This is a genomic window from Streptomyces sp. NPDC033180 (assembly GCF_055577645.1).
Genome location: NZ_JBVIPU010000013.1, coordinates 1 through 113,419 on the forward strand (window position 1 = coordinate 1; position 113,419 = coordinate 113,419).

100 protein-coding genes, 1 rRNA gene, 4 pseudogenes and 1 riboswitch are annotated in these 113,419 nt (G+C 70.2%); of the genes and pseudogenes, 64 read left to right on the plus strand and 41 right to left on the minus strand.

Features of this window, described 5'->3' with window-relative positions; genetic code table 11:
- From rrf to ACZ5WE_RS28755, 11 genes are all read left to right on the plus strand, one after another.
- Positions 1-94: ribosomal RNA gene (rrf, locus tag ACZ5WE_RS28705) — 5S ribosomal RNA — on the plus strand; the annotation flags it as partial.
- A gap of 160 nt (positions 95-254) precedes the next feature.
- A complete protein-coding gene (locus tag ACZ5WE_RS28710) occupies positions 255-863 on the plus strand; it encodes a CDP-alcohol phosphatidyltransferase family protein (protein ID WP_367039729.1) in 609 nt (202 codons plus the stop codon).
- Between the two features lie 112 nt (positions 864-975).
- Positions 976-3,471 (plus strand): sugar phosphate nucleotidyltransferase, encoded by a 2,496-nt coding sequence (locus ACZ5WE_RS28715; protein WP_467693238.1) that lies wholly within the window; start codon positions 976-978, stop codon positions 3,469-3,471.
- A gap of 89 nt (positions 3,472-3,560) precedes the next feature.
- Entirely contained in the window at positions 3,561-4,460 is a 900-nt protein-coding gene (locus ACZ5WE_RS28720; protein WP_467693240.1) for a DUF881 domain-containing protein, read from the plus strand.
- Positions 4,457-4,789: a small basic family protein gene (locus ACZ5WE_RS28725; RefSeq protein ID WP_030794354.1), complete on the plus strand. Its 333-nt coding sequence runs from the start codon at positions 4,457-4,459 to the stop codon at positions 4,787-4,789. The genes ACZ5WE_RS28720 and ACZ5WE_RS28725 overlap by 4 nt, the downstream gene beginning before the upstream one ends.
- A 5-nt stretch (positions 4,790-4,794) precedes the next feature.
- Positions 4,795-5,670 (plus strand): DUF881 domain-containing protein, encoded by an 876-nt coding sequence (locus ACZ5WE_RS28730; protein WP_467693594.1) that lies wholly within the window; start codon positions 4,795-4,797, stop codon positions 5,668-5,670.
- Between the two features lie 199 nt (positions 5,671-5,869).
- The gene (locus ACZ5WE_RS28735; RefSeq protein WP_467693242.1) at positions 5,870-6,721 is read left to right on the plus strand and encodes an FHA domain-containing protein; all 852 of its coding nucleotides are present in this window, start codon (positions 5,870-5,872) and stop codon (positions 6,719-6,721) included.
- Between the two features lie 16 nt (positions 6,722-6,737).
- Positions 6,738-7,481 carry a transcriptional regulator FtsR gene (ftsR, locus tag ACZ5WE_RS28740; protein ID WP_467693244.1) on the plus strand — a complete coding sequence of 248 codons (744 nt, stop codon included), beginning with the start codon at positions 6,738-6,740 and terminating at the stop codon, positions 7,479-7,481.
- 53 nt (positions 7,482-7,534) lie between these two features.
- Positions 7,535-8,008, plus strand: coding sequence for a bifunctional nuclease family protein (locus ACZ5WE_RS28745; RefSeq protein ID WP_006123076.1), 474 nt, complete (start codon positions 7,535-7,537; stop codon positions 8,006-8,008).
- A 171-nt stretch (positions 8,009-8,179) separates the two neighbouring features.
- Positions 8,180-8,803, plus strand: a complete 624-nt coding sequence (locus ACZ5WE_RS28750; protein ID WP_467693247.1) for a MerR family transcriptional regulator — start codon at positions 8,180-8,182, stop codon at positions 8,801-8,803.
- A gap of 71 nt (positions 8,804-8,874) precedes the next feature.
- Complete coding sequence (locus tag ACZ5WE_RS28755) at positions 8,875-10,290, plus strand: DNA polymerase IV (protein WP_467693249.1); 1,416 nt, start codon at positions 8,875-8,877, stop codon at positions 10,288-10,290.
- A gap of 9 nt (positions 10,291-10,299) precedes the next feature.
- Here the strand turns inward: ACZ5WE_RS28755 and ACZ5WE_RS28760 are convergent, their stop codons facing one another.
- Entirely contained in the window at positions 10,300-10,680 is a 381-nt protein-coding gene (locus tag ACZ5WE_RS28760) for a PRC-barrel domain-containing protein (RefSeq protein WP_467693250.1), read from the minus strand.
- 144 nt (positions 10,681-10,824) lie between these two features.
- Positions 10,825-10,922, plus strand: a riboswitch (glycine riboswitch).
- A 197-nt stretch (positions 10,923-11,119) separates the two neighbouring features.
- Here ACZ5WE_RS28760 and gcvP point away from each other — a divergent pair.
- Positions 11,120-14,005, plus strand: a complete 2,886-nt coding sequence (gcvP, locus tag ACZ5WE_RS28765; protein ID WP_467693251.1) for an aminomethyl-transferring glycine dehydrogenase — start codon at positions 11,120-11,122, stop codon at positions 14,003-14,005.
- A gap of 90 nt (positions 14,006-14,095) precedes the next feature.
- Here the strand turns inward: gcvP and ACZ5WE_RS28770 are convergent, their stop codons facing one another.
- Positions 14,096-14,302 carry a DUF5999 family protein gene (locus ACZ5WE_RS28770; RefSeq protein ID WP_361843540.1) on the minus strand — a complete coding sequence of 69 codons (207 nt, stop codon included), beginning with the start codon at positions 14,300-14,302 and terminating at the stop codon, positions 14,096-14,098.
- Between the two features lie 304 nt (positions 14,303-14,606).
- Positions 14,607-15,191, minus strand: coding sequence for a hypothetical protein (locus ACZ5WE_RS28775; RefSeq protein WP_467693253.1), 585 nt, complete (start codon positions 15,189-15,191; stop codon positions 14,607-14,609).
- A gap of 484 nt (positions 15,192-15,675) precedes the next feature.
- Between ACZ5WE_RS28775 and ACZ5WE_RS28780 the strand changes: the two genes are divergently transcribed.
- Positions 15,676-17,193, plus strand: a complete 1,518-nt coding sequence (locus tag ACZ5WE_RS28780) for a glutamate-cysteine ligase family protein (RefSeq protein WP_467693255.1) — start codon at positions 15,676-15,678, stop codon at positions 17,191-17,193.
- A 53-nt stretch (positions 17,194-17,246) separates the two neighbouring features.
- Here the strand turns inward: ACZ5WE_RS28780 and ACZ5WE_RS28785 are convergent, their stop codons facing one another.
- The gene (locus tag ACZ5WE_RS28785; protein ID WP_467693257.1) at positions 17,247-19,019 is read right to left on the minus strand and encodes a substrate-binding and VWA domain-containing protein; all 1,773 of its coding nucleotides are present in this window, start codon (positions 19,017-19,019) and stop codon (positions 17,247-17,249) included.
- A 166-nt stretch (positions 19,020-19,185) separates the two neighbouring features.
- On the opposite strand from ACZ5WE_RS28785, the gene ACZ5WE_RS28790 reads away from it, so the two are divergent.
- Positions 19,186-19,986, plus strand: coding sequence for a CPBP family intramembrane glutamic endopeptidase (locus ACZ5WE_RS28790; protein ID WP_467693258.1), 801 nt, complete (start codon positions 19,186-19,188; stop codon positions 19,984-19,986).
- Positions 19,987-20,095: 109 nt separating this feature from the next.
- On the opposite strand, the gene ACZ5WE_RS28795 is transcribed toward ACZ5WE_RS28790, so the two are convergent.
- On the minus strand, positions 20,096-20,926 hold the full coding sequence (locus ACZ5WE_RS28795; protein ID WP_467693260.1) for a PhzF family phenazine biosynthesis protein: 831 nt from the start codon (positions 20,924-20,926) through the stop codon (positions 20,096-20,098).
- A gap of 167 nt (positions 20,927-21,093) precedes the next feature.
- Between ACZ5WE_RS28795 and ACZ5WE_RS28800 the strand changes: the two genes are divergently transcribed.
- Both ACZ5WE_RS28800 and ACZ5WE_RS28805 read left to right on the plus strand, forming a co-directional pair.
- Positions 21,094-21,459 (plus strand): cupin domain-containing protein, encoded by a 366-nt coding sequence (locus ACZ5WE_RS28800; RefSeq protein ID WP_467693262.1) that lies wholly within the window; start codon positions 21,094-21,096, stop codon positions 21,457-21,459.
- 326 nt (positions 21,460-21,785) lie between these two features.
- On the plus strand, positions 21,786-22,406 hold the full coding sequence (locus tag ACZ5WE_RS28805; protein WP_467693264.1) for a PadR family transcriptional regulator: 621 nt from the start codon (positions 21,786-21,788) through the stop codon (positions 22,404-22,406).
- Between the two features lie 113 nt (positions 22,407-22,519).
- Here the strand turns inward: ACZ5WE_RS28805 and ACZ5WE_RS28810 are convergent, their stop codons facing one another.
- Positions 22,520-22,951, minus strand: a complete 432-nt coding sequence (locus ACZ5WE_RS28810; protein WP_467693266.1) for a type II toxin-antitoxin system Rv0910 family toxin — start codon at positions 22,949-22,951, stop codon at positions 22,520-22,522.
- Positions 22,952-23,256: 305 nt separating this feature from the next.
- Here ACZ5WE_RS28810 and ACZ5WE_RS28815 point away from each other — a divergent pair, with 305 nt between their 5' ends.
- On the plus strand, positions 23,257-24,081 hold the full coding sequence (locus ACZ5WE_RS28815; RefSeq protein ID WP_467693268.1) for a putative protein N(5)-glutamine methyltransferase: 825 nt from the start codon (positions 23,257-23,259) through the stop codon (positions 24,079-24,081).
- Between the two features lie 45 nt (positions 24,082-24,126).
- On the opposite strand, the gene ACZ5WE_RS28820 is transcribed toward ACZ5WE_RS28815, so the two are convergent.
- Positions 24,127-24,297: a hypothetical protein gene (locus tag ACZ5WE_RS28820; protein ID WP_453400012.1), complete on the minus strand. Its 171-nt coding sequence runs from the start codon at positions 24,295-24,297 to the stop codon at positions 24,127-24,129.
- 214 nt (positions 24,298-24,511) lie between these two features.
- Here ACZ5WE_RS28820 and ACZ5WE_RS28825 point away from each other — a divergent pair, with 214 nt between their 5' ends.
- From ACZ5WE_RS28825 to ACZ5WE_RS28835, 3 genes are all read left to right on the plus strand, one after another.
- A complete protein-coding gene (locus tag ACZ5WE_RS28825) occupies positions 24,512-25,147 on the plus strand; it encodes a peptidase (RefSeq protein WP_467693270.1) in 636 nt (211 codons plus the stop codon).
- A gap of 46 nt (positions 25,148-25,193) precedes the next feature.
- Entirely contained in the window at positions 25,194-26,216 is a 1,023-nt protein-coding gene (locus tag ACZ5WE_RS28830; protein WP_467693272.1) for an EamA family transporter, read from the plus strand.
- Between the two features lie 190 nt (positions 26,217-26,406).
- Complete coding sequence (locus ACZ5WE_RS28835) at positions 26,407-27,396, plus strand: DMT family transporter (RefSeq protein WP_467693596.1); 990 nt, start codon at positions 26,407-26,409, stop codon at positions 27,394-27,396.
- 451 nt (positions 27,397-27,847) lie between these two features.
- On the opposite strand, the gene ACZ5WE_RS28840 is transcribed toward ACZ5WE_RS28835, so the two are convergent.
- On the minus strand, positions 27,848-28,483 hold the full coding sequence (locus ACZ5WE_RS28840; protein WP_467693274.1) for an FMN-binding negative transcriptional regulator: 636 nt from the start codon (positions 28,481-28,483) through the stop codon (positions 27,848-27,850).
- Positions 28,483-29,199: a pyridoxamine 5'-phosphate oxidase family protein gene (locus ACZ5WE_RS28845; protein ID WP_467693276.1), complete on the minus strand. Its 717-nt coding sequence runs from the start codon at positions 29,197-29,199 to the stop codon at positions 28,483-28,485. Before ACZ5WE_RS28845 ends, ACZ5WE_RS28840 begins: the two co-directional genes overlap by 1 nt.
- Positions 29,200-29,234: 35 nt before the next feature.
- Between ACZ5WE_RS28845 and ACZ5WE_RS28850 the strand changes: the two genes are divergently transcribed.
- Positions 29,235-30,566, plus strand: a complete 1,332-nt coding sequence (locus ACZ5WE_RS28850; RefSeq protein ID WP_467693278.1) for an aminotransferase class I/II-fold pyridoxal phosphate-dependent enzyme — start codon at positions 29,235-29,237, stop codon at positions 30,564-30,566.
- Here the strand turns inward: ACZ5WE_RS28850 and ACZ5WE_RS28855 are convergent.
- A complete protein-coding gene (locus tag ACZ5WE_RS28855) occupies positions 30,557-31,579 on the minus strand; it encodes a DMT family transporter (protein ID WP_467693280.1) in 1,023 nt (340 codons plus the stop codon). The genes ACZ5WE_RS28850 and ACZ5WE_RS28855 overlap by 10 nt on opposite strands.
- 74 nt (positions 31,580-31,653) lie before the next feature.
- Here ACZ5WE_RS28855 and ACZ5WE_RS28860 point away from each other — a divergent pair, with 74 nt between their 5' ends.
- On the plus strand, positions 31,654-32,556 hold the full coding sequence (locus ACZ5WE_RS28860; RefSeq protein WP_467693282.1) for a LysR family transcriptional regulator: 903 nt from the start codon (positions 31,654-31,656) through the stop codon (positions 32,554-32,556).
- Between the two features lie 19 nt (positions 32,557-32,575).
- Here ACZ5WE_RS28860 and ACZ5WE_RS28865 read toward each other — a convergent pair whose 3' ends face one another.
- Positions 32,576-33,055, minus strand: coding sequence for a pyridoxamine 5'-phosphate oxidase family protein (locus tag ACZ5WE_RS28865; protein ID WP_467693284.1), 480 nt, complete (start codon positions 33,053-33,055; stop codon positions 32,576-32,578).
- A 183-nt stretch (positions 33,056-33,238) separates the two neighbouring features.
- Between ACZ5WE_RS28865 and ACZ5WE_RS28870 the strand changes: the two genes are divergently transcribed.
- A complete protein-coding gene (locus ACZ5WE_RS28870; protein WP_467693286.1) occupies positions 33,239-33,880 on the plus strand; it encodes a cysteine hydrolase family protein in 642 nt (213 codons plus the stop codon).
- Between the two features lie 38 nt (positions 33,881-33,918).
- Here ACZ5WE_RS28870 and ACZ5WE_RS28875 read toward each other — a convergent pair whose 3' ends face one another.
- The gene (locus ACZ5WE_RS28875) at positions 33,919-34,377 is read right to left on the minus strand and encodes a Rieske (2Fe-2S) protein (protein WP_467693288.1); all 459 of its coding nucleotides are present in this window, start codon (positions 34,375-34,377) and stop codon (positions 33,919-33,921) included.
- Positions 34,378-34,481: 104 nt separating this feature from the next.
- Between ACZ5WE_RS28875 and ACZ5WE_RS28880 the strand changes: the two genes are divergently transcribed.
- The 7 genes from ACZ5WE_RS28880 (at position 34,482) to ACZ5WE_RS28910 (ending at position 40,519) form a co-directional block, all read left to right on the plus strand.
- The gene (locus ACZ5WE_RS28880; RefSeq protein ID WP_467693290.1) at positions 34,482-35,285 is read left to right on the plus strand and encodes a HipA family kinase; all 804 of its coding nucleotides are present in this window, start codon (positions 34,482-34,484) and stop codon (positions 35,283-35,285) included.
- Entirely contained in the window at positions 35,282-35,683 is a 402-nt protein-coding gene (locus ACZ5WE_RS28885; protein WP_467693292.1) for a DUF3037 domain-containing protein, read from the plus strand. The genes ACZ5WE_RS28880 and ACZ5WE_RS28885 overlap by 4 nt, the downstream gene beginning before the upstream one ends.
- A gap of 135 nt (positions 35,684-35,818) precedes the next feature.
- Positions 35,819-36,580 (plus strand): 3-oxoacyl-ACP reductase FabG, encoded by a 762-nt coding sequence (gene fabG / locus ACZ5WE_RS28890; protein WP_453734218.1) that lies wholly within the window; start codon positions 35,819-35,821, stop codon positions 36,578-36,580.
- 23 nt (positions 36,581-36,603) lie between these two features.
- A complete protein-coding gene (locus ACZ5WE_RS28895; RefSeq protein WP_467693294.1) occupies positions 36,604-37,359 on the plus strand; it encodes an SDR family oxidoreductase in 756 nt (251 codons plus the stop codon).
- Positions 37,360-37,523: 164 nt separating this feature from the next.
- Positions 37,524-39,134: an ABC transporter substrate-binding protein gene (locus ACZ5WE_RS28900; protein ID WP_467693598.1), complete on the plus strand. Its 1,611-nt coding sequence runs from the start codon at positions 37,524-37,526 to the stop codon at positions 39,132-39,134.
- Between the two features lie 109 nt (positions 39,135-39,243).
- A complete protein-coding gene (gene ung / locus ACZ5WE_RS28905) occupies positions 39,244-39,927 on the plus strand; it encodes a uracil-DNA glycosylase (RefSeq protein WP_467693296.1) in 684 nt (227 codons plus the stop codon).
- 103 nt (positions 39,928-40,030) lie between these two features.
- On the plus strand, positions 40,031-40,519 hold the full coding sequence (locus tag ACZ5WE_RS28910) for a hypothetical protein (RefSeq protein ID WP_467693600.1): 489 nt from the start codon (positions 40,031-40,033) through the stop codon (positions 40,517-40,519).
- A gap of 57 nt (positions 40,520-40,576) precedes the next feature.
- Here ACZ5WE_RS28910 and ACZ5WE_RS28915 read toward each other — a convergent pair whose 3' ends face one another.
- Complete coding sequence (locus ACZ5WE_RS28915; protein ID WP_467693298.1) at positions 40,577-41,035, minus strand: hypothetical protein; 459 nt, start codon at positions 41,033-41,035, stop codon at positions 40,577-40,579.
- A 255-nt stretch (positions 41,036-41,290) separates the two neighbouring features.
- On the opposite strand from ACZ5WE_RS28915, the gene ACZ5WE_RS28920 reads away from it, so the two are divergent.
- Entirely contained in the window at positions 41,291-42,196 is a 906-nt protein-coding gene (locus tag ACZ5WE_RS28920; RefSeq protein ID WP_467693601.1) for a Gfo/Idh/MocA family protein, read from the plus strand.
- Here the strand turns inward: ACZ5WE_RS28920 and lnt are convergent.
- Together lnt and ACZ5WE_RS28930 are read right to left on the minus strand one after the other, a co-directional pair.
- The gene (gene lnt, locus ACZ5WE_RS28925) at positions 42,120-43,796 is read right to left on the minus strand and encodes an apolipoprotein N-acyltransferase (protein WP_467693300.1); all 1,677 of its coding nucleotides are present in this window, start codon (positions 43,794-43,796) and stop codon (positions 42,120-42,122) included. The genes ACZ5WE_RS28920 and lnt overlap by 77 nt on opposite strands.
- A gap of 89 nt (positions 43,797-43,885) precedes the next feature.
- Positions 43,886-44,425 (minus strand): nuclear transport factor 2 family protein, encoded by a 540-nt coding sequence (locus tag ACZ5WE_RS28930; RefSeq protein ID WP_467693302.1) that lies wholly within the window; start codon positions 44,423-44,425, stop codon positions 43,886-43,888.
- 523 nt (positions 44,426-44,948) lie between these two features.
- Between ACZ5WE_RS28930 and ACZ5WE_RS28935 the strand changes: the two genes are divergently transcribed.
- Positions 44,949-45,269 (plus strand): HAD-IA family hydrolase, encoded by a 321-nt coding sequence (locus tag ACZ5WE_RS28935; protein ID WP_467693304.1) that lies wholly within the window; start codon positions 44,949-44,951, stop codon positions 45,267-45,269.
- Here the strand turns inward: ACZ5WE_RS28935 and ACZ5WE_RS28940 are convergent.
- Positions 45,266-45,445 carry a hypothetical protein gene (locus tag ACZ5WE_RS28940; RefSeq protein ID WP_467693306.1) on the minus strand — a complete coding sequence of 60 codons (180 nt, stop codon included), beginning with the start codon at positions 45,443-45,445 and terminating at the stop codon, positions 45,266-45,268. The two genes, ACZ5WE_RS28935 and ACZ5WE_RS28940, sit on opposite strands and share 4 nt — an antisense overlap.
- Before the next feature lie 248 nt (positions 45,446-45,693).
- Between ACZ5WE_RS28940 and ACZ5WE_RS28945 the strand changes: the two genes are divergently transcribed.
- Positions 45,694-46,524, plus strand: a complete 831-nt coding sequence (locus ACZ5WE_RS28945) for a mechanosensitive ion channel family protein (protein ID WP_467693308.1) — start codon at positions 45,694-45,696, stop codon at positions 46,522-46,524.
- Between the two features lie 51 nt (positions 46,525-46,575).
- Here ACZ5WE_RS28945 and ACZ5WE_RS28950 read toward each other — a convergent pair whose 3' ends face one another.
- On the minus strand, positions 46,576-46,890 hold the full coding sequence (locus ACZ5WE_RS28950; RefSeq protein ID WP_467693309.1) for a DUF6401 family natural product biosynthesis protein: 315 nt from the start codon (positions 46,888-46,890) through the stop codon (positions 46,576-46,578).
- A gap of 252 nt (positions 46,891-47,142) precedes the next feature.
- Here ACZ5WE_RS28950 and ACZ5WE_RS28955 point away from each other — a divergent pair, with 252 nt between their 5' ends.
- Entirely contained in the window at positions 47,143-47,385 is a 243-nt protein-coding gene (locus tag ACZ5WE_RS28955) for a chaplin (RefSeq protein ID WP_467693311.1), read from the plus strand.
- Positions 47,386-47,439: 54 nt separating this feature from the next.
- Here ACZ5WE_RS28955 and ACZ5WE_RS28960 read toward each other — a convergent pair whose 3' ends face one another.
- On the minus strand, positions 47,440-48,315 hold the full coding sequence (locus tag ACZ5WE_RS28960; RefSeq protein ID WP_344522200.1) for an undecaprenyl-diphosphate phosphatase: 876 nt from the start codon (positions 48,313-48,315) through the stop codon (positions 47,440-47,442).
- Between the two features lie 199 nt (positions 48,316-48,514).
- Positions 48,515-49,219 (minus strand): TVP38/TMEM64 family protein, encoded by a 705-nt coding sequence (locus ACZ5WE_RS28965; RefSeq protein WP_467693313.1) that lies wholly within the window; start codon positions 49,217-49,219, stop codon positions 48,515-48,517.
- Positions 49,220-49,332: 113 nt separating this feature from the next.
- Between ACZ5WE_RS28965 and ACZ5WE_RS28970 the strand changes: the two genes are divergently transcribed.
- From ACZ5WE_RS28970 to ACZ5WE_RS28980, 3 genes are all read left to right on the plus strand, one after another.
- Complete coding sequence (locus ACZ5WE_RS28970; RefSeq protein ID WP_467693315.1) at positions 49,333-50,031, plus strand: DNA alkylation repair protein; 699 nt, start codon at positions 49,333-49,335, stop codon at positions 50,029-50,031.
- 296 nt (positions 50,032-50,327) lie between these two features.
- Positions 50,328-51,497 carry an elongation factor Tu gene (gene tuf, locus ACZ5WE_RS28975; RefSeq protein ID WP_467693316.1) on the plus strand — a complete coding sequence of 390 codons (1,170 nt, stop codon included), beginning with the start codon at positions 50,328-50,330 and terminating at the stop codon, positions 51,495-51,497.
- Positions 51,498-51,651: 154 nt separating this feature from the next.
- Entirely contained in the window at positions 51,652-52,443 is a 792-nt protein-coding gene (locus ACZ5WE_RS28980) for a spermidine synthase (RefSeq protein ID WP_467693603.1), read from the plus strand.
- Here the strand turns inward: ACZ5WE_RS28980 and ACZ5WE_RS28985 are convergent.
- From ACZ5WE_RS28985 to ACZ5WE_RS29005, 5 genes are all read right to left on the minus strand, one after another.
- Positions 52,405-53,730, minus strand: coding sequence for an MFS transporter (locus ACZ5WE_RS28985; RefSeq protein ID WP_467693318.1), 1,326 nt, complete (start codon positions 53,728-53,730; stop codon positions 52,405-52,407). The two genes, ACZ5WE_RS28980 and ACZ5WE_RS28985, sit on opposite strands and share 39 nt — an antisense overlap.
- Before the next feature lie 82 nt (positions 53,731-53,812).
- Positions 53,813-54,115 (minus strand): hypothetical protein, encoded by a 303-nt coding sequence (locus ACZ5WE_RS28990; RefSeq protein ID WP_467693320.1) that lies wholly within the window; start codon positions 54,113-54,115, stop codon positions 53,813-53,815.
- 122 nt (positions 54,116-54,237) lie between these two features.
- Positions 54,238-55,275 (minus strand): DUF8017 domain-containing protein, encoded by a 1,038-nt coding sequence (locus ACZ5WE_RS28995; protein WP_467693321.1) that lies wholly within the window; start codon positions 55,273-55,275, stop codon positions 54,238-54,240.
- Positions 55,276-55,374: 99 nt separating this feature from the next.
- A complete protein-coding gene (locus tag ACZ5WE_RS29000; protein WP_467693323.1) occupies positions 55,375-56,409 on the minus strand; it encodes a DUF8017 domain-containing protein in 1,035 nt (344 codons plus the stop codon).
- A gap of 79 nt (positions 56,410-56,488) precedes the next feature.
- Positions 56,489-57,418, minus strand: a complete 930-nt coding sequence (locus tag ACZ5WE_RS29005) for a DUF8017 domain-containing protein (protein ID WP_467693325.1) — start codon at positions 57,416-57,418, stop codon at positions 56,489-56,491.
- A 96-nt stretch (positions 57,419-57,514) separates the two neighbouring features.
- Between ACZ5WE_RS29005 and ACZ5WE_RS29010 the strand changes: the two genes are divergently transcribed.
- From ACZ5WE_RS29010 to ACZ5WE_RS29020, 3 genes are all read left to right on the plus strand, one after another.
- A complete protein-coding gene (locus ACZ5WE_RS29010) occupies positions 57,515-57,952 on the plus strand; it encodes a DUF4442 domain-containing protein (protein ID WP_467693605.1) in 438 nt (145 codons plus the stop codon).
- Positions 57,953-58,172: 220 nt separating this feature from the next.
- Positions 58,173-59,819 carry a carboxylesterase/lipase family protein gene (locus ACZ5WE_RS29015; RefSeq protein ID WP_467693326.1) on the plus strand — a complete coding sequence of 549 codons (1,647 nt, stop codon included), beginning with the start codon at positions 58,173-58,175 and terminating at the stop codon, positions 59,817-59,819.
- Positions 59,820-59,901: 82 nt separating this feature from the next.
- Positions 59,902-60,585, plus strand: coding sequence for a DedA family protein (locus ACZ5WE_RS29020; RefSeq protein WP_399387375.1), 684 nt, complete (start codon positions 59,902-59,904; stop codon positions 60,583-60,585).
- Positions 60,586-60,604: 19 nt separating this feature from the next.
- Here the strand turns inward: ACZ5WE_RS29020 and ACZ5WE_RS29025 are convergent, their stop codons facing one another.
- Positions 60,605-61,135, minus strand: a complete 531-nt coding sequence (locus tag ACZ5WE_RS29025; RefSeq protein WP_467693329.1) for a gamma carbonic anhydrase family protein — start codon at positions 61,133-61,135, stop codon at positions 60,605-60,607.
- Positions 61,136-61,268: 133 nt separating this feature from the next.
- Between ACZ5WE_RS29025 and ACZ5WE_RS29030 the strand changes: the two genes are divergently transcribed.
- Entirely contained in the window at positions 61,269-62,006 is a 738-nt protein-coding gene (locus ACZ5WE_RS29030) for an acyltransferase (protein WP_367039596.1), read from the plus strand.
- An 85-nt stretch (positions 62,007-62,091) separates the two neighbouring features.
- On the opposite strand, the gene ACZ5WE_RS29035 is transcribed toward ACZ5WE_RS29030, so the two are convergent.
- On the minus strand, positions 62,092-62,955 hold the full coding sequence (locus ACZ5WE_RS29035; RefSeq protein ID WP_467693330.1) for an EamA family transporter: 864 nt from the start codon (positions 62,953-62,955) through the stop codon (positions 62,092-62,094).
- Between the two features lie 94 nt (positions 62,956-63,049).
- Here ACZ5WE_RS29035 and ACZ5WE_RS29040 point away from each other — a divergent pair, with 94 nt between their 5' ends.
- Together ACZ5WE_RS29040 and ACZ5WE_RS29045 are read left to right on the plus strand one after the other, a co-directional pair.
- Positions 63,050-63,634 (plus strand): XRE family transcriptional regulator, encoded by a 585-nt coding sequence (locus tag ACZ5WE_RS29040; RefSeq protein ID WP_467693332.1) that lies wholly within the window; start codon positions 63,050-63,052, stop codon positions 63,632-63,634.
- A 54-nt stretch (positions 63,635-63,688) separates the two neighbouring features.
- Positions 63,689-64,249, plus strand: a complete 561-nt coding sequence (locus tag ACZ5WE_RS29045; RefSeq protein WP_467693334.1) for a YbaK/EbsC family protein — start codon at positions 63,689-63,691, stop codon at positions 64,247-64,249.
- A gap of 23 nt (positions 64,250-64,272) precedes the next feature.
- Here ACZ5WE_RS29045 and ACZ5WE_RS29050 read toward each other — a convergent pair whose 3' ends face one another.
- On the minus strand, positions 64,273-65,490 hold the full coding sequence (locus tag ACZ5WE_RS29050) for a CaiB/BaiF CoA transferase family protein (RefSeq protein WP_467693336.1): 1,218 nt from the start codon (positions 65,488-65,490) through the stop codon (positions 64,273-64,275).
- A gap of 769 nt (positions 65,491-66,259) precedes the next feature.
- Here ACZ5WE_RS29050 and ACZ5WE_RS29055 point away from each other — a divergent pair.
- Both ACZ5WE_RS29055 and ACZ5WE_RS29060 read left to right on the plus strand, forming a co-directional pair.
- Entirely contained in the window at positions 66,260-67,027 is a 768-nt protein-coding gene (locus ACZ5WE_RS29055; RefSeq protein WP_467693607.1) for a GNAT family N-acetyltransferase, read from the plus strand.
- Positions 67,024-67,815: a lysophospholipid acyltransferase family protein gene (locus tag ACZ5WE_RS29060; protein ID WP_467693337.1), complete on the plus strand. Its 792-nt coding sequence runs from the start codon at positions 67,024-67,026 to the stop codon at positions 67,813-67,815. Before ACZ5WE_RS29055 ends, ACZ5WE_RS29060 begins: the two co-directional genes overlap by 4 nt.
- 27 nt (positions 67,816-67,842) lie before the next feature.
- On the opposite strand, the gene ACZ5WE_RS29065 is transcribed toward ACZ5WE_RS29060, so the two are convergent.
- Positions 67,843-68,790, minus strand: coding sequence for an erythromycin esterase family protein (locus ACZ5WE_RS29065; protein WP_467693338.1), 948 nt, complete (start codon positions 68,788-68,790; stop codon positions 67,843-67,845).
- A gap of 144 nt (positions 68,791-68,934) precedes the next feature.
- Between ACZ5WE_RS29065 and ACZ5WE_RS29070 the strand changes: the two genes are divergently transcribed.
- The 3 genes from ACZ5WE_RS29070 (at position 68,935) to ACZ5WE_RS29080 (ending at position 70,900) form a co-directional block, all read left to right on the plus strand.
- Positions 68,935-69,153 (plus strand): hypothetical protein, encoded by a 219-nt coding sequence (locus ACZ5WE_RS29070; protein WP_467693340.1) that lies wholly within the window; start codon positions 68,935-68,937, stop codon positions 69,151-69,153.
- A 183-nt stretch (positions 69,154-69,336) separates the two neighbouring features.
- Positions 69,337-70,095: a hypothetical protein gene (locus ACZ5WE_RS29075; protein WP_467693341.1), complete on the plus strand. Its 759-nt coding sequence runs from the start codon at positions 69,337-69,339 to the stop codon at positions 70,093-70,095.
- Positions 70,096-70,306: 211 nt separating this feature from the next.
- Positions 70,307-70,900, plus strand: coding sequence for a sigma-70 family RNA polymerase sigma factor (locus ACZ5WE_RS29080; RefSeq protein ID WP_467693342.1), 594 nt, complete (start codon positions 70,307-70,309; stop codon positions 70,898-70,900).
- Positions 70,901-70,955: 55 nt separating this feature from the next.
- Here the strand turns inward: ACZ5WE_RS29080 and ACZ5WE_RS29085 are convergent, their stop codons facing one another.
- Positions 70,956-71,834: a GbsR/MarR family transcriptional regulator gene (locus ACZ5WE_RS29085; RefSeq protein WP_467693344.1), complete on the minus strand. Its 879-nt coding sequence runs from the start codon at positions 71,832-71,834 to the stop codon at positions 70,956-70,958.
- Between the two features lie 196 nt (positions 71,835-72,030).
- Between ACZ5WE_RS29085 and ACZ5WE_RS29090 the strand changes: the two genes are divergently transcribed.
- Complete coding sequence (locus ACZ5WE_RS29090; protein ID WP_467693609.1) at positions 72,031-72,909, plus strand: ABC transporter ATP-binding protein; 879 nt, start codon at positions 72,031-72,033, stop codon at positions 72,907-72,909.
- Positions 72,906-73,754 carry an ABC transporter permease gene (locus ACZ5WE_RS29095; RefSeq protein ID WP_467693345.1) on the plus strand — a complete coding sequence of 283 codons (849 nt, stop codon included), beginning with the start codon at positions 72,906-72,908 and terminating at the stop codon, positions 73,752-73,754. Before ACZ5WE_RS29090 ends, ACZ5WE_RS29095 begins: the two co-directional genes overlap by 4 nt.
- Before the next feature lie 46 nt (positions 73,755-73,800).
- Here the strand turns inward: ACZ5WE_RS29095 and ACZ5WE_RS29100 are convergent, their stop codons facing one another.
- The 3 genes from ACZ5WE_RS29100 to ACZ5WE_RS29110 form a co-directional block, all read right to left on the minus strand.
- A complete protein-coding gene (locus ACZ5WE_RS29100; protein ID WP_467693347.1) occupies positions 73,801-74,205 on the minus strand; it encodes a CoA-binding protein in 405 nt (134 codons plus the stop codon).
- A gap of 81 nt (positions 74,206-74,286) precedes the next feature.
- A complete protein-coding gene (locus ACZ5WE_RS29105; protein ID WP_365822217.1) occupies positions 74,287-74,862 on the minus strand; it encodes a TerD family protein in 576 nt (191 codons plus the stop codon).
- 193 nt (positions 74,863-75,055) lie between these two features.
- A complete protein-coding gene (locus ACZ5WE_RS29110) occupies positions 75,056-75,712 on the minus strand; it encodes a TetR/AcrR family transcriptional regulator (RefSeq protein WP_467693348.1) in 657 nt (218 codons plus the stop codon).
- 155 nt (positions 75,713-75,867) lie between these two features.
- On the opposite strand from ACZ5WE_RS29110, the gene ACZ5WE_RS29115 reads away from it, so the two are divergent.
- Entirely contained in the window at positions 75,868-77,316 is a 1,449-nt protein-coding gene (locus ACZ5WE_RS29115; RefSeq protein WP_467693349.1) for an APC family permease, read from the plus strand.
- Complete coding sequence (locus ACZ5WE_RS29120) at positions 77,313-78,962, plus strand: amidohydrolase (RefSeq protein ID WP_467693351.1); 1,650 nt, start codon at positions 77,313-77,315, stop codon at positions 78,960-78,962. Before ACZ5WE_RS29115 ends, ACZ5WE_RS29120 begins: the two co-directional genes overlap by 4 nt.
- Here ACZ5WE_RS29120 and ACZ5WE_RS29125 read toward each other — a convergent pair.
- Complete coding sequence (locus ACZ5WE_RS29125) at positions 78,937-79,617, minus strand: 4'-phosphopantetheinyl transferase family protein (protein WP_467693611.1); 681 nt, start codon at positions 79,615-79,617, stop codon at positions 78,937-78,939. The two genes, ACZ5WE_RS29120 and ACZ5WE_RS29125, sit on opposite strands and share 26 nt — an antisense overlap.
- Positions 79,618-79,717: 100 nt before the next feature.
- Between ACZ5WE_RS29125 and ACZ5WE_RS29130 the strand changes: the two genes are divergently transcribed.
- The 4 genes from ACZ5WE_RS29130 to ACZ5WE_RS29145 all read left to right on the plus strand — a co-directional run bounded on the left by ACZ5WE_RS29130 (position 79,718) and on the right by ACZ5WE_RS29145 (position 85,188).
- Entirely contained in the window at positions 79,718-80,344 is a 627-nt protein-coding gene (locus ACZ5WE_RS29130) for a YigZ family protein (protein ID WP_467693352.1), read from the plus strand.
- Between the two features lie 90 nt (positions 80,345-80,434).
- Entirely contained in the window at positions 80,435-82,801 is a 2,367-nt protein-coding gene (locus tag ACZ5WE_RS29135; RefSeq protein WP_467693354.1) for an FHA domain-containing protein, read from the plus strand.
- Between the two features lie 33 nt (positions 82,802-82,834).
- On the plus strand, positions 82,835-84,178 hold the full coding sequence (locus ACZ5WE_RS29140; protein WP_467693356.1) for a hypothetical protein: 1,344 nt from the start codon (positions 82,835-82,837) through the stop codon (positions 84,176-84,178).
- Positions 84,178-85,188, plus strand: a complete 1,011-nt coding sequence (locus tag ACZ5WE_RS29145; protein ID WP_467693358.1) for a serine/threonine-protein kinase — start codon at positions 84,178-84,180, stop codon at positions 85,186-85,188. Before ACZ5WE_RS29140 ends, ACZ5WE_RS29145 begins: the two co-directional genes overlap by 1 nt.
- Here the strand turns inward: ACZ5WE_RS29145 and ACZ5WE_RS29150 are convergent.
- Positions 85,177-86,454 (minus strand): streptophobe family protein, encoded by a 1,278-nt coding sequence (locus tag ACZ5WE_RS29150; RefSeq protein WP_467693360.1) that lies wholly within the window; start codon positions 86,452-86,454, stop codon positions 85,177-85,179. The two genes, ACZ5WE_RS29145 and ACZ5WE_RS29150, sit on opposite strands and share 12 nt — an antisense overlap.
- A 160-nt stretch (positions 86,455-86,614) precedes the next feature.
- On the opposite strand from ACZ5WE_RS29150, the gene ACZ5WE_RS29155 reads away from it, so the two are divergent.
- From ACZ5WE_RS29155 to ACZ5WE_RS29165, 3 genes are all read left to right on the plus strand, one after another.
- Positions 86,615-87,817 (plus strand): DUF6777 domain-containing protein, encoded by a 1,203-nt coding sequence (locus tag ACZ5WE_RS29155; RefSeq protein WP_467693361.1) that lies wholly within the window; start codon positions 86,615-86,617, stop codon positions 87,815-87,817.
- 126 nt (positions 87,818-87,943) lie between these two features.
- Positions 87,944-89,107, plus strand: a complete 1,164-nt coding sequence (locus ACZ5WE_RS29160) for an exonuclease SbcCD subunit D (protein ID WP_467693362.1) — start codon at positions 87,944-87,946, stop codon at positions 89,105-89,107.
- Positions 89,104-92,187, plus strand: coding sequence for an AAA family ATPase (locus ACZ5WE_RS29165; RefSeq protein WP_467693364.1), 3,084 nt, complete (start codon positions 89,104-89,106; stop codon positions 92,185-92,187). The genes ACZ5WE_RS29160 and ACZ5WE_RS29165 overlap by 4 nt, the downstream gene beginning before the upstream one ends.
- 255 nt (positions 92,188-92,442) lie before the next feature.
- On the opposite strand, the gene ACZ5WE_RS29170 is transcribed toward ACZ5WE_RS29165, so the two are convergent.
- The 4 genes and pseudogenes from ACZ5WE_RS29170 to ACZ5WE_RS29185 all read right to left on the minus strand — a co-directional run.
- Positions 92,443-93,243: a GNAT family N-acetyltransferase gene (locus ACZ5WE_RS29170; RefSeq protein WP_467693366.1), complete on the minus strand. Its 801-nt coding sequence runs from the start codon at positions 93,241-93,243 to the stop codon at positions 92,443-92,445.
- 119 nt (positions 93,244-93,362) lie between these two features.
- Positions 93,363-94,889: an amino acid permease gene (locus tag ACZ5WE_RS29175; protein WP_467693367.1), complete on the minus strand. Its 1,527-nt coding sequence runs from the start codon at positions 94,887-94,889 to the stop codon at positions 93,363-93,365.
- Positions 94,890-94,992: 103 nt separating this feature from the next.
- Positions 94,993-95,961 carry a hypothetical protein gene (locus ACZ5WE_RS29180; RefSeq protein ID WP_467693369.1) on the minus strand — a complete coding sequence of 323 codons (969 nt, stop codon included), beginning with the start codon at positions 95,959-95,961 and terminating at the stop codon, positions 94,993-94,995.
- Between the two features lie 1,205 nt (positions 95,962-97,166).
- Positions 97,167-98,136, minus strand: a pseudogene (locus ACZ5WE_RS29185) (IS701 family transposase); the annotation flags it as partial.
- 271 nt (positions 98,137-98,407) lie between these two features.
- On the opposite strand from ACZ5WE_RS29185, the gene ACZ5WE_RS29190 reads away from it, so the two are divergent.
- From ACZ5WE_RS29190 to ACZ5WE_RS29210, 5 genes and pseudogenes are all read left to right on the plus strand, one after another.
- Complete coding sequence (locus ACZ5WE_RS29190; RefSeq protein WP_467693371.1) at positions 98,408-98,884, plus strand: helix-turn-helix domain-containing protein; 477 nt, start codon at positions 98,408-98,410, stop codon at positions 98,882-98,884.
- Between the two features lie 234 nt (positions 98,885-99,118).
- Positions 99,119-99,328, plus strand: a pseudogene (locus tag ACZ5WE_RS29195) (SbcC/MukB-like Walker B domain-containing protein); the annotation flags it as partial.
- 402 nt (positions 99,329-99,730) lie between these two features.
- Positions 99,731-103,894, plus strand: a complete 4,164-nt coding sequence (locus ACZ5WE_RS29200; RefSeq protein ID WP_467693613.1) for a LamG-like jellyroll fold domain-containing protein — start codon at positions 99,731-99,733, stop codon at positions 103,892-103,894.
- A 132-nt stretch (positions 103,895-104,026) separates the two neighbouring features.
- Positions 104,027-110,887: a polymorphic toxin-type HINT domain-containing protein gene (locus ACZ5WE_RS29205; RefSeq protein ID WP_467693373.1), complete on the plus strand. Its 6,861-nt coding sequence runs from the start codon at positions 104,027-104,029 to the stop codon at positions 110,885-110,887.
- 12 nt (positions 110,888-110,899) lie between these two features.
- Positions 110,900-111,406, plus strand: coding sequence for a hypothetical protein (locus tag ACZ5WE_RS29210; protein ID WP_467693375.1), 507 nt, complete (start codon positions 110,900-110,902; stop codon positions 111,404-111,406).
- 149 nt (positions 111,407-111,555) lie between these two features.
- Here the strand turns inward: ACZ5WE_RS29210 and ACZ5WE_RS29215 are convergent.
- The 3 genes and pseudogenes from ACZ5WE_RS29215 to ACZ5WE_RS29225 all read right to left on the minus strand — a co-directional run.
- Positions 111,556-112,600: pseudogene (locus ACZ5WE_RS29215) on the minus strand (tyrosine-type recombinase/integrase); the annotation flags it as partial.
- Positions 112,600-112,824, minus strand: coding sequence for a helix-turn-helix domain-containing protein (locus ACZ5WE_RS29220; RefSeq protein ID WP_467693376.1), 225 nt, complete (start codon positions 112,822-112,824; stop codon positions 112,600-112,602). The gene ACZ5WE_RS29220 and the pseudogene ACZ5WE_RS29215, both read right to left, overlap by 1 nt.
- Positions 112,824-113,231: pseudogene (locus ACZ5WE_RS29225) on the minus strand (replication initiator); the annotation flags it as partial. The gene ACZ5WE_RS29220 and the pseudogene ACZ5WE_RS29225, both read right to left, overlap by 1 nt.
- Positions 113,232-113,419 lie beyond the last annotated feature (188 nt).

A 113,419-nucleotide genomic window follows, 5' to 3' on the forward strand; every position in this document is an offset into this window, starting at 1 on the left:
AACGCCCGGTTACATTCCGAACCCGGAAGCTAAGCCTCACAGCGCCGATGGTACTGCAGGGGGGACCCTGTGGGAGAGTAGGACGCCGCCGAACTTCTTTTATAGCCGTGGTCCCTGGACTTATTGTTCAGGGACCACGGCTATTTTGTTTTCCGGGGTCTTTCTAGTCCTCGGCCACCCCTCTGCACCGCCGGCCGACAACTGACGGTAAGGTCGGGGGCATCATCGGCTCGTTTCCCACAGGAGGCCCCCGGGTGGAGGTCCAGGAGACTCGCGTCCAGACGGACCGAGTCCTCACCATCCCGAACATCCTCAGCATGGCACGCCTCGTTGGCGTACCCCTCTTCCTGTGGTTGATCCTCAGGCCGGAGTTCGGCGGACCCAAGAGCGATCATTGGGCGCTGCTGGTGCTGATGCTGAGCGGCATCAGTGACTATCTCGACGGCAAGCTGGCCCGCCGCTGGAATCAGATCAGCAACCTCGGGCGGCTGCTCGACCCGGCTGCTGACCGGCTCTATATTTTGTCGACATTGGTCGGGCTCACGTGGCGGGAGATTCTTCCGCTGTGGCTGACCGCTGTGCTGCTCCTGCGTGAGCTGGTCCTACTGGTGATGGTCGGGATCCTCAGGCGTCACGGCTATCCGCCGCCCCAGGTGAACTTCCTGGGCAAGGCCGCCACCTTCAACCTGATGTACGCCTTTCCACTACTGCTCCTGAGCGACGGAAGTGGCTGGATCAGCACTCTCGCTGCTATTTTCGGATGGGCGTTCGCAGGATGGGGTACAAGTCTGTACTGGTGGGCAGGGATCCTCTACGTGGTCCAGGTCCGCCGACTTGTCCGTGCAGACGCCACGGCCGATTGAGCTTGCCGGTTCGGCAGCTGTAAGGCTTACGGTCCCGTAAGTCGCATACGCGGGCCAGTTTTGGCGGGCTGAGTCGGCTAGATCGTCGCCTATCGAGGAGGACGCTTCCGACATGAAGGCCGTCGTAATGGCCGGAGGCGAAGGCACACGCCTTCGCCCTATGACCTCGAGCATGCCCAAGCCGCTCCTGCCTGTGGCCAATAGGCCCATCATGGAGCATGTGCTGCGGCTGCTGAAGAGGCATGGGCTCACCGAGACCGTAGTGACAGTCCAATTCCTGGCCTCTCTGGTCAAGAATTACTTCGGCGATGGTGAAGAGCTCGGGATGGAGCTCACCTATGCCAATGAGGAGAAGCCACTCGGCACTGCCGGGAGTGTGAAGAACGCCGAGGAAGCATTGAAGGACGATGCGTTCCTCGTGATCTCCGGTGATGCACTGACTGATTTCGATCTCACTGAGCTGATCAACTTCCACAAGGAGAAGGGCGCGCTTGTCACCGTCTGCCTGACGCGTGTCCCCAATCCGCTGGAATTCGGCATCACCATCGTGGACGAAGAAGGAAAGGTCGAGCGCTTCCTGGAGAAGCCGACCTGGGGGCAGGTCTTCTCCGACACGGTGAACACGGGTATCTATGTCATGGAGCCCGAGGTCTTCGACTACGTCGACGCCGATGTGTCCGTGGACTGGTCCGGCGATGTCTTCCCTCAGCTGATGAAGGAAGGCAAGCCCATCTACGGCTACATCGCCGAGGGCTACTGGGAGGACGTCGGCACGCACGAGAGCTACGTCAAGGCCCAGGCCGACGTCCTTGAGCGCAAGGTCGACGTCGAGCTCGACGGCTTCGAGATCTCGCCCGGGGTGTGGGTCGCCGAAGGCGCCGAGGTACACCCCGACGCCACGCTGCGCGGTCCGCTCTATATCGGCGACTACGCCAAGGTGGAGGCCGGCGCCGAGATCCGTGAGCACACGGTTCTGGGATCGAACGTCGTCGTCAAGACAGGGGCCTTTCTGCACAAGGCCGTCGTGCACGACAACGTCTACATCGGCCAGCACAGCAACCTGCGGGGCTGTGTCATCGGGCGGAACACCGACATCATGCGGGCCTCCCGCATCGAGGACGGTGCCGTCATCGGCGATGAGTGCCTCGTCGGTGAGGAATCGATTATCCAGGGCAACGTCCGGGTCTACCCGTTCAAGACGATCGAGGCCGGAGCGTTCGTCAACACCTCCGTCATCTGGGAGTCCCGAGGCCAGGCCCACCTCTTCGGGGCGCGCGGCGTCTCGGGGATCCTGAACGTGGAGATCACGCCGGAGCTCGCGGTGCGGCTCGCGGGGGCGTACGCCACGACCCTCAAGAAGGGCTCGACCGTCACCACGGCCCGTGACCACTCACGTGGCGCGCGGGCGCTGAAGCGAGCGGTGATCTCGGCGCTGCAGGCCAGTGCCATCGACGTACGGGACCTGGAGAACGTGCCGCTGCCCGTGGCGCGGCAGCAGACGGCTCGGGGCAGTGCCGGCGGGATCATGATCCGGACGACGCCGGGAGTGCCGGACTCCGTCGACATCATGTTCTTCGACGGGCGCGGGGCCGACCTGTCGCAGGGCAGCCAGCGGAAGCTGGACCGCGTCTACGCGCGCCAGGAGTACCGGCGGGCCTTCCCCGGGGAGATCGGCGATCTGCACTTCCCGTCCAGTGTCTTCGACTCCTACACAGGTTCGTTGCTGCGCAACATCGACACCACGGGCGTGGCCGAGTCGGATCTGAAGGTCGTCGTCGACGCCTCCAACGGAAGTGCCGGCCTCGTGCTGCCGAGCCTCCTCGGGCGGCTGGGAGTCGACGCGCTGACCATCAACCCGGGGCTCGACGAGTCGCGTCCGACCGAGACCTACGAAGCGCGCAGGTCGGGCCTTGTGCGGCTGGGCGAGATCGTGGCGTCGTCGCGTGCCGACTTCGGGGTCCGGTTCGACCCGGTGGGTGAGCGGCTTTCGCTCGTCGACGAGAAGGGGCGGATCATCGAGGACGACCGGGCGCTTCTTGTCATGCTCGACCTGGTCGCCGCGGAACGCCGCAGCGGTCGGGTCGCGCTGCCGGTCACGACGACGCGCATCGGCGAGCAGGTGGCCGCGTACCACGGGACGCAGGTCGACTGGACGACCACGTCACCAGACGATCTGACGCGCGTGGGGCGTGACGAGTCGACCATCTTCGGTGGGGACGGCCGCGCCGGGTTCATCATTCCCGAGTTCAGCAGCGTCTTCGACGGTACGGCCGCCTTTGTGCGGCTCATCGGTCTGGTGGCGAGGACGCAGCTCACGCTGAGCCAGATCGACGCGCGTATCCCGCGCGCCCATGTGCTGCGGCGGGACCTCGCGACGCCCTGGGCGGTCAAGGGGCTTGTGATGCGGACCGTGGTGGAGGCGGCGGGGGAGCGTTCGGTGGACACCACCGATGGCGTGCGGGTCGTGGAGTCCGACGGTCGCTGGGCCCTGGTGCTGCCCGACCCCGCGGAGGCCGTCACTCATCTGTGGGCCGAGGGGCCCGACGACGCGTCCGCTCAGGCATTGCTCGACGAGTGGTCCGCCGTGGTGGACAGCGCCGGTCGCTGACCGGCGACACGGGCCGGACGGCACCCCTGAGAGGTGCCGTCCGGCCCGCCGGTGGGGCCATTCGGAGGTAACGCCCGCGACGTGCGACGATGTGCGGCATGCCGCAGCAGCCCCCCAACCGGAGCGCCCCCTCGCGCCCTCGGCGTCCGGACGCCTCCATGTCGCTGCTGAACACGGTCATGGACCACAGCCTGGACGAGGGCTACGCCGAAGCGGCGGCTCGCAAGAAGGCGAAGGGCGCGGGTGGAGTGCCGCGTCCGCTGCGGGCGAAGCTTGGTCTCGCCCTCGGACTCGTGCTCGCGGCCCTGGTGGTGACGGTGGGTGCCGCGCAGGCGCGGATAGCGGCTCCGGTCGTCGCCAAGGAGCGCGCGGAGCTCATCGACCGGATCGAGTCGGCCACTTCGGACGCCGACGACCTCGAAGAGGACGTCGAGACACTCCGTGACGACGTGGACGAACGACAGCGCGAGGCGCTGAAGAAGCACGGGGGCAGCCAGGGCGAGTTGGTGTCCCTCCTCTCCGGTGCCACCAAGGCCCACGGGCCCGGCGTGAAGCTTGTGGTGGACGATGCCAAGCAGGCCGACCAGGGCGGAGGCGGGCCGCGCGAGAGCGCGGGATTCTCCGACACCGGACGGGTGCGCGACCGCGACATGCAACGGGTCGTCAACGGCCTGTGGCAGTCCGGTGCGGAAGCCATCTCCATCAACGATCAGCGGCTGACCGCACTGTCGGCGATCAGGGCCGCGGGTGACGCCATACTGGTCGACAACAAGCCGCTGGTGCCGCCGTATACGGTCCTTGCCGTAGGGGACGGGCAACGCTTGAGCACCAGATTCCAGAACAGTCGCGACGGTCAGTATCTGCATGCTCTGCAGGAGAACTTCGGCGTTCGGACCAGCATTTCCGTCCAGGAAGACGTCCGACTGCCGGCAGCACCGAGTGTGACCGTACGTACAGCAGAGCCGAAGGCAGGAAAGGGCACATCGTGATCGCCGTACTGGGCCTCGTCGTGGGAGTCGTGGCCGGATTGTTGGTCCGGCCCGAGGTTCCGGCGGTGGTCGAGCCGTACCTTCCGATCGCCGTGGTGGCGGCACTCGACGCGGTGTTCGGAGGCCTGCGCGCGATGCTCGACGGCATCTTCGACGACAAGGTCTTCGTGGTGTCGTTCCTCTCGAACGTGGTCGTGGCCGCGCTGATCGTGTTCCTGGGCGACAAGTTGGGCGTAGGCGCTCAGCTCTCCACGGGTGTCGTGGTGGTGCTCGGCATCCGGATCTTCTCCAACGCCGCCGCCATCCGCCGACACATCTTCAGGGCGTGAGGCGGATGGGTACGGACGAGACGCCCGGGGGCGAGAACCGGAGCAGGGAGCTGCCCGCGGAGGTGCACAGCGTGCCCGCGGAGTCCGGGGAGCCAGGGGGGAGCGCGGCGCCCGAGCAGGACGAGCGGCAGGACGAGCAGCGGGACGAGCAGGCGTCGCTCAGCGGTCGTCAGCGCCTGATGGAGGGGCTGTGGCCGCCTCGCGTCACGCGCCCCCAACTCATCGTGGCCCTGCTGCTGTTCGTGCTGGGGCTCGGTCTTGCCATCCAGGTGCGCTCCAACAACGACAGCAGCGCGCTCCGCGGCGCCCGTCAGGAAGATCTCGTACGCATCCTCGATGAACTGGATGACCGTACACAGCGTCTGGAAGGTGAGAAGCAGCGTCTCGAGGACCAGCGCACCGGGCTGGAGAACAGCTCGGACCAAGCCGAGGAGGCCCGCAAGCAGACTGTCGAGAAGGAGCGTCAACTCGGCATTCTGGCGGGCACCGTGGCGGCGCAGGGTCCTGGAATCACGCTGACCATCGATGACAAGAAGGGGTCGGTCGAGGCGGACATGCTGCTCGACGCCATTCAGGAGTTGCGTGCCGCGGGGGCCGAGGCCATCCAGATCAATGACGTACGCGTAGTGGCCAACACCTATCTGTCGGATACGGACAGTGGTGGTGTCCGGGTGGACGGCCGCACGGTGGGCAAGCCCTACCGGTTCAAGGTCATCGGCAAGCCGCAGGACCTCGAGCCGGCGCTGAACATCCCAGGTGGGGTGGTGCAGACTCTGGAGAAGGAGCAGGCCACCGTCACCGTGGCGCGAGCGGAGAAGATCGTGGTGGACGCCTTGCGAGCGGCGAAGCGGCCTGACTACGCTCGGTCGTCGTCCCAGTGAGGCGGGGGCGCATGGGGGCCGCCGGTCGAGGGCATGAGGTTGCGGGGGGTCGGCGCACTGTAAACGTGGTGCGTGGTGGAAACTGTTTGGCGGATACGGACGTTGTGAGGATGTCTGTGCTGCCGATGTACGCCGGTGTGTGCAATCAGGGTTCGTCCTGCCCCACGGGCGGGTCTGTTTCGGTCAAGGGGAATCGCCCGTGAAGTTGTTTGCGAAGTTGTTCGGCAAGAGCGCACGTGAGGACAGTGGCAATCCCGCCACCGCCCGGCACCGTGCCCCGCGCCATGGAGATGCCGAGGACCAGGGCGCCGAGCGCCCGATGTTCCGTGACCAGGTCGGTGGGCCAGGCGGTGACATTTCGGGCGCGCAGGGCGCGTCGTCTGTTGACCCTGCCGGTCCGGGCCGCATAGGTTTCGGAGAACCGTCGACCTCAGGTACGGGTGGAGGGTTCACCCCCGATCCGTACGCATCGAATGCCCCCGCGGGGCAGCCGCGGCAGGAGGATCCGTCCATGGCCCTGGTGTGTACGAGGTGCGGGAACCGCAACGCCGACGCGAGCCGGTTCTGCTCCAACTGCGGTGCGCCGCTGCGGGCCGGGGCCGCGCCGGAGCGTCCGTCCGAGACGACCTCGACCATCTCCATCTCGGGCCTCGAGGCCTACGACGCGGAGGTGACGGGGCAGACCGCCTCGCCCGCCCTCTCGCCGGAGGCCCAGGCCGCCGTTGACGCACTGCCGCTCGGCTCCGCGCTCCTCGTGGTGCGCCGCGGGCCGAACTCGGGCAGCCGCTTCCTCCTGGACGGCGAGCTGACCACGGCGGGGCGCCACCCGCAGAGCGACATCTTCCTGGACGACGTGACCGTCTCGCGCCGCCATGTGGAGTTCCGTCGCCTCGGGGACGGGTCCTTCACCGTCGCCGATGTGGGCAGCCTCAACGGCACGTACGTCAATCGCGAGCGCATCGACTCGGTCGCGCTGTCGAACGGCGACGAGGTGCAGATCGGCAAGTACCGGCTGGTCTTCTACGCGAGCCAGCGGGGCATCGGTATCTGATCTGTCAGGAAGGTCCATGCTTCAAACACCGAGGGGCGGTGCCGGCAACGGCACCGCCGCCGAGGACCGTCGGCTGATGAGCATCGGCGCCGTGTTGAACGCGCTGCGTGACGAGTTTCCCGAGGTCACGATCTCCAAGATTCGTTTCCTGGAGTCGGAAGGGCTCATCGAGCCGGAGCGCACGCCCTCGGGCTACCGGAAGTTCAGTCCTCAGGACGTCGAGCGGCTCGGTCACGTCCTGAGGATGCAGCGGGACCACTATCTGCCGCTCAAGGTGATCCGGGAGCACCTGGACGCCTTGGAGCGCGGTGAGCGGGTCTCCACGCCCTCTCTGGGGCAGCCGCGCGAGCCCGGTGATGCCTGGGGCGTGAGCGACACCGGGGAGCCCACTGCCGCCCGTGTGGGCCGTGCGGAGCTGCTTGCCGCCGCCGAGATCGACGCGGAGCAGCTCGCCGACTGGGAGACGTACGGGCTCATCGTGCCCTTGCCGGAGGGTGGTTACGACGCGGAGGCCGTGACGGTCGCCGCGCTCGTCGTGGAACTTGGGCGATTCGGTATCGAACCCAGGCATCTGCGCGCCATGAAGTCGGCGGCCGAACGTGAGGCCGGCCTGGTCGACCAGGTCGTGGCTCCGCTGCGCCGGCACCGCAATCCGCAGACCAGAGCCCATGCGGAAGCCCGTACGAAGGAACTCGCCGGGCTGACCGGGAAGCTGCATTCTGCACTGGTGCAGACCGCGCTCGGGGTGCGGTTGCCCTGACTCGGAGGGTGCCCGACTACCCAAACCGGCCGGGCACGTCCTAGGGTTGCTGTGTGAACGAGCTCGACGTCGTAGGTGTCCGGGTGGAAATGCCCTCCAACCAACCGATCGTGCTCCTGCGTGAAGTGGGAGGCGATCGCTACCTCCCCATCTGGATCGGACCAGGGGAGGCGACCGCGATCGCCTTCGCACAGCAGGGGATGGCGCCCGCACGGCCGCTGACCCACGACCTGTTCAAGGACGTGCTGGAGGCGGTGGGTCAGGAGCTCACCGAAGTGCGCATCACGGACCTCCGAGAAGGGGTCTTCTACGCGGAACTGGTCTTCGCCAGTGGAGTCGAGGTGAGCGCCCGGCCTTCCGACGCCATAGCGCTCGCGCTGCGCACCGGAACGCCGATCTACGGCAGCGACGGTGTCCTCGACGACGCGGGCATCGCCATTCCGGACGAGCAGGAGGACGAGGTGGAGAAGTTCCGCGAGTTCCTCGACCAGATCTCGCCCGAGGACTTCGGCACCAACAGCCAGTAGGCCGTCAGTTCCCGAGGGATCGGCGGACCATTCGGCTAGCCTTTCCCGGCGGTGCGGCACAGCAAACCACTCTTAGGGTGATTATCACTCGGCGTGCCGAGTGTGGCGATCGTTGACGAGCCCCTGGCGACTGCCTACCGTCGTGAAGGCAGGTCAAGGACGGAGGTCGGCGTGAGAAGCAGCGGCGACGGTACGGCGATGGGCGGGCCGTATCCGCTTCAGAGCAGCGCGGCCGGTCACTCTCCGAAGAGGCCGATGGCGGTTCAGGGGAGCGGGGACGCCACGTCCGGACAGTCCGAACAGGAACAGATCGGTTACCGGGGGCCGACCGCGTGCGCGGCCGCCGGCATCACGTATCGACAACTCGACTACTGGGCCCGTACGGGTCTGGTGGAGCCCAGTGTGCGGTCCGCGGGTGGATCGGGGACCCAGCGGCTCTACAGTTTCCGGGACGTCGTCGTTCTCAAGATCGTGAAGCGGTTCCTCGACACCGGCGTGTCCCTGCAGAACATCCGGACCACGGTCCAGCACCTGCGGGACCGCGGTTTTCAGGACCTGGAGCGGATGACGCTCATGAGCGACGGCGCGACGGTCTACGAGTGCACGTCGCCCGACGAGGTCCACGAACTGCTCCAGGGTGGCCAGGGGGTCTTCGGGATCGCGGTGGGTGTCGTGTGGCGGGACGTGCAAGCCGCGCTTTCGCAGCTGCACGGGGAGCGGATCGACACCGGCGAGACGCTGGTGCGGCAGAACCCCGCCGACGAGCTGGCCAGGCGGCGCAACAGGGCCGTGTGAGGCGGCCACGACCGTCGCCGGCCGCCTTGGGTGCGGGGGCGTTGTCAGTGGCGTAGGGCAGCATCAGAGGTGTGAGAACCGCGCCCACGATTCTGCATCTCGACATGGATGCCTTCTACGCGTCTGCCGAGCAGGCCGCGAAGCCGAGTCTGCGCGGGAAAGCCGTGGTCGTGGGCGGGCTCGGGCCGCGAGGCGTGGTGGCCACGGCCTCGTACGAAGCGCGGAAGTTCGGGGTGCACTCGGCGATGCCCATGGGGCAGGCGCGGCGGCTGGCTCCCAACGCCGCCTATCTGGTGCCGCGCTTCGGCCTCTATCGCGAGATCAGCGACCAGGTGATGACGCTGCTGCGGGAGCTGTCGCCGCTGGTGGAGCCGCTCAGCCTGGATGAGGCCTTCGTCGATCTGGAGGCGGGAGGGGTGGCCGACGACCAGGCGTCCGCGCTGGTGGTGGGCGAGCGGCTGCGCGCGGACATCAAGGCGGTGACGGGGCTCGCGGGGTCGGTCGGGCTCGCCGCGTCCAAGATGCTGGCGAAGATCGCCTCGGAGGAGGCCAAGCCGGACGGCCTGCGGCTGATAGTGCCCGGGACCGAGCGGGAGCTCCTGGCGCCGATGCCGGTCCGGACCCTGCCCGGTGTGGGCCCGGCCACCGGCGACCATCTGCGGCGGGGCGGGATCACGACCGTGGGGGAGATCGCGGAGGCCGGCGAGGACGAGCTCGTACGGCTCCTCGGGAAGTCGCACGGGAGCGCGCTGTACGCGATGGCGCTCGCACGGGACGAGCGGCCCGTGGTGGCGGAGCGGGAATCCAAGTCGGTCAGCGTCGAGGACACGTATGACGTGGACATCCATGACCGGGTACGGGTCAGGGGCGAGGTCGCGCGGCTCGCCGACCGGTGTGTGGAGCGGCTGCGGGCCGCGGGGCACTCGGGGCGGACCATCGTCATCAAGGTGCGGCGGTTCGATTTCTCGACGCTGACGCGCTCCGAGACGCTGCGTGGGCCGACGGACGACCCCGGGGTGGTGCGGGAGGCCGCCGCGCGGCTCCTGGAGTCCGTGGACACCACCGGAGGCGTGCGGCTCCTCGGGGTGGGGGTCACGGGGCTCGCGGACTACACGCAGGAGGACCTCTTCGCCCAGGCCCAAGCCCAGGCTCAGGCCGAGGCCGAGGCCGAGCAGGTCCAGGAGACGCAGCGTGAGGCCGAGGCGGAGCGGGCCGAGGATCTCGCAGAGAAGCCCGTGGGCGAGACGGTGGAGGAGCCGGTCGTGCCGGCCGAGCGGCGGTGGGCCGCCGGGCACGATGTGCGGCATGCCGAGTACGGGCACGGATGGGTGCAGGGCAGTGGCCTGGGGCGGGTCACGGTGCGCTTCGAGACGCCGGAGTCGTCGGCGCCGGGGCGGGTGCGGACCTTCCGTACGGATGATCCGGCCCTGGAACCCGCGGAGCCGCTGCCCCTGGTGGCGTCTCCTGAGGAGCGGGAGCGGCGGTGATGCCGGCCGTCAGGATTCTCCCTTGCCGGCGATCTTGCCGAAGTCCTGGTCCGGGGGTGGAGACGACTCGGGTGGTGTGATGTCCAGGCCGTAGTGGTGGTAGAGCTGCAGTTCCTGTTCGGGGGAGAGGTGGCGGCCGACGCCGAAGTCCGGGGCGTCCTTGATCAGGGAGCGTTCGAACGGGATGCGCAGGGTGCCGTCGCTGGTGAGTTCGCTGGGCTCCAGGGGGACGAACGTGTCCCGGCTGAACAGACCCGTGCGTATGGCCGCCCACTCCGGGGCGCCGGTGGCGTCGTCGAGATAGACCTCGTCGATCGTGCCGATCTTGGCCCCGTTCCGGTCGAACGCCTTCCGGCCGATCAGGTTGCGCGGATCGATATCGGTCTGCACGGGCCCTCCAACTGGTCGAGGCATGTCGAAGTGGGGCGTAACTCATCCTCGTTCGTTCGTCATCACTACGAAAGAGCACTTCGGGGCAGGCGGCCACTCGAGGGATCGGCCGTGGTCCTCGCTGGTAGGCTGGCGCTTGGCTGCTGACCCCGTGCGGGAGAGCTCTCCGGTCAAGACACCGGAGGCGCCGAAGGAGCAACTCCTCCCCGGAATCTCTCAGGCCCCCGTACCGCACGGACGAGGTCACTCTGGAAAGTAGGGCGGGCGTCGGGCGGGCACGTTCGGACCCCTTCCTCACCGACGGTGAAAGCCGGTGCGACGCCTCTCGCGGGGCATGGACCGGTGAAACTCTCAGGTTGAGATGACAGAGGGGGAGGCCGTCCGGGTACCCGTGCCGTGGTGCCCCTCGCAGGTCGCGTCAGACCAGGAGGCCTCCGCAATGACCGCCACCCCTCGCATCCCGCTCTCCCAGCTCGAACAGGGCATTCCCTTCGAGCAGCGGCACATCGGTCCCGACGTGGAAGCACGGGCCAAGATGCTCGCGCAGGTCGGATACGGCTCGCTCGACGAGCTGACCGCGGCCGCCGTGCCGGATGTGATCAAGAACACCGAGACGCTGAACCTGCCCGGGGCGCGTACCGAGGCCGAGGTCCTCGCCGAGCTGCGCTCGCTCGCGGACCGTAACCAGGTTCTCGATTCCATGATCGGGCTCGGTTACTACGGGACCTTCACGCCGCCCGTGATTCTGCGGAACGTCATGGAGAACCCGGCGTGGTACACCGCCTACACGCCGTACCAGCCCGAGATCTCCCAGGGGCGTCTCGAGGCGCTGCTGAACTTCCAGACCGTCGTCGCCGAGCTGACGGGGCTGCCCACCTCCGGTGCCTCGCTGCTCGACGAGGGGACGGCCGCCGCCGAGGCCATGGCCCTGTCGCGGCGTATGGGCAAGGTCAAGAACGGTGTCTTCCTCGTCGACGCGGACGCGCTGCCGCAGACGATCGCCGTCATTCGGACCCGCGCCGAGCCGACCGGTGTCGAGGTCGTCGTCGCCGATCTGAGCGAGGGCATCCCGGCCGACGTCGCCGAGCGCGGTGTCGTCGGCGTGCTGATCCAGTACCCCGGCGCCTCCGGTGCCGTACGCGACATAAAGCCCCTCATCGAGCAGGCGCACGAGCTCGGTGCCGTCGTCTCCGTCGCCGCCGACCTGCTGGCCCTGACGCTGCTCACCTCGCCGGGTGAGCTCGGCGCCGACATCGCCGTCGGCACCACGCAGCGCTTCGGCGTCCCGATGGGCTTCGGCGGCCCGCACGCCGGTTACATGGCGGTGCGCGAGAAGTTCGCGCGCAGCCTGCCGGGGCGGCTCGTCGGTGTCTCCGTGGACGCGGACGGCAACAAGGCCTACCGGCTCGCGCTGCAGACCCGCGAGCAGCACATCCGCCGCGAGAAGGCCACCAGCAACATCTGTACCGCTCAGGTGCTGCTCGCCGTGATGGCCGGAATGTACGCGGTCTACCACGGGCCCGAGGGTCTCAAGGCCATCGCACGGCGTACCCACCGCTACGCGACCGTGCTCGCCGCAGGACTCACCGCGGGCGGGGTCGAGGTCGTGCACGGCGCGTACTTCGACACCCTGACCGTGCGGGTGCCCGGCAGGGCCGACGAGCTCGTGGCCGCCGCCCGCGAGGGTGGCGTCAACATCCACCAGATCGACGCCGACCACGTCTCGCTGGCCTGCGACGAGACCACCACGCGCAAGCAACTGACCGCGATCTGGACCGCGTTCGGTGTCGAGGGCGACGTCGAGGCGCTCGACGCGGAGACCGCGGACTCGCTCCCGGCCGGTCTGCTGCGTGACGACGAGTACCTGACACACCCCGTCTTCCACCAGTACCGCTCCGAGACCGCGATGCTGCGCTACCTGCGCAAGCTGGCCGACCGCGACTACGCGCTCGACCGGGGCATGATCCCGCTGGGCTCCTGCACCATGAAGCTCAACGCGACCACGGAGATGGAGCCGGTCACCTGGCCCGAGTTCGGGCAGCTGCACCCCTTCGCGCCCGCCCAGCAGGCGCAGGGCTATCTGACGCTCATCCGTGAGCTGGAGGAGCGGCTCGCCGAGGTCACCGGTTACGACAAGGTCTCGCTGCAGCCCAACGCCGGTTCGCAGGGCGAGCTGGCCGGACTGCTCGCCGTGCGCGGCTACCACCGCGCCAACGGCGACGAGCAGCGCACCGTCTGCCTCATCCCGTCCTCCGCGCACGGCACCAACGCCGCGAGCGCCGTGATGGCCGGCATGAAGGTCGTCGTCGTGAAGACCAGCGACGACGGCGAGATCGACGTCGAGGACCTGCGCGCCAAGATCGAGAAGCACCGCGACGAGCTGTCGGTGCTGATGATCACGTACCCGTCGACGCACGGTGTGTTCGAGGAGCACGTCGCCGACATCTGCGCCCAGGTGCACGAGGCGGGCGGCCAGGTCTACGTCGACGGGGCGAACCTCAACGCCCTGGTGGGCCTCGCCCAGCCCGGCAAGTTCGGTGGCGACGTCTCGCACCTGAACCTGCACAAGACCTTCTGCATCCCGCACGGCGGCGGTGGCCCCGGCGTCGGCCCGGTCGGTGTGCGTGAGCACCTCGCGCCGTTCCTGCCCAACCACCCGCTGCAGCCCGCCGCGGGCCCCGAGACGGGCGTCGGTCCGATCTCCGCCGCGCCGTGGGGCTCGGCCGGAATCCTGCCGATCTCCTGGGCGTACGTACGGCTCATGGGCGGCGAGGGCCTCAAGCGAGCCACACAGGTCGCGGTGCTCTCTGCGAACTACATCGCCAAGCGCCTCGAGCCGCACTACCCGGTGCTCTACACCGGCCCCGGCGGGCTCGTCGCGCACGAGTGCATCATCGATCTGCGGCCGCTCAGCAAGGCGACCGGTGTCAGCGTCGACGACATCGCCAAGCGGCTCATCGACTACGGCTTCCACGCGCCGACCATGTCGTTCCCGGTCGCGGGGACGCTGATGATCGAGCCGACCGAGAGCGAGGACCTGGTCGAGATCGACCGGTTCTGCGAGGCCATGATCAGCATTCGCGCGGAGATCGAGAAGGTCGGCGGTGACTGGCCCGCCGAGGACAACCCGCTGCGCAACGCCCCGCACACCGCCGCCGCGCTCGGTGGTGAGTGGGAGCACGCGTACAGCCGCGAGGAGGCCGTCTTCCCGGCCGGCGTGGTGGCCGCGGACAAGTACTGGCCGCCGGTGCGCCGTGTCGACCAGGCGTACGGCGACCGGAACCTGGTCTGCTCCTGCCCGCCGCTGGATGCGTACGAGGACTGATATCGGGGTCCCGAACATGCGTGGGGGCCGGTCCGGAGTTGTGTCTCTCCGGGTCGGCCCCTTTGTTGTCCGTGCCGTGCGGCCGTCGCGTCAGGCGGCGGTCATGATCTTGTCCGTGCCCAGCGGTCGATGCGGGGCGATGATCTGACCGTCCGGCAGCAGCTCACCGGTGTCCTCGAACAGGAGGACGCCGTTGCACAGCAGGCTCCAGCCCTGTTCCGGGTGGCTCGCCATGAGGAGCGCGGCTTCCCGGTCGGCGGAGTCGGCTGTCGGGCACGGTGGTTGGTGCTGGCACATGGAAGGGTTCTTTCGCTGCGATGTGATGGCTGTGACGTCTGCCTTGCGGCTCGATGCGGTGTTCATGGCCGCCCCCCGTTTAGTCGGTCGGTCCCAGTGTTGCCCTACGGGCGTCAATCCGCAGGGATTTAGCGGCAGCGCTCCTTACTGCTTAATGACGTATCACCCGCCCGGACGGTTCAGCCCAACTGCACTGTCTCTTCGGGTGGTTCGGCGTGGTCATACCGGGCTAGTCCATATGGGCACACGACGCGCCGAGCCCCGCGGCCGAGACGGCGGCGGGGCACGGGAACGTACGGCGAGGTCAGGCGGGCGAGCCGAGCAGCGGCGCCGGGGTCATGCGATGCGTGAGGACCTTGAGGAGCTCCTCGGCGCGGTGCGGGCGGTGCGCCGCGATGCCGGGTGGCGCGGGCGCCAGGGGCACGAGGACATCGGAGGGCGCGAGGTGGCCGCCCGCACCGTCCGCGGTGCAGTCGCCGTGCAGCCAGAGTGTCAGCATGTAAAGCTCGGGTACGGACAACAATCGTGGCTGGTACGGCATGGGCATCGCTTCGGCATGGCGAAGGGCGCGCTCGGTGGACGCAATGTACGGACCTTCGAAGAAGTGCGAGAAGGTCCACCCGTCGGGCGTCAGCATCGTGTCCGCGGCGGCGACGGCTCGTTCGCCGGAGCGGATCAGGAAGCGCCACCCCGCGAGTCGGGTCGGTGAGTCGCCCGACGGGGCGATCCGGTCAAGTACATGCACAGGCAAAGGGAGTTCGGGGCTTGTGGGTCCCTGTGCGGCGCGCAGGGACGGGGTGCGGGCTTCGCGCACGGCGGTGGGTGAACCGAGTGCCGCGAGGACGCTGCGCAGGGCGGGCGCGGGAGCCGGGGGGACTTGCAGCGGCATGGTGGGTCGCCTCTCTCATTCGACAGGCACGGTGGAACGAGGACAGGTGCGGACGTCGCTGTCTGCTCCGGGGACAGAGGGGCGGGGGCAGGGGACCGCGAGCGCCAACTCTCTGCCTCGTTCGCGGAGTTTATACGACACGTGTTCAGGCAGTGTTTCGTCTAACCGCACCCGATATTGCCTGCAAGGCGTTATTCGGTCGCCATTTTGCGGGATTTAACCCGATTCAGGATGGGGCCCAGACGTTTGACCTCGGATCCCTTCGCAGAAGCGGACGGCCGATTCTCATCGGTGTTTTTCACCAGGCGTCGGTGCGAGGATTCGCCGGCGCACCTCATGCCTGGTGAATGTGCCGCTCGGGCTTGGCAAAGAGCGTACTGGGCCGGGGGCATGTGCGGGGCGTTATCGATCACATTGCAGGGCATCATCCACCGAGACACAGCGGCCGGATCATTGGCTGCCCATCCGAGGAGGGGACGCTTCGATGGGAGAGAAGGTCGTAGCGGGAACGTTTGATCTGGCCGAACGGAACCGGTACAGGACCAAGCTCAAGGAGTGTCTGGCGGGGCTGCGGAGGCTGTTGGACGAGGAGCGGTTCGATCGGCCCAAGAATCTGATGGGTGTGGAGATCGAGTTGAATCTCGCGGGGCCCGACGGCATGCCGAGAATGCTGAATGGGGAAGTTCTCGAACGGATCGCGAGCCGGGACTTCCAGACGGAACTCGGAATGTTCAATCTTGAAGTCAATATCGCACCGCACCGATTGGGCGGACGTGTTCTCGACCGTCTCGCCGAGGAGCTGCGCACCGGCCTCGCCTATGCTCACCGGAAAGCGAACGAGGTGAACGCCGGCATCGTGATGATCGGCATTCTGCCGACGCTCGCGCACCACGACCTGGTCTCGGGAAACCTCTCCGACGTCGACCGCTACGCACTGCTCAACGACCAGATCGTGGCCGCGCGCGGCGAGGAGTTCGTCCTGGACATCCAGGGCGTGGAGCGACTCAGCTGCACGTCCGCTTCGATCGCGCCCGAAGCGGCGTGCACCTCGGTGCAGTTGCACCTCCAGGTCACGCCGGGCCGGTTCGCCGACGTGTGGAACGCGGCCCAGGCCGTCGCCGCGGCGCAGATCGCCGTCGGCGCCAACGCGCCGTTCCTGTTCGGGCGTGAGCTGTGGCGCGAGTCGCGGCCGCCGCTGTTCCTGCAGTCCACCGACACCCGTCCGCCCGAACTCCAGGCCCAGGGCGTGCGGCCGCGGACCTGGTTCGGCGAGCGCTGGATCAGCGACGCGTACGAGCTCTTCGAGGAGAACCTGCGCTACTTTCCCGCGCTGCTCCCTCTCATGGACGAGGAGGAACCGCTGGAGGTGCTCGACGACGGCCGGGTGCCGCAGCTCGGTGAACTCGTCCTGCACAACGGCACCGTGTACCGCTGGAACCGCCCCGTGTACGGCATCGCGGGCGGCGTCCCGCACCTGCGGGTGGAGAACCGCGTGCTGCCCGCGGGCCCCACCGTCACCGACGTCATCGCCAACGCCGCCTTCTACTACGGCGTCGTACGCGCCCTCGCCGAGGAACCCAGGCCCGTGTGGACCCGGCTGCCCTTCGAGACCGCGGCCGCCAACTTCGACACCGCGTGCCGCGACGGCATCGAGGCCCGGCTGAAGTGGCCGCGGCGCGGCCGCTCGGGCGGGATCGTGGAGGTGCCCGCGGTCGCGCTCGTTCGCGACGAGCTGTTGCCGCTGGCCGCGGCCGGGCTCGACGCCTGGGGGGTCGAGCCGGCCGACCGCGACTTCTACCTCGGCGTCATCGAGGAGCGGTGCAGGCGCCGGGTGAACGGCGCGTCCTGGCAGGCCGCGACGTACCACCAGGCCCTGGAGACCGGGCTCGAACGCGACGAGGCGCTCGCCGCGACCACGCGGCGCTATGCCGAGCTGATGCACGCGGGGGACCCGGTGCACACCTGGCCGGTGGGGCTGCCCGAACCGGCCGTCCTGAGCTGAGGTGCCCCCCCCCTGAGCTGAGGTGACCTGAGCGGAGGCGCACGGGGGTCGGCTCAGCCGTGGCTGCCCGCCTCCATGATGGCCTTGAGGATGACCGCGTGGATCTGCGCCGGGTCGTCGACCTGATGGCCCGATCCGCCGGTCGCCTCCGCGATCTGCACGACCTCCTCCTTGTCCGCGTTCGGGCCGACCGCGATGGCGATGAGCGGCACCGGGCGCTTGGGGTCGGAGAGGTTCTCCAGCTGCGAGATGAGGTTGCTGCGCGCGATGGAGCCGGGGTCCTGGTTCGCGCCGTCCGTGAGCACCACGAGTGCGTTGAACTTGCCGCTCGCGTAGCTCGACGTGGCTTCCTTGTACGCCGCGAGCGTGGTGTCGTACAGGCCGGTCGCGCCGCCCGGGATGGGCGTGAGGTCGCCGAAGGCCTCCGAGATCCTGTCCCGCTGGGTGGCCTCGCCCTTGCGGTCGCCGAGCCGTTCGGTCGGCACGAGCTTGCGGTAGTCGCGCTCGCCGTCCAGGAGGGTGGCGAACTCCCACAGGCCGATCTCGTCCTCGTCGGTGAATCCCGCGAGCGCCTGAAGGAGCGAGGACTTGGTGACCTCCATCCGGGTCTGCCCCCGGCCCGGCACGAACTCGCCCATGGAGTCCGAGACGTCGACGACCGTGCCGAGCCGTGCGCTCTGGACGGTGATCGTCCACATGCCGAGCGTCTCCTGGATCTCCTTCTCGGAGGGCGGCTCGCTCGCCTCGTCGTCGTACGGCTGGGGCGTGCGGCCGCCGGCCGCCGTGACGAGCTTCTCCGAGGGGGCCTCGGCGCCGGTCCTGAATCCGTGCTTCTCCAGGATCGCGCGGCCGCCCTCGTCGCTGAACAGGGTCATGAAGCGCAGGGCGGCCCGGCTCTGGTCCGTGGACAGCTCGTCCTCCTGGACCAGCGTGTACGGGTAGTCGAGGCGCGGCGAGCCGTCCTTCGGATAGAACATGTCCAGGCTGTTCTCCTCACCCGCCGACGCGTTGTGCTCGAACGCGGCCTGCTCGGAGAGGATCAGCGCCTGGTTGCGGCGCGGGTTGCCCTGCTCGGTGCCGGAGGCGTCGCGCGCCAGGGTGTCGAGGAGCTGGCTGTCGCTGTCGGACGTGCGTGCGGACAGCGCCTTGGCCATCCCGGCGGCCCGGGTGTCGCCGTCCTTGCCGCCCGACTTCTTCGCCGACGCGCTCAGCTTCGCCAGCGCGAGGAGGCCGGTCGCGCTGCGTGCGGGATCGGCGGCGCCGAGCCGCAGTTTGTCGTCCTTCATCGCCGCGCCGGTCAACTCGGGCCAGCTGTACGTCTTCTTGGGCCATCCCAGGGTCTCGGCGGCGGAGGGGATCATGGCCATGCCCACCGGGGATGAGGCTATGTTTCCCGCGGGCGACACCTTGCTCTGCTTGCCGCCCAGGCCTGCGCGCTGTACCCACAGGTCGGAGTCCGGCACCCACACGTCGTAGCCGGGGTCGCCCTCGCCCGTGCGTAGTTCGTCGGCGACCTTGTACGCATCGCGGGCCGAGACCCGTACGTCGATGCATGCCCCGTCGGACGTGACGTCCTTCTCGCGCGCGTCGTCGGCGGCCGCGCGCAGGGCGGGTGCGATGGCGGGGGCGGCGACGACGTCCAGCTTCACCGTGTCGTCGTGGCACGCGCCGCCGAAGGCCAGCAGGTCGCTGCGGACCGCGACCGCCGTGCCCGCCGCGACCGTCAGGACGAGCGCCGTCGCGATGGCCACCGTGCGCCCGCGCGTACGAGGCCGAGGGTCGGGTGCGTCCGTCCCGTAATCATCGGGCAAGCTGTGACGTCCCATGGCGGTGGTGCCCCTCCTTGAGCAATGGAGCAAGGAAAGAGGGGGCGGCATGACCGCAGTCGGCGTCCGTCCCCCTCGGCCTGTCGCGCACGGTCTTCGTAACTTCTTTCGAGACCCTAGCGAAACGGGGATGGGGATGAGGCGGGATTACTCAACTGGAGGCGGAGTGCAAGCGGAGTCCGGGCCGTTGGCCGGTTCTTTTCGGGGCGAGGGGCCAACGCGACGGATCCTCCGGGACGAGACACTGCTCGTCCTGGCGCTCTCGCTGGGCGCGAGCGGGGTGTCCGCACTGATCAGCTTCGTCGGATCGGTCACCAAGCCGGGCGGTCTGAAGGATCAGGCGGCGACCATGAACGCGTCGGCCGCCCCGGGGCGGCCGTGGCTTGATCTCGCGTGGCAGTTGTTCGGAATCTCAACCGCGTTGGTGCCGGTGGCGCTGGTCGCGCACTTCCTGATCCTGGAGGGCGCGGGGCTGCGCTCGATCGGCTTCGACCGGAGCCGGCCGTGGCCGGACCTCGGGCGCGGGGCGGCGATCGCCGCGGTGATCGGCAGCACCGGGATCGCCTTCTATCTGGCGGCGCGCGGGCTGGGGTTCAACCTGACGGTGGTGCCGGAGGACCTGCCCGACGTGTGGTGGAAGTACCCGGTGCTCGTGCTGTCCGCGGTGCAGAACGCGGTGCTCGAGGAAGTGATCGTGGTCGGCTATCTGCTGCGCAGGTTCGGGCAGTTGGGGTGGACGCCGATGGCCGCACTGGTCGGGAGCTCGGTGCTGCGCGGCTCGTACCACCTCTATCAGGGCATCGGCGGGTTCATCGGGAACATGGCGATGGGGGTGGTGTTCGTGCTCCTGTACCGGCGGTGGGGGAGGGTCGGGCCGCTGGTGGTGGCCCATTCGCTGCTGGATATCGGGGCGTTCGTCGGGTACGCGCTGCTCGCGGGGAAGGTGGGGTGGCTGCCGACGCCGTAGGGGGCGCCGACGCCGTAGGGGGCGGGCAGGCGGGTGGTTCCTGGGGTGGCTGTGGGGACGTATGACCGGGTCGTACGTCCCCACAGTGATGTCGGGCGTCGCGGACCTGTCAGGCGTACAGGTCGCCCTCGATGACGGTGACCGCGCGGCCCGTCAGGAGGGTGCGATCGCCGCGCAGTTCCGTGTGGACCAGGCCGCTGCGGGCCGATGCCTGCAGGCCGGTGAGCTCCGTGCGGCCAAGGCGATGGGACCAGAAGGGGGCAAGGGCCGTGTGGGCGCTGCCGGTCACCGGGTCCTCGTCGATGCCGACATTGGGGAAGAAGGCCCGGGAGACGAAGTCGTAGCCGCGGGTGGGGTCTTCGGCGCGTGCGGTGGCGATGATGCCGCGCTCGGAGTACTGGGCGAGGGCCCTGTGGTCCGGGGTCAGGGCGCGCACCGTCTTCTCGTCGGCGAGCTCGACCAGCAGGTCGCCGAGGCTCGCCCCGGCGTCGAACACCGCGAGCGGCTCGGCGCCGAGTGCCCGCGCCACGCCGTCGGGGGTCTCGGCCGGGGTGAGCGGGGCGGTCGGGAAGTCCATGGTGAGGGCGCCGTCGGCGTGCGCGATCGTCGTCAGGACTCCGCTGCGGGTGGCGAACCGTACGGAGCCTTCGACTGAGCCGGTGACCTGCAGGACGTGGGCGGTGGCGAGCGTGGCGTGGCCGCAGAGGTCGACCTCGGTGGCGGGGGTGAACCACCGCAGGGCCCAGTCGGCTTCGGCGTCCGCGGGGAGGCGGTGGGCGAAGGCGGTCTCGGCGTGGTTGACCTCCGCGGCCACCTTCTGGAGCCAGGCGTCCTCGGGGAAGGCGTCGAGGAGGAGGACGCCAGCAGGGTTGCCCGCGAAGGGGCGGTCGGCGAAGGCGTCGACGATGCGGATGCGGTGAGAAGGCTGAGAAGTCGGCATGTCGACGACGCTAGCGGGCCAATATGGGTGTGGGACAAGGCCAATTGAGGGTGAGTGGCCTGATGGGCTGCCCGGCGACCTCGCCTCGCGTCCCGCGCGGACCAGGCACACGCTGGAAGTGACGGGGATTTCCGGGCTCTGCCACAGGGGGCGATGAGGAGGAAACCATGACGGCGACGACGCGGAACGACACTCCCGTCGCGATCGAAGGGGGTGGCGTGGAGTTTCGCATGCGAGATGTCGGGGGCGGCATGGCAGTCGCGTTCGTGCGGCTTCCGCAGGGTGCGGACATGGCGCCGGCTCTCACGGGGATGCCGGACGGACTGTGCCAGTGCCCTCACTGGGGCTACCTGCTCAAGGGGCGGCTGAAGATGCGGACGGCGTCCGGCGACGAGACCTACGAGGCCGGGCAGGCCTTCTACTGGGCGCCGGGCCATGCCCCTGAGGCGATCGAGGACTGCGAGTACGTCGACTTCTCGCCGGCGAAGGAGCTGAGCGAGGTGGTCGACCACGTCAAGGCGCACATGAGCTGACCGTTGCGGGCGCCCGCAACGGCGAGTGGCCGCGGCCCGCGGTCCGGGCTGCGGAAGGTGTCTGCCGGACCGCGGCCCGGGCCCGCGCGGCTGGTCAGTCGGCGCAGGGGCGAGCCCGGGCCAGGGCTGCCGCCTCGGACGGCGGTCCGGCCGGGCCGGCACGGGCGGCCGTCGAACTTCGGTGGGGCCGGTCAAGGCCCGGTGGAACAGGACGGCCGGCCTTTCGGGAAGGGGCTTGCCAGGTGAACAGTTCCGATATATCGTTGACGCATCGCGACTGATCAACGACTACACGGTTGATCACTGACACAAGAGGAGTGATGGCGATGCGTTCCCACGGTTACGAACACGAGCACGGACGTGGAAAGTGCGGCCCCGGCCACGAGGGCCGGGGCGGTTTCGAGGGGCGGCGCGCGGCGTTCGGTCCCTTCGGGCCCGGCTTCGGCGGACCCGGTGGACCAGGTGGTCCCTGGGGCGGGCGTGGCGGCAGGGGTGGTCCGCGAGGAAGGGCGAGGCGCGGTGACGTACGCGCGTCGATCCTGGCCCTCCTGAAGGACCGGCCGATGCACGGCTACGAGATGATCCAGGAGATCGCCGAGCGCAGCGGCGGGGCGTGGAAGCCCAGTCCCGGCTCGGTCTACCCCACCCTCCAGCTTCTGGAGGACGAGGGCCTGATCAGCAGCGCGAGCGAGGGCGGCAAGAAGCTCTTCTCGCTCACCGATGCCGGCCGCACCGCGGCCGACGAAGGTCCCGACGCGCCTTGGGAAGAGGCCGGGCGCGGGGTCGACTGGGAGGCACTGAGCGAGATCCGGCAGGCCGGTTTCGGTCTGATGGAGGCGTTCGGCCAGGTCTGGAAGACCGGCAGCAAGGACCAGCGCGAGAAGGCTCTCACGGTCATCAACGACGCCCGTAAGAAGCTGTACCTGATCCTCGCCGATGAGGACTGAGGCGGCTGGGGGCGATGGTCCCCGCTGCTTCTGAGGCGCCCCGCACTTCGCGTGTGGGGCGCCTCTTCATGTGTGGGGGCGCCCCTCCACCTGTGAGGGGGCTCGCGCCGGGGTCAGGTCACCAAGCCCGCCAGCTTCCGCAGTGACTCGTTCAGCGCGGCCGTGGCCGAGTCCTTCAGCTTGCCCGCCATCAAGGAGACCGCCGCGCCCGTGAACTCCCCGTCTATGCGCACGTTCGTCGCGTCGTCCCCCTCGGGGGAGAGGGTGTAGCGGGTGCCGACCGTGACGCCCATCGGGCCCTTGCCCCTGATCGCAAGGGTGCGCTCGCTCACCAGCTCCTCGATCGTCCACTCGACCTCGGCGGGGAAGCCCATCAGCTTCATGTTCTCCGCGAACGTGCCGCCCGCCTCCAGTGTCGTGGGGGCGCCCTTGGGGAAACTCGTGTGCGTGGCGTTCCACTCGCCGTACGAGGAGAGGTCGGTGAGTTGGGCCCAGACCTTTTCGGCGGGCGCCTCGATCCGTGCTTCCGCGCTGACTTCGGCCATGCGACGACCCCTTCTCTTCGGGCGCTGCGGCGGAGCGCAGCTGCGGTGTCGCGGAACGTAGCCGCAGGGCCCGGAACATTCAATACTGATGAACCGTCAGGTGTTGTGGTCGCTCCGGCGATGCCGCCCGGAACCGGGTCGGGTACTGTTGCCTTCCCCCGCGACGGACGCGGGGAGACGGACCCAGGAGGTGAGACCCATTACCGCAGCAGCAGGTCGGGTGCTCCCCCTTCGCGACCGCGCGGTTCACCCGGCATAGGTGACCGAAGGGAGCCCCACAGGCGTCCCGAAAGGTTTCTCTTCTCATGTCGGCTTCACCATCGTCACCCGCATCGCCCGCGTCACCGCCCATAACACCCCTCGCTCCAGCCGCCGTCGTCACCAGGCTGCGCGCCGCCGGCTGTGTTTTCGCCGAGGACGAGGCGGAGTTGCTCGTCAGCACCGCGCGTGACCCCGCCGAACTCGCCGCCATGGTGGAGCGGCGCGTCATCGGTCAGCCGCTCGAACACGTCCTGGGCTGGGCGGAGTTCCACGGTCTGCGGATCGCCGTGGACGTGGGCGTCTTCGTCCCTCGGCGGCGCACCGAGTTCCTCGTGCGGCAGGCCGCCGCTCTCGCTCCGCCCGGCGCCGTCGTCGTCGACCTGTGCTGCGGCTCGGGCGCGCTCGGGACCGCACTCGGCGCCTCCGTCGGCCGAATCGAGCTGCACGCCGCCGACATCGACCCCGCCGCCGTGCGGTGCGCGCGCCGCAACGTCGCCGATGTGCGAGGGCGGGTGTACGAGGGCGATCTCTACGAGCCGCTGCCGCACGCTCTTCGGGGCCGTGTCGACATACTGCTGGCGAACGTCCCCTACGTACCCACCGACGAGGTCGGTCTGCTGCCGGCGGAAGCCCGTGTCCACGAGGCGCGTGTGGCGCTCGACGGTGGAGCGGACGGCCTCGACGTCCTGCGGCGGGTGACCGCGGACGCCGCGCGCTGGCTGGCTCCCGGCGGTCGGCTGCTGTTCGAGACGAGTGAGCGGCAGGTGCCGTACGCGTTGGAAGCGGTCGTCGACGGCGGTCTCGCGCCGCGGTCGGTGAGTGACGAGGAAATGTACGCGACGGTCGTCATCGGGACGCGGCCCGCGTAGGGCGGTCGGGGTGGGCCCGCGCGCAGGCGTCGGCCCCCTCGCGTACTAGCCCACCCTGCGTATCACCGCCGCGTCGAAGAGATCGCACGCCCTGGGGAACGGGCCCTCGTCGTGGCAGTGCCAGGCTTCCCAGAAGAGATCGGCGGGCAGCGCGTTCTCGGGTGCGTACACCCGGTACACGTACTGCCTGCCGTCGATCGCGGGTAGCGCGACCATCCAGCACCTGCACTCCATGCCCGAAGACGAGTGGCCGGTGCGCCACGGTTGCCTGCCCGGCGCGAATCAGAGCGGCGCGCGCCCCTCGGGGAAGAACAGCCTGATCTCATCCGTAAGGAGGAGAGGCCGCTCATGCGTACCCAACCTGTGTCGGACGCGAAGATGCTTCCCGCCGCCGATGACGCGGCCCTCGGGGGCTGATGGGGTGGAAGATGTGCAAAGCCGTACCCCGCGGGGCGCCGAGCCCGGCCCGACCAGAGCAGAGACCGACCCCCGACTGAGCGCAGCGCTGACGTCGGTGGTGGCCGGCGCGCGCCGGCGTGCCGTACGGGACGGGGACCGGCAGATCGACACCGCGCACCTGCTGCACTCCCTCCTCGAGACCGACCCCGATGTGCGGGCGGCCTTCGACGACGGGGCGCAAGTGGTGCGGCTGCTCGGCTATCTCGTCCAGCGCAGCATCGGCTACGGCCTGCAGTGGCAGGGGACGGTCGAGGACTCCGGAGCGGTGCCGATGGTGCGGGCGGGGTACTCCGCACCCGTGAGCCCCGCGAAGGAGACGGGCTGGTCGCCGTCCGCGAGCACCGCCATGGAGGTGGCCGTCGAGCGGGCCGGCCGCCGCGGCGAAGCGCGGGCCCTGGGCATCGATCTCCTGGCGGCGCTCGTCGCCGACCCGGACTGTCGCGCGGTCGAGGTCCTTGGACGGGCCGGGGCCGACGCGCAGGTGATCCTACGGGGGATCGAGGACGACCCGTTCACCGGGAGCTCCGCGGGTGCGTTGGTCGATCCGTACGCGGAGACGTCCGCGGGCGCGTTCACCGATCCGTACGCGGAGACGTCCGCCGATTGAGACAGGTTCTATCGGGGGTGACGCTCATGACACGTCCTGTCATGATGTGCCGGTGCAAGCGTCTCAGGGGAATCAGACAGACTCGCGGCTGAGCCGGGGCAGGGGCGTCGGCCTGGGGCTCGCCCTGGGATCGGCGGTCGCCTTCGGCGGCTCGGGCGTCGCGGCCAAGCCGCTGATCGAGGCGGGCCTCGACCCGCTCCACGTGGTGTGGCTGCGGGTGGCGGGCGCCGCCCTGGTGATGCTGCCGGTCGCCTGGCGCCACCGCGGACTGCTGCTGCGCAGGCCCGCGCTCCTCCTCGGCTTCGGCCTGCTCGCCGTGGCCGGCGTCCAGGCCTGCTACTTCGCGGCGATCTCCCGCATTCCGGTCGGCGTCGCGCTCCTGGTCGAATACCTCGCGCCCGCGCTCGTGCTCGGCTGGGTGCGCTTCGTGCAGCGGCGGCCCGTGACGCGCGCGGCCGCCGTCGGCGTGGTGCTCGCGGTCGGCGGGCTCGCCTGCGTCGTCGAGGTGTGGGCCGGGCTGAGCTTCGACGCAGTGGGACTGCTGCTCGCGCTGGGCGCAGCGTGCTGCCAGGTCGGCTACTTCGTCCTGTCCGACCAGGGCAGCGACGCGGGCGACGACGCCCCCGATCCGCTCGGCGTCATCGCGTACGGGCTGCTGATCGGTGCCGCGGTGCTGACCGTCGTGGCGCGGCCCTGGGGCATGGACTGGTCGGTGCTCGCCGGGAGCGCGTCCATGGACGGCACGGCCGTGCCCGCGTGGGTGCTCATCGGCTGGATCGTGCTCGTCGCGACCGTGGTGGCGTACGTCACCGGGGTGCTCTCGGTGCGGCGGCTCTCGCCGCAGGTGGCGGGCGTCGTGGCCTGTCTGGAAGCGGTCATCGCCACCGTGCTCGCCTGGGTCCTGCTGGGCGAACACCTGTCGGCACCGCAGATCATCGGGGGCGCCGTGGTCCTCGCGGGGGCGTTCATCGCGCAGTCGTCCACTCCCGCCAAGCCCCGCCAGGGGCCGGCTGCGGGCGGGACGCCGGAGTCGGAAGAGCGGTTGTCGGCAACAGGCACTGCCGTCTAGGGTGTTGATCATGCATTCCCGCGCGCTCGTTCTTCCGCCCCCCGCCGCTTAGGCGCGGGCGCCTCCTGGAACACACCCGGCCGGTGGCCGGGTGGAACGACGCTGCCCGCAGACGGAGCCAGGGACCTTCTTTTCCTTTCTGCGGAGAACTCACGTGCCGAACGTGCCTGACGTGTCCGATGCGTCAAATGTGTCGACTGCTGTCTCCGGCCTGTCCGTCGGACGAGGCCTCTTCTATCTGATCGTCGCCGGTACGGCATGGGGCACCGCCGGTGCTGCCGCCGCGCTGGTCTTCAAGGCCAGCGACATGGGACCGGTCAGCCTGTCCTTCTGGCGCTGCGCGGGCGGCTTCGTGCTGCTGTTCGCCGTCCGGCTGGTGCGGTCGCGCCGACGGTCCGCGGACGCCGCCGCTGTCGCCGGCACGCCGCTGCGGCGCAGGCTGCCGCGGATCGTGGCGACCGGCGTGGCCCTCGCCGTCTTCCAGACCGCCTACTTCGCGGCCGTCGAGTCGACCGGGCTCGCGGTCGGCACGGTGGTCACGATGGGGGCAGGGCCCGTCCTCATCGCGATCGGGGCGCGGTTCACCATGGGGGAGCGGCTCGGGCGCGGCGGTGTCGTCGCGGTGGCCGGGGCGCTTGCCGGGCTCGTGGTGCTCGTCCTTGGCGGCGGGGACGCGAGTGTGCGTCCGGCGGGCGCCGGGTGGGGGCTGCTCTCGGCCGCCGCGTACGCCGCGATGACGCTGCTCACGCGGTGGTGGGGCCGGGACGGTGGTGCCGACTCGTCCGACACGACGGTCTGGTCGTTCGCCGTGGTGTCGGTCTGCCTGCTGCCGCTCGCCGCGGCGGAGGGGCTCGTGCCGCACGCCGCGGAACCAGCGCGGCTGGGCCTGTACTTGCTGTACATCGTCGTGATCCCGACGGCGGTCGCCTACGCCCTGTACTTCGCGGGCGCCGCCGTCATACGGTCCGCGACCGTCTCCGTGATCACGCTCCTCGAACCGCTGAGCGCGGCGGTCATCGCGGTCGTGCTGCTCGGCGAGGAACTGACCGTGACGACGGTGCTCGGCACCCTGGTGATGCTGGCGGCGGTGATGGGCCTCGCGGTCGCGGAGACGGTCGCTGCGCGGCGGGTTCTCGCGGGGCGCGGTTGGAATGGCCGTGCCCCGCGAGTGTTGTCTTGAGCCCGAGGGCCGGTGGGGGGTGGTCGTGCCTGTGCCGCGGGCCGCGGGTGTCTTAGCCTCGTGGCCCTTGCGGGGTGTTCAGCGGCGGCGTTCTAGGTGCGTGCCTGTGCCGCGGGCTGCGTGTGGCTCAGCCTCGCGTCCCTTGCGGGGTGTTCAGTGGCGGCGTAGCTAGGTGCGTGCCTGTGCCGCGGGCTGTGTGTGGCTCAGCCTCGCGTCCCTTGCGGGGTGTAGCGGTGCCGTAGTGGGGTGCGCGTCCTGCCGTGGGGCCGCGTGTGGCTCAGCCCCGTGCCGCTTGTGGGGTGCAGTGGCGGCGTAGCTAGGTGCGTGCCTGTGTTGCGGGGCTGCGTGTGGCTCAGCCTCGCGTCCCTTGCGGGGTGTAGCGGTGCCGTAGCGGGGTGCGCGTCCTGCCGTGGGGCCGCGTGTGGCTCAGCCCGTGCCGCTTGTGGGGCGTTCAGCGGCGGCGTAGGTGGAGGGTGCGTGCTGCCGCGTCTCGTGGGCCCGCTCGTTCCGCGAGGCCTGTTGCTATTCGGTCCTGGACCTCCTGCGGCTTGTGGCTCGCGTACTTGAACTTCGCCCGTACGTCGGTCACTTCGAGGCACAGGGCGCGGATGCCGGAGAGCATGCGGCCGAAGGGGGCCTTGCCCACCGCGGCCGGGGCCGACCCGCCCTCCGGCTGGAAGTGGGCGACCTGGCGGTTGAGGAGCTCGGCCTTCTCCTCCGGGGCGTCCACGATGCGGGCGGTGCAGCGGAGTTGGACGGCGGCGTAGAAGCTCGTCGGCACGCCGTGCTCGGGCGGGGCGTCCGGGGGCGCCTGCCAGGGGCCGGGCACGTACACGTAGTCGTCCACCACGCTGAGCAGTACTTCGGGATCGGCTTCGAGCGCGGGCCACAGCGGATTGGGGCGTGCCAGGTGGGTGATCACCCTGCCGAGCGGGCCGTGACCGGATTCGAAGGCGAAGTGGGCGGGCTGCACGTGCGGGGGTTCTCCGGGCAGGCCGTTCACGGCGAGCTGGCCGAAGTCGTGGCCCGCGAGCCACTGCTGCCACTCGGTGTCGGAGCGTGGGGCGTCCCAGGGGTGGATCAGCATCACAGTTCGATCAGGTAGTCGGGGACGTCGATGCCGGGGGCGAGGTCGGCCGACGGGACGAGCGGGTCGTGGCCCTTGCGCAGCGGGACGACGCCGGCCCAGTGCGGGAGGTCGAGGTCCTCGGGGTCGTCGTTCGGGCCGCCGGTGCGGACCTTGGCGGAGACCGCGGAGAGGTCGAGGCTGAGCACGGCGGTCGCCGCGAGCTCCTTCGCGTTCGCGGGGCGGGAGTCGGCGGAGCGGCCCGGCACGACGTGATCGACGAGCGCGTCGAGGGCGGTGCGCTTCTCCTCGGGGTCCGTGACCTGGTGGGCGGTGCCGTGGATCACCACGGAGCGGTAGTTGATCGAGTGATGGAAGGCCGAACGGGCGAGGACCAGGCCGTCGACGTGGGTGACGGTCAGGCAGACGGACAGGCCCGGGTCCTCCCGCGGGGCGCCGGCCGCCATCCGCAGCGGCCTCGAACCCGTCGAACCGTGCACGTACAGCCGCTCGCCCACCCGGCCGTACAGCGTCGGCAGGACGACGGGAGCGCCCTCGCGTACGAAACCGAGGTGGCAGACGTAGGCCTCGTCGAGTATCGCGTGCACCAACTCCTGGTCGTACGCGGCACGGTCCCGCCCGCGGGTGGGGACGGTGAGGTCGGTCGGCGCGTACGAGGCGGTGTCGGTGGCGGTCTCGGCGCCCGTCTCGATGCCGGACCCGGATGCGACGCTCATTGCCTTCTCCATTGCACTAGTGCATAATCTGGTTTGTGCTAGGAGAGTATCGGATCGAAGGACGACGCGCAGCTGAGATCGCTGCCAGCGTGGAGCGCGCGGTGGGGGGCGGAGACCTGCAGCCGGGTCAACTCCTGCCCCCGATGCGTGAGTTGGCGCAGCGGCTCGGGGTGAATCCCAATACGGTGGCCGCCGCCTACCGCACGCTGCGCGAACGCGGCGTCATCGAGACGGCGGGGCGGCGCGGCAGCCGCGTACGCCCCAAGCCCGCGACGACGGTGCGTGAGCTGATCCGCGTGGACGTGCCGGACGGCGTCCGTGACGTGTCGAACGGCAATCCGGATACGGCGCTGCTGCCGTCGCTCGCAGAGGCGTTCGCGGCGGCGGCAGCCGAGGGCGACCGGCGTCCCGTCCTGTACGGGGAGGAGGCCGTGGACCCCGAAATGAGCCGCCACGCGCGCGTGGCCCTCGACGAGGACGGCGTGCCGGACGGTCCTGTGGCCGTCACATCCGGGTCCCTCGACGCCATCGAGCGCGTGCTGGCCGCTCAAGTCAAGCCCGGCGACTCGGTGGCGGTGGAGGACCCCGGCTGGGGCAGCCTGCTCGATCTGATGCCGGTGCTAGGCCTGCGCACGGTCCCGGTGGGCGTCGACGACGACGGGCCGCTGCCCGCCGACGTGGAGGACGCGCTGCGTGGCGGCGTCCGGGCGCTGATCGTCACCGACCGTGCCCAGAACCCGACGGGCGCCGCCATCAGTGCCCCGCGCGCGCGTGCGCTGCGAAAAGTCCTCTCCGCGCACAAGGACGTGCTGCTCGTCGAGGACGACCACGGCCACGCCATCGTCGATCTGCCGCTGCACCCGCTGGCGGGCGTGACCCGCAGCTGGGCCTTCATCCGCTCCACTGCCAAGGCGTACGGCCCTGATCTGCGCCTTGCCCTGCTCACCGGGGACGCCGTCACCGTCGATCGCGTCCAGGGGCGGCAGCGACTCGGCCCCGGGTGGGTCAGCCACATCTCGCAGCGCGCTGTCGTGCGTCTGTGGACGGACGGGTCGGTGGACACGGGCGGGGTCGCCGCGTCCTACGGGAAGCGGCGTGACGCCCTGATCGCCGCGCTCGCCCTGCGGGGCGTAATGGCGCACGGGCGCAGCGGCATGAACGTGTGGGTGCCCGTGCCGGACGAGACCGGGGCGGTCGCCAGGCTGCTGCACGCGGGGTGGGCCGTCGCTCCGGGCGCGCGCTTCCGGATGAGCGCGCGGCCCGGCGTACGGATCACGGTGTCGACGCTCGGGGACCAGGACATCGAACCGGTGGCGGACGCCGTCGCATCCGCCACCGGGCCCGCTCCGGCACGGCGCTACGAGTGATCGGGGCGGCTCCGCGCGCGATCGCGCGGCCTGGACTGGGTGAGCGCCGCACCCGCCAGGACGATCACCGCGCCGACCGGCGTCGACCAGCTCAGGGACTCGCCGAGTACGGCGACGCCGGCGGCGGTGGCGATGACCGGGACGAAGTACGTGACCATCTGGGCCGTCGTCGGACCGACCTCGGAGACGAGGTCGTACTGGATCAGGAAGGCGAGCCCGGTGCCGATGGCACCCAGTGCCACGATGGCGAGGAGCGGCACGACGGGGAAGTGCGTGGGCATCGACGTGAACAACGGCGTCACGACGGCCAGTTCGACGGTCGCGACCAGTAGTTGGGCGCCGGTCAGCGAGAGGTTCGAGTGACCGGATCCCGCCAGGGTGCGGCGCACGTAGATCCAGCCGACCGGATAGCTCAGCGAGGCGAGCAGCGCCAGCGACGTGCCGCGGAAGTCGATGCCGTTGAATCCCTGCCAGGCGCCGAGCACGGTGAGCACTCCGAAGAAGCCGATGCCGAGCCCCGCGACCCTGCGCCGCGTCGGCCGGTCCTCGGAGAGCGCGACCATGGAGAGCGCCATGCCCCACAGGGGTGAGGTCGCGTTGCAGATGCCGGCGAGCGTGGAGGGGATCGTCAGTTCGGCGTACGCGAAGAGCGAGAACGGCAGGGCGTTGAGCAGCAGCGCGGAGACGGTGAGGTGCGCCCATGTCCGTGCCCCGCGCGGCAGCCGTTCGCGCTTCGTCACGAGGACGATCGCGACGATGGCGGTGCCGAACAGGAGGCGCCCCAGAGTGACCTGGAAGGGGGCGTAGGCCTCCGTGCCCACCTTGATCAGCAGAAAGCTGAAGCCCCAGATCAGCGAGAGGATGCCGAAGCGGAGTCGCCAGCCGAGGGGGCGGCGGCGCTTCGGCTCGACAGGGGAGGCGGGGGAGGCGGGGGAGGTGGGGGAGGTGGGGGAGGTGGGGGAGGACGAGGAAGTGGCGGCGGTGCTGCCGGGAGGGGTGGTGGTGACGTGCATGTACGTCACATTGAAGCCTCCGACCTCGTAGAACAAGCGAAATTAGCTGCCCAGTACCGCGTAGCATCGCTTACATGTTGAACCTGGAGCGCCTGCGCACGCTCGACGCTCTGGCCCGGCACGGCTCGGTCAGCGGCGCCGCGGCCGGACTGCACGTCACGACGTCGGCCGTCTCCCAGCAGATGACCAAACTGGAGCGCGAGGTGGGCCAGCAGCTCCTCGCCAAGAACGGCCGCGGAGTGCGCCTGACCGATGCCGGACGGCTGCTCGCCGAGCATGCCGCGCGCATCCTCTCCCAGGTGGAGTTCGCCAAGGCCGACCTGGAGGAGCAGCGCGGCAAGGCCGTCGGCGAGCTGCGGATCTCCGCGTTCCCCACAGCGATGCGCGGACTGCTGCCCGCCACGCTCACCGCGCTGCGCGGCGGACACCCCGGCCTGCGCGTCCGCGCCCAGGAGATGGAGCCGCAGCCCGGGGTGGCCGCCGTGGTGCGCGGCGACATCGACATGGCGGTCGTCCTCGACTGGTACAACAAGCCGTTGCCGATGCCCGAAGGCCTGGTCAAGGCGTCCCTCCTGGACGACCCCGCCGATGTCGCCATGCCCGCGGCGCACCCCCTCGCCGACCGTGCCGAAGTGGACCTGGAGGAGTTCGCGGACGACGAGTGGATCGCCTGGGCGGAGGGGGAGTTCTGCCACGAGTGGCTGATGTTCACGTTGCGCGCCAAGGGCATCGAGCCGCGGATCGCGCACCGCGCGGAGGAGCACCACACCCAGCTCGCGCTGGTGGCCGCGGGGCTCGGCGTGTGCGTGGCACCCCAGTTGGGGCGCGATCCGATGCCGGCCGGGGTCAGGACCGTTCCGGTACGCCACCGGGTGCACCGTCATGTGTACGTGGTGTGGCGCGCGGACGCTGACCGCCGTCCCTCGATCAGGGCGGCGGTGGAGGCGCTCCAGGTGGCCGGGGCCGGGGTGGGCTGACCGGGCGGGGGCGGGCCCTTCAGGGGCGGGCCTGCAGCTCCGCCAGCTTCCGGAAGTCCCAGGACGTGATCGCGTCGGGGGTGAGCCGGATCCACGCGTGCTTCCCGTCGTACGGCATCGTTTCCATCCCGAAGTACTTCTGGGCGAAAAGGCGCTCAGGGGCGTCGAGTTCGGGGCATGGATCACCCATCCGAGGTGACTCGGCGACGAAGACCGCCGTCCCGGACAGTTCCACGCCCCGCAACTCCCCGTACTCCACGCCCGAGTCGATCACCACGGCGATCCGCTGGTCGCCCCGCAGGTCGGCCCAGCGCTTGCTGCGGGTGATCGAGAAGAGCCACAAGGACGTGCCGTCCCAGGCGAACCACAGCGCGCTGACGTGCGGGGCGCCGTCGCCGGACACGGTCGCGACCCGGCAGGTGCGTTCCGCGGCGAGGTAGGCGTCGAGCTCGTCCGGCGACATCATGATCCTGCGGCCCCGGCGCTGTGTGACGGCCATAGGTCCTCCCGCGACATGTGGAAAAGGTGGGCGCACAGCGAGAACTGACTACCCGTCAGGATGCTGTGTCAGGAAAGCATGCGGCCTCTTCCGTCGTGACGCAATGGCGGCTAACCTCCGCGCATCCCGGGCGCCGGCCGACCGGCCGGCCGGACGATCCGGACGACCCGGACAGGGGGAGCGATGCCGTCGTACGAACAGCTCAGGGAACTCCTCGACCCCGCCACCACCGTGCTGCTGACCGTCGAGTGCCAGCAGGGCGTGGTGGGGACGGAGAGCGCGCTGCCCGAACTCGCCGACGAGGCACGCTCGTCGGGCTGCCTCGCCAATGTCGCGCGGCTCGTCTCCGCCGCCCACTGGGCCGGTGTCCAGGTCCTGCACGCCGTCGCCGAGCGGCGGCCCGACGGGCGCGGCGCCAACCGAAACGCCCGCCTCTTCCGCGCCGCGGGGCGGCTGCCCGTGCAGCAGCTCTCGGGGACCAGGGCCGTGCGGATCGCCCCGCCCATCGAGGTGGCCGACGAGGACCTCGTCGTACGGCGGCTGCACGGCCTCTCACCCCTGGCGGGCACGGACGTCGACCCGCTGCTGCGCAATCTGGGCTGCCGCACCCTCCTGGTGACCGGTGTGTCGGCGAACGTGGCGATACCGAACGCCGTCTTCGACGCCGTGAACCTGGGGTACACCGCCGTCGTGCCGTCGGACGCCATCGCGGGAGTCCCCTCCGACTACGCACCCGCGATGATCCGCAACACGCTCTCCCTGGTGGCCACCATCGCCACCACCGAGGAGGTCCTCGGCAGCTGGAAGCGCCCCGCCCCGGCGTGACCGAGACGTCCCCGGCCGGCCGGTGTGATCGAGACGTCCTAGGCCAGCGTGATGGAGTCACCGTCCACACTGATCTCGGCGGCGGGCAGCGGTTTCGGTGCCGGGGAAGCCTTCACGCTCCCGTCGGCGATGGAGAACTTGCTGCCGTGACAAGGGCAGTTGATGGTGCCGCCCTCGACACTCGTCACCGGACACTGCTTATGGGTGCAGCGGTTCGAGAAGGCCTTGAACTCGCCCTCCGTGGGCTGGGTCACCACCACCCCCTCCGCCTTGAAGATCTTGCCGCCGCCCACCGGGATCTCCGACGTCTTGGCGAGCGCAGCGCCGGCCGCGCCATCGGCGGCCTCATCGGGCTTCTGCTCGGCGGCCGCATCGGAGTCGTAACCGTCGTCGCTCTCACCGCAGGCGGCAAGGGCCGCGGCCAGGCTGACGACGCCCGCCGCGGCGACGACCGAACGGCGGGAGGGCTGGGGAAGAGGTTCCTTCGAAAGGGTCATGTCCGGTGGTACGAGGCCACGCGCCGCTGTGTTCAAGCCCTCAAGCACTTCTTGCGCGAGCCGAGTTCGGACCGGCATCAACCTGGGGCGATTAACCTGGGGCAATGCTCACCGAAGTCACCGCGGTCCGCTACGTCACACCCCTGCGGGAGGGCGGATCGCTCCCCGGTCTCGTCGAGGCCGTCGACGGCCGGGGAACGTACGCGCCGTACGTCATGAAGTTCACCGGGGCCGGGCAGGGCCGCAAGACGCTCGTCGCGGAGGTGATCTGCGGGCAGCTCGCGCGCGGCCTCGGGCTCCGGGTGCCGAGCCTCGCCCAGGTCCGGCTCGACCCGGTGCTCGGCCTCGGTGAGCCCGACCAGCAGGTGCAGGAGCTGCTCAAGTCGAGCGGCGGACTCAACCTCGGGATGGAGTACCTCTCCGGTGCCCTCGGCTTCGACCCGCTCGCGTTCGACATCGACCCGGCCGAGGCGGGCCGCGTCGTGTGGTTCGACGCGCTCATCAACAACGTGGACCGCTCCTGGCGCAACCCGAACATGCTCGTGGCCGGCGGCGACCTGTGGCTCATCGACCACGGCGCGAGCATGATCTGGCACCACAACTGGCGCACCGCCGAGACCGCGGCCGCCAAGCCGTACGACGCGTCCGACCACGCCCTCGCCCCCTTCGGGCCCGATGTCGCCACCGCCGCCACCGAGCTCGCCCCGCTGGTCACCGAGGAGCTGCTGGCCGCCGCCGCGGCCGACGTGCCCGACGCGTGGCTGGTGGACGAGCCCGGCTTCGATGACCCCGACGCCGTACGCCGCGCCTATGTGACGGCGCTGCTGGCGCGGGCCAAGACCATCCACGAACGGATCCAGCTGCCGGAGAGCCTGTCCGAGCCGCAGCGGAAGGGCGCCACCCAGTGACCGAGCAGCCACCGCCGGCCGAGCGGCACGTCTTCGAGTACGCCCTGGTGCGCGTCGTGCCCCGCGTGGAGCGCGGCGAGCAGTTCAACGGGGGCGTGGTGGTCTACTGCCGGGCCGAGTCCTTCGTGGCAGCCCGCACGCATCTCGACGAGGGCAAGCTGCGGGCTCTGGACCCGCAAGCCGATCTCGGGGGCATCAGGGCCGCGCTCGGCGCCGTCGAGCGGATCTGCGCCGGGGATGAAGAGGCAGGTCAGGCCGGGCGGGACGATGCGGGACGGCGCTTTCGATGGCTGATCGCCCCGCGCTCGACCGTCGTGCAGCCGGGGCCGGTGCACACGGGCCTCACCGCGGATCCTGCCGCGGAGGTGGACCGACTCCTGGACCTCCTGGTCAAGTAAGAATCACACGCACCCGGTCTGCCGTTGACACCGGGTGCCAGGGCTTCTAGCGTCTCGTTCAGCTGAAGGTACTAAGCGGTCGCTCACCATCGGGGCGTACCGTAGAGCCGCATCCCAAGGGCGAGGAGAACCAGCATGTCCACCACTGAGCAGCGCGTCGCGGTCGTGACCGGAGCAGCGCGAGGCATCGGCGCGGCGACCGCCGTGCGCCTGGCCGCCGAAGGCCGCGCCGTCGCGGTGATCGACCTCGACGAGGCCGCCTGCAAGGACACCGTCACGCAGATCACCGCTGCCGGTGGCAAGGCGATCGCCGTCGGCTGCGACGTGTCCGACGAGGCTCAGGTCGAGGCGGCCATCGCCCGCATCGCCGATGAGCTCGGCGCACCCACGATCCTCGTGAACAACGCCGGTGTGCTCCGCGACAACCTCCTCTTCAAGATGAGCGCGAGCGACTGGGACACGGTCATGAACGTGCACCTGCGCGGTGCGTTCCTGATGTCCCGCGCGATCCAGAAGCACATGGTGGACGCCAAGTTCGGCCGGATCGTGAACCTCTCCTCGTCCTCCGCGCTCGGCAACCGCGGCCAGGTGAACTACGCCGCGGCCAAGGCGGGACTGCAGGGCTTCACCAAGACACTGGCCAAGGAGCTCGGCAAGTTCGGCGTCACCGCCAACTCCGTGGCCCCGGGCTTCATCGTCACCGAGATGACCAAGTCCACCGCCGACCGCGTCGGCATGGGCTTCGAGGACTTCCAGGCCGCTGCCGCCACCCAGATCCCGGTGCAGCGCGTCGGCCGCCCCGAGGACATCGCCAACGCCATCGCCTTCTTCACGGGCGACGCCGCGGGCTTCGTCTCGGGCCAGGTCATGTACGTGGCCGGCGGCCCGCTCAACTAGTTCTGTTCCGGAGGGATGCGGAGATGACTGTGCAGGACAGCGGAAAGGCCGCGCTCATCACGGGCGCCAGCCGTGGAATCGGCTACGGCATCGCGGAGGCGCTCGTCGCCCGGGGTGACCGTGTGTGCATCACCGGACGCAACGAGGACGCGCTCAAGGAGGCCGTCGAGAAGCTCGGCGCCGACCGCGTCATCGGCGTCGCGGGCAAGGCACACGACGAGGCCCACCAGGCGGTCGCCGTCGAGCGCGCCATGGAGGCCTTCGGCCGGGTCGACTTCTTGATCAACAACGCCGGTACGAACCCGGTGTTCGGGCCGATCGCGGAGCTCGACCTCAACGTGGCGCGCAAGGTCTACGAGACCAACGTGATCTCGGCGCTCGGCTTCGCCCAACAGACCTGGAAGGCCTGGCAGAGCGAGAACGGCGGCGCGATCGTGAACATCGCCTCCGTCGCGGGCGTCGCCCCCTCGCCGTTCATCGGCGCGTACGGCATGAGCAAGGCCGCCATGGTCAACCTCACCCTGCAGCTCGCGCACGAGTTCGCGCCCAAGGTGCGGGTCAACTCCATCGCGCCCGCCGTGGTCAAGACCAAGTTCGCCCAGGCGCTGTACGAGGGCCGTGAGGCGGAGGCAGCCGCCGCGTACCCCCTGGGGCGGCTCGGCGTGCCCGAGGACATCGGGGGCGCCGCCGCGTTCCTCACGTCGAGCCAGTCCGACTGGATCACCGGCCAGACACTCGTGGTCGATGGCGGCATCTTCCTCAATGCGGGCGTCAGCTGACGAAGGCCGAGGAATCGCCAGGTACGCCCTGCAAAAGGGACGTACACGCGCATCAAGTGCCCCGTCGGCGCCGCGAGTTGGCCCGGCGGGGCATTGCGATATTGTCTCCCGACCCATGGCATGGCCGATCGAGGAGCGTGCGCGTGTTCAGTGAAGTTCGCCTGGTGGCGGCGGCGGGTCTGCGTGGCCTGGCCGGTCTGCCCCGCCGGGGCCTGCGGCCGGCCGCTGCGCTGGTGACGATATCCCTGCTCTCGGGATGCGGAATCTTCTCTTCGGACGAGTCCGACGAGGAGCAGAAGATCACCGTCGGCACGATGAGTGCCCCCAGCACCCTCGATCCGGCCGCCGCCTGGGACAGCTCCTGGGAGCTGTACCGCAACGTCTTCCAGACGCTCCTGAGCTTCCCCAGCGGGGCGGCCGAGCCCGAGCCGGACGCGGCCGAGTCCTGCAAGTTCACCGACGCGACGAACATGGTCTTCTCCTGCGAGCTGCGCGAGGACCTCAAGTTCTCCGACGGCCACGCGCTCGACGCGAAGGCGGTCAAACACACCTTCGACCGCATGCGGCGCATCGACGTGGACGGCGGGCCCGCGGGTCTGCTCGGGTCGCTCGACTCGGTCGAGACGAAGGGCGACAGGACGGTCACGTTCCGGCTCAAGAAGCCGGACGCCACCTTCCCGTTCGTGCTCTCCACGCCCGCCATGTCGATCGTCGACCCCAGCGAGTACCCGGCGTCCAAGCTCCGCGATGGCACCTCGATCGCGGGCTCCGGACCGTACGCCCTGGAGTCGTACAAGGCCGGTGAGCGGGCGGAACTGGTCAAGAACCCCCACTACGAGGGTGCGGCCGACCGCAAGAACGACGCCGTAACGATCCGCTACTTCAAGAAGTCGGCCACCATGGTCGAGGCCCTGAAGAACAAGCAGATCGACGTCACCTTCCGTGGTCTCGCGGCGGAGGACATCGTCGGGATGCAGGCCAACAAGCACGCCCGTGAGGGAATCCAGCTCGTGGAGGGCTCGGGCACCGAGATCCGCTACCTGGTGTTCAACCCCGATGACCCCTGGGCCAGGAAGAAGCCGGTCCGTCAGGCCTTCGCCCAGGTCATCGACCGCCCGGCCATCGCCCACAAGATCTACCAGGACACCGTCGAACCGCTGTACTCGATGGTCCCCCAGGGGCTCACCGGGCACGGCACGGGCTTCTTCGACGACTACGGAGACCCCAGCGACAGCAAGGCCGCGAACATCCTCAAGAGCGCGGGCATCAACGAACCCGTGCCGCTCACGCTCTGGTACACGACCGACCGCTACGGTTCGGCGACCGCGGGGGAGTTCAAGGAGATCAAGCGGCAGCTCGAGCAGTCGGGCCTGTTCAAGATCACGCTGAAGAGCCGTCCCTGGACCGAGTTCGACGCGGGCACCAAGAAGCGCGAGTACCCGGTCTTCGGCCGTGGCTGGTTCCCCGACTTCCCCGACGCGGAGAACTTCATCGCGCCGTTCGTCGGTACGAAGAACGTGCTCAACACGCCCTACCCCTCGAAGGAGATCACCGACGAGGTGCTGCCGCGCTCGCGCCGTGAGGCCGACCGGGGCGCGGTGGCCGACGACTTCGAGCGGGCCCAGAAGCTGCTCGTCGACGACGCGCGGCTGCTGCCGCTGTGGCAGGGCAAGCAGTACATCATGGCGAGCGAGGAGATCGCGGGCGGCGAGCGCGCCCTGGACCCCTCGGCGATCATGATGATGTGGGAGTTGCAGCGCAAGACCAGCTGGTAGTCGGTCTCGGGACGTCGCGGGCGGCGTAGGCCGCGGGCAGCGGGGCGATTGTCAGTGGCCGCCGATAGGTTCTGTGGTGAGAAGTGACCGCACACCGGAGGTTGTTGACGTGACCGACATCGCCATGCTGCCCGCGTCCTGGCGCGGAGTCCTCGGCGAGGAGCTGCAGAAGCCCTACTTCAAGGAGCTCACCGATTTCGTCGAGGAAGAGCGGGAGAAGGGTCCCGTCTACCCTCCGCGGGACGAAGTGTTCGCCGCGCTCGACGCGACCCCGTACGACCAGGTCAAGGTCCTGGTCCTCGGCCAGGATCCGTACCACGGCGAGGGGCAGGGGCACGGCCTCTGCTTCTCCGTGCGGCCCGGCGTGAGGACCCCGCCCTCGCTGCGGAACATCTACAAGGAGATGCGGGAGGAGCTCGGCCACCCCGTGCCGGACAACGGCTATCTGATGCCGTGGGCCCAGCAGGGCGTCCTGCTCCTGAACGCGGTGCTCACGGTCCGCGCCGGAGAAGCCAACTCCCACAAGGCCAAGGGCTGGGAGAAGTTCACCGACGCGGTGATCCGCGCGGTGGCCGCCCGCCCCGATCCCGCTGTCTTCGTCCTGTGGGGCAATTACGCCCAGAAGAAGCTCCCGCTCATCGACGAGGAGCGGCACGTGGTCGTGAAGGGCGCGCACCCCTCGCCGCTCTCCGCCAAGAGGTTCTTCGGCTCGCACCCCTTCACCCAGATCGACGCGGCGGTGGCGGCGCAGGGCCATGCGCCGATCGACTGGCGCATTCCCGACCTGGGCTGAGGTCAGCTGATCGACACTGGATCGCGCCTGACCGTGATTGTCCGTGGGGGCGGATAGCGTCGAGAGCGGTCTTGACGATGGGCGTACGAGTGTGGAGGACCCGGTGGCGGAGCAGCAGGAGCAGGCGGCGGAAGACGCCATGATGACCCGGATCGGGCAGGCGGTCATGCTGCACCACGGGGGCGACCGCGAGGAGGCGCAGGGCCGCTTCCTCGGTCTGTGGGCGGAGATCGGCGAGGAGGGCGACCCGCTGCACCGCTGCACGCTCGCGCACTACATGGCGGACACGCAGGAGGACCCCTCCGACGAACTGGCGTGGGATCTGCGGGCGTTGTCAGCCGCGGACGAGCTCACGGACGAGCGCCTGCACGAACACCACGACGCGATCGCGGTCCGCGGCTTCTACCCCTCCCTGCACCTGAACCTCGCCGCGGACTACGCGAAGCTGGGGCGCCCCGAGGCGGCGCGCAATCACATCCGGCGGGCGCGTGGGGCGGTCGGGGCGCTGGGGGACGACGGGTACGGCGACGGGATTCGGGCGGCCATCGAGAGGCTGGAGTTGCAGCTGGGGGAGGGGAGCGAGGTGGAGTGAGGTGGGGGTGAGGCGGGGTGAGGGCTCCGCCGGCGGGGGCGGCTGTGCGCGGTGGGGTCAATGCCCGTAGGCGTTTTGGCAGATGACTGCCTCGGGGCTGCCCGGCTGCCAGCCGCCGTACTGCTTGCCGAGGGCGCAGAGGTCCGCGTTCGTGGGCAGGTCGGAGGGCGGAGCGGGCGGTTCGGCGGCCTCGGGCCGGTGGCCCTGGCGGCGCGGGGGCGGGTCCGAGCGCTGCGGGGGGAGCACTGCGGGGCGCTTCGCCGCAGGGACGGTCGGGGCGGTGCCGGTGGCGCGCGGCGCTGGGTCGCGAGGTGGTCCGATGAGCTCCAGTGCCTCGCGGGCGGGGGCTTCCACGACCCGCGGGCGGGAGTCGCCGTCGGCGCGGGGCGCCGGGGGCGGGGCGCTCGCGGCGGATGATCCTGGCGTGGGCTGCCGCTCGACGCTCACACAGCCGGAGAGGGCGGTGACCGCCACGGAGGCCAGGAGCGTGGCGGTGGTGGCCGTGGTTCTGTGCATTCGCGCAACTCTGAGGGGTGGGGGGTGCTTTCGGCGAGGGAACGGGGGGAAGTTGGCCCGCATGGGTGAGGGCGCCTCTGGCCGGCGGGGGGAGCGGGGGTGTTGGGGAGCCCGGCGGGTGGTGTTTGTCTGCGGGCTGACTCTGCTCTGCCCTGCCGCTTCGCGGCAGATCTTTCCCCGCCCACCCGCCGGTTTGCCCGGCAGTATGCTGCGGAGGCGGAACTCGTTCAGCGGTAGAGGAGAATCAGCACAGTGGTGAAGGTCGGATGTATCGGACTTGGTGACATCGCGCAGAAGGCGTATCTGCCCGTGCTCACCACCCTGCCGGGGGTCGAGCTGCACCTGCAGACGCGCACTCCCGCGACCCTCGCCCGCGTCGCCGGCGTCCACCACATCCCTGAAGAGCGCTGCCACACCGACCTTGACGCGCTTCTCGCCCAGGGCATCGACGCCGCCTTCGTGCACGCCTCGACCGCCGCCCACCCGGAGATCGTGACGCGGCTGCTCGAAGCGGGCGTGGCCACCTACGTGGACAAGCCCCTCGCGTACGAACTCGCCGACTCCGAGCGGCTCGTGCGCCTGGCCGAGGAGCGCTCGGTCAGCCTCGCCGTCGGCTTCAACCGCCGCTTCGCGCCCGGCTACGCCCAGTGTGTCGAGCACCCGCGCGAGCTGATCCTGATGCAGAAGAACCGCGTCGGTCTACCCGAGGACGTGCGAACACTCGTCCTCGACGACTTCATCCACGTCGTCGACACCTTGCGCTTCCTCGCGCCGGGGCCGATCGACCACGTCGGCGTACGCGCCCGCATCCAGGACGGGCTCATGGAGCATGTCGTGCTGCAGCTGGCGGGGGACGGCTTCACCGCGCTCGGCGTGATGAACCGGCTGAGCGGTTCCACCGAGGAGATCCTCGAGGTGTCGGGGCAGGACACCAAGCGGCAGGTGCTCAACCTCGCCGAGGTCATCGACCACAAGGGCCAGCCCAGCGTGCGGCGGCGCGGTGACTGGGTGTCGGTGGCCCGGCAGCGCGGCATCGAGCAGGTGGTGCTCGCGTTCCTCGACGCCGTGCGCGCGGGCAAGGTGCTCAGTGCCCGGGACGCGCTGGCGACCCATGAGCTGTGCGAGCGTGTGGTTCGTGCGGCTCAGGAGCAGGCTGCCTGAGCCGTCCCCTCGCCGACCCCCGCAAGGAACGGGCCCCCTCGGCCGCGCACAGCAGTGCCAGCACACCGAGTGCGGCGTGCACGGGCCAGTCGCCCAGCCTGACGTACGGCGTGACGCCCTTGGCCAGCGGGATGTCGTACGTCGCCGTGGCGCTCGCCGAGGTGCCGAGCGGCGCACCGACCCGCTCGCCCTTCGCGCCGTACACCGCGGAGACGCCGGTGAGCGTGGCGTGCACCATGGGGCGGCCTGTCTCGGCGGCCCGCACCGCCGCGAGCGAGGCGTGCTGCTCGGGCGCCCAACTGGACTGGAACGTCGAGGTGGACGACTGCGCGAGCAGCAACTGGGCGCCCTCACGCGTCAGATGACGGCTCATGTCGGGGAAAGCCGATTCGAAGCACACCAGCGGCCCGACCTTCAGGCCGTCCCCCACCTTCATCACCACCGGACGCTCACCGCGCCTGCGGTCCTCGCCCGCCGCCTTGCCCACGGACGTGGCCCAGCCGAGGAGCGAGCGGGCGGGGACGTACTCGCCGAAGGGGACGAGCCGCATCTTGTCGTAGCGGTCGCCGGTCGGGCCCTCGGGTCCCACGAGGACGGAGCTCTTGAAGATGCCCGTCTTGTCGGAGCGGCGGGCGTCCACGTTCACCAGGATGTCCGCGCCGACCTCCCGGGACAGCGCGGCTATCCGCCGGGCGACGTCCGGGCGCTCCGCGAGGTCGTAGCCGACGCTGCTCTCGCCCCAGACGACGAGATCCAGGTCCCGCCCCGCCAGGCCGCGGGTCAGTTCCTCCTCGCGCGCGAGCCGCCTGTCGGCGCCGCCGATCCCGTCTATGACACCCGGCTGGACGACGGCCACGCGCATCCGGCCCGCCGGCTCGGGGAGCGGCGCCCACGCCCAGGCGGATGTGGTCGCCGCGGCCACCGCCACGAGCCCGGCGGTGGCGGGGACGGCCCTGGCAGCGGCCGTACGTGCCGTACGGGTCGGGCGCGGGGCCCGTGCCGCGACGAGCGCTGCGACAGCGGTGTTCAGGGTGACGATCAGGGCGCTGACCAGCCACACCCCGCCCACCGACATCAGGCGCAGGGCGGGCTCGACCTGCCACTGGCTGGAGCCGAGCAGCCCCCACGGGCCACCGAGGCCCTCCCAGGACCTGACCAGTTCGACCATCAGCCAGCCGGACGGCAGGACCACCAGCGCGGCCGCGGTCCGCCCCGGTGAGAGCGCCCCGCCCAAGAGGCGCCGCACCAGCCAGCCCCACGGCGCCCACAACAGGCCGAGCAGCGCGGCGATGACGAGGGTGAACACATGGAGGCTCGGCAGCAGCCAGTGATGCACCGCCACCATGAAGCCGAGGCCGCCGAGCCATCCGTCGAGCGCCGCCCTGCGCCCGCTCTCCGCCGAGCGTGCCAGCAGGATCCAGGGCACGAGCGCGACGTAGGCGAACCACCACAGCGACGGCGCGGGGAAGGCGAGGGCCGGCAGCGCGCCGGCGAGGACGGCGAGGGCGCCGCGCCATCGGGGCGATGCGAGCGGCCCCGACGCCGAAGCAGCCGAAAGGCGTGGCCACCGCCGGCCCCGGTCGTCGCTGAGCGGATCCATGCAGCGCCTCCCTCGGTCCCCGACGCCCGTCGTGCCTCCAGTGTGCGCGCCGCGGACGATCTAGGACAGTGCGCCTGCGGTGCGTCTTCTCAGCCGGGCGTACGGGTCCGGGAGCGCTCCTGCATCTGACGCCACTTCTCCTGCACGGTCACCTGACGCAGCCGCCAGCCCTGGTGCGTGCGCAGAACCGTGAAGGCGTAGCGGCCGCCGCAGATGAAGTCCGGGGCCGAGGACTCCGCGCCGCCCCCACCTCCATCGCCGCTCCCACGATCACCCTCGCCCGCGCTCTCGCCCCCGGGGGAGGAGAAGCGCATCGGATTCACGTAGTCGGCCAGGACCTGCGCGATGTCGCCGATGTCCTGGTCGAGTGTCCCGAACCGCAGCCTCCTGTTGACGATCAGATGCTGGCGCATCGGGAAGAGCTCCATCGTGCCGGCCAGCCACCCGGCAACCTCGGCGGCGCTCGCGTCGATGCCGCCCGCCGAGCTGTAGTCGGCACGTCCGTCCGGGGTGAAGAGCTGCTGGTAGGCGTCCCAGTCGCCGTCGTCCACGGTCACTGCGTACTCGGTGATGAGGGAGTCGATGGCCAACCGGTCCATCACGGTGGCGAGTTCCACGCGCTGCGTCATCGGGTCAGTGTTGGGCACAGGGGGTTCCCAGCCAAGAGGTGTGCAGGAACGTGCCGGAAAGGGCGCGGGAACCCGGCGCGTATCGTGCGGTCGTCGAGGGGCGGGTTTGTGTCAACGGCCGTACGGTTCCCGGCGGTTGACCGTTCGTGCAAGCATGAACACTCCGAGCTGGGAGGCCCGGTGAAGAACGAGCAGCGCGACGACGCGTACAAACGGCAGGGCAACCGCAGGGAACTGACGGGGCGCCAGAAGCGCCGCATCGCGAGGAAGGCGCGTCAGGGCAAGGGCTGACCCGAAAGGTGAGCCCGCGCACACCCGCGGTGTACTGATCGACGTCGGCGGTGTGCTCGTCCGCGAGTACCTGCCCGCCGTCGCGGACGCCTGGGGCAGGCGACTGGGTATCCCGGCCGCCGCCTTCATGGCCGCCCTGTACGAGGGGGCGGCTCCGCACGGGACCGGACGTGATCGCCGAGCCGCGCCGGGAGCTGGTGGCCAGGGAGAGCTGGGACGAGGAGCTCGTGGCGTGCCTGCGCGGCCTGCGGAGGCGGGGCGTCCCGACCCCAGGGTCAGCAACACCTGGCCCGGCCTGCGCGAGCGGATGCCGGCCGGTGGCCTGGTGGACATCGCCGACCACCTCGTCCTGTCCTGCGAGGCCGGATGCGCCAAACCGGACCGGCGGATCTACGAGATCGCACTGCGGCTGCTCGCCGTCGAGCCCGCGCGGGCCTTGTTCATCGACGCCACCCCCGGCAATGTCACGGCGGCGCGGGCCCTGGGGATGGCAGGTCACATCTACACCCATACGGCGGAAACCCTCGCGCGCACAGGGGAGTTCACCGCCTAGGCCGCCTCGATGACCTCTTCACGTACGGCGGCGGCCCACTCCGTCACCAACTGTTCGTACTCACGGCGCTGTTCGGCCGAGAGGCGTCCTCCGGCACGCATCCACAGGCCGCGGATTCGCTCGTTCAATTCCGCGGCAGAGCGCACGGAACCACGGGGCTGAGGGGTTAAGGGCATGCGTCAAGCCTAGGGGATAGCTACGACAATCGGAACTCTCAGCTACTGGACAGATCCCCCACGTGAGCGGATGCACAGTGGCGCGGCACGTCACCCCCTGTCACCCGTACGGCGCATCACCGCGCAGTGCCCGGCCGTGGCCCCTGATATCCAGGGGAGAAGGGACGCGCCGGAAGCCGCGCGCCGTGGGGGATTCATCGCCCTGACGCTGTAGTGGCGGCCGGGGCCCACCGAGTGGAGGACCACTCATGTCCCAGCACATCAGTCTCTCCGTGGACTTCACCCAGGGCCTCAACGACGCCTGGTCGAAGGTCGCGCAATTCGTGCCGAAGCTGATCGGCTTCCTGGTCGTCCTGGCCATCGGCTGGTTCGTGTCGAAGATGATCGCCAAGGTCCTCGACCGGGTTCTGCGCAAGGTCGGCTCCGAGAAACTCGCCGAACGTGCGGGCGCTTCCCGGATGTTCGCGAACTCCAAGCACGACACGACGGGGATCGTCTGCAAGGTCGTGTACTTCGCCCTGCTCCTGGTCACCCTGCAGATCGCCTTCGGCGTCTTCGGAAGCAACCCGGTCTCCAACATGCTCGACGGCATCGTCGCCTGGATCCCGCGCGCCGTCGTCGCCATCGTCCTGATGGTCGTCGCCATGGCGGTGGCCAACGTCGTACGCGACATCGTCACCAGTGCCCTGTCCTCGATGTCGTACGGCAAGACCATCGGCACGATCGTCTGGGCCTGCATCGTCGCCCTCGGCGTGATCGCGGCCCTCGGTCAGGCGGGCATCGCCACGACGGTCACCCAGCCCGTCCTGTACGCGGCGCTCGCGGCCGGTGCGGGAATCCTGATCGTCGGCGTGGGCGGTGGCCTCATCGGCCCGATGCGGCAGCGCTGGGAGCGCTGGCTGAACACGGCGGAGCAGGAGACGGCCAAGGCCCGCGGCAGCGTCAGCGCGTACCAGGCCGGTCGGCAGGACGCGATGACCAACCAGCCCGTGGGGGAGCGCGAGCGCAGCGACATGCGCGGTGACATGCGCGGTGACACGGGCAGTCACATGCGTGGTGACATGCGCGACGACATGTGACCGGGCCGGGTCCTCACCGGTTCACGGGCCGGGTCCTTGCCGGTTCGCCGGTCAGGACCCGGAGGACTCCGGCACCAGGTCGTGCCGCCTCACCAGCCAGGAGATGGCGGTGAGGCGGCACACCGCGTAGTCGTGTCCCACCGGCTCCCGCCACCCGTTCTCGGACAGCGCGTCGAGGAACCCCAGGGCGTAGTCCGAGAGGAGCTCCGCGTCCGGCGTCGGCGGTACGAGCCCGGCCCCGCCCATCTCGAGCCGATCCCGCAGCTCCGCGACGTGCTGGTCCACGGCAGCCGTGAAACCGGGTTCGAAGGCGAACTCGGCGAAGCGCGGGGCGTACGAGGCGCTGATGCGGGCGAGGGGCGACATCCCTTCACCGTAGGGCGGCCAAACCCTCCTGAAGAGGGTCTTTAGGCATGCCATTGGTCACAACGCCCCCCGGTCGGGGGGCGAAGAGGACGATGCCGAGCGCGATCCGGCAGACGCCCGGAGTCGCTGCCCCGATACCCCCTCGGACGGAGGAATCCGTTCCTGCAGACGGGCCATGATCGTTTTATCTGCGTCCCGGACCGGTGAGGCCTCACAGCCGCACGATCCGTTTCCTCACCAGGAGGTACCCCCATGCGCATGCGATCGATCCTCGCCGCGACTGCCCTCACCGCTACCGCCGTCCTCGGGGGAGCCGGCGCCGCCGTAGCCGACCCCGGCCCGGACGCCGCCGCACATGTGGCGAAGTCTCCCGGCGTCCTCAGCGGCAACGCCGTGCAGGTCCCCATCGACCTCGGCCTCAACCTCTGCGGCAACACCGTCGACGTCATCGGGCTGCTCAACCCCGCAACCGGCAACAAGTGCAAGACCAACTGATCCACTCGCACCACGGCCCCGCCGCTCACGTCAGCGGCGGGGCCTTTCAGCTCCTCAGCCCGCCGACTCGCCCGCGTGCGGACTGAGCGCACCCGCTCCCACCAGGGCGAAGAGGACGATGCCGAGCAGGATCCGGTAGTACACGAACGGCATGAAGCTCTTGGTCGTGATGAACTTCATGAACCACGCGATGACCGCGTATCCGACGATGAAGGCGATGATCGTCGCGAAGATCGTCGGACCCCAGGACACATGCCCGCCCTCGCCCGCGTCCTTGAGCTCGAACGCGCCGGAGGCGAGGACGGCCGGGATGGCGAGCAGGAACGAGTAGCGGGCCGCGGCCTCGCGGGTGTAGCCCATGAGCAGGCCGCCGCTGATGGTGGCGCCGGAGCGGGAGACGCCCGGGATCAGGGCCATCGCCTGGCAGATGCCGAAGATCAGGCCGTCGCGGACGCCCAGCTCCTTGAGGCTCTTGCGCTCCTTGACGGCACGGTGCTTGGCGCCTGTCTCGTCGCGGGCCGCGAGGCGGTCGGCGATGCCGAGGACGATGCCCATCACGATCAGGGTCGTGGCGATGAGCCGCAGATCGCGGAACGGGCCCTCGATCTGGTCCTTGAACGTGACGCCGAGCACGCCGATCGGGATCGAGCCGACGATGACGAGCCAGCCCATCTGCGCGTCGTGGTCCGAGCGCGGCACCTTGCCGAAGAGGGAGCCGAACCACGCGGAGATGATCCGCGCGATGTCCTTGCGGAAGTAGATCAGCACGGCGGCCTCGGTGCCGATCTGGGTGATCGCGGTGAACGCGGCTCCCGGATCGTGCCAGCCCGCGAACGCCGCAGTCAGCCGCAGATGCGCGCTGGACGAGATCGGGAGGAACTCGGTCAGTCCCTGGACGAGCCCGAGGATGAAGGATTCAAGCCAAGACATGGAAACTGCGCCGTCCAAGTACGGATCATGGGCTGCGGGTGCGGTCATGTGATGGGAGATACGGGAGGTTTGAGAGCGAGGGGTGATCACTCCCTTGCCGGGGGCAGCGTAGCGTCACTTGGTTACGGGACCGTGGGAGGGCCACTGTCCGGGGCGTGGGACTCGGCTACGCCGCCGTGGCGTTCCGCTGCCGGGGGATCTACCGATCGCGCAGGTGGTGGCGCTTGAGCCACGCCACCACCGCACCCGCGAGACCCGTCACCGCGATGAAGCCCATCGCGATGAGGAAAACGGGGGATGTCGGAGTCGACGCGCGGGCGCCCGCGACGACGTACGCGGCGGTGTTCGGGATCGACCCCAGGCCGGTGGCGAGCAGGAACGGCAGCCATCCCATGCGGGAGACCGCCGCGCAGTAGTTGGCCGCCGCGAAGGGCACCCCGGGAAAGAGCCGTGCCGCCAGCATCGACCGGAAGCCGTGTCTGCTCAGCTGCCCGTCGGCAGCCTTCAGCCAGCGGCCACGGAGCAGCGGGCGCAGCGCGTCCTGCCCCAGCATCCTGCCGAGCCCGAAGGCGATCCCGGAGCCGAGGACCGTGCCCGCGAGCGCCGCGGTGAGGCCCGCCTGCGATCCGAACAGGGCTCCTGCCGCCAGATTGAGCAGCGGACGCGGCACGAACGCGGTGGTGCACAGGCCGTACGCGACGGCGAAGACCACCACCGCGGCGGCGCCGCCGAGCTGCGCGGGCCACCCGTTGGAAAGAAGCCGCTGCGGCTCGAAGAGCAGCACGCACGTCCCGGCGGCGGCGAGCAGAGCCACCAGCAGGGACAGCCGCGACCACGGCGAGAACAGCACCCTGGTGCAGCGCTCGGCGAGTCCCTGCGGGCGGGCGGCGGCAGAGTCGAACATCCGGGGAGACTAACCGACAAATGTGTGTGATCGCCGTATGGTGCGTCTCACGGGCGTCACAGTTCCGGCGTCTCAGTTCCGGCTTCACGGATTTCAGTTCCGGGGTGCGTCCCATGAGCGTGACAGTCCCTCACAGCGACCTGGCCGACACCGTCATGCAGCGGCTCACCGCGACGTACGCGGCGGCTGCCGATCCCACGCGGGCCGCGCAGGCACAGGCGTACATGAGGAACATCGCGCCCTTCCTCGGACTGCCCACGCCCCTGCGCCGCGAACTGTCCCGCACGGTCCTCGCCGGGCTCCCGCGTCCCGACGAGTCGGACTGCGCGGCGATCGCGCTGCGCTGCTGGCGGCTGCCGGAGCGCGAGTACGCGTACTTCGCCGTGGACTTCCTGCGCCGCCACGTGAAGCGCCTCTCATCGGGCTTCCTGCCGGTCGCCCGCCAGCTCGTGGCGACGGCGTCCTGGTGGGACACGGTCGACGCGCTCGCCGCGCACGTCGTGGGCGGCCTGGTCGCCGCCGACCCGAAGCTCTCGGCCGAGATGGACGCCTGGATCGAGGACGAGGACCTGTGGGTGGCCCGCACCGCCCTCCTCCACCAGCTCCGGTACAAGGACACCACCGACACCGAACGCCTCTTCGGCTACTGCCTGCGGCAGGCCGGGCACCCCGACTTCTTCATCCGCAAGGCCATCGGCTGGTGTCTGCGGGAGTACGCCAAGACCGATCCGGTGGCCGTACGCGAGTTCGTCGAGCGGGAGCGCGGGCGGCTCGCGCCGCTCTCGGTGCGCGAGGCGCTGAAGAACCTCTGAGCGGTGAGCCCTCGGCAAGAACCGCTGACCGCAGCGGACTTCGCGCGGTGCCAGGTGAAAAGCATTCGACGTACCCCCGCCCGTCGGCAATGATCTGCGACATGTTCCGGTACGCCTTCCTCGCAGCTTTGACCGCGGTCGCGGTCGCTGCGAAGGCTGCCGTCCTCCTCCACGCCGCACTTCCTGTCGACGGCGCCCGACGCTGACCCTCCCCGGACACTCCGGCGGACCCCACAGGGGGAGGGTCGGTTCGGCCACCGGGGTCCTCAGCTTCGAGTTCCGGAGAAGGAACCGCCATGTCCAAGACGGCTTACGTCCGCACCAAACCGCACCTCAACATCGGCACGATGGGCCACGTCGACCACGGCAAGACGACCCTGACGGCCGCCATCACCAAGGTCCTCAGCGAGCGCGGCACCGGCACGTTCGTGCCCTTCGACCGCATCGACCGCGCCCCCGAGGAGGCGCAGCGCGGCATCACCATCAACATCGCGCACGTCGAGTACGAGACAGACACCCGGCACTACGCGCACGTGGACATGCCGGGCCACGCCGACTACGTCAAGAACATGGTCACCGGCGCCGCGCAGCTGGACGGGGCGATCCTCGTCGTCTCCGCGCTCGACGGGATCATGCCGCAGACCGCCGAGCACGTCCTGCTCGCCCGCCAGGTCGGCGTCGACCACATCGTCGTCGCGCTCAACAAGGCGGACGCCGGTGACGAGGAGCTCACCGACCTCGTCGAGCTGGAGGTGCGCGAGCTGCTCTCCGCGCACGGGTACGGGGGCGACTCCGTCCCGGTCGTACGGGTCTCAGGGCTGAAGGCGCTGGAGGGCGACCCGCGGTGGGCCGCCGCCATCGAGGCGCTGCTCGACGCGGTGGACACCTATGTGCCCATGCCCGAGCGGTATGTCGACGCGCCGTTTCTGCTGCCGGTGGAGAACGTGCTCACCATCACCGGGCGCGGAACGGTCGTCACCGGAGCAGTCGAGCGCGGCACGGTGCGGATCGGTGACCGGGTGGAGGTGCTCGGCGCCGGGACGGAGACCGTCGTCACCGGGCTCGAGACCTTCGGCAAGCCCATGGAGTCCGCGCAGGCGGGCGACAACGTGGCGCTGCTCCTGCGCGGCGTGCCACGCGACGCCGTGCGCCGCGGGCAGGTCGTGGCGGAGCCGGGGAGTGTCAGTCCCAGTCGCCGTTTCACGGCGCAGGTGTACGTCCTGTCGACCAAGGAGGGCGGACGGTCGACGCCGATCGCGACCGGCTACCGGCCGCAGTTCTACCTCCGCACCGCGGACGTGGTCGGCGACGTCGACCTCGGCGAAGCCGCCGTCGCCAGGCCCGGCGACACCGTCACCCTGACGGTCGAGCTCGGCCGCGACATGCCCCTGGAGACGGGCCTCGGCTTCGCGATCCGCGAGGGCGGGCGCACCGTCGGCGCGGGCACGGTGACCGAGGTCGGCTGACGCCGGTGCCCGCCTTCCTCGGGGACCCACCCTTGAGGGAGGCGGGCACAATGGAGCGGTGACTGAGGACGAAAGCGCGGACGAAGGCGCGGATGAACGCGCGGACGAGGCCATACCCGTCATCAAGGACGTGGACCATGGCACCGCCAAGCTGATGCCGGACGTGGACCGGCCCCGCGCCTGGCTGCTCACGGTCGACGGGGCCCCTCAGTCGTACGTCGATCTGGACGTGCCCACGTATCTCGAGTTCGAGTACGCGCAGCGGCTCGCGCACGTCCTCGACACCGCCGACAACCCCGAACGCCCGCTGGACGTGATCCACCTCGGCGGCGGCGCGCTCACCCTGCCCCGCTACGTCGCCGCGACCAGGCCGGGCTCGCGGCAGGACGTGGTGGAGGCGGACCGGGGCCTGCTCGAACTGGTCACCGAGCGGCTGCCGTTGCCGCCGGAATCCGGGATCACGGTGCACGGTGCGGACGCTAGGCAATGGCTGGAGGAGACGGCTCCGGACAGCACCGACGTACTCATCGCCGATGTGTTCGGCGGCTCGAGGGTGCCCGCCCATCTCACGTCGGTGGCCTACGCGCGCGCCGCGGACCGGGTGCTGCGCGCGGGCGGCCTCTACGCGGCGAACCTCGCCGACGGGGCGCCGTTCGCCTTCCTGCGCTCCCAACTCGCCACCTTCGCCGACGTGTTCGAGGAGGTCGCGCTGATCGCCGAGCCGAACGTGCTGCGCGGCCGCCGCTTCGGCAACGCGGTGCTCGTCGCCGCGCACGAGCCCATCGACCTCGACGCGCTGACCCGCCGGACAGCGGCCGATGTCTTCCCGGCGCGTGTCGAACACGGCGCCGCGTTGCGCCGGTTCATCGGTGCTGCGAGGCCGGTGCGGGACGAGGACGCCGTCGCGTCACCCGAGCCGCCCGAGGGGGCCTTCAGCATCGGCTGAGGCAACCGTGGGGTCGACCGCCGGGCCGGCTGTGGGTGCGGGCACCTTCGCGATCTCCTTCGACGCCACGCGCCGCGTCAGATTGCGTACGTCCGGCACGAAAAGCACCAGCGCCGTCACCACGACCACCAGTGCCGCGCAGCCCCACAGCGACGCCGAACGCCCGAAGGCGAGCTCCGCCGGGCCGGCGAGCGCCGTAGCGAGCGGGACCATCGCGATCGAGCCGAACCAGTCGTACGCGGAGACGCGCGACAGTTTCTCCTCGGGGATCTCCTGATGCATCACCGTCATCCAGGAGACGCCGAACACCTCGATCGCGACGCCGCTGACGAACATCACCACCGCGAGCCCCCACACCGGCAACGGCACCGCGAGCGCCGCCGACGGCGCGGCCAGCGGGAAGACGCAGAGGGTGCCCGCGAGCAGCAGGCGCCGCGGCTTCCACCGCATCATCAAGAACGCGCCACCGACCGTGCCCGCGCCGAACGCCCCGAGTGCCAGGCCCCAGGGCCCCGCGCCACCGAGCTCGTCCCGGGCGACCAGCGGCCCGAAGACCGCCTCGGCCGCGCCGACCACCGCCACCACCACGGAGAACTGCGCGACGATCGCCCACAGCCACGGCCGGCCGGTGAACTCCCGCCAGCCCTCCCGCAGATCGGAGAGCAGCCCGCCGCCGGGTTCGCGCACCGGTATGTGACTCACGTCGAGGAACGAGCGCAGCGCCGCGGCCACCGCGAACGCCGCCGCGTCCACCGCGAGCACCCAGCCGGGCCCGACCGCGGCGACCATCAGGCCGCCGAGCGCCGCGCCGCCGAGCCCCGCGCCCTGCATCGCCATGCGGTACAGCGCGAAGGCGCGGCTCGCCTGCTCGCCACTGACGGACGACATCAGCATGCCTTCGGCGGCCGGCCCGAAGAACGCCTGGCCGGTGCCGCCGAGCGCGGTGAGCAGCATCATCGACCACAGCGGGGGCGTGCCCGAGATGACGAGCACCGCGAAGACCGCCTGCGAAAGGCAGTTGAGGGCGTTGGCCGCGACCATCACGTGGTGGCGCGGCAGTCGGTCGGCGACGGCACCGCCTATGAGCAGGAACAACACGAGCGGCAGCGTGCGGGCCGCCGCCACCAGTCCCACGTCCCCGCCGTCACCGCCCGAGTCGAGCACGGCGAACGCCGCCGCGATCAGGGCGCCGTGGCTGCCCAGGTTGGTCACGATCGCGGCGGCGGTCAGCAGGCTGTAGTTGCGGCCGGCCCAGGCGGGGCGAGTGGAGGAGGTGGAGTCACGCACTTCCGCACTATCGTCGCTGGAGCCACCTCATGACAAAACGAATTCAGGTGCCTCGCGCCTCGCCCGCCCGAGGGCCCCTCCGTCAGTACCGGCGAAGGTGGCCCGAATACGCCCAGCCGGACTTCGAACTTCCGACGTGGTCGACCTTGTACCAGACGTTGCCCTTGCTGTTGGTGCACTTCTGCGAGGTGACGACCTTCGAGCCCTTGTTGAGGAACCCTCGCAGAGTGGCTCCCTCGCTGAAGCCGTTCCTGAGTGGTGTGCCGTCGACGGTCTGCATCCGCTGCTGGAGCGGATTGCACCGGAAGCCGTCGGCCGACGCCGTGCTCGCGCCCGCCATGGGTGCGGCGACGCCGAGAACGAGTGTTGCCACGAGTCCGGTCACGACCCGATTTTTCATCAATCCTCCGTTGGTTCTGTACTTTTCATGCAAACGCCTCCGCGCAGGGCGGAGGCGAGTCTGTTGGCCCGCGTCGCAGAGTTCCGGCCTGCTTCGGGCCGAGCCGATCAGGACCCCGACGAGTCCTCGTGCAGCCGCACGGTGTTGAGGATCTTCTTCACCAGGGCATCGCTGACCTCGTCCTTGACACCCTTGGCGCCGTACAGGGTCCACGCCACGAACTCGCCGTCGGCGTTCTTGAAGGCGAAGGTCGTGGCCTTGCCGTCCGAGTCGCACTTGTCTTCCTTGACGACGCCGGACGTCGTGGAGGTGGCGACGCTGCCCTTGATGCCCGACGTGGTGGTGAACGACTCCACCTTGCCGACCTTGATCTTCTTCTTGTCGGCCTTCTTCTGGCCCGTGTAGCCGCCGAAGACCCACCACGCCGAGTCGTTGCGGGCTACGTCCTTGGTGTTCTTGGCGCCGTTCTGGCCCTTGGTGCCCACGGCCGCGAGTGAGGTGTCCTCCTCCTGGCCGTCCTTGTCATCGTCGTACGAGCACCACTTCTCCTTGAGGATCGCAGGCGCCGACATGGTGATGAGCTGGCTGCCGTCACCCTTCTCGGCGTCCTCGAAGGCGATGAAGGTGTCCGCCGACTGGACCGCCCAGTCCGGGGGGACGTCGAAGGCGGTGCCCCACTTGGGGTTCACCACGACATTCCAGCCCTCGACCGTCGGCTTCAGGCCCGCGTCGGGGCCGCGCTCGCTGCCGCCGTCGTCGGTCGGGCTCGGCTTCGAGGACGCGGACTTGGCGGGAGACTTCTTGTCCGGCTTCGCGTCCGCCTCGTCGTCCTTGTCGCCGCCGAGCACGAGGAAGCCGGTGACGCCGGCGGCCACCAGGACGGCGAGCGCCGCGACGATCGCGGTGATCTTCGTCTTGTTTCCGTCCCCGCCCCGACCGCCGCCCGGCTGGGGCGGCATGGGCGGCGGCGTGGGCGCGGCCCACTGCGGCTGCTCCGGCTGCGAGAAGGCCCCCGAGTGCGGCTGCTGCTGGTATCCCGGCTGCTGATACGGGTTCGGCTGCTGGTACCCCGGCTGCTGGTACGGGTTGGGATTCTGGTCCTGCGGGTTCTGCTCGCCCCCGGGCGGCTGCTGTCCTGGCCACATGGGCAGTAACCATAGAGGGGCTTGTGGCCTGATGTCATCGCTGCCCCCGCGGTGGGGACAGCACATCGGGCCATAAGCCCCCGCGGGGTACGAAACGGCTCAGGATTCCGTGGGATCCCCGGCCAGCCGGACCGTGTTCAGGATCTTCATCACCGTCGCCTCCGGGATCTCGTCCTTGACGCCCTTGGCGCCGTAGAGACTCCAGGCGACGTACTCACCCTCGGAGTTCTTGAAGCCGAAGGTGATCGCCTTGCCGTCCGAGGCGCACTTGCCCTTCCGGGGCGTATGCGTGGAAGAGGCCCGCGCGATGCTGCCCTTGATCCCCGACTGGGTGGTGTACGGCTTGGCCTTCTTGTCGAAGGTGAGGCTCTTCTTGTCCGGCTGCGTGTACCCGCCGAAGACCCACCACGGCACCTGGTTGACCGCGACCTCGTCGGTGCTCTTCGCGCCGTTCGCGCCCTTGGTGCCGACGGCGCCGAGGGCGGTGTCGTCCTTCGTGCCGTCCTTGTCGTCGTCGACGGAACACCACTTGGACTTGTAGTACGCGGGCGCCGACATGGTGATGAGCGGCTTCGCCTCGGCGCCCTTGCTTCCGTCCTCGAAGGCGATGAGCGTGTCGGGGGTCTGCACCTCCCAGTCGGCCGGGACGTCGAAGGCCGTGCCCCACTTGGGGTTCACCACGACCTGCCAGCCCTTGACCACCGGCTTTTGGCCGTTGTCCGTGCCGCGCTCGTCCTCGCCGCCACCGGTCGCCGGGTCCGGCTTCCTGGAGGCGGAGTTGGCGGGGGACTTGTCCGGCTTCGCGTCCGCCTCGTCGTCCTTGTCGCCGCCGAGCACGAGGAAGCCGGTGACGCCGGCGGCCACCAGGACGGCGAGCGCCGCGACGATCGCGGTGATCTTCGTCTTGTTTCCGTCCCCGCCCCGACCGCCGCCCGGCTGGGGCGGCATGGGCGGCGGCGTGGGCGCGGCCCACTGCGGCTGCTCCGGCTGCGAGAAGGCCCCCGAGTGCGGCTGCTGCTGGTATCCCGGCTGCTGATACGGGTTCGGCTGCTGGTACCCCGGCTGCTGGTACGGGTTGGGATTCTGGTCCTGCGGGTTCTGCTCGCCCCCGGGCGGCTGCTGTCCTGGCCACATGGCGGGAAACGATACGGGGTCATGAAACCGGGGCGGCGCGGCAACCCTTGGTGGCAGGGCCCCTGATGGGGCGGGTTGATCAGGATTCGGACCCGTTGTCGTATTCACGCACCGTGCTGAGCATCTTCTTCACGGTCGCGTCCGGAACCTCCCCGCTCACGGCCTTGGCTCCGAAGAACGACCACGAGACGAACTTCCCCCGGGAGTCCTTGAATCCGAAGGTGGTCGCCTTGCCGTCCGTCCGGCACTTGTCCGTCTTCTCGACGCCGGAGACCGAGGACGTCGCCACGCTGCCCCGGATGCCGGACTCGGTGGTGTACGACTCCACGGCGCTGGTCTTGATGCTCTTCCGGTCGGGCTGGCTGTACAGGCCGTACACCCAGGTCGCGGAGTTCTCCTTGGCGATCTCCTCGGTGCTCTTCGCGCCGCGGTTGCCCTTGCTGCCGGCCTCCGCGAGCGGCGTGTAGTCCTTGATGCCGTCCCGGTCGGGATCGCTCGCGCACCACTGCTTCTTGAACACGGCAGGCGCCACCATCCCGATCAGGATGCTGTCCTCGTCGTCAGCCTCCCCGACGGCTTCCACCCAGTCGCGCGACGTGAGCTCCCACTCCGGGGGTGCGTCGAAGGCGATGCCGCGCTCGGCGTTCACGACCGTCTTCCAGCCCGCGATCGTCGGTTTCGGCCCGCGGCCGACACCGCGGTCGTCGGTGCCTTCGGATCCGGTCGACCCGGGAGAGGCGGACGACCGCGTCGGGCCGGGCTTCGCGTCGTCGTCCTTGTCGCCGCCCAGGACCAGGAAGCCCGTCACACCGGCGGCCACCACGACCGCAGCCGCGGCGACGAGGGCGATGACCTTGGTTCTGCTGCCGCCGCCGCCCTGCGGTCCCTGAGGTGCGCCGCCGGGAACGGCGGGCGCGTTCCAGGGTCCTGGTTGCTGATATCCCGGCTGCTGGTACGGATTCGGCTGCTGGTTCGGCCCGCCCCCGGGCTGCTGCTCTCCTGGCCACATGCGCAGCAACGATAGGTGACGGCGATCTACGCGGAGCAGGCTCCTGGCCAAAGAACGCTACCGGTGGGTAACATCCCGCCCATGAGCGCTGACCAGATGTCGATAGGCGAGATGCTCGCCGCCACCGTGCCGATGGCCCGGACCCTGAACCTCGAGTTCCGCGAGACCACGCCCGAGAAGGCCGTGGTCGCCCTGCCCGACCAGGGGGACTACCACAACCACGTCGGCGGACCGCACGCCGGAGCCATGTTCACGCTGGGGGAGTCGGCGAGCGGCGCGATCGTGCTCGCCGCGTTCGGCGAGCAGCTCTCGCGGGCCGTGCCCCTCGCCGTCCGCGCCGACATCGCGTACAAGAAGCTCGCCATGGGGCCGGTGACCGCCACCGCGACCCTCGGCCGCCCGGCCGCCGAGGTCGTCGCCGAGCTGGACGCGGGGCAGCGGCCTGAGTTCCCGGTGGCGATCGCGATCCAGCGCGAGGACGGCGCCGTGACCGGCGAGATGACCGTCGTCTGGACACTGCGCCCCAATAACTGAGTCGCGTACGGGCGTTCGCTTCCGTACGTTCTTTGAACACAGCGGCGTCGCGCCGGCCGGGCCACGGGGGTCCCGACCGGCGGGGCGTCGCTCCTCGTGACTCCAACTTCGTGACTCCATCCAGCCGTTTCGGCCCGCCTTCCGTTCATGTCATTGACACGAGTCAGTAGTGGTCATAGTTTCCGGCCGCCAGGGTTGACGTCTTCAAGGGAGTCGCCGCATGAGACGCACGGGACGCAAGCGAACTGCCCGAACCACCCTCACGGTCATCGCCGCCGCGGCGGCCCTGCTCGCCCCGCACGCCGCACAGGCAGCCCCGAAGGACGCGACCCGGACGGGCGGCGGCAGCACGCTCGTCCGTACGGACGCGGGCTGGCTGCGCGGCGAGTCCACCGCCGAGGGGCGGCAGTTCCTCGGCATCCCGTACGCACGGCAGCCGGTCGGCGACCTCCGCTGGAAGGAGCCACGTCCCGCCAAATCCTGGCAGGGCGTGCGCGGTGCGACCTCCTTCGGCAACCGCTGCGTACAGACCGCGAGTTGGGACCCGGGCTATGAGAACCCCAGCCACACGGAGGACTGCCTCGACCTCAACGTCCACGCACCCAAGGGGCAGTACAAGCAGCGTCCCGTCCTGGTCTGGCTGCACGGCGGCGGGCTCACCGCGGGCGCGGGCGAGGACATCGTGCCCGACACCTTCGCCCGCCGCACCGGCACGGTGGTCGTGACCGTCAACTACCGCCTCGGCGCCATGGGTTTCCTCGCGGGCAGGGGCCTCGACAGTGAGGCGTCCGATCACGTCTCGGGCAACTACGGCATGCTCGACCAGCAGGCAGCGCTGCGCTGGGTGCGCGCCAACATCGGCAGGTTCGGCGGTGACCGGCAGCGCGTCACCATCGCGGGCGAGTCCGCGGGCGGCCGCTCCGTGTGCACCCAGCTCGCCTCGCCCGCCGCCAGGGGCCTCTACCGCGCGGGCATCGTGCAGAGCGGCGCCTACGGGGACTGCGCCGCCCGGGAGCGCGACGAGGCGCTCGCGCAGGGTGCGGCGTTCGCGAAGAAGGCCGGCTGCCCCGACCCGGCGGCCGCCCTCGCCTGTCTGCGCCGAAAGCCCGCCGAGGAGATCCTCGCGGCGCAGGGCGGCTTCGACTGGGCGCCGGTGATGGGCGGCGACTTCCTGCCGGTCCAGCCCGAAGAGGCGTACGAGAGGGGGAGCGCCTCCCGGGTGCCCGTCCTGAACGGCGCTAACAGCGACGAGGGCACACTCTTCGCCTACGGGCAGTTCGACGGACAGGGCAAGCCACTGACCGAGGAGCAGTACCCGGGCGCGCTCACCCGGACGTACGGCGCGGAGCTGGGCGCCAAGCTCCTGGGGCGCTATCCGGTGTCCGGGCACGCCTCGCCGACGCACGCGTACGCGGCCACTCAGGGCGACCGGATGTTCGCCTGCCCGGCGCTGCGCATGGACAGGTCGCTCGCCGGCCGCGGCCCCGTCTACGCCTACGAGTTCACCGACCGCACCTCGCCGCCCTTCGCCTCGATCCGCGACGCGGGCAGGACGTTCGACTTCGGGGCGACCCACGTCAACGAAGTGCAGTACCTCTTCAAGCACTTCGGGCTCGCGTCACCGCTCAACAGGGAACAGCGGGCTCTGGCCCGGCAGATGGTCCAGTACTGGGGCTCCTTCATCCACGGTGGTGCGCCGCGCGCCGATGGCCAGCCCACCGCGCCCGACCAGCGGACGCAGCCCGGCCAGGTGCTCTCGCTGCGGGCCGCCTCCGCGGGCGGGAACGAGCTGAGCGGCGCCGTGGCCCGCGAGCACCGGTGCGACCTCTGGGACCGCGAAGGCTCCCGCCCGGCCGACGCCGGCTGAGCGGGTAGGCTGCCCGGCGTGCGCGATCTTGGGGGGAACGCGCACGCCGGGCACACGCACACCAGCACAGGAGGAACCGGCCTTGCACGTCCAGGAATGGCTGGAGACCGTACCGGCCGTCAGTATCTACGCGCTGGTGGGCGTGGTCATCGGACTGGAGAGCCTGGGCATCCCGCTGCCGGGTGAGATCGTCCTCGTCTCCGCCGCGCTGCTCTCCTCGCAGCACGGCGAGCTCAACCCCGTCATCCTGGGGATCTGCGCCACCGCGGGCGCCATCATCGGCGACTCCATCGGGTACGCGATCGGACGCAAGGGCGGCCGGCCGCTCCTTGCCTGGCTCGAACGGAAGTTCCCCAAGCACTTCAGCGCCGCGAACGTCGGCAGCGCCGAGCAGTCGTTCCAGAAGTGGGGCATGTGGGCGGTCTTCTTCGGCCGCTTCGTCGCCCTGCTCCGGATCTTCGCGGGACCCCTCGCGGGCGTCCTGCGCATGCCGTACTGGAAGTTCCTCATCGCCAACGTCCTCGGCGGCATCGTCTGGGCGGGCGGCACCACCGCCGTCATCTACTACATCGGTGTCGTCGCCGAGGACTGGCTCAAGCGGTTCTCGTACTTCGGCCTCGCCATCGCCGTGCTGATCGGCGTCGGCTCCATGCTGCTCGTCAAGCGCCGCGCGAAGAAGTCGGCGGCGGCGCGCTCCGAGGCAGCGGCCGAAAACGATGCGCAGAAGGCGGCGGCCGAGCCCGTCCCCGTCCCGGCCGCCGACTGACGTCGTCCGCCGACTGACGTCACTTGGCGTGGGCGTCCCGGTGGGCCTTGGCCAGCTCCACGTACATCGTGCCGTTGAGGGTGATGCCCGCGCGCTCCTCGTCCGTGAGCGCGCGCCGCACCTTGGCGGGCACACCTGCGACGAGTGAGCCGGGCGGGACCACCATCCCCTGCGGTACGAGGGCCTGCGCCGCGACCAGCGAACCGGCGCCGATCACCGCGCCGTTGAGGACCGTCGCGCCCATGCCGATCAGGCAGTCGTCCTCGACGGTGCAGCCGTGCAGGACGGCGTTGTGGCCGACCGAGACCCGCTCGCCGATGGATATCGGGAAGCCCGGGTCGACGTGGAGGCTGCAGTTGTCCTGGATGTTGCTGTCGGCGCCGACGACGATCGGCCCGCAGTCCGCGCGGAGCACCGCCCCGTACCAGGCGCTCGCGCCCGCGTTCAGCGTCACCTCGCCGATGAGCACGGAGGTGGGCGCGGTGAAGGCGTCCTGATCGATCTTCGGGTCCTTGCCGCCGATCCCGGTGATGAGTGCCTCGTGGCTCATCGGATTTCTCCATTCGTACGTGTCTCGCGCCTGGCGGAACCGTACGGGACGGGGGCGGGCCCGCTGCCCTGTGGGGTGAAGATCACAGGGGTACGGGCTCACCGGGGCGCCCGGGGCTGAGTAACGTGAGCGCGTGCCGAAGAACAGGAACACGTTCTCATCCGGGGTCGCCGACTGGCGGCGCCGCGCGACCCAGCGCGCCGTCCACGCGGGCTGGGCCTGGGTGCAGCGGACGGGGGCCGTCACCGCGCAGCGGCCGGGGCGGCTGCGGTTCGGCGCGATCGGACAGGGCACGAAGCTGTCCTTCCCGCAGGGGACCGTCTTCGGCGAGCCGTGGATCCGCATCGGCGACCACTGCATCATCGGCGAGCAGGTCACCCTCACCGCCGGGATGATGCCCGACCTGGACCTCGGGCCCGACCCGATCCTGCGCATCGGCAACGGCGTCGTGCTCGGCCGCGGCAGCCACGTCATCGCCGACACCACCGTGACGATCGGCGACGACTGCTACTTCGGGCCCACGGTGTACGTGACGTCCACGAACCACTCGTACGACGATCCGCAGGTGCCCATCGGCAAACAGTGGCCGCGCATGGAGCCCGTCGAGATCGGGCCAGGCTGCTGGATCGGCACGAACGCGGTGATCCTGCCGGGGGCGAGGCTGGGGCGCAATGTCGTGGTCGCCGCGGGTGCGGTTGTCAGGGGTGACGTCCCTGACCACGCGGTGGTCGCGGGAGCCCCCGCTCGTGTCGTGCGGACGTGGGACCCCGAGGCCGGGTGGCAGCCGCCCTTGCGGACGCCTGCGCCTGTGCCTATTCCTGACGGGGTCACGCCGGAACAGCTGCTTGCTCTGGGGGAGTTGGAGGGGTAGTTCGCTGTCTTCCTCGGCTGCGGGTGCGTCGTGGCTTGTCGCGCAGTTCCCCGCGCCCCTTTGGGGCGCTCAGCCGGGGCGTTGCTCAGCTCGCCAGCAACACCGTGCCCACCAAGGCCAGCCCCGCTCCCGCCGCCTGCACCCCCCGCAGCCGTTCCTTCAGCACCGCCCGTGCGGCGAGCGCGGTGATCACCGGGTAGGTCGAGGAGAGCACCGCGGCCAGGGTGACGGGGCCGTTCTGGGCGGCTATCGAGTACGTGCCGTTGGCCGCTACGTCGGCCAGGCCGACGAAGGCGAGCGCCGGGAGCGCCGCCCAGAGCAGGCCCAAGCCCGTGCCCTCGGGGAGTGCGGCGCCGCCCCGCCTCACGGAGACGAACAGCGCCGCCCCGCCCGCGGCCACGTTCGTCACGCGCTGCACGAACAGGGCGAGGAACAGACCGGTCAGGTTGCTCGACGCCTCGGAGATGAGGGCGAGGACCGCCCCGAATCCGAAGGCCGCGAGCAGGGTGAGCAGCACCGCCTGCCGCTGCACGGGGGCGCCGCGCAGTTCGGGGCCGCCCGCGAGCACGATGCCCACGATGGCGACAGTGAGCCCGGCGAACTGCGGAACCCCCGGCCGCTCGCCCAGGAAGAGACCCACCGCCACCGGCACGACGACGCCCACGGAGGCGAGCGGCGAGACGACGCTCATCGGGCCGATGGCCAGGGCCTTGTAGAAGGCGAGCATCGCCACCGGGCCGAGCAGGCCCGCCGCCACCGCGAACCACAGCTGCGGTCCCCACTCCGTCCAGCCGCCCGTGGCGACCACGATCACGCCGAGGACGATCACGGCGATGGTCTGCGAGGCGACGACGACGGTGAGCGCGGGGAGGCGTCGCGTCAGCAGTCCGCCGCCGAAGTCGGCCAACCCGTACATCAGGCTGGTGGCCAGAGCGAACAGTGCTGTCATCGAAGATCCTCGCAGTACAGTGTGGTGAACCTTTAGGTGCACCACACCGTAGTTCAATATCCTGAACTCTGTCATCCAAAATAATGGACGGAATGTGTCGGATCTCGATCAGCTCACCCAGTCCCTCGCCCGCAACCTCAAGCGCTGGCGCTCGGAACGGGGCTTCACGCTCGACGCGCTCGCGGCCCGCGCGGGCGTCAGCCGCGGCATGATCATCCAGATCGAGCAGGCCAGGACCAACCCGAGCGTCGGCATAACGGTCAAGCTGGCCGACGCCCTCGGTGTCAGCATCACCACGCTCCTCGACTACGAACAGGGTTCCCACGTCCGGCTCGTGCCGCCGGAGCAGGCGGTGCGGATGTGGTCCACGGAGGCGGGCAGCAGCACGACGCTGCTCGTCGGGACCGAGGCGCGCGGCCCCTTCGAGCTGTGGGCGTGGAAGCTGATGCCCGGCGAGGGCAGCGACTCGGACCCGCACCCGCCCGGGACCATGGAGCTGCTGCACGTGGCCGCCGGCGAACTGACGCTCTTGGTGGACGGCGTGGAGCATCTCGTGCCCGCCGGGTCGGCCGCGTCGTTCGAGGCGAACGTGGGGCACGGCTATCACAACAAGGGTGCCGGGCCGGTCGAGATGACCATGTCGGTGTCGGTGCCCCCGGCGCACGCCTCGTCGTACTGACTCCTGCCGACTCCTGGCCGACCGACCCCTGCCCGAGCCTGTTAGCGTGCGGCCATGCGTGCACCCATGGGAGATTTCGACGACGTCCGCCCCGCGCCCGAGGCCATCGACCTCCTGGTCGCGCCGGTCGCCGAAGCCGTGCGCGGATGGAACGGGACCGAGCTCGCCGAGCAGGTACTCCACGTCGACACCGACCCGCGGTGGGCCGACACCGCCACCTTCGTGGAGCACTACGGCCGGGACATCCTGGAGCAGTCCGCGAACTGCGTCGTCGTCGCGGGCAAGCGCGGCGGCGAGGCCTCGCTCGCCGCGTGCCTGGTCCTGTCCACCACCCGCGTCGATGTGAACGGCGCCGTGCGCCGCCAACTCGGCGCCCGCAAGGCCTCGTTCGCCCCGATGGACACGGCGACCGGCGAGACCGGCATGGAGTACGGCGGCATCACGCCGATCGGCCTGCCCGCCGACTGGCCGCTGCTCGTGGACGCCGCCGTCGTCGATCTGCCGTACGTCCTGATCGGCAGCGGCAGCCGCCGGGGCAAGCTCATCGTGCCGGGCAAGGCGTTCGCCGAGCTGCCCAACGCGGTCGTACTCGAAGGGCTCGGCGTCGCCGCCTGACGCGGGCGGGACTCACGCGCCGTTCACCGGCAGACGCCCGCCGCGCGCAGCCGGGCGATATCGTCCGGGCCGCGCCCCAGCTCCCCCAGGATCCGGTCGGTGTGCTCGCCGGCGGCCGGCACCGGATCCATGCGTGGCGCGACGCCGCTCAGATTCGCGGGCGGCACCAGCGCCTGAACGGGGGCCGGGCCGCCCGGAATCGCGACCTCCCGCCAGCGGTCGCGCTCGGTGAGCGCCGGGTGGTCGAGGAACTCGGCGACCGAATTGACGCCCGCGTTGGCGATGTTGGCGCGGTCGAGCAGCTCCATCGCCTCGTCGCTGCCGAGTTCGGCGAAGCGCGCGGAGATGATCGCGTCGAGTTCGTCGCGGTGCGCGACGCGATCGGAACCGGTGGTGAACCTCGGGTCGTCGGTCAACTCGGGCCGCCCGACGACCTGCTCGCACAGAGCCGCCCACTCGCGCTCGTTCTGCACGGACAGCAGGACGTCCTTGCCGTCGGACGCGGTGAACGGGCCGTAGGGCGCGACCGTCGCGTGCCGGGCGCCGACGCGGGGCGGCTGGGTGCCGCCGTATCGCGTGTAGTAGGCGGGCTGGCTCATCCACTCGGCGAGCGCGTCGAAGAGCGAGACCTCGACGGCGGGTGCGCGCCCGGTGGTCGCCCGGGTGAAGAGCGCGGAGAGGACGCCGCTGTAGGCGTACATGCCGCCCGCGATGTCCGCGACCGAGATCCCCGCCCGCACCGCCTCGTCCGGCGTGCCGGTCAGCGAGAGCAGCCCGGTCTGGCACTGCACCAGCAGGTCGTACGCCTTCCGGCCCGCCCAGGAGCCGCTCGTGCCGTATCCACTGACGGTGCAGGGGATCAACGAGGGGTAGCGCGACTGGAGTTCGTCCGGGCCGAGGCCGAGGCGGCCGGCGGCGCCGGGGGCGAGGTTCTGCACGAACACGTCGGTGCCCGCGAGGAGTTCGTGCAGGATCGCCACGCCCTCATCGGACTTGAGGTCCAGGGTGAGGGACTCCTTGGAGCGGTTGAGCCAGACGAAGTAGCTGGCCTGGCCGTGCACCGTGGTGTCGTAGCGGCGGGCGAAGTCGCCGCCGCCGGGGCGCTCGACCTTGATCACGCGGGCGCCGAGGTCGGCCAGCTGGCGGGTCGCGAAGGGAGCGGCGACGGCCTGCTCCAGGCTGACGACGGTGATGCCCTCCAGAGGGAGGTGACCGGCCGGTTGGTGGTGCGTCGTCGCCATGACTGCCTTTCGTTCGCGGGTGCTGCCTGAGTCTGCACGGTCACACAGGAACCACGCCTTCCGTTCAATCTCCCTCGCCGATGACCGCCTTGGACACGAGTCGGTCGTCGGCGAAGCAGAGACGGTAGCCGTCCCCCGACATGAAGCGCGTGCTGTAGTACGCGCAGCCCTGGCCGCGCGGCGTCGCGGGCGCACCGTCCGGGTGGCCCGTCCCTGGTGAGCCTCGGCAGCCGGGACTCCACTGCCTCGCGCGGCTCCCCGGCCGTCGGACCGCGTACGCCTGACGATCGCCAAGAGCCTCACGGCGGGGGCCGTCGTATGCGCCGTCGGGCTCGTGCTCGCGGCGCTCGGGACCGTGGCGGGCGCGGCGGCCATGGAGGAGTCGACCTCCGACTTCGGGCAGGTGGCGGGTCGGGTGTTCGCGATCGCCGTTCACCTGATGCTCATGAGTGTCCTGACCATCGGCCTCGCAGCCATCGTGCGCAGTTCAGCCGGGGCTATCACCGTGCTGTTCGTGCTGCTGCTCATCGTGCCGACGATCCTCCCATCGATTCCCCTCGACTTCCTCACGAACCTGGCGCAGTTCCTGCCTCAGGCGGCGGGCACGCAGTTCCTCACCGGCGAGGCAGACCTCTACGGCCCCGCCACCGGGCTGCTGCTCCTGGCGGCCTGGACGGCAGCCTCCCTGATCCCGGCCACGGTGATCCTCCGGCGCCGAGACGCCCGAGCCCCCCATGGCCGAACTCCCCGAACGGAGACCGGACCTGTCATGCCCTCGACATCCGCCACCCCCTTGACGCCCTCTGCTCCCCCCGTCCCCACCGCGTACGTCACCTCCATCGCCGACTCCGAGGAGCAGATCCGGGCCGCCCAGCGGCTGCGGTACCGCGTCTTCGGCGAGGAGATGGGCGCCACGCTCCACACCTCCCTGCCCGGCCACGACATGGACGCCTACGACGACCTCGCGGACCATCTGATCGTCACCGACACCGCCACCGGCGAGGTCGTCGGGACCTACCGTCTGCTCCCGCCGGGGCGGGCTGGGCGGTCCTATTCCGACAGCGAGTTCGACCTGCGCGCGCTCGAAGGGCTGCGGTCCTCCACGATCGAGGCGGGCCGCTCCTGCGTGCACCCCGACCACCGCTCCGGCGCGGTGATCAACCTGATGTGGTCGGCGCTCGCCCGCTACGTCCTGCTCTCCGGTCACCGCTACCTGGCGGGCTGTGCCTCGGTGCCGCTGGCCGACGGTGGCAAGGCGGCGTCCAGCGCCTGGTTGATCGGCACCTCCAAGCACGCGTCGCCGCCCGGGCTCCGGGTGCATCCCCGACGCCCCTGGGTGCCCACCGCGCCGACGGTGGAGCGGCCCTCCTACGCCGACCTGCCGCCGCTGCTGAGGGGGTACCTGCGCCTCGGTGCGTGGATGTGCGGGGCGCCCACGCACGACCCCGAGTTCGATGTCGCCGACTTCTTCGTCCTCCTCGACATGGACCGGCTCGACGACCGCTACCGCCGCTACTTCCTGGGGCAGACGCCATGAGCCCCGCGGCAGCCCCGGCGGCGCTGTGCACCCCGGCCTGCGTCACACGCTCGGCGCCGGAGGTGCCACCGGCCGAGATGGCACGCCGGTACGCCGTGTTGGCGTACGGGATCGGCATCGGCGTCGCCCAGGGCGAGCGGCTCGCCGAACCCCGCGCGCTGCGGGCGCGAGCCCGCGGGATCCTGAGTGCGCTCGGCGTACGGCTCGAGGCGGAGCCGGAGAGGCTGACGGTCACCGGTTCCCGCCCCGGCACCCTGATCGTCGCCAACCACATCTCCTGGCTCGACGTCGTCAGCCTTCTCGCCGTCGAGCCCGTGACCGTCCTCGCCAAACGGGAGGTGGGCCAGTGGCCGGTCATCGGCGCGCTCGCCCGGCGGGCCGGGACCCAGTTCATCGACCGCGACGGGATGCGCCAACTGCCCCACGTGGTCGCCGAGGTGGCGTCGACCCTGCGCTCGGGCCGTTCCGTCCTCGTCTTCCCGCAGGCCACGACCTGGTGCTCCGTCGCCGGCGGCCGCTTCCGGCGGGCCACGTTCCAGGCGGCGGCCGACGCGGGCGCTCCCGTGCGCCCGGTGACCATCCGCTACTTCCGGCACGGCACGCGCAGCACCACGGCGGCCTTCCTGGGCGATGAGACCTTCGGCGCCTCGCTGCACCGCGTGGCCCGCGCCCGGGGCCTGACCGTACGGGTCACCCCCCACGCCCCGCTGCGCGGCTCCGACCGACGAGCGCTGGCGGCGCAGGCCCAAGCGGCCATCGGGGCCCATGAGCTGCCCGCTCATGTCTGACACGTCCGAGCCGCGGCGCGGTGGTCCTCAGGAACCGCCGAGAGCCCTGGCCGGTGTCACCTCGCGGACATGCACCACGGCGTCGAACCACTCCGCGAGTGAGTTACCGGACAGATGGTGGTCCGCGTCCTCGCGGGCGTCGTAGAACGGGCCGACGATGCGGGTCTTGACGGGGGCGCCGAGCCAGGCGTCGAGGGGCCCGCGGCGCGGCGCGCGCAGGTTGAGGAAGTACGCGGGCAGGTCCGTCGCGCCGAGCACCGCTTCGGCGAAATCCGCGGGCGGTACGGGGTAGTCCGTGCCGTGGTGGAAGGTCAGCCCGACGGAGGCGTAGCCGGTGCCGAGGCGCTCGCGCAGGTGGCCGCCCGCGTTGCGGTGTGTCTGGGGAAAGGGGGACGCGACCGTACGGGGGGCGCCGACGGCCGTGTGCGCGATCCCGCCCCAGTACACGGTCTTCTGCCGGGTGCGCTCGTGCCAGCGGATCGCGTCGTCGGCGACGTCCCGCTCGATCTGAGCGAGACCGGCGGTGGGCGGCGTCGACTGCGAGGGCAGCGAGGCCAGTTGGACGGGGTCGTGCGGGTTGCGTTCATTGTGGGAGCGCAGCCAGCGCAGTACGGCGAGGATCTCACCGGTCCGCAGGAAGGGGCGGGCCTGCGAGAGCAGGGCTTGCGGGTCGCCCGTCCCGGTCAGGACGTACGCGTCGAGGCCGAGCCGCGTCGGATCGTCCCCTTCGAGGACGAGCGAACGGAACCCCCGCTCCTCGACCAGGAATCGCAGCATCCGGTGCTGGACGACGGACAGTTCATGAGTGGCGCGGGACCCCACGCCGAGCGCGACGATCTCGGCGCCCGCCACCGCGTCCGCCAGCGGGCGCAGATCGTCCAACCCGGCGTGCGGATCAAGGGCGTTGATGGGGCGGGCGTGCTGGAGCAGCCAGGTGGCTGCCGCTTCGGTGGTTGCTTGTGATGTCCGGTTCATGGGCCCAGGCTCGTACCTGAAGCTTGGTTGAGGTCAAGTGTGCCGTGCGGCACGGGAACTCGGGCTCCTGCGCGGCCGACTCCTGAACAGACGCGGGCGGGACGGTCCCGCGCCGCCGCGTTCACGACTGTCAGGAGAACGGCGATGGGCGATCGCCCCCAACTGCCCCTGCTCTGCGGGTTCCTCGTGCTGCTCGCGGTGATCTTCGCGGTGTCCTACGCCGTGGGGGCGGCCGTCGGACCGGTCGCGCCGGGGACGCAGCGGACCGGGACCGGGACCGGGACTGACAAGGGCCCCGACGGTGGCGGTGGGGCCCATGGTGGCGATGGCATGGGAGACATGCACTCCGGCGGCGGTCGATGAGCCGGTCCGCGCCCCCGGAGCAGCCGCGTGGATGTCCTCCCCCCAGGGGTCGGGGCGCAGGGCCTTCCCGTTCCCGTGGGTTGATGTGCCGTGGCTCACATGACCGGTGCGGGTGAGCGGTCGGGGGTGATTTCGCGTACCCCTCCGTGAACGGAGTGGCGCGAATGCAAGGATGGCCCCGCCATGACTGCTGGGTGGTGTTCTCGCGCGGTACGGGCTGCGGTGTTCGCGGCCGCCTGTGTGCTGCTCGCTGCCCTGGGGCACGTCATGATGTCGGGGACCCCGCTGCCCTGGTGGACGCTGGGCGCCGGGGCCGTCGGAGTCGGCGGTACGGCGTGGCTGCTTGCCGGGCGCGAGCGGGGGCTGCCCCTGGTCGTCTCCCTTGCGGTGGCCGCGCAGGCCGCGCTGCACTCGGGGTTCTCCCTGGCCCAGGCCGCCGCGCAGCCCTCCGGCGGAGCGCCGCTCGTGGGGCGGTGGGTGCGGCACATGCTCTGCGCCGCGCCGATGGGTGCCGCCTCCGCGGGGGACATGGGGAGGGGGCAGGGGTCGGCCATGTCGGCGCCGATGCCCGATGCGGGCACGACGCCCATGCCCGCCATGCCCGCGTCCTCCATGGGCTCCGCCATGGAGCACATGGATCACATGGGCGGCGGCCACGACATGAGTGGCATGTCGCCGACCGGCATGCTCGCCGCGCACCTTCTGGCCGCGCTTGTCTGCGGCCTCTGGCTGGCGCACGGCGAACGCGCGGCCTTCCGTGTCGCGCGTGCCTTCGCCGGATGGCTCATCTCCCCGCTGCGGGTGCCGCTCGCGCTGCCCACACCCGCCCACCGGCCCCGCGTCCGGCCCCATCGCCACCGTTCGACGGGCCGGCCGCGGCAGTTGCTCCTCGTGCACGCCATCACCTCTCGGGGCCCGCCCGCCGGGACCGCTGTCGCCTGACAGCTGGTTCCCCGACGCCGTTCCCGCGCGCCACGTCGCGCCGCCGTACGGCTCGGGCATCGGTCGTACGCACTCGCGCGCGGCCGTACCCCCCTCACCGGACCCGCCGGACTCACGTACGCGCGTAGGCATGTACGCACGTAGGCACCTACGTACTCAGCCACGCATGGACGGCGCGTCCCGGGTCCCGGACTCCCGAGAAGGACACCAGGTGATCATTCCTGCCCTGCCCAGCTCACCCGACGAGTCGATAACGGCCTGGGCGCTCGCCGCCCGCGCCGGTGACCCCGAAGCGGTCGAGCATTTCGTACGCGCCCTGCACCGGGACGTCCGCCGGTACGTGACGTACCTCGGCGGCGACCCGCAGGCCGCCGACGACCTGACGCAGGACACGTTCCTGCGAGCCCTCGGCAGCCTGCACCGTTTCGAAGGGCGCTCGTCCGCCCGTACGTGGCTGTTGTCCATCGCCCGGCGCGCGGTGATCGACAGCCTGCGGTACGCCGCCGCCCGGCCCCGCCTCTGCGACACGGACGACTGGCAGTCCGCCGCGGAGCGGGCCCAGCCGAGGGGCCTGCCCGGCTTCGACGACGGCGTGGTCCTCGCCGACCTCCTCGCGACGCTGCCCGACGAACGACGTGAGGCTTTCGTCCTCACCCAGCTCCTCGGGCTGCCCTACGCGGAGGCCGCGCTGCTCACCGGTTGTCCGGTGGGCACGGTCCGCTCACGCGTGGCGCGGGCCCGCGTCTCGCTGATGGAACGACTGCGGGACGCCGAGAGCCCCGCGCTGGCGGGCGCCGCGGCCTGACACGCCGCACGGCCGCCCGGCTGTCATGCCGGGCGGCCGACTCGACGTCGGGAGCTCAGGTACCGCCGGCGCCAGGCTGTCCCAGGGCCTGGACCTGCGCCGGTGTGAGGCGGTCCGGATCGGCCTGGCGCAGGGCTTCGGTCACTCGGGCCGGTGGCCAGCCCAGCGCGGCGGCCAGGTGGTCGGCCGGGAGAGGTGCGGCCGCGTGCCGCAGCGCGGCCAGCACGGTCAGCGCGTCGTCGGCGGCTGCGGAGCCGCCGCTCATGTCGTCGCTGAGGGTCTCGAAGAACCGGCCCATGTGGGCGAGCCGGGCCCCCGCGGGCGTCGCCGAGTCGAGGACGTCGACTCCTCGCTGTGCGGTCCGTGCCCACATCGCGTGCTGCTGCGCGCTCGTCAGCCACGCCCGGAGCCAGACGTCGTCGTCGATGACGTACCGCTCGCGACGGTGACCGGGCTGCCGCTCGCGGCGGATCACCCCGAGGCCTTCCAGATAGCCGACGGCAAGGGACACCGACGCGGGGCTGACCCGCAGCCGCTGGACCAGGTCCGCGGCGGTGAGACTGCCGGAGTCGTCGGTGATCAGGCGCGTGAGCACCCGCGCGGCCATGCGGGGCACCCCGGCCTCGACCATGAGCGCCGCGAGCCGCTCGGCGACATCGCGTACGGCATCGGGGTCGCGTCCGTACGCGTCGGGAGGCGTGGCCGGATCGCGGCGCGGGATCCGCCCGCGCCTGCGGGCCCGTCGCCCGGCGGTGAGGTGGGCGTGGTCGACGCGGTACCGCTCGGCCCCGCCGTTGCGGGCCACCTCACGACTGATGGTCGATGTCGGCCTGTCGATGCGCCGGGCGATCTCGGCGTACCCGAGCCCCTCGGCGAGGCCCGCGCCGATGTGCCGGCGGTCCTGGTGGGTCAGCCTGCCTCCCGGCACGAGCATCGGCCTCCTTGCGTTCATCGGCAAGTCCATTGCAATGAATCCCCGTAACCCCTTACGAGGAGCGCGTATTCGCCCAGTAATTCATTGAAGGCATATTGAACGCAACGTAGCTTCGCCGGTATCTGCACGGATACGGGGAGGAGTTGACGTGACGACGACGAGCGAGGACGTGGTGCTCGATGTCGAGGGGCTGCGCATGCGCTACGGCACGGCCGACGTGCTGCGCGATGTGACGTTCCGGGCGCGGCACGGCGAAGTGCTCGCCCTGCTCGGGCCGAACGGGGCGGGCAAGACCACCACCATCGAGATCCTGGAAGGATTCCGCATGCGCTCGGCGGGCCGGGTCCGGGTGCTCGGAACGGACCCGGCGCTCGGCAGCGAGGCATGGCGTGCGCGTATCGGGGTCGTTCTGCAGTCCTGGCGCGACCACGGCAAGTGGCGGGTGGGTGAGCTCCTCGCGCACCTGGGGACGTACTACGCGCCCTACTCCACCGGCACGGTCAGGCGGCCCTGGGACACCGATGAACTCATGGCGGCGGTTGGCCTGACCGCGCACGCGGGCAAGAAGACCAAGACGTTGTCCGGCGGACAGCGGCGCAGGCTGGACGTGGCGATCGGCATCGTCGGCCGCCCTGAACTGCTGTTCCTGGACGAGCCCACAGCGGGTTTCGACCCGGAGGCCCGGCAGGAGTTCCACGCGCTCGTCCACCGACTCGCCGACGATCACGCGACCACGATCCTGCTCACGACGCACGACCTGCACGAGGCGGCCGAGCTCGCCGACCGCATGATGATCCTCACCGGGGGACGCGTCATCGCCGACGGTTCGGCGGGGGATCTGGCGCGGCGGATCGCGGGGGAGGACGAGGTGCGCTGGACGCGCGACGGGCGGCACTTCGTGAAGGCGACGCCGGAATCGACCGCGTTCGTCCGCGAGCTGTTCCGCGTACACGGCGACGCCGTGGGCCAACTGGAGGTCCGCAGAGCCTCGTTGGAGGACACCTACCTCGCGCTGGTGCGGGGAGTACCGCAGCCGAGTGGGGTGCGCGGGACCGCGAAGGCGGTGGCCCGGTGAACGCGACCAGCGTGTCGGTCCGCGCGGGCTGGGCCCGTGGCCTGATCGAACTGCGGCAGTCGTTCACCAACGGCGGGGACGTGCTCTCCCACCTGATCTGGCCCCTGCTGATGCTGACCGTCATGTTCCTCATGCGGGACACGGCGTTCGGCACAAGCGGACTCCTGCTCGGCACCCACGCCCTGCCGAGCATCCTCGGCATGAACGCGGCGATGGGCATGGTCAGCATGAGCCAGGCGCTCACCGCCGAGCGCGAGGACGGCACCCTGCTGCGCGCCAAGGCCACGCCGAACGGCATGCCGGGCTACCTCATCGGCAAGGTCGTCTCCGTGGCCGGCGGCCTGCTCGCCGACCTCGCGATCCTGCTGATTCCCGGCATCCTGATCATCGAGGGCCTCGTGATCGGCGGCCCCGACTCCTGGCTCACGCTGAGCTGGGTGCTCGTCCTCGGCATGGTCGCGACGCTGCCCATCGGCGCGGTCCTCGGCTCGGTGTTCACCAGCGCGCGCAGCCAAGGCCTGATCCAGCTGCCCGTCCTGGGCATGATCGCGATCTCCGGCATCTTCTACCCGGTCACCGCCATGCCGGACTGGCTGCAATGGGTCGCTCAGGCGTTCCCCATCTACTGGCTGGGCCTCGGCATGCGCTCGGCCCTGCTGCCGGACAGCGCGGCCGGCATCGAGATCGCCGGCTCCTGGCGACACTGGGAGACGGCCGGAGTGCTGGGGACCTGGGCCGTGCTCGGTCTCCTGGTGGCCCCGATCGTGCTGCGCCGGATGGCACGCAGGGAGTCGGGCTCCAGCGTGGCGGAGCGCCGGGAGAGGGCGCTGCGGCGGGTGGGTTGAGGTAGGCGCCCCGAGCCCCGTCAGGGGCGCGGGGAACCGCGGAGCGCTAGAGCATCGGGAGTTCAATCGCCGGGCAGCGGTCCATCACCATCTCCAGGCCCCCGGCCCGAACCCGCTCGTACGCCGCCTCGTCGATGACCCCCAGTTGGAACCAGACCGCCTGGGCGCCGATCGCGACGGCTTCCTCCGCGGCCTGGCCGGCGAGGGCGCTGTTGAGGAAGACATCGACGACATCGACCTTGAAGGGCACGGCGGAGAGGGACGGGTAGCCCCTCTCGCCGTGCACCGTCTCGGCCTTCGGGTGGATCGGGACGACGCGCTTTCCGTACCGCTGCAGGACGCCCGCGACCCCGTACGCCGCTCGCTCCTCGTTCGTGGACAGGCCCACGACCGCCCAGGTGTCCCCGAGCTCCGTCAGGATCTTGCGCACTGTCGCCGGATCGCCGTACACGTCCCGCTCCTTCTGTCGCCGATGGTCGGTTGACTGCGCGATGACGCACACATCAGACGTGTACGTCGTCAGTCGCGTGCGTCAGACGTTCACGCCGAAGTCCGACGCGATGCCGCGCAGCCCACTGGCATAACCCTGGCCGACCGCCCGGAATTTCCACTCCGTGCCGTGGCGGTAGAGCTCGCCGAAGACCATGGCGGTCTCGGTCGAGGCGTCCTCGGAGAGGTCGTAGCGTGCGATCTCCACGTTGTCGGCCTGGTTGACCACGCGGATGAAGGCGTTGCGGACCTGGCCGAAGCTCTGGCCGCGGTTCTCGGCGTCGTGGATGGACACCGGGAAGACGATCTTCGTGATCTCGGCGGGCACCTGCGCGAGGTTCACCTTCACCGCCTCGTCGTCGCCCTCGCCCTCACCGGTGAGGTTGTCGCCGGTGTGCTCGACCGAACCGTCGGGGCTCTTCAGCTGGTTGTAGAAGATGAAGTGCTGGTCGGAGACGACCTTCCCCGAGTCGTCGCAGAGCAGTGCGCTGGCGTCCAGGTCGTAGTCCGTGCCGGTGGTCGTGCGGACGTCCCAGCCCAGGCCGACCAGGACGGCGGTGAGGCCGGGGGCCTCCTTGCTGAGCGAGACGTTGCCGCCCTTGGCCAGGGAAACTCCCACGATGTCCTCCTGAAGTCCTGAGGTGAAGTGCGTACCGGCCTTGGTCAGGGCCGGCAGGTAAAAACTACAGCACTGTAGAAGTATCCGGAGTGCCGCGTCTCGGTACCGCGTCCCGTTACGATGTGGCGCTCCTCGACGGGCCGTCAAGACAGCCGTCCCGACAGCTTTCAGGGACGGGCGGTGCGACGGACGCTCACCCGGTGGCCTGCTCCCCGCGGAATTGGGCGAGTTGCGCCACCAGGCCGCGGACCAGCGCGTCGAGCCCCGACGCGAAGGCGTCCTCGGCACGCCCCGCCTTGTTGCCGCCGACGGCGCTCTCCAGCGCCGCCGCCAGGACGGGCACCCGTGGCGCGTGCCCGGCCGGGTCGATCATCAGCGGCGGTGCCACGAGGTCGAGCGCCGAGCCGATGAGGAAGGACTCCACGCTGGTCATCGCCGCGACCAGCCGCTCCTGCGGCCAGCCGCCACGGGCCAGTGCCGCCACGACCGCCTCGTACATGGTGAGCGTGGCCGGCGAGCTGATGGTCGTGGTGGCGAGCAGCTCGATGGAGTGCGGATGCCCGGCGAAGGCGTCGCGGTACGAACGGGCCCACGCGGCAAGGGCGTCGGGCCACGGCAACGTGTCGAATGCGGAGACGTCCATCTCCTCGACGATCAGACGCCGTACGCCCTCGATGATCTCGGCGCGGCCGTCCAGATGGTTGTAGAGCGACGCGGTCTTCACGCCGAGCCGCGCGGCCAGGCGGGGCAGGCTGAACGCGCCGGCCCCCTCGGCGTCGATCAGCGCGAGGGCCTCTCGCGCTATCAACTCCGCGCTGAGCACCGGTATGCGCGGTCTCCCTCTGCCCATGGCCTGGCAACTCCCGTCTCTGGGTGGGGCCTTCCCGTGGACGGGGTCTTCACAGCCGCCCGTGTGCAGAGTACGGTCCTGCCCAGCTCGGACTAAAGGCTTTAGTTTTACGGACGTGCCCACCCGGCCCCCGCCCGACTCCTTGGAGTGCCCGCGTGACCGCACCCACCTCCCACGCCGCCGAAAGTCTGAGCGGCGGTGCCGTCGGCACGGGCGACCTCGTCTTCTTCGTCGTGGCCGCCGCCGCGCCGCTGACCGTGATGGCCGGGGTGGCCCCGCTCGCGATCGGGATGGCGGGTCGGGCGGCGCCCCTCGGCTACCTGATATCGGGGCTGCTGCTCATCGTCTTCGCGGCCGGGTTCACCGCGATGAGCCGCTTCGTCCGCAACGCGGGCGCCTTCTACGCCTACATCGGCCGCGGGCTCGGACGCCCGGCGGGAGCGGGGTCGGCGTACGTCGCGCTCTTCTCGTACAACGCCATCGAGGCCGGACTCCTGGTCGCTTTCGGATGGTTCACCGAGTCAGGGTTCGAGGATCTGACCGGGGTCCGCGTTGCCTGGTGGATCTGGTCCCTCGCCGGGCTCGTCGCGATCGGTGTCCTCGGCTATCTGAAGGTCACGCTCAGTGCCAAGGTCCTCTGCGTCGCCCTCGTCCTCGAAGTTCTCGTACTCCTGGTCTTCGAGGCCGGGTTGATCGCGCACGGCGGCGGGCCGCAGGGCCTCGACCTCGGCACGCTCTCGCCGCAACACCTGGGCGGGGAGGGGGTGGGCGGCATGTTCGTGCTGGCTGTCGGTGCCTTCGTCGGTTTCGAGGCGACCGCCATCTACGCGGAGGAGGCGCGGGAACCGGAGCGCGCGGTGCCGCGGGCCACCTACATCGCCGTGGCGTTCCTCGCGCTCTTCTACACCGTCACGGTGTGGACGATCATCAACGCGTACGGACCCGGCCGCGCCCAGGCCGTCGCCAACGGGGAGGGCGGCGCCGACATGGTCTTCACGGCCACCGAACGGTTCGCGGGCGCCTGGGCAGCCGACTCCATGCAGGTGCTGATCATCACCAGCGCCTTCGCCGCGACACTCGCCTTCTACAACGGCGCCGCCCGCTACTTCTACGCCCTGGGCCGCGAAGGGCTGTTGCCGCGCCGCCTGGGCACCGTGTCCCCCAAGACGCGGGCCCCCGCCACGGCGGTCGTGGCGCAGTCGGCCATCGCGCTGGCCGTGGTCGTCGTGACCCTGGTCAGCGGCGCCGATCCGTACACCGTCACCTTCCTGTGGAGCAACGGCTCCGGCATCCTCGGCGTGATGCTGATGCAGGCGCTCGCCGCGCTCGCGGTGTACGGCTTCTTCCGGCGCGATCGCAGGGGCATGCCCGCCTGGCGGGTGGTCGCGGCCCCGCTGGTCGCCTGCGTGGGCCTGGCGGTACTGATCGCCCTGGTGTGCGCCAACCTCGATCTCCTCACGGGGGCTTCGGGCGGCGTCAACGCGGCGCTCATCGCGCCGCTGCCGGTGCTGTTCGTGGCGGGAGCGGCACTGGCCCTGCGGATGCGGCGGCGCGCGCCGCGGGCATACGAACGGCTGACGACAGTGGACGCGGAGAGCGTGTGACTCAGGAGCGGAACAACATGGCGGACGAGACGTTGACGCGGGTCTTCCTGGGGCGGGTGCGCACCGGGAGCGACCGCCACGCGGACACCACGGCACTCGCCGTGCGCGACGGACGTGTCATCGCGCTCGGGGACCGGGCCCGCGGGCTCGCGGAAGTGGCGGACGAGATCGTCGAGTTGGGGGACGGGATGCTCATGTCCGCCTTCGGCGACGGCCATGCCCACCCCCTCTTCGGAGGTCTGGAGAGCTTCGGCCCGCAGATCAAGGACCTCACCTCGGTCGACGCGATCGTCGCGGAGGTCGGCCGGTGGGCCGCAGCGCATCCGGACGCGGAGTGGATCGTCGGCGCGTCCTACGACCCCGCTCTCGCGCCCGACGGCGAGTTCGACGCCCGGTGGCTCGACGCGTCCGTCGCCGAACGGCCCGTCGTACTGCGGGCGTACGACTACCACACGGTGTGGTGCAACTCGGAGGCGCTGCGCCGGGCCGGCGTGCGGGACTCGACGCCGGACCCGCGCCTCGGCTGGATCGTCCGGCGCCCCGACGGCACGCCCATGGGCACCCTGCGCGAGTGGCACGCCTGCGACCTCGTGCTCGACCAGGTGCCCGCACGCGAGGAGGCCGAACTGGTCGAAGCGGTGCGCCGCGCGAGCCGGGCGTACGCGCGAGCGGGCATCACCTGGGTGCAGGACGCCTGGGTCGAGCCGGAGATGGTGGACGCCTATCTCGCGGCGGCCCGGCACGACGCGCTGAGCGTCCGCGTCGACCTGGCCCAGCGCGCCGACCCCGACCACTGGCGCGACCAGCGCAGTCAGTTCGACGTGGCGCGGGTGCGTGTGGCCGCCGAGGGCGGCCCGCTGCTGTCCGCGCGCACGGTGAAGTACTTCAGCGACGGCGTGATCGAGGGCGGTACGGCCGCTCTGCTCGACCCCTATCTGGACGCGCCGCACAGCTGCGGCATGCCCGTGTGGGAGCCGCGCGCGCTCGCCGAAGCGGTGTGCGCCTTCGACGCCGACGGCTTTCAGACGCACATCCACGCCATCGGTGACGCGGGCGTGCGGGCCGCGCTCGACGCGGTGGAGGCAGCGATCCGCGCCAATCCGGCCTGGGACCGGCGGCCCGTGGTCACCCATGTCCAGCTCGTCGACCCGGCCGACCTGCCGCGCTTCGCCGCACTCGGCGTCATCGCCAACTTCGAGCCCTTGTGGGCGCAGCCCGACCCGCTGCAGACCGAGCTTTCGATGCCGCGGATCGGCGCCGAACGGTCCGACCGGCAGTATCCGATGGGGGAGTTGGCGCGCGGCGGGGCGCGACTCTCCTTCGGCAGCGACTGGCCCGTCAGCTCGTACGAGCCCCTTGAGGGCATCCAGGTCGCCGTCACTCGGCGCACGTTCGACGGGTCGCCGGAGGATGCCTTGACCCCGCACCAACGCCTCACCGTGGAGCAGGCGCTCGCCGCCGCCACCAGTGGCGCTGCCCATCAGGCGGGCGCGGACGACCGCGTCGCGCTCGTGCCCGGCACGCCCGCGGACCTGGTGGTGCTCTCCGCCGATCCGCGCACCGCGGACCCGATGGCCATCCGCCATGTGCGGGTGCTCGGCACCTGGCTGGGCGGGAACCCTACCTACCGGGCGGGGCAGGAGTGAGGGGCAGGACGATCGCGGTGACCGCTATGCCGTCACGTATCAGCCAGTTGCCCTCGAAGCCTGTCAGCTCGCGCCCCGCCACCGTCGGCCCGGGGACGAGGAGCGCCGCGGTGAACGTGCCGTCCGGGTACAGATCCACCCGCGCCTCCTCGAAGCCGAGCCAGCGGCCCGTGAGCGGGAACCACGTCTTGTAGACGGACTCCTTGGCGCTGAAGAGCAGCCGGTCCCACGGGACGTCCGGATGCCGGATGCCGAGATCGGTGAGGGCCGCACGCTCCGTCTCGTCCGAGACCAGCTTCAGGACATCGGTGTCGGCGAGCGGAGCGGCCGGCTCCGCGTCGATGCCGACGGAGGCGACCGCCGAGGCGCGGGCCACGACGGCCGCGCGGTATCCCGCGCAGTGCGTCATGCTGCCGACGATGCCGTCGGGCCAGCGCGGCGCACCCTTGGGTCCGGGCATTATCGGTGCGGACGGCACGCCGAGCCCGGCCAGGGCGGTGCGGGCGCACTGCCGGACCGTGGCGAACTCGCGGCGCCGCTTGTCCACGGCCCGCGCCACGACCTCCGCCTCCTCGGGGAAGAGGAAGGGGTCGGCCGGGTCCTCGCGGGTCTCCACGGCGGTGACGGGTGCCGCGGCGAGCAGCGACCCCAACACGTCGGTGTCACCGGGTACTTGGCGTAGGCGATTCGAGGGCGACGTCACAACGGATCACCGTACCGGGGCCGCTCCCCGAGCGGGGGCCTAGGCTGGCGGAATGCACGACGAGTACCGCACAGTGGCCCGCGAGGCCGTGCACGAGACCGAGATCAACCGCTCGCGCTTCCTGTGCGCCCTCGCGCCCGCCGCCACGGAGGATGAGGCGCAGGACTTCGTCGCGCGCATCCGCAAGGAGCACCCGTCCGCTTCGCACAACTGCTTCGCGTACGTCATCGGGGCGGACGCCGGGGTGCAGAAGGCGAGCGACGACGGGGAGCCCGGCGGCACCGCCGGTGTGCCGATGCTCCAGATGCTGCTGCGCCGTGACATGCGGTACGTCGTCGCCGTCGTGACCCGCTACTACGGCGGGGTGAAGCTCGGTGCCGGCGGTCTGATCAGGGCCTACGGAGGAGCGGTCGGCGAGGCGCTCGACGCGGTCGGCACGCTGACCCGCAGGCGGTTCAGGCTCGCCACCGTCACGGTCGACCACCAGCGCGCCGGCAAGATCCAGAACGATCTGCGATCGGCGGGGCGCGAGGTGCGTGACGTGCGGTACGGGGACGCGGTGACCATCGGGATCGGCCTTCCCGACGCCGACGTCGAGGCTTTCACGGCCTGGCTGGCGGACGCGACCGCGGGCAGCGCGGTGTTCGAGCTCGGGGGAGAGGCGTACGGGGACGTCTGACGCCGGGCGGGGCGTGTGGGCGGGGGCCTGTGGCGTCGGGCGGGCGCCCGAGCCCAGGCGTGGATGCGTGCGAATGGGTAGAATTCGGGCATGGGAGAGCGGCCTGTAACGCCGACTGCGCCCGAACTCGTCATCGAGACCGACACCGGTTCCACGGTGATGAGTCCGAGCCGGGACTATCACGTCGGGCGCGATCCGTTGAGCGACATCGTCATCGACGATGCCCGGGTCTCCTGGCACCATGCCGTCCTGCACGTCGATCTCGACCACTGGACGATCGAGGACGAGCACAGCACCAACGGCACGTACGCCGACGGGCAGCGCGTCCAGGAGTGGGGCGTCGGACCCGGCAGCGTCCTGCGCTTCGGGAACGTCACGGACGGCCCGCGCGCGGTGCTCGTCGGCCGTGAGCCGCCCCCGCCCGCTCCGCCCGCCGCTCCCGAGCGCCCCTCCGGCGTCCGCACCCCCTCGGCCACCGGCACCTTCCGGCAGCCCACGACCGTGCGCCCGCTGCCCGCCCGTACCGTCCGCATCGGCCGTGCCGCCGACAACGACCTGGTCATCGACGATCTGGTCGTCTCGCGCCGCCACGCCGAACTGCGGGTCCTCGCGGACGGCACGTACGAGATCGTCGACCTCGGCAGCCACAACGGCACGTACCTCAACGGCCAGCCGGTCGGCCGCGCCGCACTCTCGCCCGGGGACATCGTCGGCGTCGGTCACCGTGCGTACTGCCTCGTGGGCGACGAGCTCCAGGAGTACGTCGACACCGGCGAGGTGTCGCTCGACGTCCAGGAGCTGACGGTGGCCGTCGACAAGGGCCGCAAGACGCTCCTCGACAAGATCTCCTTCCCCGTCGGCGAGAAGTGCCTGCTGGCCGTGGTCGGTCCCAGCGGCGCCGGAAAGTCCACCCTCCTCAACGCCCTCACCGGCCTGCGCCCCGCCGACGACGGCACGGTCCTCTACGACGGTCGCGACCTCTACCGCGACTACGCCGAGCTCCGTCAGCGCATCGGCCTCGTGCCGCAGGACGACATCCTGCACGCGCAGCTCACCGTGCGCCGTGCCCTCGGATACGCCGCCGAACTGCGCTTCCCCCAGGACACGGAGAAGGCGGAGCGCCGGGCCAGGGTCGACGAGGTCATCCGCGAGCTCGGCCTCGAACAGCGCGTCGACCAGCCCATCCACAGCCTCTCCGGCGGACAGCGCAAACGCGTGAGCGTCGCCCTCGAACTCCTCACCAAGCCGTCCCTGCTCTTCCTCGATGAGCCGACGTCCGGGCTCGACCCCGGCATGGACCGCTCGGTGATGCACATGCTGCGCGGTCTGGCCGACGACGGCCGTACGGTCATCGTCGTCACGCACAGCGTGCTCAGCCTCGACGGCTGCGACCGGCTTCTCGTGCTCGCCGCGGGCGGCAGGATCGCCTACTACGGGCCTCCGCAGGACGCGCTCCCGTTCTTCGGCTTCGAGGAATGGCCCGAGGCGTTCGAGGCCTTCGAGGGGGACCGCGACCGGGACTGGGCCGGGGAGTACCGGCGTTCGCCCCTCCACCAGCAGTACATCGTCAACTCCTCGGCGCAGCCGCCGCTGCCGCAGGGCGGCGGCGGCCCGGTCGCGGCCTTCGCGCCACCGCCCAAGGCGCAGAGCTGGGGGTCCCAACTGCGGACGCTGGTGCGGCGGTACGCGGCCGCGCTGGCCGCCGACCGGACGTTCCTGGCCATCATGATCGCGCTGCCGTTCGTGATGGGCGCCATGGCGCGCGCGCTGTCCGGGAGCAAGCTGACGCAGGAGACGGCGATGAACGCGATGCTCATCCTCTGCGTGGGCGGCGTCCTGACCGGCGCGGCCAACGCCGTGCGGGAACTGGTCAAGGAACGCGTCATCTACCGCCGCGAGCGGGCCGTCGGGCTCTCCAGATCGGCGTATCTGATGTCCAAGGTCGTCGTACTCGGGACGATCACCGTGCTGCAGGCCGTCGTGCTGACGCTGGTGGCGCTGCTCGGCGTCGACCTGAACGCGCCGGGCGGCGAGGGTGTGCTGCTCCCACCGCTGGTGGAGATCACCGTGGCGGTGGCGATGCTGGCGTTCACGGCGATGATGCTGGGGCTCCTCGTATCCGCCCTGGTGCGCAAGGAAGAGGTGACGATGCCGCTGCTCGTGCTGCTCGCCATCGTCCAGGTGGTGTTCTGCGGGGCGCTCCTGAAGCTCCACGGGGTGCCCGGGGTGGAGCAACTGGCGTGGCTGGTCCCCTCCCGGTGGGCGCTGGGCGCGATGGCGGGGACGATCGGCCTCGGCAGGATCGTGCCGGGGGAGCTGACCGCCGACCCGCTGTTCCGCCACTCCGCGGGGATCTGGCTGCTCAACATGGGCATGCTGTTGGCCCTTTCGGTCGTGTTCGGCTACGTGGTCGCCAGACTGCTGAGGCGGCACGAACCGGCGGTCATGCGGAAATAGCGAGCGCGGCACGGGAGATCAGGAGCGGACGAGATGACTACTGCGGCGGACTTCCGTCCCACCCATGTCGTCCCCCAGGACGGGCTGCCCGCCTGGGAGGCGCCGGACGTGAACCGCCCGACGACGCCGCTGGACGCGCTGCTGCCGGTACAACTGGTCGACCGGCTCGGCGACTGGGCCCGCATCGTCTGCGCCAACGACTGGTCGGCCTGGGTCGACGGCCGCCTCCTGATCGCCGTACCGAGCGACCCGCCCGCCGCGGGCCACCCCCTGACCCGCACGGCGGACCCGGCCCCGCTCCTGGCGAGAACCGAGGAGGCACTGAGCCGCTACCGCCGCGCGACGCAGGAACTGGCGTCCGGCGCAACCGACGGCGAGTCCTTCCGAAGCCGGACGCGCGGACTGCGCGTGGGCATGGTCGTGGACGGCGAGTCGATGTGGCTCTACGACGCCGAACACGAGCGGTGGGTGTACTGCGACGGAACCCGACTGAGCACGTACGCGGCTGGGGAGGGCCCGGGCGGGGCACCGCCGGACGGCGGCAAAGCCGGGGGCCCGGAGCCGACGCAGGTGGTGCAGGCGGCGGGCCCGGGGGCCCCCGCGCGGTACGACGGGACCGGCGCCGCCGGTGGGGCGGGCGCTGCCGAGGCCGCGCCGGTGGTCGAGGCAGCCGATGCCGCGCATGGAGACGCGTCTACCCGGCGAGTACCGCCCGCGAGCGGTGGCGACGCGGATCCTGGAAGTGCGGCGTTCCCTGCCGACCCGGGGCCGACGCAGGTGGTGGAGGCGGCGGGCCCGGGAGCCCCCGCGCGGTACGGCGGGGTCGGCACCGCCGGTGGGGCGGGAGCTGTCGAGGCCGCGCCGGTGGTCGTGGCAGCCGATGCCGCGTATGGAGACGTGCCTACCGGGCGGGTACCGCCCGCGAGCGGGGGCGACGCGGATCCTGGAAGTGCGGCGTTCCCTGCTGATCGGGAGTCGACGCAGGTGGTGGAGGCGGTGGGTCCGGACCTGGCCTCCGCGCGGTACGACGGGACCGGCGCCGCCGGTGGGGCGGGAGCTGTCGAGGCCGCGCATGGAGACGCGGATCCTGGTAGCGCGGCGTCCCCTGCCGATCCGGGGGCGACGCAGGTGGTGGAGGCGACGGGTCCGGGGCGGGTCCCCGTGCGGTACGGCGGGGTCGGCACCGCTGGTGTGGCGGGCGCTCCCGATCCCGAGCCGACGCAGGTGGTCGAGGCCGTGGCCGGCCCGGGGGCGGCTCGTGCCCCGGCGGGTGGAGGCAGTGAGGGGCCGGCTCCCGCTCCGTACGAAGAACCCACCCGTCGTATCCCGCCCGTCACGGGTGATCGCGGGCCCGCCGCGCCGGGGCGGGGCTCGTGATGGGGGGCGGTGAACCGTCGGGGCCCAGTAGTCATGCCGGGCGGCCCTCCGAGCTGGTGGGGGCGCAGATCGCGGGGTATCGGGTCGAGAGCGAGATCGGGCGCGGTGGCATGGCCGTCGTCTATCGCGCCAAGGACCTGCGGCTCGACAGGACCGTCGCCCTGAAGCTGCTCGCCCCCGAGCTCGCGCGCAACGACACCTTCCGGCAGCGCTTCACGCACGAGTCACGCGTGGCCGCCGCGATCGAGCATCCGCACATCGTCCCGGTCTTCGAGGCGGGCGAGACCGAGGGCGTGCTCTACATCGCCATGCGGTACGTCCCCGGGCTCGACCTGCGCCATCTGCTCGACGAATCGGGCCCGCTCCCCGTGGGAGCGGCCCTGCGCATCGCCGCCCAGGTCGCCTCCGCTCTCGACGCGGCGCACGATCACGGCCTGGTCCACCGCGACGTCAAACCGGGCAACATCCTCGTGGCCAAGGGCACGGACAGCGACCACCCGGAGCACGTCTACCTCACGGACTTCGGCCTGACGAAGAAGTCGCTGTCGCTGACCGGCTTCACGACCGTGGGCCAGTTCGTCGGGACCCTCGACTACGTGGCGCCGGAGCAGATCTCGGGCCGCCCCGTGGACGGCCGGTGCGACGTCTACAGCCTCGCCTGCGTCGTCCACGAGACCATGGCAGGCGGCCCGCCCTTCCAGCGCGACGACGACATGGCGCTGCTCTGGGCCCACCAGTACGACCAGCCGCCCCCGCTGACGGACAAGCGCCCCGAGGTTCCCGCCGCCCTCGACGGCGTCCTGGCGAAGGCGCTGGCCAAGCGGCCCGAGGACCGGTACGGCTCCTGCCTCGAATTCGTGGCCGCACTGCGCGCCGCGGCCACGGGAAGCGCGCAGGGACACGCACCCACGCAGATGGATCTGCGGGTCGTGGGAGCCTCGACGGACCCCGGGGCGCCTCCGGAGCCGCCGAGCTGGGCGCGACCGGTCTTCCGGCGGCTAGGACGGTGAGGAACCGTCCTGGCGTACCTCACCCCGCCGGTGCACCGGACGTGCGAGCAAGCCGCCGATGAAACCGGTGACCAGGCCCCAGGCCACGGCGAGGACCAGCGCCATCCCCAGTTGCGGATGCAGCTTCACCAGGCCGGAAAGGCCGCCGCCCAGATCCCCGATGCCCAGGAGCGACAGGCCGTAGTGGGCGGAGACGCGGGCGAGCAGACAGACGGCGAGCACCGTGAGGGTCAGGGCCACCGCCATGTGCACGGCGTGCTGCCAGGCCCGCATCCGGGCCGGCGAACGCGCCGCCATCAGGAACGCGGCCCCCAGGACCAGGGCCGCCGCGACGACAAGCAGCCACCACACCCGGCCGTCGTGATCGGAGAGCGTCCGCAGACTGAGCGTGGAGTCGTTCGGAGTACGCAGTACGTCGTCCAGGACGCGCGGCATGGGCAGTCCGAACGGCCCGTCCACGCGGCCCTCCCAGGACGCGCCGAGCCCGATGGTGAAGGCGAGCCAGACGAGGTTGGGAAGCCCGAGCAGCAGCACCGCGAACGTCTCGGCGGCATGCCCCTTGGTCACGGCCACGACCACGCCGATGACGAGTCCCAGGGCGACGTACGCGAGCAGCAGGACGACCATGGCGTAGGCCGCGGGACGCACCGACTCCTGGAAGCGCACCAGGCGGCCCGGGAGCGGCGCCCCGCGCGAGACCAGCAGCGCCACGGCGAGGACACCCGCCAGCCACAGCAGCCCGAAGAGGATGGTCAGCGGCACATCCGTCTCGAAGCCGACCCTGGGCGTCGCACCCAGCACGTCGCCGATGTCGGACGCGGTCCCTTCCCCGAGCGAGATCGTGAACCGGTGGCGGGCCAGCAGCCCCAGACCGACGAGCAGCAGCACCCACAGCACCGCGAACCGCCCGGCCCAGCCGGCCAGTTCCCTGGCGTCGGCGACGGCCCGGTGCCGCAGTGGCCTGAGGAACCCGGCGGCGGTCACCAGAGCTCCCGCAAGGGTGACCGAGAGGGGGAGCACCGAGAGCCCGGCGTTCGTCTCGGCGATCGCCCCGGCGTCTCCGGAGAGCCCGACGGAGCCGCCGACCGCCATCACGACGACGGCCGCGACAACGCTGGGAAAGGCGCCGCCCGGCAGGTCCGCGGCCCCGGCGGCCCACAGGCCGAGCGCGGCGACGACGGCCATGGTCACCAGCGCGGCGAGCACGGCGAGCAGGGCGTGGATCCAGCCGTGGGGGGCCCGACCGGGCGGTTTGTGGTCGCTCACGTTGTCACGCTAAGCAGCGCGGCGGCGGTCCGCCCCTCGGGAGGGCCGACCGCGTCGGCTCGCGGGCTCCCGGGAAGCGGGACACGCAAGCGGGACACACAATAGGCGCGTAACCGAAGAAACCGTACGTAGCGGTCTCCTCCGCAGGGAAGAAGTGTTCGTGAGCGCCGAACCGCCGTCGTCAGGACGCCCCACAGGACCCCCGTCCGGCCCGCTCTCGGGCCCTTCGCAGCCCGGCGCGACCCAGGCCGGTTCGACGCCACCGCCCGGCGGGGACCGGCCATCGGGTCCACCGAGCGGCCCACCCGGTCCACCCGACCGACCGGGGCCCCCGCCGAGCGGCGCGAGCCCGGAACCGGGACCCGGCGGGGGCCCCGAGCCGGAGCGCCCCTGGTGGAAGTCGGCGCCGCGCGTGGCGGCGATCTCCCTCGTGCTCGTGGCCGCGGTAGTGCTGACGGTCGTCCTCACCCGGCCCGACGGCACCTCGAAATCCGGCGGCGAGGTCGCCCTCCAACCCGCCGGGAAGCAGGGACCTGATCCCTTCACCGAGTCGACGGCCCGGGACGACTCGACGCCGGCATCCCCGAGCGCCCTGCCGAGCTCATCGGCGTCGGCCAACGTGACACGCGGCGTGGACGGCGCCGCTCCCGGCCTCTACGGCGGAACGCGCAAGGTCGGCAGCTGCGACGTGGAGAAGCAGGTCAGCGCCCTGAAGAAGGACCCGGCGAAGAACAAGGCGTTCGCCTCGGTCCTCGGCATTGACGCGTCCGCCGTCCCGGCGTACCTGCGGGCACTCACACCCGTACAGCTGCGCATGGACACCCGCGTCACCAACCACGGCTACCGTGACGGTTCCGCCACCGCCTACCAGGCCGTCCTCCAGGCCGGGACCGCCGTACTCGTCGACGACCGGGGCGTGCCGCGCGTGCGCTGCGCCTGCGGCAATCCGCTGCTGCCCCCCGTCGCGCAGAAGAGCACCCCGAAGCCGACGGGCGACGCGTGGCCCGGCTACAAGTCCTCGAACGTCGTGGTCGTGGCACCGGCCACCCAGGTCGTGAACGTCTTCGTCATGTACGACCCGAAGAGCGGCGACTGGTTCGAACGTGACAAGGGCGACACGGGCGCCGGCGACACGAAGACCGTGCCTCCGGCGAACCTGCCATCCCCGTCCCCCTCGCCGTCCGAGTCACCGTCATCGGCGTCCCCGTCGTCCCCCTCCGCCTCATCCGCCTCCCCCTCCTCCGAGGAGCCCTCCTCGCCGTCCGCATCGTCCGCGCCGCAGACGCCCTCCACGGAGCCGGAGCAGGAGCAGTCGCCCGCCTCGCAGTCCGCGCAACCCCCGTCCGCACCGGTGACAGATTGAGGTTCGTGATCGAGCAGGTGCCGGCAGGCGCTAGCGTGGTGGGTGCTGTCGGCGAGGCCCGTGCTGGGGCGGTCCTTGATCCGGGGCGTAGGAGGGGTGAACGAGCATGCGGTCCGGAGCGGCGTCTTGAGAATTCTGCACACGTCCGACTGGCATCTGGGCCGGGCGCTTCACCGCGTGAACATGCTCGGCGCCCAGGCCGAGTTCATCGGCCACCTGGTCGCCACCGCGCGTGAGCGCGAGGTGGACGCCGTCGTCGTGTCCGGTGACGTGTACGACAGGGCGGTGCCGCCCCTCGCCGCCGTCGAGCTGTTCGACGACGCCCTGCACCGGCTCGCGGACCTCGGCGTCCCGACGGTGATGATCTCCGGCAACCACGACTCGGCACGCCGCCTCGGTGTCGGCGCCGGTCTCATCGGCCGCGCGGGCATCCACCTGCGTACCGCGCCCGCCGCCTGCGCGGACCCGGTGGTTCTGGCCGACGACCACGGGGACGTGGCGTTCTACGGCCTGCCCTATCTCGAACCGGCCCTGGTCAAGGGTGAATTCGGGGTGGAGCGGGCCGGGCACGAGGCGGTGCTCGGCGCCGCCATGGACCGGGTGCGCGCCGATCTGGCCGACCGGACGCCGGGCACCCGTTCCGTCGTCCTCGCCCACGCCTTCGTCACCGGCGGCGAGGCGAGCGACAGCGAGCGGGACATCACCATCGGCGGGGTGGCCGCCGTGCCGTCGGGGGTCTTCGACGGCGTCGACTATGTCGCGCTCGGCCACCTGCACGGCAGCCAGGCCATCAGCGAGCGCGTGCGCTACTCGGGCTCCCCGCTGCCGTACTCGTTCTCCGAGTCCGCGCACCGCAAGACCATGTGGCTCGTCGACCTCGGAGCCACGGGGGAGATCGAGGCCGAGCGGATCGACTGCCCGGTGCCGCGGCCCCTCGCCCGCATCCGCGGTGACATCGAGACGCTGCTCGCCGACCCGGAGCTCGCCCGTCACGAGGAGGCCTGGGTCGAGGCGACGCTCACCGACCCGGTGCGCCCCGACGACCCCATGGCCCGTCTCTGCGGGCGCTTCCCGCACACCCTCAGCCTCGTCTTCGACCCGGAGCGCGCCCCCGAGGACCCGGACGTCTCGTACGCCCAGCGCCTGAAGGGCCGCAGCGACCAGCAGATCGCGGAGGACTTCGTGACCCATGTGCGGGGTGCGGGCCCCGACATACGCGAACAGGCGGTGCTGCGGGCCGCGTTCGACACCGTCCGCACCGACGACACGCTGCACGAGGTGGCCCGATGAGGCTGCACCGGCTCCGGATCACCGCGTTCGGCCCCTTCGGCACCACCCAGGACATCGACTTCGACGACCTCTCCGCCGCCGGGCTCTTCCTGCTGCACGGACCGACCGGCGCGGGCAAGACGTCCGTCCTGGACGCCGTCTGCTACGGCCTGTACGGCTCGGTGCCGGGACCCCGGCAGGGCAGCGGCCAGGGGGTGACGCTGCGCAGCGACCACGCGCAGCCCGGCGTGCGGACGCAGGTGTGCCTCGAACTCACCGTCGCCGGACGCCGGTTGGAGGTCACCCGGCAGCCGCCGTGGGAGCGCCCGAAGAAGCGCGGCACCGGCACGACCACGGAGAAGGCGCAGAGCTGGCTCCGGGAGTACGAGACCGGCGCCGAGGGTGGCGCCGAGTGGAGGGACCTCAGCCGCTCCCACCAGGAGATCGGCGAGGAGATCACGCAGCTGCTCGGTATGAGCAAGGAGCAGTTCTGCCAGGTGGTGCTGTTGCCCCAGGGCGACTTCGCGCGCTTCCTGCGGGCCGACGCCGAGGCCCGCGGCAAACTGCTCGGGCGGCTCTTCGACACGCGCAGGTTCGCCGCCGTCGAGCAGCGACTCGCCGAGCAGCGGCGCGACGCCGAGGGCGCGGTGCGGGAGGGGGACGGGGAGCTCCTCGCCGACGCGCACCGGATGCAGCAGGCCGCCGGGGGCACCCTCGATGCCCTGGAGAACGCGGAGTCGCCGCTGCCCGACCTTTCCCCAGGCGACCCGGGGCTCGCGGAGTCCGTCCTGGCCTGGGCCGCCGTCGCCCGCACCAGCGCCCGCGAACGGCGCACGATCGCCGGGTGCGCTCTCACGGCCGCCGAGTCCGCGCAGGCCGCCGCCGGGCGCCGACTGGACGACGTACGCGAACTCGACCGGCTGCAGGCGCGGTTCTCCCAGGCGCGGGAGCGGGCCGGGCGGCTTCAGGAGCGCGCCGGGGAACACCGGCGGCTGCAGGTTCGGATGGACCGCGCCCGCAAGGCCGAGAGGGTCGCCCCCGCGCTCGGTCTGCGCCGGGCCACCGAGGAGGAGCACCGCCGCGCGGCCGCCGACGAGACACGCGCGCGCGGGCAGCTGCCCGCCGCGTTCGCGGACTCCGGCGCGTCGGGACTCGCCGCGGCCGCGCGCAAGGCGGCCGAAGAACTCGGCGGTCTCGAATCCGCCCGGCGTGCCGAGCGGCGCCTGGCCGAGCTCGGCACGGAGCGCGCCTCCGTGGAGCGCGAGGAACGGGCCGACGACGAGTTGCTGCGCGAGGCGGCGGACTGGCTCGACGGCTGGGACGCGGCCCGAAGCGCGCTCCACGAGCGCATCGAGTCCGCCCAGGACGCGGCGACCCGGGCGGAGCAACTGGCGGGCCAACTGGAGCCCACACAGGGCAGGTTGGACGCCGCCCGCCGTCGCGACCGCCTCACCCAGGAAGCCGCCGCCGCGTACGAACGCGCCCTCGCGGCCCGCGAGCGTGCCACCGGGGCCCACGAACACTGGCTCACCCTGAAGGAACAGCGCCTCACCGGCATCGCGGCGGAACTGGCCGCGGGCCTGACCGACGGGGCCCCCTGCGCGGTCTGCGGCGCCACCGAACACCCCGCGCCCGCACCGAAGTCGGCCGGCCACGTCGACCGCGCCGCGGAGGAGTCCGCACTCACCGTCCACCGACGGGCGGAGGAGCTGCGCACAAGGGAGGAGCGGCACCTCGGCGAGGTGCGCGAGTCGTTGGCGGCGGCCGGGGCGGCGGCGCTGGGGTCGTCCGCCGGGGACTCGGAGGCCGAAGAGGCGGCGACCGGCCCGCAGGGGCCATCGGTCGAGCAACTCGCCGCGCTGGTCGAGGAGTTGCGAGGCGAACACGCCGAGGCGCGCAGTCGCGCCTCCGGTCTGCACGCTGCCCGGGAAGCCCTCGCTCAGGCCGAGCGCGAGCACCACCGCAGGGTCGCCGTGCAGCAGGAGGCGGCCGTGCGGGCAGCGTCCCGTGCCACTCTGCGGGACAGCCTCGAACGCGAACGCGCCGTTCTGGAGGTCGACTTGAGCCGTGCGCGGGGAGCCAGCGACAGCGTCGCCGCCCGAGCGGCCCAGCTGGAACGGCAGGCCGCGCTCCTGAGCGAGGCCGCGGAAGCCGCACGCGTCGCCGACGACACCGCCCAGCGGCTCAAGGACGCCGACGCGCGACTCGCCGACGCCGCTTTCCGAGCCGGGTTCGACACGCCGAGTGACGCCGCCGAAGCCCTGCTCGACGACGCGAGCCACCGCGAGCTCCAGCACCGTATCGACGACTGGCAGAACGAAGAGGCGGCGGTGCGTTCCCTCCTCGCCGAGCCCGACGCGGCCGCCGCGGCTCAGCGGCCGCCCGCCGGCCTCCGGGCCGCCCAGGAAGCCGCCGAGCACGCCGACCGGCTGGCCCGCACGAGCGCCTCCGCACTCGACGCGGCCACGCGGCGCTGCGCCGAACTCGACCGGCTCTCCGGCCGGTCGGACGCCGGAGCCCGGCGCCTCGCGCCGCTGCGCGCCGAGTACGACCGCGTGGCACGCCTGGCGGGCCTCGCCGCGGGCACGTCGGCGGACAACGAACGCAGGATGCGCCTGGAGTCCTATGTCCTGGCGGCCCGGCTCGAACAGGTCGCGGCCGCGGCGACCGCACGGCTGCGGCGCATGTCGTCGGGCCGCTACACCCTCGTCCACTCCGACGACCGTACGGGGCGCGGCCGTTCGGGCCTCGGCCTGCACGTGGTCGACGCGTGGACGGGCCGCGAGCGCGACACGTCCACCCTCTCGGGCGGCGAGACCTTCTTCGCCTCCCTCGCCCTGGCGCTCGGCCTCGCCGATGTCGTCACCGACGAGGCAGGCGGCGTACGGCTTGACACGCTCTTCATCGACGAGGGCTTCGGCAGCCTCGACGACCAGACCCTCGACGAGGTCCTGGACGTCCTGGACTCGCTGCGCGAGCGGGACCGCAGCGTCGGCATCGTCTCGCATGTGGCTGACCTGCGACGACGCGTGCACGCCCAACTGGAAGTGGTGAAGGGGCGGGCCGGATCCGTCGTACGGCAGAGGGGGGCCACCGACTGATCCGCCGGTTAGAGGCACCTATCAGGATGGATTCTTTCCCTGTTTTACCCTCGCTTGCCCGGATCGTCTTCGTCCTTATGTCCCCCGGCCGTCCCCCGGACCGCCCTCAGGGCCTACCTGCCGTCGCGGTCGAATTCAATGGCCCGTCCGTCCTTGCAGGTAGCGGGCTCCGGTTGGTTTGAGTGACTACCGCTCCAAGGCCGCAACAGCCTTCAGCGCGGCTAGCCGTAAACGTGGGGGCCGGACCTCGTCGGCTCACTCCTTCAAGGTGTAGAAGTGGATGGGTGAGTTCGGCGTGAAACCGATACGCGGGTATACAGGGGCCCCTGCGACGGTCGCGTGCAAGGTGGCGCGGGTCAGCCCGGTGGCTCGGGCGCCCTCGTGCAGCGCCTTGCGCGTGACAGCCTCGCCATAGCCCCTGCGCTGCCACTGCGGGTCGGTGGCGACGAAGGCGACGAAGAGGCGGCCTTGCGCTTCGACCGTCGCGGCGCACGCCACCGGAACGTCGCCTCGCATGCCCAGGTAGGCATAGACCTCACTCTTCCAGCGCGCGGATCCGACCAGGCCGTCGCGGCCTTCCTCCAAGGGGAACCCGTAGGCGCGTGATTGGAGGTCCGCATAGGCCCGCAGGTGCTCGTCGGTGCGCACACGCACGAACGTCAGATCGGGGTGGACCGGGTCGGGAATGGGCAGCAGGTCTCCGGCCATGCCCCTGCCCGGGAAGGCGTACTGCAGGCCGGCCTGCTCGGCCGCCGCGGACAGCGCGGTGCGCCCCTCGTCGTCGAGGAGGTCCTCGAAGAGCCACAGGAAGCCCGGGTTCTTCTTCGCGCGCATGATGTCCGCCGCCTGGCTCAGGCGTTGCGCGACGCGATCGGCTCCTGCTCCCCGGTCGGTCAGAGTGATGCAGTTGTAGAACGAAAATCGGCAGTCGGCCCAGCGGACGGCGATGCCGGGGAGGTCCCGCACATCCGCTTCCGCATCGCGGTCGAGCACCATGGCCCGCCACGCCACGGTGAGCTGCTGTGCCGATTCGATGGACTCAGTGAGGCCAGTCACCGTACTCCCACGGGTCGTTGAGGTCATTGAGGTCGTTGAGGAACCGGAGCTGGGAGCGGAGGGCTCTGGCGCCTCCGGGCCGGTGGGAACTGTACGTGCGGCACGCGGTGTCGCTGCCATCAGATGATGCCTTCGAACTGTTTGTCCTCGGTGGGGGAACTGGAGCGGGGCACGTGGTAGGAGTCGCGTCCGAAGCGCCGCCACAGGCCGGCTATGAGGAAGGCCACCACTACGGCGACGGGGGTGTAGTTGAAGGTGGTGGTGGTGATCGGGCTGCTCTGCGGCAGCAGGAACAGCACTGTGACCGCAGCCGCCCACACCACCGCCACCCAGCCGATCGGCCGGCTCCAACGGCCCAGGTGCCAGGGCCCTGGGGTGAATCGGTCACGGTGGACCAGTCGCAGCAGCACCGGGATGGCGTAGGCCGAGGTGAATCCCACGACCGAGATGGCGGTCACCGCCGAGAACGCCGTTGTGGAATACAAGGACGGCAGCGCGAGCACGAAAGCCACGGTGACCGCGAGCCAGACCGCGTTGGCGGGGATGGCGGTGCGGCGGCTGACCTTCTTCCAGCGCGCCGATCCGGGCAGGGCGCCGTCCCGGGCAAAGGCGTAGATCATCCGGCTGGCGCTGGCGGTCACGGTGTAGCCGCACAGGAACTGGGCCACGATGATGACCAACAGCAGGGCCTTGGCCGCCGCCATGCCCAGTGCGTCCAGAAGGATCTGTGCCACTGGTACACCGGTCGGGCCGGACAGGGTAGCGGTGTAGTCCTGGATGGCGAACAGCAGCGTGGTCAGCAGGATGCCGCCGGCGATCCAGGACACCGCCACCGAGCGGAAGACCCCGCGAGCCGCGGCGACGGAGGCATGGTTGGTCTCCTCACTCAGGTGGGCCGAGGTGTCGTAGCCGGCCAGGGCGAAGACCGGAAGCAGCATGCCCAGCAGGATCACGTAGACCGGGGCGCTCCAGCCGGTGTTGTTGGTGAACTCGGTGAAGACGAAGCCGGCCGACTGGTGGTCGGAGGGTACGAACGCCAGGGCGCCGATGATGACTACGGCCCCTGCCAGGTGCCACCACGCGCTCAGGGACGTCAGGATGTTCATCAGCCGGGTGCCGAAGAGGTTCAGGACCGCGTGCAGCGCGAGGATGACCGCGTACAAGGCCAGCAGGGAGCCCGGGGTCGGCGTGTAACCGTATTGCAGGTTCATCCACGCGGCGGTGAACGTCGCGATGCCGTAGTCCTGGGCGGCGATTCCGCCGAGCAGGCCCAGGAGGTTGAGCCAGCCGGTGTACCAGCTCCACCGCTCGCCTCCGAGCTGGCGGGCCATGTAGTACAGGCCGCCGCTGGTGGGGTAGCGGGAGGTGATCTCCGCCAGGGCGGCGGCCAGGCACAGCACCAGCGGCCCGACAGCGAGCCATCCCCACATGATCACCGCGGGGCCTCCCGAGTTCAGGCCGTAGCCGAACAGCAGCAAGGTCCCCGACATGATCGATATGACCGACAGGGAGGCGGAGAAATTACCGAAAGCCCCCATCCGGCGGTGCAGTTGCTGGGTGTAGCCCAGCGACTGGAGGATGCGTGCGTCCTCCCCGTCGTCGTCGACCGGGTTCGGCTGCTGGCGCGGTGCTCTTGTTGAAGTCATTGGTTCTCCGCACAGGAAAGCTGAGACAAGGGGGTGCAGGCGGGGTGGCTGCCGGGCCGCTAGCGGGGCGTGGCGGCGCCCGCCCGTGGGGTCAGGTCGGCGGTCATGGGTGTTCTCCCGTACGCCGCGGGTGGGATCTCAGGCAGGCGTCACGGTCCTCCTCGAATGCCTTCCGCCACTGGTCCTCGGGGTGCCGGGCGTCGTACTGCCACGGGGCGGGCGTGGCGAAGTCGCCGATGGCGTCGAACACTTCGGTGGCCCACTGAGCGAAGCCGCCCCTCGCCAAGGCGTATGCGAGGTAGTTCAGATCCAGCTGAGAACTGGTGGCCGGATCGCACTTGTGGAACCAGCCCTCGAATGCCTGCGTGATGGCCCGGGTGGTGTCCTCCCTGGTCCACAGGAGGTTCTGCATGACCTCGGCGCCTCTGTCCCGTCGCTCCCGGTGCTCCTGAACACGGGCGTAGAGGGGCAGCAGAAGCAGGGGCGAGTCGGGCGGCGCGAAGGAGACCGTCCAGCGGGCGAAATCCGTCGCGACCGCCTGGCGGCCCGCTGGACCCGGGCGGGCCTGGAGCGCCTGGGACATGCGGTGCCATGCCTCGCGGTTGAACGGATCTCGTCGGTGCACGTCCCCCAGCAGGCCCCATGGCCCACCAGGCAGCAGATACTCATGGGGTGGCGGGGCCACGTGATGCTCCGGGTAGCGTCCTGTCGTGTCCGTTTCAGCCAGGGCCAGGCGGCAGATCCAGGGCACCGAGTCGTCGGGATTCCCCGTGCCCGCCATGTGGCACGCCTCCCGGGCCCTGGCCACCAGTTTCTCCAGGTCCCCTGCCCGCCGGTAGTCGCGCCCCCAGTTCCGTCGGTGGGCCTGCAGTACCCGTTCGGTGGCAACTCTGGCGTACATCACCCGGGCAGCGAGGCTCTCCGGTTCCTCTTTCAGCCACAACTCCACAACATTGGCCTGAGCTGCGACAACCCCCAGTACCTGAGTGCGGGATGTCCACTGCGGCCAGTTGCCCGTGCAGGCCAGCACCTGCCGCATCTGCATCCAGTAACCCGCCTGAATGTCCTGCACTGCCGCATAGAGGTCTGTGTCTCGGCCGGCCGGGTTCGAACTCTCCATCAACGCCCACCTCGGCCGGCCGGACACAGGGCGGGCCGCAGGGGGCCGTCAGCTGGAGCCGCTGAGGCCATGGGGAGGCCGGGCTTCGCGCCTGAGGGTGATCTCTTGGACTTCACCTGTGCCTGCGGTGTCACGCCGTGCACCTTGGGCCGGCACTCCTGCGCACGGCGTCTTGGCAGTCCGGGAGCCTTCACGCGGCGACGGGCCGGTTCGGACGGCGCTGCCGAGACCTGGTGGCACCCCACAGGCAGCAGGTCGTCGGTGCCCTCGGACCCGACCCGGTGGCGCAGCGCGCGGCCCGGCTGCGCAGGGCGTGCTCTGCGGCGGGCCGCCCGCCGCCCGCTGGTGTGAGCGTCACGGCTCGCCGGGTGGTGTGAGCACGACACCGAACGGTGTGCACTGGCGGCCATAGGCAGAAGGACCCTCGGGGCAGTTGGGACGGACGGCACGGTCGTGCAAAGGAGAGCGGTGTGGGCCGACGTGCAGGGCGGAGACGGCCGCTGGCCAACCCGGCCGCTGGCTTTCGCTCTTGGCCGGTAAGCGAGTGCCCAACAGGTACTTAAGTGCCTGGAGAGGCGCATGACCAGAGAATCCCAAGATTGTCAGGTTGCTCAGACGCAGGTTTCGGCCATGCGGCAGACGAGCGTCGCCATCAGTGACCGGACCCGCAAGCCGCAGCACTCAGACGGTGCGCCGCCAGGGCTCGGCCGCTCGCAGCCACGTGTCATGGGCAAGTGGAACAGGGCCGCCGCCCTGAGCGGAAGCGGGCGGACCTTGGTGTGCGGGCGGCAGTTGAACACGAGCCGGCCCAGCAGCCGTACGGTCCGACGACGGAACGTACGACCGCTCACCACGAACGCGCAGCGAGATCTTGCATCGGGACCGTCATGTCGGCCGGGCACCGTGACACGATCTTCTTCATGGACAGCGATGCCGCCCGTCGCACCCGAGCCACCGCTACCCGACGGAAGGACTCCGTCAACTTGCGTGTGGGATAGGCGCGTTGACGCATGCTGATGGCGCGCAGGTGCCGCGAGGGGTACTGCGTTCAGGCGTGCACGGACGTCCCGGTGACGGTCTTCCAGGCGCGCGGAATCATTCGGCCAGTTCGGTACGGTAGTCACTGGCTGTGAGCAGACGCTGTGCCCAGGGTCTTCGGGCCGCTCGACCAGCAGCGTCTCCAGCGGCAGGACGCCGTCCCATCGGCTGCGTCCGCCGGCCCGTTCCTGGGCGGTGCGACAGGCCTCCTTGCCTGAGGGTCGCACCTGCAGCACGGCGAAGCGCGAGGTCATCGTGCCTTTGCTGCCCTGGCGCCAGGTGACTTGTTCAAAGGGTGTGGCGGATTTGATGCATGTCGGCAAGGGCCGTGGCCTCTGGCGATAGCGGGGCAGGGTGGGTGGCCCCAGACCGCTGTATGCGGGCTGGAAGGGCTCGGCTGTGGCCGGACGGGCGATCTCCTTGGGATCGACCGCCATGAGCATAGGACCAGCCGCGTTCTTGAAGTGCGAGGCGGATGGAGACACTGCGGCCGTAGCCGGCATCGGCCACCAGCACTGGCAGCCCCTGCCCGGCCAGACGGTCCAGCAGCCCCAGAGCCAGAGAGGCCTTGGAGGCAGACCCCACCTCCTCGGGCACCCCGGCCCGCCGGCGCCGCTGGTCATCGTCGGCCCATCCCGGGGGAAGGAACAGGTCCCACTCCAGCGGGCAGGAGACGGTGTCGGTGGCCGCGTGCACGCTGACGGCGATCTGGCAGTTCGCCCGCTTGCCCAACGCTCCGCAGTACTGCCGGGCCACCCCCACCGAGGCCCGCCCGCCCTTGGGATACGACACATCATCGACCACCCACACCTGCGGCCGGATCACCTGGCACAGCCGCTGGGCGATCCGCTGGCGCACTGGTGTCCAGTCCCACGGCGACTGGCTGACGAACTGCTGCAGGGTCTGCATGTCACCGTCCGGCAGACGGGCGGCCATCGGCTGGATCGGCTTGCGCCGACCATCCAGCATCAGCCCCCGCAGATAGCACTCGCCCTTGGCCCTCTGATCCCTACGCGGCACCGAGGCGAACACATCAGCCACGAACAATGCCAACGCCGCCCGCAGACGGTCCACTTCATAGGCATCCACACACCCAACATGCTCCTGATCAGCACCAACGAACAGAGCTCACAAAGCACTACTAGTTCCCCAGGGCATCGAACGTTTGCCCTGATGGCGGACGTACAACGTCCTGGCTCCTCGCGGACTCGTTGGTGCAGCCGGACAGAGTGTCCGGCCCGTCCTAGGCCCGATAGCGGATGTTGAACACGGCACGGCAGGCCGAATCGCTACCTGATCTCGAGGGGCCAGCGCGGCCGCTAACGTGGATGACGGACCAACCGTCGGGGAGGCAGCGCGCATGCGTGGTCTTGGGGATCACCTCAGCGTCGGAGAACGAATCGCGTTCTACCGAGAGCGACGGGGCTATACGCAGCCGGTGCTCGCCGGGCTCGTCGGGCACAGCACCGACTGGCTGTCGAAGATCGAGCGAGGTGTGCGGAAGGCGCCAAGGATCGACAAGCTCGCCGAGCTCGCTCGTGTACTGCGCATCCCGCTCGGCGACTTGATGGGTCAGCCCGTCCTGATGGAGGACGGGGAGAAGCACATGGACGACGTGCCGGCCGTCCGCGACGCCCTGATGAGCCCCCGGCGTCTCTCCAAGCTGCTGTTCGGTCGTACGGCGGAGCGGCAGTTGCCTCAGCTGGATCAGGCGCAGGTCTTCGTCGAACGCAGCTGGGGCGACTACCAGGCTGGCGCTCTTGGGGATGTCATCGCCGCCCTGCCCCCCCCCAGCAGCCGAGCCGCACTTCACGAGCCCTCCTGCCTCAGCCCATGAGGACGAAGAGGCGCAGCAAGACGCACCCCCCGCTGCCGCAGCAGAGACAACAGAGGACCGACATCTGCGCGTGGTGCGCGCAGCCCCTCGATATGAGTCATCCGACGCCGCTTGACCGCGTTGTCCCCCGCTCGTCCCCCGCTCATGAAAATTGCCCCTCGGAGATCACTCCGGGGGCTCTTCATACGATGTTTTCCCAGGTCAGAGCAGGCCTATCACGGCACAGGAATCTGCGACACGCTCTTCATCGACGAGGGCTTCGGAAGCCTCGACGACCAGACCCTGGACGAGGTGCTCGACGTCCTGGACTCGCTTCGCGAACGGGACCGCAGCGTCGGCATCGTGAGCCACGTCGCTGACCTGCGACGACGGGTTCACGCGCAGTTGGAGATCGAGAAGGGGCGCGCGGGACCGGTCGTACGGCAGCGGGGGGCCACCGACTGATCCGCCGGCTACGCCCGCAGTCGGGACTGGACGGAGCAGTCACGTTCACGCCGACTGCGGACTCCCGGCCTTGTGTCAACGCCTGGTTGTGAGATTCCTGTCGGCGTGAGTTTTATCGAATTGCTCCCACACCCAGCACAACCGTGGGTAACGCCACAGTCACCGCGGCCTCTTTGCCGGATGTGCCCCAAGTGATCCTTCTGGATCTTTACTTGATGACTACATACAGTCCACATTCGGTTGCTCTGTTTAGGCAATCTTCATGTTTATGACGGGCCGGGGTGGAATATGTGGAGGCGCGTGCGTTCACGCGGTGGGGCCGGGGTACTGGCAGGTCTGGTCAGCGTGGCGATCGTGGCCGGCTCGGCCCCAGCGGCGACCGCGGCAGGGGCCGGGCCGACCATGCCCGCGGCGGCGAAGGCCGCAGATGAGGGTGCAGCTACTGAAGAAGCAAGCACCGAGGCGGCGTTGGTGGAGGCCAAGCGCACGGGCAAGCCGGTTGAGGTGACGTCTCTGCGCAGTGCGAGCAGTGATGTGTACGCGACCGCCGACGGAAACCTCGAGGCGCGGGAGTACCTGCGCCCGGTCCGTGCCCGGGTGGGGGACCAGTGGAAGCCGGTCGACACCGATCTGGCGAAGTCCGCTGATGGCGGAGTCGCGCCGAAAGTGGCCACGGTGGGGCTGAAGTTCTCCGGCGGTGGGGATGCGCCACTGGTGCGGATGACGAAGTCCGGCCGTGAGCTGGCACTGTCCTGGCCCGGCAAGCTACCTGCTCCGGAGCTTGACGGCGCCACGGCAACGTATGCCGATGTGCTGCCGGATGTGGACCTGCGGATGGGGGCGCAGGAGGACGGGTTCACGCAGCTGCTGGTGGTGAAGTCGGCAAAGGCTGCGGAGAGTTCTGATCTGGCGGAGCTGCGGTTGAAACTGGCCGCGGATGGCATGGATGTGAAGGAGACGGCCCAGGGCGAGCTCCAAGCCGTCGACAAGGGCGCCAAAGGCGCGGTGTTCGAAGCGCCGAAGCCGATGATGTGGGACTCCAGTCCCGGCGTCGACAGCACGCCGACGGCGAAGAACGCGCCGTCCGGGCTCGGCGCAGCCAAGGACGCAGGGGCTGTATCGCAGGCAGCGGAGGAGCCTTCGGCGGGTGAGTCCGGCAAGCTCGCGCCGGTCGGGGTGGATCTCCCCGCCGGTGGCAAGGAGCTGGTGCTGACGCCGGATGCGGAAGTGCTGAAGGGCAAGGACACCACCTACCCGGTGTTCATCGATCCGCAGTGGTATTCGCCGCGTGCATCGGCGTGGACGATGGCGTCGAAGTACTGGGACTCATCGCCGCAGTGGAAGTTCAATGGCGATCACGACGCGGGTATGGGCTACTGCAACTGGTACTACTGCCAGCCCAATGACACCAAGCGGCTCTTCTACCGCATCCCGGTCTCGAAGTTCGCGGGCAAGTCGATCTTGTCGGCCGAGTTCGTGGTGCGTAACACCTGGTCCGCCTCGTGTTCCGATCGCAACGTGGAGCTGTGGCAGACCAAGGGCATCTCCTCGTCCACGACGTGGAACTCGCAGAACGCCTCCGGGTTCTGGGACAAGAAGTTGTCGTCGAAGTCGTTCGCCTATGGCTACTCCGGCTGTGCGGCGAAGGATGCCGAGTTCTCGGTGAAGTCGGCTGTGCAGGATGCGGCAAACGGCCGGGATTCGACGATGACGTTCGGTCTGCGCGCGGACAGCGAGTCGGACGCCTACGGCTGGAAGCGGTTCTCGGACAAGGCGTTCCTGCGGGTGAAGTACAACCGAGCGCCCTCGCAGCTGAGGATGTCGCAGCTGACGATGGAGTACGGCGGTACCTGCAAGAGGTCCAGCGACGCTGCACGCGTACGCACCCTGGGGAAGATCCACGCCAACGAGGTGAGGGACCCGGACCGCGACAGCGTCTCGGTGCAGTTCCAGGCCAAGTGGGACGGCGGCAGCTGGAGCCCGGCGCGGACATCGTCGAAGAAGTCCGGCTCGAACTTCACGATCAGCCTGCCGTCATCGAAGATCCCGGCCAACAAGCAGGTCAACTGGTACGCACGCGTCTATGACGGGGCGCAGTACTCACCCTGGTCATACGCAGGCGACCCGACCGCCTGCTACTTCGTGTATGACACCAAGGTCCCCAAGGCGCCGACGGTGTCCTCGGGCGAGTACCCGGCCTCCGACTCGGAGGATCCCAACGATCCTTGGTACGACGGGGTGGGGAAGTACGGCACGTTCGAGCTGAAGGCCGCCGAAGGTGATGTGACGTCCTACCGGTACGGGGTCAACAGCGACCCCAGCTCCAAGAACAAGATCACCACATCCGGTGGCGCAGCGAAGAGCACCAAGGTCCTGCCCGCCAAGCCGGGGCTGAACTTCATCACGGCCCAGGCCTTCGACACCGCAGGCAACGGAAGCGAGATCCGCACCTACCAGTACCGAGTCAAGGCCGGACAGCCGGACCGGGCGACCTGGCAGCTGGACGAGGCCGAGAGCGCCGGTGAGGCCAAGGGCTCGACGCCGCCGCGCACCGCGCAGCTGCACGGAGGGGCGACCCCGGGTGCGGCCGGTATGCAGGGCACAGCACTGTCCTTCAACGGCACTGACGGGTACGCCTCCACGGACATCCCGGTGGTCAACACCAGTGGAGGGTTCGCGGTCTCGGCATGGGTGAAGCTGTCGAAGATGCCCGAGGGCGCGGCGGTCATCGCCACCCAGCCGGGCAACCACTCGCCGGGCTTCGAGCTCTACTACTCCAAGACATACGACCGTTGGGCGTTCAACCAGTACAAGTCCGACACCGCGGACGCGGGCATTGCCCGGGCGATGGCAGACCAGCCCGGCGGCGCGACTCCGGACAAGTGGACGCACCTGGCAGGGTCTTACGACTCGGTGCGCGATGTGCTGGAACTGTTCGTCGACGGCAAGCTGGTCGGCAAGACTGCCTACGACAGCCCGTGGGAGGCCCGCCGCGGCCTGCAGCTGGGAGCTGCTTCCTACAACGGTGCGCCCTCGGCCTTCTTCCCCGGCGCGGTCGACGATGTGCAGTTGTTCGACAAGCCGCTGGCGCAGGACGAGATCGACAAGCTGCACGCCCAGCAGACGGTCGGCGACCCGGGCCGCCCCGCGCTGGCTGTCTTCGACCTGGACGAAGCAGCGGACGCGACGGAGATAGCCGGACACGGCGGCGTGCTGCCCGCCAAGTACAACGGCGGCGTCACTGCTGGTGCTCCCGGTATAGCGGGCAAGGCCGCCGCGTTCAACGGAACCGACGGCTACGCGAAGATCGGCCAGACCAACGGACCGCATCTGAACACCTCGCGCAGCTTCACCGTGTCCGCCTGGGCCAAGCTCGACAAGAAGCCCTCGGGTGCGGCGGTCATCGCCGCGCAGGCAGGCAGGGAACGCCCGGGCTTCGAGCTCTACTACTCCTCCACCTACAACCGGTGGGCGGTCAACCAGTACTCCGCCGACGCGGCGGATGCGACCCCGATCCGCGCCATGCAGCCCGAGGGTGCCAGCGCCTCAGTGGGGGAGTGGGCACAGTTGGTGGGCGTGCACGACACCGTCGCGAACACCCTGACGCTGTACGTCAACGGCGCCAAGGCCGGGTCGGTTCCGCTGGCCGGAGCCTTCTACGCCGACCAGTCGATGTACCTGGGCGCGGGCAGCTACAGCGGCCAGGTCAAGAACCACTTCCCGGGCAGCATCGATGATGTGCGCCTGCTGGACCGGCCGGTCTCGGCCGAGGAAGTCCAGCAGATGTTCAAGCAGCGCCCGCTGGTCAAGGGTCGCTGGAACTTCGAGGAGACAAGCACCAGCAGCCCACTCACCACACCGGACTCCTCCGCACAGAAGCGTCCGATGAACCTCCACGGTGGCGCGCAGCTCGGCTCCGGAATGATCGACAAGAGTGGGCTGCAGCTGAATGGCACCGACGCCTATGCGGCCACCGCCCAGATGCCGGTCGACACGAGCGGCAGCTTCACTGTCACAGCATGGGCCAGTGCCGCCGCGAGCCCGGATCACGGTATGGCGTTGGTCAGTGGCGATGGCACAAACCGCAGCGCCTTCGAAGTCCGCTTCCAGCCGGATGCCAAGGATCCTGAGGGGCTGGGCCGTTGGGAGCTGACGCTCCCGAGCAAGGACGCCACGGATGCCGCAGTCACACAGGTGAGTAACACCGAGTTCTTCGATGTCACTGAGTGGAATCACCTGGCAGTGGTCTACGACGGCTTCGCCAAGGAAGCCCGCCTCTACGTCAACGGTGTCCTGCAGGAAGTCGCCTGCGGGGATGCGGACGGTAACGGGGATGCTGACGACACCGCCTGCCAGGACCTGATCGCCTGGGCTGACAACGTCCTGACCTTCAGGGCCCTCAAGACCCTGCAGGTAGGCAAGGCAAGGGGCGACAGCGCCGGTTCGTACTTCGCCGGTTCCGTCGACGACGTGTGGACCTTCCAGGGCGCCCTGAACGACGCGCAGATCGAGAAGCTGGCCGGCTCGTTCTTCGACATCCCCACCGACGTACCGGGCGAAAGCTGAGCCCGGGTGTGCCGGGAGCGGCCATCCCTCCCGGCACACCTCCCACCTGACGTACTTCCTTACTGATCTTTCGACGCCGTGCTGCGCAGCTGCGTGGGCTGGTGTTGTCGTGTGAAGGACTGATCTCTGAAAATGAACGGCATAACAAGACCGCGCCGGTTCGGCGCACTGCGGCGAAGGGCAGCCCTGGCGGTGTCCGTCGTGATGATGGGCACTCTGCTGCAGGTGGTGAGCGCACCGGTGGCGACGGCGGAAGGCACCGGCAGACCGGGCCTCCCCTCGGCGGAGAAACCGATCAAGGGCCGGGACGGCATCAAGGTCGAGCCGCGCAAGGTGACCAAGGGACCAAAGACTCCGAAGAGGGCACCGAAGGCGGCCTGGCCGAAGGCCGGGTCCGCCGTGGTGGAGATCCCGCAGCCATCGGTCAAGGAGGCAGAGAAGCCTGTCAGGGCGAAGGGGCTGCCGCTGGCCGTCGGGGCGTCGAAAGCGACCGACTCCAAGCGCGCGGGCCGCAGTGCCAAGGCGCCGGCCACGCCTGCGGCCGGCGGTGTGGAGGCCCGCGTGCTGAGCCGCAAGGCGGCCGAGCGTGCCGGGGTGAACGGTGTCCTGTTCACTCTCGGCTCGGGGGACGACGCGAGCGACAAGCCCGGAAAGGTCCGGACGGCACTTGACTACTCCGGCTTCGCCGAGGCTTTCGGCGGCGGCTACGCGTCCCGCCTCACGCTGGTGCAGCTGCCTGCCTGCGCGCTGGACACCCCGGCGAAGCAGCAGTGCCGTACCGCCGAGCCGGTCCGGACCGTCAACGACACGGAGAAGCAGACCCTGACCGCCGACGCGGTGGCTCTGCGCTCGTCGGGGGCGACGGTGCTGGCAGCGGTCGCGGCGGAGAAGAGCGCGAACAGCGACTACAAGGCAACCTCGCTGTCCCCGTCCGCGACCTGGAACACGGACCTGAACACCGGTGACTTCTCCTGGTCGTACGACATGCCGGTACCCGAGGTGCCGGGCGACCTGAAGCCGGAGGTCGGCCTGTCCTACTCCTCCGGGTCCATCGACGGACGGTCCGGGGCGACCAACAACCAGTCCTCCTGGGCCGGCGACGGCTTCGACCTGTGGCCCGGCTACATCGAACGCCGCTACAAGCCCTGCGCCGACGACGGGGTCGAGAACGCGGACGGCAACAAGCCCGGCGACCAGTGCTGGGACTACGACAACGCGTTCATCACCTTCAACGGCAAGGGCGGCGAGCTCGTCCCGGCCGGGGACGGTGAGTTCAAGTTCAAGCAGGATGACGGCAGCCGCATCAAGAAGCTGTCGTCCACCGACCGCGGCAACGGTGACAACGACGGCGAGTACTGGCGTCTGACCGACCCCGATGGCGTGCGCTACTACTTCGGGTACAACCGGCTGCCCGGCTGGGCGGACGGCAAGGCCGCCACGGAATCGACCTGGACGTCGCCGGTCTTCGGCAACAACGCCGACGAGCCCTGCCACAAGGCATCCTTCGCCGACTCCTGGTGCCAGCAGGCCTGGCGCTGGAACCTCGACTACGTCGTCGACCCTCGCGGCAACGCGATCGCCTACTACTACGACCAGGAGAAGAACTCCTACGGCCGCAACCTCAAGGCCAAGGACAACACCCGCTACACCCGGGGCGGTTCACTCAGCCGCATCGACTACGGCCTGAAGTCCTCGGCCATGTACGGCTCCAAGCCGCTGGCCAAGGTCGACTTCGCCACCTCCGAACGCTGCCTGCCCGACAGCAAGACGGACTGCTCGGACATCGGCAAGGACGCCTTCTACTGGTACGACACGCCCTGGGACATGAACTGCACCGAGGCGGAGGACTGCGACGAGGGACGCCTGTCCCCGACGTTCTTCACCCGCAAGCGGCTGACCGGCGTCACCACCCAGGTTCTCAACGGCGACACCTACAGCAAGGTCGACTCCTGGAAGCTGGGCCACCGGTGGGGCATGGCGGACGTCGACTACCAACTGCTGCTCGACTCGGTCCAGCGCACCGGCCACACCGCGGAGCCCGCGGTGACGCTGCCGAAGACCAGCTTCGCCTACACCCAGCTCGCCAACCGCCTGGACAAGACGGGCGACGGATACGCGCCGTTCATCAAGGCCCGCCTGTCCACGGTCGCCGACGATTCCGGCGGCCAGGTCGACGTCAACTACTCGGCCCCGACATGCGACTGGAACGCCCTGCCCACCCCGCAGTCCAACACCACCCGCTGCTTCCCGCAGTACATCGGCGGCTCCAGCACGGACGACGCGGAGCGCCAGTGGTTCAACAAGTACGTCGTCACTTCCACGACTACCACCGACCGCACTGGTGGCGCCCCCGACGCGGTGACCGCGTACGAGTACCTGGGCGATGCGGCCTGGCACTACGACGATGACGACGGTCTGACCAAGAAGAAGTTCAAGACGTGGTCCCAGTGGCGCGGCTACGGCCATGTCCGGGTCAAGACCGGCGGCCAGGGCGGCGGCGACGCACTCAAATCACAGGAGGACTCCTACTTCCTGCGCGGTATGGACGGGGATCGCAAGGACACCTCGGGCGGCACCAAGGCTGTCAGCGTCTCGCTCGGCGAGGGCGAGGGCGACCCGATCACCGACCACGAATCGGCAGCCGGATTCGCCTACAAAACCGCCACATACTCCGGGCCGGGCGGCAAGGTCCTGGACAAGACGGTGAACCGGCCCTGGCACCACGAGACCGCGAAGAAGGTTCGCGACTGGGGCACGGTGACCGCGAACTTCACCGGCGCCGCCCACTCCAAGACCTGGACGTCGCTGGATGAGGGTGCGGGCGCCGACTGGCGGATCACCTCGACCTCGACCGACTTCGACACCGTCGCCGGCCGCGCCACCCAGGTCGACGACCTCGGCGACAACACGACCGCGGCCGACAACCAGTGCACCCGCACCACCTACGCCACCAACACCGCGGAGAACATCCTTACGCTGCCTTCCCGGGTGGAGACCGTCGCCGTCAAGTGCGCCGACACCCCCGACCGCGCCAAGCAGGTCATCTCCGATGTCCGCACGGCCTACGACGGCGGGGCCTATGGGGCTGCGCCCACCAAGGGCGACGCCACCGCGACCGCCACGCTGAAGAAGCACGACGGCACCAAGGCCACCTACCTGGAATCCGGCGCGACGTTCGACGGCTACGGCCGCCCGCTGACCGCCACCGACCTGACCGCCGACGTCACCGCGACAGGCGCCGGCGCCCCGGTGCGGACGGTCCGCTCGGACGGCCGCAAGACGACTACCGCCTACGGCCCGACGACCGGCTTCGCCACCAAGATCACCGAGACCAGTCCTCCCGTCAAGGCGGCCGACGCGACCTCCGCACTGACCACGATCACCGAGCTGGAGCCGCTGCGCGGCCAGCCGAAAGCCACGGTGGACACCAACGCCAAGCGTACCGAGATGACGTACGACGCGTTGGGCCGCTCGGCGAAGGTGTGGCTGCCCGACCGCAAGACCAGCCAGACACCCAGCTATCAGTTCACCTACTTCGTGGACGAGGGGCAGCCGGTCACCGTCCGCACCCAGACCGTGAACAACGAGGGCGGCCAGGTCGCCTCCTACACGCTCTACGACGGATTCCTGCGCGAACGACAGACGCAGGCCCCCGGCCCCGATGCCGGACGCGTCCTCAGCGACATCTTCTACGACGAACGCGGCCTCACGACCAAGACGTTCGCCCCCTACTACACCCCAGGTGCACCCAACCGGTCCCTGTTCAAGCCCGCCGACGCACTGAGCGTGGAGACGCAGACCCGCACCGCCTTCGACGGTCTGGGCCGCGCCGTCGAGGAGCGGCAGATCGCCGGAAACGGCGACGGCGGCACCGTACTGGGCATCACCAAGACCATCTACGGTGGCGACCGCACCACGGTGATCCCGCCCGAGGGCGCCACGGCAGCCACTACCCTCACCGACGCCCGCGGCAAGACAACCGAGCTGCGTCAGCACCACACCCGCAGCCAGAGTGCGGCCTTCGACACCACCTCGTACGGCTTCACCCCGCGCGGGGAGCTGGCGAAGGTCACTGACCCGGCGGGCAACAACTGGACCTACGCCTACGACCAGTTGGGGCGTCAGACCGAGACTACCGACCCGGACAAGGGCACAACGGAGAGCAAGTACGACGACCGGGGCCAGCTCACCACCACCACCGATGCCCGCGGCACGACGCTGGCCAGTGTCTACGACAACCTGGGCCGCAAGACCGAACTGCACAAGGACAGCGCCACCGGCGAGCTGCGCGCGAAGTGGGTCTACGACACCATCACCGGTGCCAAGGGCCAGCTCGCCGAATCCACCCGCTACGTGGACGGCGCCGCCTACACGTCCAAGGTCACCAGTTACGACCGCCTCTATCGGCCCATGAAGACCGCCTTGGTGATCCCCGACAAGGAAGGCGCCCTGGCCGGTACCTACCAGAGCGGCACCAACTACCTGCCCTCCGGGCTGGTGGGAGGAATCAGCTACTCCGCAGCGGGCTCGCTGCCCGGCGGCGGCTACTCCACCACCTACGAGAAGGAGACCCTGCGGCCCATCTCCGTTCTGGGGGACGGCTTCCAGGCTGACACCAGCTACTCGCTGACCGGAAAGCCGCTCCAGTACGCACTGGGCAGCACCGGGGGAGGCAAGAAGACCTGGGCCACCAACACCTACGAGTGGGGCACCCAGCGCCTGGCCACCTCCCGCATCGACCGCCAGGACCAGCCCGGCGTCGACCAGCTCGACACCTACCGGTACGACCAGGCCGGCAACATCCTGTCCGTCTCGGACGTCTCCCGCACCGGCACCGACACGCAATGCTTCACCTACGACTACCTGCGGCGCATGACCGAGGCGTGGACACAGGGCGACAAGACCTGCGCCACAGCTCCGGCCGCCGACAAGACTGGCGGCCCGGCCCCCTACTGGCACTCCTACACCTACGACAAGGCCGGCAACCGCCTTACCGAAACCCTCCACGACACCGGCGGCGACAGTGCCGAGAACACCCAGCGCACCTACGACTACCCCAAGCCTGGTGACCGGCAGCCGCACACCCTGACCTCGGTCACCTCGCAACTGCCCGGCAAAACCGCCACCAAGGACTCCTACGGCTACGACGAGACCGGCAACACCACCACCCGCACCCTGCGTGGCGACACCCAGACGCTGGCCTGGGACGCCGAAGGCCACCTCGCCAAGGTCACCGAACCCGTGGAGGGCGAGAAGGACAAGGTCACGGAGTACGTCTACGACACGGAGGGCAACCGCCTGATCGCACGTACCCCGACCGAGACCACCCTCTACCTCGGGCACAGCGAAGTCACCCTGCCCAAGGGAGCGGGCAAGGCCAAGGCCACCCGCTACACGCCCCTCGGTGGTGGTCACCAGGCCGTCAAGGAAGACAACGGCACCGTCACCTTCACCACCGCCGACCACCAGGGCACCGGACAACTCTCCGTCGCCGCATCCGACTTGGCCCTCACCCAGCGTCGCACCCTGCCCTTTGGCGGCCTTCGCGGCGAGGCGCCGCAGTCCTGGCCGGGCTCCAAGGGCTTCGTCGGCGGCACCGACGACAGCAAGTCCACCGGGCTGACGCACCTCGGCGCTCGTGAATACGACCCCACCACCGGACGGTTCATCTCCGTCGACCCGATCATGGATCTGACCGACCCGCAGCAGATGCATGGCTACATCTATGGGAACAACAGCCCCCTGGTGTATTCCGACCCGACCGGGTTGTCATGGGCTTCCGACCTCTGGAAGTCAATCAAGAAGAGTGTGACGAAGACCCTCGGCAGGATCATCGGTGGCGGCGGTGGCGGCGGTTACGCCGGAAGTGGGGGTGGCGGACACGTAAGCAACGCCGTGTACACCGGCGGCAGAAGCAACCGAGCGACTCAGGTCGGAATGCCCAATCCGTTCGGCTTTCTGGACAGGGGAATATTCCCCAACACGCGAAAGTACCTCTCCGGCGGCGGCGCATACAAAGCGGTGAAGGAGATAGTCCTTCCCGACGTCAACTCCTGGAAAGCCTGCGGACAGCACCCCGGCGTCACCCTGGATTGTGCCAGCGTCGGCATGGATACACCGTGGGGAAAGTTCCTCAAGCCGTTCAAGGCTGCCATCAAGGGTCTGAAGAAGGCAGACGAAGGCGCGGAGGCAGCAGGCAAGACCAAGAAGGGTGCCGCCTCCTCCGGTTGTAAGTGCTTCCTCGCCGGCACCGACGTCCTCATGGCCGACGGTGCTAACAAGAACATCGAGGACGTCGAACTCGGCGACAAAGTCCTGGCCACGGACCCGAAAACCGGGGAAACAAGCGAACGCGAAGTCACGGCGACTATCGTCACCGAAGACGACAAGCAGTTCACCGAACTCACCATCGCCACACCCAACGGCACCGAGAAGCTGACCGCCACTCACGAGCACCCCTTCTGGTCAGTCGACCAGAAGGACTGGGTCGAGGCTGGAGACCTCAAGCCGGGCATGACCCTGCGCACGGACGACGGCCGCACCGTCACCGTGAGCGCCACTCGCGAGTACAAGGACCGTCAGCGCACCTATAACCTCACCATCGAAGGCGTCCACACGTACTATGTGCTGGCGGGCGAGACTCCGGTACTCGTTCACAACAGCAACTGCCCGAATTGGGCCGCCAATAGCGTGAAGACGTGGGGGCACACATTCAAGACTCATGGTGCCGGAGCGAAGAACACGAAGGCTCTGACCGATCGCGCTCGTAGTACCGGGAATCAGCAGGGTCAATGGCTGGATAATGACGGCGCTGCAGAGTTCTTGAAGGGACTCCACGTCGAAGGGGCCGGTCCCAGGTCGGTGCGCATTCCGGATGGGTTGGGGCAGGTGATCATGCCGGATGGGAGTATCGCCCAAGCGCGGGCAGCTACCATCGTCCCGAGTCCAAATGGACTGTATAAGACGGGGTTCCCGATTATTGGCCCGAACTAGGAGGCTGGAGAGATGAGCTTCTCTGTGTCGTTCAATCCGGCAGTGCAGTCTGGTGCTGCGGCTCCTGCTCTAGCGAGTCTGGAGCCGGGTGACGATTACGAAACCCTCGTCATGGAGGCGTGTAGCGCCCTCTCCGATGCGGGAGGCAGCAGATTCCACATTGGCGGTTTCGGGAACGATGAGTGGCCGCTCGATGTCGGGTATGACTTGTCTGCCTTCATGGAGCAGTTCCCGTCACTCATGGCGAGTGTGCGTGAACGTCGCGAAGTAGAGGTGGATCTCTACTCGCAGGGCATCGAGAGGACTTTGACCTTCCGGCCAAGCGAGGATCTGGTGATGATTCACTGCGAGTCGCGGACCAATTGGGTTCCAGACCCAGAGTGCGAGAGCATTGCGCAAAGTGAGCTAGTCGCGATGCTCTCGCAATTGGCCGACGACTTCGCACGGGGGTTGAAGGCAATTAAGTTCGACCTGCCGGAGGCCGCACCATTCGATCGTTGGCTGGAGGGTGAGGTGTAGCCTCACGGCCCGATCCTGCAATCCACGTGTTGGATAGCAGTAGCAAAATCGAAGCCCCGCCAGGTGCGTCCTGGCGGGGCTTCTGCGGTGGGTGACGGCAGTAGTTGACGGCAACGTCGTGGACGGTGGCTCCGCACAGCGGCGGGTCATCGCCGTAGTGTGGTGAAGGTCCGGGTGAGGTTGGTCGGATCGATCGCTCTTCCCTGCGGCGTGGTGAACACCTACCCGTTGTGCTGCCACTCGGCGCCCGCCGTGTCACGGTCGCGCTACTGCTCTTCGTAGCGGTGCTTCAGCGACTGGAGGCAGCGGTCAGGGAGGGAGAGTGATGCGGCGCTCGGAGGCCCGAGTCTTGGTGGGCAAAGCGGTGAGGCCGTCCGTGTTGGTGCGCTGCAATGTTCGGCGGATGGCGGCGGTGCCCCGGTCGAGGTTGAGGTCTTCCCAGCGGAGACCGAGGCGTTCGCCCTTGCGGAGCCCGGTGTGGAGAGCGAGTTCGAACAGGGCGTGCAGCCGGTGTTCGTTCGCGGCGGCGAGGAGCTGACGGGGTTCTTGAGCGGTGAGGGGTGCGAAGCGTCGGGGCCGAGGCGTGCCGGTGCGGACGTTTGCGGGCGACGTCGCGCGGGATCTCCTCCTCGCGCACGGCGTGTTCCAGGGCGGACTTGAGGACGGAGTGGATGTACGTCAGCGTCAGCGGCGAGAGCCGCTTGGATCAGCATGTTCCGGTGGCGCAGCAGCGGGGTTGATCGCGGCCGGCGTCGATGCTGCGGGCACAGCACTGGCAGGTGGTGCGGAGTTGGTTGAGCCAGGTGCGGACGTCCCTGGCGGTGAGCTTGGCGAGCTTCTTCTTGCCCAGGCCGGGGATGAGGTAGTTGTTCACGCAGGCGGTGTAGCGGGGTGTGGGGGTGTCCTCGCGGAGGTGGTGGACGGCAACGGCCTCCAGCCAATACGTCAGGTACGCGGCCCGGCTGCCCTGCGCGGAGGGTACGGGGACCTCGCGGTTGCTGTTGGCGATCTTCTCGGTGAGCTTGGCCAGGGCTTCCTTGCGGGTGGTGTCGTAGACACGGAGGCGCTTGCGGGTGTTGCTGGGGGCGAGGACGTATCCGGTGGCCTCCCAACGGCTGTCCTTGCGCTGGTAGACGGTTCCGTCGCCGTTGGCGCGGGCTCGCCGGGAGGCGGGGCATCTCGGGGTGTGGTCATTAGGCGGCTTCCTGTTCGAGGCGGGTGCGGATGAAGTCGGTGAGGTCGTGGGTGGGGATGCGGCGGGCGCGGCCGAGGGTGACCGAGGCGAGTTGGCCGGAGCGGAGCAGGTCGTAGACGGCGGAGCGGCCGAGCTGGAGTCGGGCCATGACCTGGGGCACCGTGAGCAGATCCAGCGTCGGGGTCACCTCCGCGTGGAGGACGGCGAGTGGGGGCGAGGCCATCAACAGCCCCCTTCGGCCGTGAACTGCCGTTCCAGTTCCTTGCAATGCCAGACGTCGGCCGTGAGGAGGGCCACGCCGGGGTTGTAGCCCGAGCCGAGGTAGTCCCAGCGACCGACGACGAGCGTGGTCGTCGGATCGGGCTCGGGCAGCCCGGCGTGGACGCGGGCCTGTTCGGTGCGCCAGGCGCGGCGGGCGTCGCGCAGCGCGCCCAGGGTGGTGGAGTAGCTGCGGGACTTGGTGGAGAAGTGGCCCCGGAAGCCGAGCATGTGCGCCCACTTCCAGAGCTTGAGGTGGGCGAACTCCGGCAGCCTGCCCAGCTCCCAGCAGGTGCGGATCATCTGCCGCACATGGCATGCGACGGGGAGCCGGGACAGCGGGCGGGCCTGCCCGGTGCCGTCGCAGGCGGTGCGCGACCAGGAGGCCGACGACGGACAGGTCCACCATGGGGGCGATCAGCGGCGTACCGTCTGACGGCAGTAGCGACGGCAACACCCACGGATTCCCCCACACAATCACGGACACCAGCAGAACCCGAAACCACCGCTGATCTGCGAATACGCAGATCGAGAGGGGCCGCGTAGCACACGTACTATGT

Excerpts from the sequence above, each read along its gene's own strand:
- ACZ5WE_RS28715 (WP_467693238.1), top strand. The coding sequence starts at position 976 with ATGAAGGCCGTCGTAATGGCCGGAGGCGAAGGCACACGCCTTCGCCCT.
- ACZ5WE_RS28720 (WP_467693240.1), top strand. The coding sequence starts at position 3,561 with ATGTGCGGCATGCCGCAGCAGCCCCCCAACCGGAGCGCCCCCTCGCGC.
- ACZ5WE_RS28730 (WP_467693594.1), top strand. The coding sequence starts at position 4,795 with ATGGGTACGGACGAGACGCCCGGGGGCGAGAACCGGAGCAGGGAGCTG.
- ftsR (WP_467693244.1), top strand. The coding sequence starts at position 6,738 with ATGCTTCAAACACCGAGGGGCGGTGCCGGCAACGGCACCGCCGCCGAG.
- gcvP (WP_467693251.1), top strand. The coding sequence starts at position 11,120 with ATGACCGCCACCCCTCGCATCCCGCTCTCCCAGCTCGAACAGGGCATT.
- ACZ5WE_RS28770 (WP_361843540.1), bottom strand. The coding sequence starts at position 14,302 with ATGTGCCAGCACCAACCACCGTGCCCGACAGCCGACTCCGCCGACCGG.
- ACZ5WE_RS28775 (WP_467693253.1), bottom strand. The coding sequence starts at position 15,191 with ATGCCGCTGCAAGTCCCCCCGGCTCCCGCGCCCGCCCTGCGCAGCGTC.
- ACZ5WE_RS28780 (WP_467693255.1), top strand. The coding sequence starts at position 15,676 with ATGGGAGAGAAGGTCGTAGCGGGAACGTTTGATCTGGCCGAACGGAAC.
- ACZ5WE_RS28785 (WP_467693257.1), bottom strand. The coding sequence starts at position 19,019 with ATGGGACGTCACAGCTTGCCCGATGATTACGGGACGGACGCACCCGAC.
- ACZ5WE_RS28795 (WP_467693260.1), bottom strand. The coding sequence starts at position 20,926 with ATGCCGACTTCTCAGCCTTCTCACCGCATCCGCATCGTCGACGCCTTC.
- ACZ5WE_RS28800 (WP_467693262.1), top strand. The coding sequence starts at position 21,094 with ATGACGGCGACGACGCGGAACGACACTCCCGTCGCGATCGAAGGGGGT.
- ACZ5WE_RS28805 (WP_467693264.1), top strand. The coding sequence starts at position 21,786 with ATGCGTTCCCACGGTTACGAACACGAGCACGGACGTGGAAAGTGCGGC.
- ACZ5WE_RS28810 (WP_467693266.1), bottom strand. The coding sequence starts at position 22,951 with ATGGCCGAAGTCAGCGCGGAAGCACGGATCGAGGCGCCCGCCGAAAAG.
- ACZ5WE_RS28815 (WP_467693268.1), top strand. The coding sequence starts at position 23,257 with ATGTCGGCTTCACCATCGTCACCCGCATCGCCCGCGTCACCGCCCATA.
- ACZ5WE_RS28820 (WP_453400012.1), bottom strand. The coding sequence starts at position 24,297 with ATGGTCGCGCTACCCGCGATCGACGGCAGGCAGTACGTGTACCGGGTG.
- ACZ5WE_RS28840 (WP_467693274.1), bottom strand. The coding sequence starts at position 28,483 with ATGCTGATCCACCCCTGGGACGCCCCACGCTCCGACACCGAGTGGCAG.
- ACZ5WE_RS28845 (WP_467693276.1), bottom strand. The coding sequence starts at position 29,199 with ATGAGCGTCGCATCCGGGTCCGGCATCGAGACGGGCGCCGAGACCGCC.
- ACZ5WE_RS28855 (WP_467693280.1), bottom strand. The coding sequence starts at position 31,579 with ATGCACGTCACCACCACCCCTCCCGGCAGCACCGCCGCCACTTCCTCG.
- ACZ5WE_RS28860 (WP_467693282.1), top strand. The coding sequence starts at position 31,654 with ATGTTGAACCTGGAGCGCCTGCGCACGCTCGACGCTCTGGCCCGGCAC.
- ACZ5WE_RS28865 (WP_467693284.1), bottom strand. The coding sequence starts at position 33,055 with ATGGCCGTCACACAGCGCCGGGGCCGCAGGATCATGATGTCGCCGGAC.
- ACZ5WE_RS28870 (WP_467693286.1), top strand. The coding sequence starts at position 33,239 with ATGCCGTCGTACGAACAGCTCAGGGAACTCCTCGACCCCGCCACCACC.
- ACZ5WE_RS28875 (WP_467693288.1), bottom strand. The coding sequence starts at position 34,377 with ATGACCCTTTCGAAGGAACCTCTTCCCCAGCCCTCCCGCCGTTCGGTC.
- ACZ5WE_RS28880 (WP_467693290.1), top strand. The coding sequence starts at position 34,482 with ATGCTCACCGAAGTCACCGCGGTCCGCTACGTCACACCCCTGCGGGAG.
- fabG (WP_453734218.1), top strand. The coding sequence starts at position 35,819 with ATGTCCACCACTGAGCAGCGCGTCGCGGTCGTGACCGGAGCAGCGCGA.
- ACZ5WE_RS28895 (WP_467693294.1), top strand. The coding sequence starts at position 36,604 with ATGACTGTGCAGGACAGCGGAAAGGCCGCGCTCATCACGGGCGCCAGC.
- ACZ5WE_RS28915 (WP_467693298.1), bottom strand. The coding sequence starts at position 41,035 with ATGCACAGAACCACGGCCACCACCGCCACGCTCCTGGCCTCCGTGGCG.
- lnt (WP_467693300.1), bottom strand. The coding sequence starts at position 43,796 with ATGGATCCGCTCAGCGACGACCGGGGCCGGCGGTGGCCACGCCTTTCG.
- ACZ5WE_RS28930 (WP_467693302.1), bottom strand. The coding sequence starts at position 44,425 with ATGACGCAGCGCGTGGAACTCGCCACCGTGATGGACCGGTTGGCCATC.
- ACZ5WE_RS28940 (WP_467693306.1), bottom strand. The coding sequence starts at position 45,445 with ATGCCCTTAACCCCTCAGCCCCGTGGTTCCGTGCGCTCTGCCGCGGAA.
- ACZ5WE_RS28945 (WP_467693308.1), top strand. The coding sequence starts at position 45,694 with ATGTCCCAGCACATCAGTCTCTCCGTGGACTTCACCCAGGGCCTCAAC.
- ACZ5WE_RS28950 (WP_467693309.1), bottom strand. The coding sequence starts at position 46,890 with ATGTCGCCCCTCGCCCGCATCAGCGCCTCGTACGCCCCGCGCTTCGCC.
- ACZ5WE_RS28955 (WP_467693311.1), top strand. The coding sequence starts at position 47,143 with ATGCGCATGCGATCGATCCTCGCCGCGACTGCCCTCACCGCTACCGCC.
- ACZ5WE_RS28960 (WP_344522200.1), bottom strand. The coding sequence starts at position 48,315 with ATGTCTTGGCTTGAATCCTTCATCCTCGGGCTCGTCCAGGGACTGACC.
- ACZ5WE_RS28965 (WP_467693313.1), bottom strand. The coding sequence starts at position 49,219 with ATGTTCGACTCTGCCGCCGCCCGCCCGCAGGGACTCGCCGAGCGCTGC.
- ACZ5WE_RS28970 (WP_467693315.1), top strand. The coding sequence starts at position 49,333 with ATGAGCGTGACAGTCCCTCACAGCGACCTGGCCGACACCGTCATGCAG.
- tuf (WP_467693316.1), top strand. The coding sequence starts at position 50,328 with ATGTCCAAGACGGCTTACGTCCGCACCAAACCGCACCTCAACATCGGC.
- ACZ5WE_RS28980 (WP_467693603.1), top strand. The coding sequence starts at position 51,652 with ATGCCGGACGTGGACCGGCCCCGCGCCTGGCTGCTCACGGTCGACGGG.
- ACZ5WE_RS28995 (WP_467693321.1), bottom strand. The coding sequence starts at position 55,275 with ATGTGGCCAGGACAGCAGCCGCCCGGGGGCGAGCAGAACCCGCAGGAC.
- ACZ5WE_RS29000 (WP_467693323.1), bottom strand. The coding sequence starts at position 56,409 with ATGTGGCCAGGACAGCAGCCGCCCGGGGGCGAGCAGAACCCGCAGGAC.
- ACZ5WE_RS29005 (WP_467693325.1), bottom strand. The coding sequence starts at position 57,418 with ATGTGGCCAGGAGAGCAGCAGCCCGGGGGCGGGCCGAACCAGCAGCCG.
- ACZ5WE_RS29010 (WP_467693605.1), top strand. The coding sequence starts at position 57,515 with ATGTCGATAGGCGAGATGCTCGCCGCCACCGTGCCGATGGCCCGGACC.
- ACZ5WE_RS29015 (WP_467693326.1), top strand. The coding sequence starts at position 58,173 with ATGAGACGCACGGGACGCAAGCGAACTGCCCGAACCACCCTCACGGTC.
- ACZ5WE_RS29025 (WP_467693329.1), bottom strand. The coding sequence starts at position 61,135 with ATGAGCCACGAGGCACTCATCACCGGGATCGGCGGCAAGGACCCGAAG.
- ACZ5WE_RS29035 (WP_467693330.1), bottom strand. The coding sequence starts at position 62,955 with ATGACAGCACTGTTCGCTCTGGCCACCAGCCTGATGTACGGGTTGGCC.
- ACZ5WE_RS29045 (WP_467693334.1), top strand. The coding sequence starts at position 63,689 with ATGCGTGCACCCATGGGAGATTTCGACGACGTCCGCCCCGCGCCCGAG.
- ACZ5WE_RS29050 (WP_467693336.1), bottom strand. The coding sequence starts at position 65,490 with ATGGCGACGACGCACCACCAACCGGCCGGTCACCTCCCTCTGGAGGGC.
- ACZ5WE_RS29055 (WP_467693607.1), top strand. The coding sequence starts at position 66,260 with ATGCCCTCGACATCCGCCACCCCCTTGACGCCCTCTGCTCCCCCCGTC.
- ACZ5WE_RS29060 (WP_467693337.1), top strand. The coding sequence starts at position 67,024 with ATGAGCCCCGCGGCAGCCCCGGCGGCGCTGTGCACCCCGGCCTGCGTC.
- ACZ5WE_RS29065 (WP_467693338.1), bottom strand. The coding sequence starts at position 68,790 with ATGAACCGGACATCACAAGCAACCACCGAAGCGGCAGCCACCTGGCTG.
- ACZ5WE_RS29070 (WP_467693340.1), top strand. The coding sequence starts at position 68,935 with ATGGGCGATCGCCCCCAACTGCCCCTGCTCTGCGGGTTCCTCGTGCTG.
- ACZ5WE_RS29075 (WP_467693341.1), top strand. The coding sequence starts at position 69,337 with ATGACTGCTGGGTGGTGTTCTCGCGCGGTACGGGCTGCGGTGTTCGCG.
- ACZ5WE_RS29085 (WP_467693344.1), bottom strand. The coding sequence starts at position 71,834 with ATGCTCGTGCCGGGAGGCAGGCTGACCCACCAGGACCGCCGGCACATC.
- ACZ5WE_RS29090 (WP_467693609.1), top strand. The coding sequence starts at position 72,031 with ATGCGCTACGGCACGGCCGACGTGCTGCGCGATGTGACGTTCCGGGCG.
- ACZ5WE_RS29110 (WP_467693348.1), bottom strand. The coding sequence starts at position 75,712 with ATGGGCAGAGGGAGACCGCGCATACCGGTGCTCAGCGCGGAGTTGATA.
- ACZ5WE_RS29130 (WP_467693352.1), top strand. The coding sequence starts at position 79,718 with ATGCACGACGAGTACCGCACAGTGGCCCGCGAGGCCGTGCACGAGACC.
- ACZ5WE_RS29135 (WP_467693354.1), top strand. The coding sequence starts at position 80,435 with ATGGGAGAGCGGCCTGTAACGCCGACTGCGCCCGAACTCGTCATCGAG.
- ACZ5WE_RS29140 (WP_467693356.1), top strand. The coding sequence starts at position 82,835 with ATGACTACTGCGGCGGACTTCCGTCCCACCCATGTCGTCCCCCAGGAC.
- ACZ5WE_RS29145 (WP_467693358.1), top strand. The coding sequence starts at position 84,178 with ATGGGGGGCGGTGAACCGTCGGGGCCCAGTAGTCATGCCGGGCGGCCC.
- ACZ5WE_RS29165 (WP_467693364.1), top strand. The coding sequence starts at position 89,104 with ATGAGGCTGCACCGGCTCCGGATCACCGCGTTCGGCCCCTTCGGCACC.
- ACZ5WE_RS29175 (WP_467693367.1), bottom strand. The coding sequence starts at position 94,889 with ATGACTTCAACAAGAGCACCGCGCCAGCAGCCGAACCCGGTCGACGAC.
- ACZ5WE_RS29190 (WP_467693371.1), top strand. The coding sequence starts at position 98,408 with ATGCGTGGTCTTGGGGATCACCTCAGCGTCGGAGAACGAATCGCGTTC.
- ACZ5WE_RS29200 (WP_467693613.1), top strand. The coding sequence starts at position 99,731 with ATGCCCGCGGCGGCGAAGGCCGCAGATGAGGGTGCAGCTACTGAAGAA.
- ACZ5WE_RS29205 (WP_467693373.1), top strand. The coding sequence starts at position 104,027 with ATGAACGGCATAACAAGACCGCGCCGGTTCGGCGCACTGCGGCGAAGG.
- ACZ5WE_RS29210 (WP_467693375.1), top strand. The coding sequence starts at position 110,900 with ATGAGCTTCTCTGTGTCGTTCAATCCGGCAGTGCAGTCTGGTGCTGCG.
- ACZ5WE_RS29220 (WP_467693376.1), bottom strand. The coding sequence starts at position 112,824 with ATGGCCTCGCCCCCACTCGCCGTCCTCCACGCGGAGGTGACCCCGACG.